Origin of the sequence: Amycolatopsis mediterranei, from assembly GCF_026017845.1 — a bacterium.
Lineage (GTDB): Bacteria > Actinomycetota > Actinomycetes > Mycobacteriales > Pseudonocardiaceae > Amycolatopsis > Amycolatopsis mediterranei.
The window spans coordinates 3,011,926-3,126,186 of sequence record NZ_CP100416.1 but is presented as its reverse complement, the minus strand read 5'-3'; the positions used below and the strand labels follow the sequence as shown (position 1 = coordinate 3,126,186).

At 71.6% G+C, this 114,261-nt stretch carries 111 protein-coding genes (1 of these 111 only partly in view); 36 read left to right on the top strand and 75 right to left on the bottom strand.

Annotated elements, in window-relative coordinates; all coding sequences use genetic code 11:
* Positions 1-1,453: the 3' portion of an ABC1 kinase family protein gene (locus ISP_RS14945; protein ID WP_013224706.1), read on the top strand. It extends 494 nt beyond the left edge of the window; only the last 1,453 of its 1,947 coding nucleotides appear in the window; the start codon falls outside the window, past its left edge; the stop codon is at positions 1,451-1,453.
* Here ISP_RS14945 and lepB read toward each other — a convergent pair.
* Positions 1,377-2,156 carry a signal peptidase I gene (gene lepB / locus ISP_RS14940; protein WP_230468786.1) on the bottom strand — a complete coding sequence of 260 codons (780 nt, stop codon included), beginning with the start codon at positions 2,154-2,156 and terminating at the stop codon, positions 1,377-1,379. The genes ISP_RS14945 and lepB overlap by 77 nt on opposite strands.
* 29 nt (positions 2,157-2,185) lie before the next feature.
* Positions 2,186-2,518: a YnfA family protein gene (locus ISP_RS14935; RefSeq protein WP_013224704.1), complete on the bottom strand. Its 333-nt coding sequence runs from the start codon at positions 2,516-2,518 to the stop codon at positions 2,186-2,188.
* Positions 2,519-2,535: 17 nt separating this feature from the next.
* On the opposite strand from ISP_RS14935, the gene ISP_RS14930 reads away from it, so the two are divergent.
* Entirely contained in the window at positions 2,536-3,312 is a 777-nt protein-coding gene (locus tag ISP_RS14930) for a DUF4184 family protein (RefSeq protein WP_071831613.1), read from the top strand.
* 7 nt (positions 3,313-3,319) lie between these two features.
* Here the strand turns inward: ISP_RS14930 and ISP_RS14925 are convergent, their stop codons facing one another.
* Genes ISP_RS14925 through ISP_RS14895 form a run of 7 tightly spaced genes read right to left on the bottom strand, consistent with a single transcriptional unit; the run spans position 3,320 to position 9,725 of the window.
* Positions 3,320-3,721 carry a metal-sulfur cluster assembly factor gene (locus tag ISP_RS14925; protein WP_013224702.1) on the bottom strand — a complete coding sequence of 134 codons (402 nt, stop codon included), beginning with the start codon at positions 3,719-3,721 and terminating at the stop codon, positions 3,320-3,322.
* Entirely contained in the window at positions 3,718-4,167 is a 450-nt protein-coding gene (sufU, locus tag ISP_RS14920) for a Fe-S cluster assembly sulfur transfer protein SufU (protein ID WP_013224701.1), read from the bottom strand. Before sufU ends, ISP_RS14925 begins: the two co-directional genes overlap by 4 nt.
* Positions 4,164-5,453: a cysteine desulfurase gene (locus ISP_RS14915; protein ID WP_013224700.1), complete on the bottom strand. Its 1,290-nt coding sequence runs from the start codon at positions 5,451-5,453 to the stop codon at positions 4,164-4,166. The genes sufU and ISP_RS14915 overlap by 4 nt, the downstream gene beginning before the upstream one ends.
* Before the next feature lie 40 nt (positions 5,454-5,493).
* Complete coding sequence (gene sufC, locus ISP_RS14910; protein WP_013224699.1) at positions 5,494-6,264, bottom strand: Fe-S cluster assembly ATPase SufC; 771 nt, start codon at positions 6,262-6,264, stop codon at positions 5,494-5,496.
* Between the two features lie 28 nt (positions 6,265-6,292).
* On the bottom strand, positions 6,293-7,465 hold the full coding sequence (gene sufD / locus ISP_RS14905; RefSeq protein WP_013224698.1) for a Fe-S cluster assembly protein SufD: 1,173 nt from the start codon (positions 7,463-7,465) through the stop codon (positions 6,293-6,295).
* Between the two features lie 2 nt (positions 7,466-7,467).
* Positions 7,468-8,916 carry a Fe-S cluster assembly protein SufB gene (gene sufB / locus ISP_RS14900; protein WP_013224697.1) on the bottom strand — a complete coding sequence of 483 codons (1,449 nt, stop codon included), beginning with the start codon at positions 8,914-8,916 and terminating at the stop codon, positions 7,468-7,470.
* Positions 8,913-9,725 carry a helix-turn-helix transcriptional regulator gene (locus tag ISP_RS14895; RefSeq protein ID WP_176742174.1) on the bottom strand — a complete coding sequence of 271 codons (813 nt, stop codon included), beginning with the start codon at positions 9,723-9,725 and terminating at the stop codon, positions 8,913-8,915. Before ISP_RS14895 ends, sufB begins: the two co-directional genes overlap by 4 nt.
* A 159-nt stretch (positions 9,726-9,884) precedes the next feature.
* Here ISP_RS14895 and mptB point away from each other — a divergent pair, with 159 nt between their 5' ends.
* The 6 genes from mptB to ISP_RS14865 all read left to right on the top strand — a co-directional run bounded on the left by mptB (position 9,885) and on the right by ISP_RS14865 (position 15,551).
* A complete protein-coding gene (mptB, locus tag ISP_RS14890; protein WP_013224695.1) occupies positions 9,885-11,516 on the top strand; it encodes a polyprenol phosphomannose-dependent alpha 1,6 mannosyltransferase MptB in 1,632 nt (543 codons plus the stop codon).
* Positions 11,517-11,522: 6 nt separating this feature from the next.
* The gene (locus tag ISP_RS14885) at positions 11,523-12,449 is read left to right on the top strand and encodes an ABC transporter ATP-binding protein (RefSeq protein WP_013224694.1); all 927 of its coding nucleotides are present in this window, start codon (positions 11,523-11,525) and stop codon (positions 12,447-12,449) included.
* Positions 12,446-13,231 carry an ABC transporter permease gene (locus ISP_RS14880; protein WP_013224693.1) on the top strand — a complete coding sequence of 262 codons (786 nt, stop codon included), beginning with the start codon at positions 12,446-12,448 and terminating at the stop codon, positions 13,229-13,231. The genes ISP_RS14885 and ISP_RS14880 overlap by 4 nt, the downstream gene beginning before the upstream one ends.
* Positions 13,232-13,325: 94 nt before the next feature.
* A complete protein-coding gene (locus tag ISP_RS14875) occupies positions 13,326-13,520 on the top strand; it encodes a hypothetical protein (protein ID WP_013224692.1) in 195 nt (64 codons plus the stop codon).
* An 84-nt stretch (positions 13,521-13,604) separates the two neighbouring features.
* A complete protein-coding gene (locus ISP_RS14870; protein ID WP_013224691.1) occupies positions 13,605-14,570 on the top strand; it encodes a COX15/CtaA family protein in 966 nt (321 codons plus the stop codon).
* A gap of 63 nt (positions 14,571-14,633) precedes the next feature.
* Positions 14,634-15,551 carry an acyl-CoA desaturase gene (locus tag ISP_RS14865; RefSeq protein WP_013224690.1) on the top strand — a complete coding sequence of 306 codons (918 nt, stop codon included), beginning with the start codon at positions 14,634-14,636 and terminating at the stop codon, positions 15,549-15,551.
* A 222-nt stretch (positions 15,552-15,773) separates the two neighbouring features.
* On the opposite strand, the gene ISP_RS14860 is transcribed toward ISP_RS14865, so the two are convergent.
* Entirely contained in the window at positions 15,774-16,955 is a 1,182-nt protein-coding gene (locus tag ISP_RS14860; protein WP_230468785.1) for a hypothetical protein, read from the bottom strand.
* A gap of 141 nt (positions 16,956-17,096) precedes the next feature.
* Here ISP_RS14860 and ISP_RS14855 point away from each other — a divergent pair, with 141 nt between their 5' ends.
* Positions 17,097-17,219 carry a hypothetical protein gene (locus tag ISP_RS14855; protein WP_014466873.1) on the top strand — a complete coding sequence of 41 codons (123 nt, stop codon included), beginning with the start codon at positions 17,097-17,099 and terminating at the stop codon, positions 17,217-17,219.
* Here ISP_RS14855 and ISP_RS14850 read toward each other — a convergent pair whose 3' ends face one another.
* Positions 17,220-18,080 carry an ATP-grasp domain-containing protein gene (locus tag ISP_RS14850; RefSeq protein WP_013224688.1) on the bottom strand — a complete coding sequence of 287 codons (861 nt, stop codon included), beginning with the start codon at positions 18,078-18,080 and terminating at the stop codon, positions 17,220-17,222.
* Positions 18,077-18,376: a hypothetical protein gene (locus ISP_RS14845; protein ID WP_013224687.1), complete on the bottom strand. Its 300-nt coding sequence runs from the start codon at positions 18,374-18,376 to the stop codon at positions 18,077-18,079. Before ISP_RS14845 ends, ISP_RS14850 begins: the two co-directional genes overlap by 4 nt.
* A 91-nt stretch (positions 18,377-18,467) precedes the next feature.
* On the opposite strand from ISP_RS14845, the gene ISP_RS14840 reads away from it, so the two are divergent.
* Positions 18,468-19,436 (top strand): quinone oxidoreductase family protein, encoded by a 969-nt coding sequence (locus ISP_RS14840; RefSeq protein ID WP_013224686.1) that lies wholly within the window; start codon positions 18,468-18,470, stop codon positions 19,434-19,436.
* Between the two features lie 54 nt (positions 19,437-19,490).
* Here the strand turns inward: ISP_RS14840 and ISP_RS14835 are convergent, their stop codons facing one another.
* The 8 genes from ISP_RS14835 to ISP_RS14800 form a co-directional block, all read right to left on the bottom strand.
* Positions 19,491-20,051, bottom strand: a complete 561-nt coding sequence (locus tag ISP_RS14835) for an FKBP-type peptidyl-prolyl cis-trans isomerase (protein WP_013224685.1) — start codon at positions 20,049-20,051, stop codon at positions 19,491-19,493.
* A 10-nt stretch (positions 20,052-20,061) separates the two neighbouring features.
* A complete protein-coding gene (locus tag ISP_RS14830; protein WP_014466871.1) occupies positions 20,062-22,311 on the bottom strand; it encodes a HelD family protein in 2,250 nt (749 codons plus the stop codon).
* A 55-nt stretch (positions 22,312-22,366) separates the two neighbouring features.
* The gene (locus tag ISP_RS14825) at positions 22,367-23,203 is read right to left on the bottom strand and encodes a hypothetical protein (protein WP_013224683.1); all 837 of its coding nucleotides are present in this window, start codon (positions 23,201-23,203) and stop codon (positions 22,367-22,369) included.
* Positions 23,200-23,688 carry a hypothetical protein gene (locus ISP_RS14820; protein WP_013224682.1) on the bottom strand — a complete coding sequence of 163 codons (489 nt, stop codon included), beginning with the start codon at positions 23,686-23,688 and terminating at the stop codon, positions 23,200-23,202. The genes ISP_RS14825 and ISP_RS14820 overlap by 4 nt, the downstream gene beginning before the upstream one ends.
* A gap of 12 nt (positions 23,689-23,700) precedes the next feature.
* Entirely contained in the window at positions 23,701-24,624 is a 924-nt protein-coding gene (locus tag ISP_RS14815) for a hypothetical protein (RefSeq protein ID WP_013224681.1), read from the bottom strand.
* Entirely contained in the window at positions 24,621-24,992 is a 372-nt protein-coding gene (locus ISP_RS14810; protein WP_013224680.1) for a type VII secretion target, read from the bottom strand. The genes ISP_RS14815 and ISP_RS14810 overlap by 4 nt, the downstream gene beginning before the upstream one ends.
* 72 nt (positions 24,993-25,064) lie before the next feature.
* Positions 25,065-25,424 (bottom strand): hypothetical protein, encoded by a 360-nt coding sequence (locus tag ISP_RS14805; RefSeq protein ID WP_013224679.1) that lies wholly within the window; start codon positions 25,422-25,424, stop codon positions 25,065-25,067.
* A gap of 236 nt (positions 25,425-25,660) precedes the next feature.
* The gene (locus tag ISP_RS14800; RefSeq protein ID WP_013224678.1) at positions 25,661-26,641 is read right to left on the bottom strand and encodes a heme o synthase; all 981 of its coding nucleotides are present in this window, start codon (positions 26,639-26,641) and stop codon (positions 25,661-25,663) included.
* 283 nt (positions 26,642-26,924) lie between these two features.
* On the opposite strand from ISP_RS14800, the gene tkt reads away from it, so the two are divergent.
* From tkt to ISP_RS14765, 7 genes are all read left to right on the top strand, one after another.
* Positions 26,925-29,027, top strand: coding sequence for a transketolase (tkt, locus tag ISP_RS14795; RefSeq protein WP_013224677.1), 2,103 nt, complete (start codon positions 26,925-26,927; stop codon positions 29,025-29,027).
* Between the two features lie 14 nt (positions 29,028-29,041).
* Positions 29,042-30,154: a transaldolase gene (gene tal, locus ISP_RS14790; RefSeq protein ID WP_013224676.1), complete on the top strand. Its 1,113-nt coding sequence runs from the start codon at positions 29,042-29,044 to the stop codon at positions 30,152-30,154.
* A gap of 8 nt (positions 30,155-30,162) precedes the next feature.
* Positions 30,163-31,785: a glucose-6-phosphate isomerase gene (locus ISP_RS14785; protein WP_013224675.1), complete on the top strand. Its 1,623-nt coding sequence runs from the start codon at positions 30,163-30,165 to the stop codon at positions 31,783-31,785.
* A complete protein-coding gene (gene zwf / locus ISP_RS14780; RefSeq protein ID WP_013224674.1) occupies positions 31,782-33,305 on the top strand; it encodes a glucose-6-phosphate dehydrogenase in 1,524 nt (507 codons plus the stop codon). The genes ISP_RS14785 and zwf overlap by 4 nt, the downstream gene beginning before the upstream one ends.
* On the top strand, positions 33,302-34,372 hold the full coding sequence (gene opcA / locus ISP_RS14775) for a glucose-6-phosphate dehydrogenase assembly protein OpcA (protein WP_013224673.1): 1,071 nt from the start codon (positions 33,302-33,304) through the stop codon (positions 34,370-34,372). The genes zwf and opcA overlap by 4 nt, the downstream gene beginning before the upstream one ends.
* Positions 34,369-35,148 (top strand): 6-phosphogluconolactonase, encoded by a 780-nt coding sequence (pgl, locus tag ISP_RS14770; RefSeq protein ID WP_013224672.1) that lies wholly within the window; start codon positions 34,369-34,371, stop codon positions 35,146-35,148. The genes opcA and pgl overlap by 4 nt, the downstream gene beginning before the upstream one ends.
* Before the next feature lie 391 nt (positions 35,149-35,539).
* Positions 35,540-36,739 carry a sensor histidine kinase gene (locus ISP_RS14765; RefSeq protein WP_176742171.1) on the top strand — a complete coding sequence of 400 codons (1,200 nt, stop codon included), beginning with the start codon at positions 35,540-35,542 and terminating at the stop codon, positions 36,737-36,739.
* Between the two features lie 592 nt (positions 36,740-37,331).
* Here ISP_RS14765 and ISP_RS14760 read toward each other — a convergent pair.
* The 6 genes from ISP_RS14760 to ISP_RS14735 form a co-directional block, all read right to left on the bottom strand.
* Positions 37,332-37,676 carry an RNA polymerase-binding protein RbpA gene (locus tag ISP_RS14760; RefSeq protein WP_034284344.1) on the bottom strand — a complete coding sequence of 115 codons (345 nt, stop codon included), beginning with the start codon at positions 37,674-37,676 and terminating at the stop codon, positions 37,332-37,334.
* 107 nt (positions 37,677-37,783) lie between these two features.
* Positions 37,784-38,014 carry a preprotein translocase subunit SecG gene (gene secG, locus ISP_RS14755; protein ID WP_013224669.1) on the bottom strand — a complete coding sequence of 77 codons (231 nt, stop codon included), beginning with the start codon at positions 38,012-38,014 and terminating at the stop codon, positions 37,784-37,786.
* Between the two features lie 127 nt (positions 38,015-38,141).
* A complete protein-coding gene (tpiA, locus tag ISP_RS14750) occupies positions 38,142-38,927 on the bottom strand; it encodes a triose-phosphate isomerase (RefSeq protein WP_013224668.1) in 786 nt (261 codons plus the stop codon).
* Positions 38,927-40,141, bottom strand: coding sequence for a phosphoglycerate kinase (locus ISP_RS14745; RefSeq protein WP_013224667.1), 1,215 nt, complete (start codon positions 40,139-40,141; stop codon positions 38,927-38,929). Before ISP_RS14745 ends, tpiA begins: the two co-directional genes overlap by 1 nt.
* A 4-nt stretch (positions 40,142-40,145) precedes the next feature.
* Entirely contained in the window at positions 40,146-41,150 is a 1,005-nt protein-coding gene (gene gap / locus ISP_RS14740) for a type I glyceraldehyde-3-phosphate dehydrogenase (RefSeq protein ID WP_013224666.1), read from the bottom strand.
* A gap of 428 nt (positions 41,151-41,578) precedes the next feature.
* On the bottom strand, positions 41,579-42,760 hold the full coding sequence (locus ISP_RS14735) for a winged helix DNA-binding domain-containing protein (RefSeq protein ID WP_013224665.1): 1,182 nt from the start codon (positions 42,758-42,760) through the stop codon (positions 41,579-41,581).
* 71 nt (positions 42,761-42,831) lie between these two features.
* Here ISP_RS14735 and ISP_RS14730 point away from each other — a divergent pair, with 71 nt between their 5' ends.
* A complete protein-coding gene (locus ISP_RS14730; RefSeq protein ID WP_013224664.1) occupies positions 42,832-43,476 on the top strand; it encodes a LysE family translocator in 645 nt (214 codons plus the stop codon).
* Here the strand turns inward: ISP_RS14730 and ISP_RS14725 are convergent.
* Complete coding sequence (locus ISP_RS14725) at positions 43,457-43,801, bottom strand: ArsR/SmtB family transcription factor (RefSeq protein WP_013224663.1); 345 nt, start codon at positions 43,799-43,801, stop codon at positions 43,457-43,459. The genes ISP_RS14730 and ISP_RS14725 overlap by 20 nt on opposite strands.
* A 35-nt stretch (positions 43,802-43,836) precedes the next feature.
* Between ISP_RS14725 and ISP_RS14720 the strand changes: the two genes are divergently transcribed.
* The gene (locus ISP_RS14720) at positions 43,837-44,319 is read left to right on the top strand and encodes a YybH family protein (protein ID WP_013224662.1); all 483 of its coding nucleotides are present in this window, start codon (positions 43,837-43,839) and stop codon (positions 44,317-44,319) included.
* Here the strand turns inward: ISP_RS14720 and ISP_RS14715 are convergent.
* The 4 genes from ISP_RS14715 to ISP_RS14700 are packed head-to-tail and all read right to left on the bottom strand — an operon-like array spanning position 44,316 to position 51,874.
* Entirely contained in the window at positions 44,316-45,101 is a 786-nt protein-coding gene (locus ISP_RS14715) for a TIGR03620 family F420-dependent LLM class oxidoreductase (protein WP_013224661.1), read from the bottom strand. The genes ISP_RS14720 and ISP_RS14715 overlap by 4 nt on opposite strands.
* A 37-nt stretch (positions 45,102-45,138) precedes the next feature.
* Positions 45,139-49,605, bottom strand: coding sequence for a coiled-coil domain-containing protein (locus tag ISP_RS14710; RefSeq protein WP_013224660.1), 4,467 nt, complete (start codon positions 49,603-49,605; stop codon positions 45,139-45,141).
* An 11-nt stretch (positions 49,606-49,616) separates the two neighbouring features.
* Complete coding sequence (locus ISP_RS14705; protein WP_013224659.1) at positions 49,617-50,417, bottom strand: hypothetical protein; 801 nt, start codon at positions 50,415-50,417, stop codon at positions 49,617-49,619.
* On the bottom strand, positions 50,417-51,874 hold the full coding sequence (locus ISP_RS14700) for a hypothetical protein (RefSeq protein ID WP_013224658.1): 1,458 nt from the start codon (positions 51,872-51,874) through the stop codon (positions 50,417-50,419). The genes ISP_RS14705 and ISP_RS14700 overlap by 1 nt, the downstream gene beginning before the upstream one ends.
* 86 nt (positions 51,875-51,960) lie before the next feature.
* Here ISP_RS14700 and ISP_RS14695 point away from each other — a divergent pair, with 86 nt between their 5' ends.
* From ISP_RS14695 to ISP_RS14685, 3 genes are all read left to right on the top strand, one after another.
* Complete coding sequence (locus tag ISP_RS14695; protein WP_013224657.1) at positions 51,961-52,398, top strand: PPOX class F420-dependent oxidoreductase; 438 nt, start codon at positions 51,961-51,963, stop codon at positions 52,396-52,398.
* 38 nt (positions 52,399-52,436) lie between these two features.
* Positions 52,437-53,270 carry a coproporphyrinogen III oxidase gene (locus tag ISP_RS14690; protein ID WP_013224656.1) on the top strand — a complete coding sequence of 278 codons (834 nt, stop codon included), beginning with the start codon at positions 52,437-52,439 and terminating at the stop codon, positions 53,268-53,270.
* A 249-nt stretch (positions 53,271-53,519) separates the two neighbouring features.
* Positions 53,520-56,153 (top strand): PQQ-dependent sugar dehydrogenase, encoded by a 2,634-nt coding sequence (locus ISP_RS14685; RefSeq protein WP_013224655.1) that lies wholly within the window; start codon positions 53,520-53,522, stop codon positions 56,151-56,153.
* 66 nt (positions 56,154-56,219) lie between these two features.
* On the opposite strand, the gene ISP_RS14680 is transcribed toward ISP_RS14685, so the two are convergent.
* A complete protein-coding gene (locus ISP_RS14680) occupies positions 56,220-56,588 on the bottom strand; it encodes a hypothetical protein (RefSeq protein WP_013224654.1) in 369 nt (122 codons plus the stop codon).
* Positions 56,589-56,751: 163 nt separating this feature from the next.
* On the opposite strand from ISP_RS14680, the gene ISP_RS14675 reads away from it, so the two are divergent.
* A complete protein-coding gene (locus ISP_RS14675; protein ID WP_230468784.1) occupies positions 56,752-57,870 on the top strand; it encodes a hypothetical protein in 1,119 nt (372 codons plus the stop codon).
* 27 nt (positions 57,871-57,897) lie between these two features.
* Here ISP_RS14675 and ISP_RS14670 read toward each other — a convergent pair whose 3' ends face one another.
* Positions 57,898-58,506, bottom strand: a complete 609-nt coding sequence (locus tag ISP_RS14670; RefSeq protein ID WP_230468783.1) for a TetR/AcrR family transcriptional regulator — start codon at positions 58,504-58,506, stop codon at positions 57,898-57,900.
* A gap of 70 nt (positions 58,507-58,576) precedes the next feature.
* Here ISP_RS14670 and ISP_RS14665 point away from each other — a divergent pair, with 70 nt between their 5' ends.
* On the top strand, positions 58,577-59,437 hold the full coding sequence (locus tag ISP_RS14665; RefSeq protein WP_013224651.1) for a sterol desaturase family protein: 861 nt from the start codon (positions 58,577-58,579) through the stop codon (positions 59,435-59,437).
* A 3-nt stretch (positions 59,438-59,440) separates the two neighbouring features.
* Here ISP_RS14665 and ISP_RS14660 read toward each other — a convergent pair whose 3' ends face one another.
* The 5 genes from ISP_RS14660 to uvrC all read right to left on the bottom strand — a co-directional run bounded on the left by ISP_RS14660 (position 59,441) and on the right by uvrC (position 65,446).
* Positions 59,441-60,445, bottom strand: coding sequence for a glucosyl-3-phosphoglycerate synthase (locus ISP_RS14660; protein WP_013224650.1), 1,005 nt, complete (start codon positions 60,443-60,445; stop codon positions 59,441-59,443).
* Between the two features lie 159 nt (positions 60,446-60,604).
* The gene (whiA, locus tag ISP_RS14655) at positions 60,605-61,597 is read right to left on the bottom strand and encodes a DNA-binding protein WhiA (RefSeq protein WP_013224649.1); all 993 of its coding nucleotides are present in this window, start codon (positions 61,595-61,597) and stop codon (positions 60,605-60,607) included.
* Positions 61,597-62,589, bottom strand: a complete 993-nt coding sequence (locus ISP_RS14650; protein WP_013224648.1) for a gluconeogenesis factor YvcK family protein — start codon at positions 62,587-62,589, stop codon at positions 61,597-61,599. Before ISP_RS14650 ends, whiA begins: the two co-directional genes overlap by 1 nt.
* A gap of 1 nt (position 62,590) precedes the next feature.
* The gene (gene rapZ, locus ISP_RS14645; protein ID WP_014466867.1) at positions 62,591-63,448 is read right to left on the bottom strand and encodes an RNase adapter RapZ; all 858 of its coding nucleotides are present in this window, start codon (positions 63,446-63,448) and stop codon (positions 62,591-62,593) included.
* Between the two features lie 42 nt (positions 63,449-63,490).
* Positions 63,491-65,446: an excinuclease ABC subunit UvrC gene (gene uvrC / locus ISP_RS14640; protein WP_071831611.1), complete on the bottom strand. Its 1,956-nt coding sequence runs from the start codon at positions 65,444-65,446 to the stop codon at positions 63,491-63,493.
* Between the two features lie 191 nt (positions 65,447-65,637).
* Between uvrC and ISP_RS14635 the strand changes: the two genes are divergently transcribed.
* Positions 65,638-66,360 carry a S1 family peptidase gene (locus ISP_RS14635; RefSeq protein ID WP_013224645.1) on the top strand — a complete coding sequence of 241 codons (723 nt, stop codon included), beginning with the start codon at positions 65,638-65,640 and terminating at the stop codon, positions 66,358-66,360.
* Positions 66,361-66,433: 73 nt separating this feature from the next.
* The gene (locus ISP_RS14630) at positions 66,434-67,210 is read left to right on the top strand and encodes an exodeoxyribonuclease III (RefSeq protein WP_013224644.1); all 777 of its coding nucleotides are present in this window, start codon (positions 66,434-66,436) and stop codon (positions 67,208-67,210) included.
* Between the two features lie 6 nt (positions 67,211-67,216).
* Here the strand turns inward: ISP_RS14630 and ISP_RS14625 are convergent, their stop codons facing one another.
* From ISP_RS14625 to rpe, 5 genes are all read right to left on the bottom strand, one after another.
* Positions 67,217-67,660: a PH domain-containing protein gene (locus tag ISP_RS14625; RefSeq protein WP_013224643.1), complete on the bottom strand. Its 444-nt coding sequence runs from the start codon at positions 67,658-67,660 to the stop codon at positions 67,217-67,219.
* Positions 67,657-68,163, bottom strand: coding sequence for a 6,7-dimethyl-8-ribityllumazine synthase (gene ribH / locus ISP_RS14620; protein ID WP_013224642.1), 507 nt, complete (start codon positions 68,161-68,163; stop codon positions 67,657-67,659). The genes ISP_RS14625 and ribH overlap by 4 nt, the downstream gene beginning before the upstream one ends.
* Positions 68,160-69,488, bottom strand: coding sequence for a bifunctional 3,4-dihydroxy-2-butanone-4-phosphate synthase/GTP cyclohydrolase II (locus ISP_RS14615; RefSeq protein ID WP_013224641.1), 1,329 nt, complete (start codon positions 69,486-69,488; stop codon positions 68,160-68,162). Before ISP_RS14615 ends, ribH begins: the two co-directional genes overlap by 4 nt.
* Entirely contained in the window at positions 69,485-70,114 is a 630-nt protein-coding gene (locus ISP_RS14610; RefSeq protein WP_013224640.1) for a riboflavin synthase, read from the bottom strand. Before ISP_RS14610 ends, ISP_RS14615 begins: the two co-directional genes overlap by 4 nt.
* A gap of 92 nt (positions 70,115-70,206) precedes the next feature.
* Positions 70,207-70,878, bottom strand: a complete 672-nt coding sequence (gene rpe, locus ISP_RS14605) for a ribulose-phosphate 3-epimerase (RefSeq protein ID WP_013224639.1) — start codon at positions 70,876-70,878, stop codon at positions 70,207-70,209.
* Between the two features lie 122 nt (positions 70,879-71,000).
* On the opposite strand from rpe, the gene ISP_RS14600 reads away from it, so the two are divergent.
* The 4 genes from ISP_RS14600 to ISP_RS14585 all read left to right on the top strand — a co-directional run bounded on the left by ISP_RS14600 (position 71,001) and on the right by ISP_RS14585 (position 75,635).
* Positions 71,001-72,200: a sensor histidine kinase gene (locus tag ISP_RS14600; RefSeq protein WP_013224638.1), complete on the top strand. Its 1,200-nt coding sequence runs from the start codon at positions 71,001-71,003 to the stop codon at positions 72,198-72,200.
* Positions 72,197-72,856 carry a response regulator transcription factor gene (locus ISP_RS14595; RefSeq protein WP_013224637.1) on the top strand — a complete coding sequence of 220 codons (660 nt, stop codon included), beginning with the start codon at positions 72,197-72,199 and terminating at the stop codon, positions 72,854-72,856. Before ISP_RS14600 ends, ISP_RS14595 begins: the two co-directional genes overlap by 4 nt.
* A 166-nt stretch (positions 72,857-73,022) precedes the next feature.
* A complete protein-coding gene (gene phoA / locus ISP_RS14590) occupies positions 73,023-74,417 on the top strand; it encodes an alkaline phosphatase (RefSeq protein ID WP_013224636.1) in 1,395 nt (464 codons plus the stop codon).
* 102 nt (positions 74,418-74,519) lie between these two features.
* The gene (locus tag ISP_RS14585) at positions 74,520-75,635 is read left to right on the top strand and encodes a serine hydrolase domain-containing protein (protein ID WP_230468782.1); all 1,116 of its coding nucleotides are present in this window, start codon (positions 74,520-74,522) and stop codon (positions 75,633-75,635) included.
* A 212-nt stretch (positions 75,636-75,847) separates the two neighbouring features.
* On the opposite strand, the gene ISP_RS14580 is transcribed toward ISP_RS14585, so the two are convergent.
* The 4 genes from ISP_RS14580 to ggt form a co-directional block, all read right to left on the bottom strand.
* The gene (locus tag ISP_RS14580) at positions 75,848-76,354 is read right to left on the bottom strand and encodes a flavoprotein (protein WP_013224634.1); all 507 of its coding nucleotides are present in this window, start codon (positions 76,352-76,354) and stop codon (positions 75,848-75,850) included.
* Positions 76,351-77,775: an RsmB/NOP family class I SAM-dependent RNA methyltransferase gene (locus ISP_RS14575; protein ID WP_013224633.1), complete on the bottom strand. Its 1,425-nt coding sequence runs from the start codon at positions 77,773-77,775 to the stop codon at positions 76,351-76,353. Before ISP_RS14575 ends, ISP_RS14580 begins: the two co-directional genes overlap by 4 nt.
* Entirely contained in the window at positions 77,772-78,698 is a 927-nt protein-coding gene (gene fmt / locus ISP_RS14570; protein WP_013224632.1) for a methionyl-tRNA formyltransferase, read from the bottom strand. The genes ISP_RS14575 and fmt overlap by 4 nt, the downstream gene beginning before the upstream one ends.
* Before the next feature lie 349 nt (positions 78,699-79,047).
* Complete coding sequence (gene ggt / locus ISP_RS14565; protein WP_013224631.1) at positions 79,048-80,844, bottom strand: gamma-glutamyltransferase; 1,797 nt, start codon at positions 80,842-80,844, stop codon at positions 79,048-79,050.
* Positions 80,845-81,047: 203 nt separating this feature from the next.
* Between ggt and ISP_RS14560 the strand changes: the two genes are divergently transcribed.
* Positions 81,048-82,397 carry a pyroglutamyl-peptidase I gene (locus ISP_RS14560; protein ID WP_013224630.1) on the top strand — a complete coding sequence of 450 codons (1,350 nt, stop codon included), beginning with the start codon at positions 81,048-81,050 and terminating at the stop codon, positions 82,395-82,397.
* A 189-nt stretch (positions 82,398-82,586) separates the two neighbouring features.
* On the top strand, positions 82,587-84,245 hold the full coding sequence (locus ISP_RS14555; protein ID WP_013224629.1) for a CotH kinase family protein: 1,659 nt from the start codon (positions 82,587-82,589) through the stop codon (positions 84,243-84,245).
* Position 84,246: 1 nt separating this feature from the next.
* Here the strand turns inward: ISP_RS14555 and ISP_RS14550 are convergent, their stop codons facing one another.
* From ISP_RS14550 to pyrR, 16 genes are all read right to left on the bottom strand, one after another.
* Entirely contained in the window at positions 84,247-85,113 is an 867-nt protein-coding gene (locus ISP_RS14550) for a hypothetical protein (RefSeq protein WP_013224628.1), read from the bottom strand.
* Between the two features lie 49 nt (positions 85,114-85,162).
* A complete protein-coding gene (locus ISP_RS14545) occupies positions 85,163-87,262 on the bottom strand; it encodes a primosomal protein N' (RefSeq protein ID WP_013224627.1) in 2,100 nt (699 codons plus the stop codon).
* Positions 87,263-87,351: 89 nt separating this feature from the next.
* A complete protein-coding gene (metK, locus tag ISP_RS14540) occupies positions 87,352-88,554 on the bottom strand; it encodes a methionine adenosyltransferase (protein ID WP_034284357.1) in 1,203 nt (400 codons plus the stop codon).
* A 93-nt stretch (positions 88,555-88,647) separates the two neighbouring features.
* A complete protein-coding gene (gene coaBC / locus ISP_RS14535) occupies positions 88,648-89,868 on the bottom strand; it encodes a bifunctional phosphopantothenoylcysteine decarboxylase/phosphopantothenate--cysteine ligase CoaBC (RefSeq protein ID WP_071831608.1) in 1,221 nt (406 codons plus the stop codon).
* Positions 89,861-90,130 (bottom strand): DNA-directed RNA polymerase subunit omega, encoded by a 270-nt coding sequence (gene rpoZ, locus ISP_RS14530; RefSeq protein WP_013224624.1) that lies wholly within the window; start codon positions 90,128-90,130, stop codon positions 89,861-89,863. The genes coaBC and rpoZ overlap by 8 nt, the downstream gene beginning before the upstream one ends.
* Positions 90,127-90,783 (bottom strand): guanylate kinase, encoded by a 657-nt coding sequence (gene gmk / locus ISP_RS14525; protein WP_014466863.1) that lies wholly within the window; start codon positions 90,781-90,783, stop codon positions 90,127-90,129. Before gmk ends, rpoZ begins: the two co-directional genes overlap by 4 nt.
* Entirely contained in the window at positions 90,780-91,097 is a 318-nt protein-coding gene (gene mihF, locus ISP_RS14520) for an integration host factor, actinobacterial type (RefSeq protein WP_013224622.1), read from the bottom strand. The genes gmk and mihF overlap by 4 nt, the downstream gene beginning before the upstream one ends.
* A gap of 107 nt (positions 91,098-91,204) precedes the next feature.
* A complete protein-coding gene (gene pyrF, locus ISP_RS14515; protein WP_013224621.1) occupies positions 91,205-92,053 on the bottom strand; it encodes an orotidine-5'-phosphate decarboxylase in 849 nt (282 codons plus the stop codon).
* Positions 92,050-95,364, bottom strand: a complete 3,315-nt coding sequence (carB, locus tag ISP_RS14510) for a carbamoyl-phosphate synthase large subunit (protein ID WP_013224620.1) — start codon at positions 95,362-95,364, stop codon at positions 92,050-92,052. The genes pyrF and carB overlap by 4 nt, the downstream gene beginning before the upstream one ends.
* Entirely contained in the window at positions 95,364-95,960 is a 597-nt protein-coding gene (locus ISP_RS14505) for a DUF4276 family protein (RefSeq protein WP_013224619.1), read from the bottom strand. The genes carB and ISP_RS14505 overlap by 1 nt, the downstream gene beginning before the upstream one ends.
* Positions 95,957-97,129, bottom strand: a complete 1,173-nt coding sequence (locus tag ISP_RS14500; protein WP_013224618.1) for an AAA family ATPase — start codon at positions 97,127-97,129, stop codon at positions 95,957-95,959. The genes ISP_RS14505 and ISP_RS14500 overlap by 4 nt, the downstream gene beginning before the upstream one ends.
* Positions 97,126-98,247 (bottom strand): glutamine-hydrolyzing carbamoyl-phosphate synthase small subunit, encoded by a 1,122-nt coding sequence (carA, locus tag ISP_RS14495; RefSeq protein ID WP_013224617.1) that lies wholly within the window; start codon positions 98,245-98,247, stop codon positions 97,126-97,128. The genes ISP_RS14500 and carA overlap by 4 nt, the downstream gene beginning before the upstream one ends.
* Positions 98,244-98,738, bottom strand: coding sequence for a PH-like domain-containing protein (locus ISP_RS14490; RefSeq protein ID WP_013224616.1), 495 nt, complete (start codon positions 98,736-98,738; stop codon positions 98,244-98,246). Before ISP_RS14490 ends, carA begins: the two co-directional genes overlap by 4 nt.
* Complete coding sequence (locus ISP_RS14485; protein WP_013224615.1) at positions 98,738-100,024, bottom strand: dihydroorotase; 1,287 nt, start codon at positions 100,022-100,024, stop codon at positions 98,738-98,740. Before ISP_RS14485 ends, ISP_RS14490 begins: the two co-directional genes overlap by 1 nt.
* Positions 100,021-100,968, bottom strand: coding sequence for an aspartate carbamoyltransferase catalytic subunit (locus tag ISP_RS14480; protein ID WP_013224614.1), 948 nt, complete (start codon positions 100,966-100,968; stop codon positions 100,021-100,023). The genes ISP_RS14485 and ISP_RS14480 overlap by 4 nt, the downstream gene beginning before the upstream one ends.
* Positions 100,965-101,579 carry a bifunctional pyr operon transcriptional regulator/uracil phosphoribosyltransferase PyrR gene (gene pyrR / locus ISP_RS14475; RefSeq protein ID WP_013224613.1) on the bottom strand — a complete coding sequence of 205 codons (615 nt, stop codon included), beginning with the start codon at positions 101,577-101,579 and terminating at the stop codon, positions 100,965-100,967. The genes ISP_RS14480 and pyrR overlap by 4 nt, the downstream gene beginning before the upstream one ends.
* A 248-nt stretch (positions 101,580-101,827) precedes the next feature.
* Here pyrR and bldD point away from each other — a divergent pair, with 248 nt between their 5' ends.
* Together bldD and ISP_RS14465 are read left to right on the top strand one after the other, a co-directional pair.
* Positions 101,828-102,316, top strand: a complete 489-nt coding sequence (gene bldD, locus ISP_RS14470) for a transcriptional regulator BldD (protein WP_003096372.1) — start codon at positions 101,828-101,830, stop codon at positions 102,314-102,316.
* A gap of 196 nt (positions 102,317-102,512) precedes the next feature.
* Positions 102,513-102,872 (top strand): VOC family protein, encoded by a 360-nt coding sequence (locus ISP_RS14465; RefSeq protein WP_230468781.1) that lies wholly within the window; start codon positions 102,513-102,515, stop codon positions 102,870-102,872.
* Positions 102,873-102,895: 23 nt separating this feature from the next.
* On the opposite strand, the gene nusB is transcribed toward ISP_RS14465, so the two are convergent.
* Genes nusB through ISP_RS14450 form a run of 3 tightly spaced genes read right to left on the bottom strand, consistent with a single transcriptional unit; the run spans position 102,896 to position 105,048 of the window.
* Positions 102,896-103,351: a transcription antitermination factor NusB gene (gene nusB, locus ISP_RS14460; protein ID WP_013224611.1), complete on the bottom strand. Its 456-nt coding sequence runs from the start codon at positions 103,349-103,351 to the stop codon at positions 102,896-102,898.
* Complete coding sequence (gene efp, locus ISP_RS14455; protein WP_013224610.1) at positions 103,351-103,914, bottom strand: elongation factor P; 564 nt, start codon at positions 103,912-103,914, stop codon at positions 103,351-103,353. Before efp ends, nusB begins: the two co-directional genes overlap by 1 nt.
* 45 nt (positions 103,915-103,959) lie before the next feature.
* The gene (locus tag ISP_RS14450) at positions 103,960-105,048 is read right to left on the bottom strand and encodes a M24 family metallopeptidase (RefSeq protein WP_013224609.1); all 1,089 of its coding nucleotides are present in this window, start codon (positions 105,046-105,048) and stop codon (positions 103,960-103,962) included.
* Between the two features lie 98 nt (positions 105,049-105,146).
* On the opposite strand from ISP_RS14450, the gene ISP_RS14445 reads away from it, so the two are divergent.
* Positions 105,147-105,602, top strand: coding sequence for a B-4DMT family transporter (locus ISP_RS14445; protein WP_034284343.1), 456 nt, complete (start codon positions 105,147-105,149; stop codon positions 105,600-105,602).
* Positions 105,603-105,843: 241 nt separating this feature from the next.
* On the opposite strand, the gene ISP_RS14440 is transcribed toward ISP_RS14445, so the two are convergent.
* From ISP_RS14440 to ISP_RS14400, 9 genes are all read right to left on the bottom strand, one after another.
* Positions 105,844-107,325, bottom strand: coding sequence for a glycoside hydrolase family protein (locus ISP_RS14440; RefSeq protein WP_013224607.1), 1,482 nt, complete (start codon positions 107,323-107,325; stop codon positions 105,844-105,846).
* Positions 107,326-107,592: 267 nt separating this feature from the next.
* Positions 107,593-108,519 carry a GNAT family N-acetyltransferase gene (locus ISP_RS14435; RefSeq protein WP_013224606.1) on the bottom strand — a complete coding sequence of 309 codons (927 nt, stop codon included), beginning with the start codon at positions 108,517-108,519 and terminating at the stop codon, positions 107,593-107,595.
* A complete protein-coding gene (gene aroQ, locus ISP_RS14430; protein ID WP_013224605.1) occupies positions 108,516-108,947 on the bottom strand; it encodes a type II 3-dehydroquinate dehydratase in 432 nt (143 codons plus the stop codon). The genes ISP_RS14435 and aroQ overlap by 4 nt, the downstream gene beginning before the upstream one ends.
* Positions 108,944-110,053 carry a 3-dehydroquinate synthase gene (gene aroB / locus ISP_RS14425; protein ID WP_013224604.1) on the bottom strand — a complete coding sequence of 370 codons (1,110 nt, stop codon included), beginning with the start codon at positions 110,051-110,053 and terminating at the stop codon, positions 108,944-108,946. Before aroB ends, aroQ begins: the two co-directional genes overlap by 4 nt.
* Positions 110,054-110,061: 8 nt before the next feature.
* A complete protein-coding gene (locus ISP_RS14420) occupies positions 110,062-110,589 on the bottom strand; it encodes a shikimate kinase (protein WP_013224603.1) in 528 nt (175 codons plus the stop codon).
* Positions 110,583-111,770, bottom strand: coding sequence for a chorismate synthase (aroC, locus tag ISP_RS14415; protein WP_013224602.1), 1,188 nt, complete (start codon positions 111,768-111,770; stop codon positions 110,583-110,585). Before aroC ends, ISP_RS14420 begins: the two co-directional genes overlap by 7 nt.
* 287 nt (positions 111,771-112,057) lie before the next feature.
* Entirely contained in the window at positions 112,058-112,717 is a 660-nt protein-coding gene (locus tag ISP_RS14410; RefSeq protein ID WP_013224601.1) for an anti-sigma factor family protein, read from the bottom strand.
* Positions 112,714-113,226: a sigma-70 family RNA polymerase sigma factor gene (locus ISP_RS14405; RefSeq protein ID WP_013224600.1), complete on the bottom strand. Its 513-nt coding sequence runs from the start codon at positions 113,224-113,226 to the stop codon at positions 112,714-112,716. The genes ISP_RS14410 and ISP_RS14405 overlap by 4 nt, the downstream gene beginning before the upstream one ends.
* 4 nt (positions 113,227-113,230) lie before the next feature.
* Positions 113,231-113,599, bottom strand: coding sequence for a hypothetical protein (locus tag ISP_RS14400; protein WP_013224599.1), 369 nt, complete (start codon positions 113,597-113,599; stop codon positions 113,231-113,233).
* Between the two features lie 105 nt (positions 113,600-113,704).
* Here ISP_RS14400 and ISP_RS14395 point away from each other — a divergent pair, with 105 nt between their 5' ends.
* Positions 113,705-114,142 carry a QcrA and Rieske domain-containing protein gene (locus ISP_RS14395; protein ID WP_013224598.1) on the top strand — a complete coding sequence of 146 codons (438 nt, stop codon included), beginning with the start codon at positions 113,705-113,707 and terminating at the stop codon, positions 114,140-114,142.
* Positions 114,143-114,261 lie beyond the last annotated feature (119 nt).

Sequence of the window (114,261 nt, the reverse complement as noted above, 5' to 3'; positions counted from 1 at the left end):
CTCCACCCGCGCGGACCTGCTGCCCCCGGTGTTCGCCGACGAGCTCGGCCGGCTGCAGGACCGGGTTGCGCCCGCCCCCGCCGACGCCGTGCGGGCGCTGCTGGCCGACGAACTCGGCGGCTCCCCCGACGACGTCTTCGCCGAGTTCGACCCCGAACCGCTGGCCGCCGCGTCGGTGGCGCAGGTCTACCGCGCGAAGCTGCGCAGTGGCGAAGACGTCGTGGTCAAGGTCCAGCGGCCGGGTGTGCGGGAGCAGGCCGAACGCGACATCGCCATCCTCCGGCGCGTCGCCGCGGCGTGCGAGGACCGCGCGGACTGGGCGCGGACACTCGGCGTCACCGAACTGGCCGACGGGTTCGCCGCCGCGCTGGCCGAAGAACTCGACTTCACCATCGAAGCCCGCAACATCGGCGCCATCGCGGCCACCGGCTCCCCGGACGTCGGGCTGCCGAAGGTCCACAAAGGACTCTCCACCGACCGCGTGCTGGTCATGTCCCGGCTGGCCGGCCGGCCACTCACCGCGGCGAAGGACGCGCTGCCCGCGGCCGAGCGCAAGCGGTTGGCGCGCTCGCTCCTGCGCTGCCTGCTCGACCAGGTGATGATCGGCGGCGTCTTCCACGCCGACCCCCACCCGGGCAACCTCATGCTGCTGAGCGACGGCCGTCTCGGCCTGCTCGACTTCGGCTCGGTCGGCCGGCTCGACAGCGGCCTGCGCGGCGGCCTGCAGAACCTCCTGCTCGCCCTGGACCGCGGCGACCCGGCGGGCCTGCGCGACGGGCTGCTCGAAATCGTCGACCGCACCGGCGAAATCGACGAACAGCGCCTCGAACGCGCCCTCGGCGCCCTGGTCGCCCGGCACTTCGGTCCCGGCCGCACCCCCGACCTCGACCTGTTCACCGGCCTGTTCCGGGTGGTCGCGGACTTCCGGCTCAGCGTGCCACCGCCGGTGGCCGCGGTGTTCCGCGCGCTGGCCACGGTCGAGGGCACCCTGGCCGCGCTGGATCCCGGCTTCGACGTCGTCGCCGAGTCCCGCGCGTTCGCTGTCGAGCAGGTCGGCGCCGGGCTGCGGCCGGGCTCGCTCGGCCGCACGGCGGTCGGCGAGCTGACGGCGCTGCTGCCGGTGCTGCGCCGCATCCCCCGCCGCATCGACCGGATCGGCGCGGCGCTGGAGGAGGGCCGGCTGTCGGTGAACGTCCGGCTGTTCTCCGACGAACGCGACCGCGACGTCGTCACCGGCCTGGTCCACGAAGCCCTGCTGGCCTTCGTCGGCGCGGCGACCGGGCTGATGGCCGTGTTCCTGCTGACCGGCTCGGGCGGGCCGCGGATCGCCGCGGACCTGACGCTGCACCAGGTGTTCGGCTACAACCTGCTGGTGATCAGTGCCCTGGTGGGCCTGCGGCTGCTCTTCGTCGTCTTCCGGCGGTCCGGACGACCGTCACGATCAGCCCGGTGAAGCCGGCGAAGAAGACGACCGCACCGCCGAGCAGGCACCAGCGCAGCGCGGGGTACATCCGGTCGTCGAACGGCGCGCCCGGCAGGCCGGCGTCGGTGAACGCGGTGGTGCGCGGCAGTGGCTCCGGGCGGAAGACGCCCCCGGTGCCGACCACGAACCCGTCGACCCCGGACAGCCGGACGACCCCGTGGAAGCGCGAGTCCATGGCCTTCCCCCGCTCGTCGCCCAGGACGAACACCTCGCCTTCGTGCATGCGGGTGAGGAACGGCATCGTGGCCCTCGAGTCGTGGGCGTACTGGTCCTGGCTGAGGTAGGTCTCGCTGATCGGCCGGCCGTCCACCGACAGCTGCCCACCGGTGCAGCAGGCGACGACGTCCCCGGCGACCGCGACGACCCGGAAGGCGCTGAGACCGGCACTGTCCGGATGGGCGAACGCGCTGCGGTCGAACATCACCACGTCCCCGCGGTGGACCTCCTCGCCCCGGCGGGCCCGCACGACGATCGAGCCGCCCGGCTTCAGCGCCGGGCTCATCACCGACCCCGGAACCGTAAAGCTCCGGTAGCTGAAGAACATCAGCCCCAGCCCGGAAACCGTGCCGCCGATGCCGAGCACGGTCACGATGACGCACACCACGAGGGCGGGCGAGATCCAGCGCCGCTTCGGCACGTCAGGCGGTGCGGGCGGGAAGGCGAGTTCGGTCACGCCGATCTATCGCCCGCCCACCTGCGGCGTTACCCGGTGCGAGGCGCGTACATGATCACCGCGACCCCGGCCAGGCACAGCAAGGCGCCGATGACGTCGTAGCGGTCGGGGCGGTAGCCGTCCGCGACCACGCCCCAGGCCAGCGAGCCCGCCACGAACACCCCGCCGTACGCGGCGAGGATGCGGCCGAAGTGGGCGTCCGGCTGGAGGGTCGCCACGAAGCCGTACACGCCCAGTGCCACCACCCCGCCGCCGATCCACAGCAGACCCCGGTGTTCGCGGATGCCTTGCCAGATCAGCCAGGCGCCGCCGATCTCGCACACCGCCGCGGCCAGGAACAGGACGATCGACCGCAGGACCACCCCGGGATACTAACCCCGTGCCGTTCACACTGAGTCATCCTGCCGCTGTGCTCCCCCTGGCGCGACGACCGCTGGTGCCCTCGGCGCTCGTCGCCGGGTCGGTCGCGCCGGACGTCTTCTGGTTCGTACCGCGGCTCCACAGTGTGGGCCTGACGGAGACCCACGAGTTCACCGCGGTCCTCTGGCTGGACCCGCTCATCGCGCTCGTCCTGCTGGCCGTGTTCCAGGTGCTGCTGAAGCGGCCGCTCCTGGCGCTGGCACCCGGCCCGCTCGCCGGACGGCTCCCCCGCCGCTTCGACTGGCGGAAGCCGGGCTGGATCGCGCTTTCGCTGGTGCTCGGCGCCGCCACGCACGTCGGCTGGGACGCCTTCACCCACGAAAGCGGCGGGCCGGCGTTCTTGCGGACCCCGCTCGTCACCGGCGTCGACGTCGGCCGGCTCATCCAGCTGATCAGCACGATCGTCGGCGCCGCGATCCTCGCCTGGTGGCTGTGGCGCTGGTACCGCACCGCCCCCGTCACACCGGCACCGTCGGGCATCCGCCACCGCAAGACCGTCGCCGCGTTCCTGGCGGCAGGCACGCTCACCGGCGGGCTCCTCGAAGCGCTGCCGTTCCTGGCCCACCACGACCCGATGACCCGCGCCGACGTGGCCGGCAACGCGACCTACCTGCTCGTCACGGGCGCCTGCAGCGGGTTCGTCGTCGCGCTCGTGCTCTACGCGCTGGCCTGGCACGCGCGGTATGGGGCGTTATACACCAAGCGGGCCACCTCGGAAGGTGACCCGCTCGACTAAAACCGGTTCAGACGGTGAAGCCGAGGGCGCGCAGCTGCTCGCGGCCGTCCTCGGTGATCTTCTCCGGGCCCCACGGCGGCATCCAGACCCAGTTGATCCGGAAGTCCTTGACCAGGCCGCCCGACGTCAGCGCCGCCGACGTCTGGTCCTCGATGACGTCGGTCAGCGGGCAGGCCGCGGACGTCAGCGTCATGTCGATGGTCGCGGTGTTGTCCGGCTCGACGCGGATGTCGTAGACCAGCCCGAGGTCGACGACGTTGATGCCGAGCTCCGGGTCGACGACGTCGCGCATGGCTTCCTCGACGTCCTCGAGCTTGGCGAGGTCGAGGTCCTGCGTCGCGGTGGTTTCGGCGTCGAGATCGGCGGCCGTGCGGCCCTCGCGCGCGTCGGTGGCGGTGTCTTCGGTCATGCTTTCTCAGCTCCACTGGTGGTCCGGGCGACGGCGTCCTTGAAAGCCATCCAGCCGAGGAGGGCGCACTTCACGCGGGCGGGGTACTTGGCGACGCCCGCGAAGGCGACCCCGTCCTCCAGCACGTCCTCGTCCGGCTCGACCTTTCCCTTGCCCTGCATCAGTTCCACGAAGGCGTCCATGGTGGTGAATGCCTCCTCGACGGTGTGCCCGACGACCAGGTCCGTCATGACCGACGTCGACGCCTGGCTGATCGAGCAGCCCTGGCCGTCGTAGGAGACGTCGGCGACCTTCCCGTCGTCGAGCTTCACCCGCAGCGTCACCTCGTCGCCGCAGGTCGGGTTGACCTGGAACGACTCGGCGTCGAACTCCTCGCGCAGGCCGCGCCCGTGCGGGTGCTTGTAGTGGTCCAGGATGATCTCCTGGTACATGCTCTCCAAGTTCACTGGCTCACCCCGAAGAACTTCTGCGCCTCGCGGACCCCGGCCACCAGGGCGTCCACTTCGGACAGGTCGTTGTAGAGGTAGAACGACGCGCGCACGGTCGCCTGCGCGTTGCAGGCCCGGTGCAGCGGCCACGCGCAGTGGTGACCGACGCGGACCGCGATGCCGAGGCTGTCGAGCACCTGGCCGGCGTCGTGCGGGTGCACGCCGTCGATCACGAACGACACCGTCGCGCCGCGGTCCGCCAGGTCCGTCGGCCCGATGATCCGGACGCCCGGGATGGCGCCGATGCCCTCGAGGGCCGCCGCGGCGAGCTCCTTCTCGTGGGCCGCGACGCGGTCCATGCCGATGGCCGAGAGGTAGTCGACGGCCGCACCGAGACCGATGGCCTGCGACGTCATCGGCACGCCTGCCTCGAACCGCTGCGGCGGCGGCGCGAAGGTCGAGCCCTCCATGCGGACCATCTCGATCATCGACCCGCCGGTGAGGAACGGCGGCATCGCCGACAGCAGCTCGGTGCGTCCATAAAGGACGCCGATGCCGGACGGGCCGAGCATCTTGTGCCCGGAGAACACGGCGAAGTCGACGCCGAGGGCGTGGAAGTCGACCGCGAAGTGCGGAACGGACTGGCAGGCGTCGAGCACGGTGAGCGCACCGACCGCCTTGGCCTTCTCGACCAGCAGCGAGACGGGGTTGACCGTGCCGAGCACGTTGGACTGGTGCGCGAACGCGACCACCTTGGTGCGCTCGGTGATCAGCTCGTCCACATCGGACAGATCGAGGCGGCCATCAGGGGTCACCTTGAACCACTTCAGCGTCGCCCCGGTGCGCTGGCACAGCTGCTGCCACGGCACGAGGTTGGCGTGGTGCTCCATTTCGGTGATGACGATCTCGTCACCCGGGCCGACGACGAAACGCGCAGCTTCGGGACCGGCCGTGGCGGCGTTGCTCATCGAGTACGCGACGAGGTTGATGCCCTCGGTCGCGTTCTTCGTGAACACCAGCTCCTCGGCGTCGGCGCCGACGAACTCCGCGATCTTCGCGCGCGCGGACTCGTAGGCGTCGGTCGCCTCTTCGGACAGCTGGTGGGCACCGCGGTGGACGGCGGCGTTCGACGTGAACACGTATTCGCGTTCGGCCTCGAACACCGCGGTCGGGCGTTGCGACGTCGCCCCGGAGTCCAGGTACACCAAGGGTTTCCCGTCGCGGACCGTACGCGACAGGATGGGGAAGTCGGCCCTGAGGGCCGCCACGTCGAGTGGCACAGAGCTGGCCGAGGTGGTGGTCATCGGGCCGACTCCTCTCTTCTCGGTGTCCTACTGGGAAACGTCAGAGCGCGGCGGGCTCGGGCTTGCCCACGTACTTGACGTAGCCGTTCTCCTCCAGCTCGTCCGCCAACTCCTTGCCGCCCGACTCGACGATCTTGCCGCCGGCGAAGACGTGCACGAAGTCCGGCGTGATGTGCCGCAGGATCCGGGTGTAGTGCGTGATCAGCATGACGCCGACCTCGCCGTTGGCCTTGTACTCGTTGACGCCCTGCGAGACGATCCGCAGCGCGTCGACGTCGAGGCCGGAGTCGGTCTCGTCGAGGATGGCGAACTTCGGCTTGAGCAGCGCCAGCTGCAGGATCTCGTGGCGCTTCTTCTCGCCGCCGGAGAAGCCCTCGTTGACCGAGCGCTCGGCGAACTCCTGCGAGATCTCGAGCTTGCCCATCTCCTCCTTGACCTCCTTGACCCAGTGGCGCAGCTTGGGGGCCTCGCCACGGACCGCGGTGGCCGCGGTGCGGAGGAAGTTGGACATGGACACGCCGGGCACCTCGACCGGGTACTGCATGGCCAGGAAGAGGCCGGCGCGGGCGCGCTCGTCGACGCTCATCTCGAGGACGTTCTCGCCGTCGAGGAGCACCTCGCCGGAGGTCACCTGGTACTTGGGGTGACCCGCGATGGCGTAGGACAGCGTGGACTTGCCCGAGCCGTTCGGGCCCATGATCGCATGGGTCTCGCCCGACTTGATGGTCAGGTTGACGCCCTTGAGGATCTCCTTGGCGCCTTCCTCGGTGGTCACCGAGGCGTGCAGGTCCTTGATTTCCAGCGTTGCCATTCTTCGTTTCCTAAGTCAGAGAGGGCGGTCAGGCGCCAACGGCTTCGAGCTCGGCTTCGATCGCCGCTTCGAGGCGCTCGCGCACCTCGGGGACGTCGATCTTGACCAGGATCTCGTGGAAGAACCCGCGCACGACCAGGCGCCGCGCGGCTTCTTCGGCGATCCCGCGCGACTGCAGGTAGAACAACTGCTCGTCGTCGAACCTTCCCGTCGCGCTCGCGTGGCCGGCGCCTTCGATCTCGCCGGTCTCGATCTCGAGGTTCGGCACCGAGTCCGCGCGGGCGCCGGGGGTGAGCACCAGGTTGCGGTTGAGCTCGTAGGTGTCGGTGGCCTCGGCCGCGGCGCGGATCAGGACGTCGCCGATCCACACCGTGTGTGCGCCTTCGCCCTGCAGCGCGCCCTTGTACATCACGCGCGACTTGCAGTTCGGCACCGCGTGGTCGACGAAGAGCCGGTGCTCCTGGTGCTGGCCCCGGTCGGCGAAGTAGACGCCGAGCATCTCGACGTCGCCGCCCTTGTCGGCGAACGTCGCGGTCGGCGAGACCCGCACGAGGTCGCCGCCGAGGGTGATCACGGTGTGCCGCAGCGCGGCGTCGCGGCCCAGCTTCAGGTGCTGCTCGGAGACGTGCACCGCGTCGTCGGCCCAGTCCTGGACGCTGACCACGGTGACCTTGGCGCCGTCGCCGATGACGAACTCGACGTTGTCGGCGTAGGTGCCGGAACCGACGTGGTCGAGCACGATGACGGCCTCCGCGAACGCCTCGGCGCGGACCTGCAGGTGCCCGTAGGCGACCTGGTCCTCGCCCGGCCCGTGGATGCGCAGCACCGACGGCTTCGACGCCTTGGTCTCCTTCGGCACCGTCACGACGGTGGCCTTGGTGAACGCCGAGTACGCCTGGGCGGCGATCCGGTCGCTCGGGACACCGGCGGCACCCAGCCGCTCGTCGTCCCGGCCGACGGTCTCGATCTTCAGCTCGGGCGCGGCCTCGACATCGATGGTGATCTCGCCGGTCGCGGTGGCGCTGCCGTCGTGAAGGCCGCGAAGGCGCTTCATCGGCGTGAAGCGCCAGTTCTCCTCGCGGCCGCCCGGGACCTCGAAGGCCTCGACGTCGTAGGAGGTGAAGCGCTCCGCGCGGGAGGCGGCCGGAATGACCGCCCCCTCGCGAAGAGCCTCGGAAACGTTGTTCTCGGTAACCGACATGACTAGCCGACGGACCCTTCCATCTGGAGCTCGATCAGGCGGTTCAGCTCGAGCGCGTACTCCATCGGCAGCTCACGGGCGATCGGCTCCACGAAGCCGCGCACGATCATCGCCATCGCTTCGGCCTCGTCGAGGCCGCGCGACATCAGGTAGAACAGCTGGTCTTCGCTGACCTTGGACACCGTGGCCTCGTGGCCCATCGACACCTCGTCGTTGCGGATGTCCACGTACGGGTACGTGTCCGAGCGCGAGATGGTGTCCACCAGCAGCGCGTCGCAGACGACGCTGGAGCGCGAGTGGTGCGCGCGCTTCGCCACGCGGACCAGGCCGCGGTAGGAGGTGCGGCCGCCGCCGCGCGCCACCGACTTCGACACGATGGTCGAGGACGTGTACGGCGCGAGGTGCTCCATCTTGGCGCCCGCGTCCTGGTGCTGGCCCTCGCCCGCGAACGCGACCGACAGGACCTCGCCCTTGGCGTGCTCGCCCATGAGGAACACCGACGGGTACTTCATCGTCACCTTGGAACCGATGTTGCCGTCGATCCATTCCATGGTCGCGCCCTCTTCGCACTTGGCGCGCTTGGTGACCAGGTTGTAGACGTTGTTCGACCAGTTCTGGATGGTCGTGTAGCGGCAGCGGGCGCCCTTCTTGACGATGATCTCCACGACCGCCGAGTGCAGCGAGTCGGACTGGTAGATCGGCGCCGTGCAACCCTCGACGTAGTGCACGTAGGCGTCTTCGTCGACGATGATCAGGGTGCGCTCGAACTGGCCCATGTTCTCGGTGTTGATCCGGAAGTAGGCCTGCAGCGGGATCTCGACGTGCACGCCCTTCGGCACGTAGATGAACGAGCCGCCGGACCACACCGCCGTGTTCAGCGCGGAGAACTTGTTGTCGCCGGCCGGGATGACCGAGCCGAAGTACTCCTGGAACAGCTCCGGGTGCTGCTTGAGCGCGGAGTCGGTGTCCAGGAACAGGACGCCCTGCTCTTCCAGGTCCTCGCGGATCTGGTGGTAGACGACCTCGGACTCGTACTGCGCGGCGACCCCGGCGACGAGGCGCTGCTTCTCCGCCTCGGGGATGCCGAGCCGGTCGTACGTGTTCTTGATGTCCTCGGGCAGGTCCTCCCAGGAGGTGGCCTGCTTCTCCGTGGACCGCACGAAGTACTTGATGTTCTCGAAGTCGATCCCGGAGAGGTCGGCCCCCCAGTTGGGCATGGGCTTCTTCTCGAAGAGCTTGAGCGCCTTCAGTCGCGCTTCGCGCATCCACTCCGGTTCGGACTTCTTCCCGGAGATGTCGGTGACGACATCCTCGTTCAGCCCGCGACGGGCGCTGGCGCCCGCCTCGTCGGAGTCGGCCCAGCCGAACGCGTACTTGCCAAGGGACTCGATGGTCTCTTCCTGGCTCAGTGGCGCGGTGGTGGGAGTGCGCTGCTCGGCAGCGGCAGTCATGCGGGTTTCCCTCCATTCGGGATCCGTGCTTCCTCCGGGGACCGCAGCGGGGCCGCCCTCGGAGGCTCTGTGCTTACCGGCTCGGGATGGGCCGGCTGACCCGCCGTGACGGGTACGTGGGTGGTGCACACGGAGTCACCGCGTGCGATGGTCGCCAGCCGCTGGACGTGGGTGCCCAGCAGCTTGGCGAACGCCTCGGTCTCGGCCTCGCACAGCTGCGGGAACTCCGCGGCCACGTGGGCGACCGGACAGTGGTGCTGGCAGAGCTGGGCCCCGGTGTTCTGCCCCGGCGCCTGCTTTTCGAGGGCACCAGCGCCGATCTGGCGGGTCGACGCAGCGTAGCCTTCCCTGCTCAGCGCGGTCGCGAGGGCCTCCGCGCGGGCCGCCGGATCACCCGGTGCGGTGATCGCGGAGCGGTGCGGGCCGACCAGCTTCTCGATGCGCTGCTCGGCGAAGGCGCGGACAGCGTCTTCCCCGGCGTGCTCGGCCAGGAAGCGGATGGCGGAGACGGCCAGGTCGTCGTAGGCGTGCCCGAAGCGGGCGCGGCCGGGCTCGGTCAGCAGGAAGAGCTTCGCCGGACGGCCCCGGCCCCGGGGTCCTCGCCGCGGCGCGTCCCGCGTCTCGGCTTCGCCATCCGCGAGAAGAGCGTCCAGGTGCCGACGGACGGCGGTGGGGCTGATCCCGAGCTGCTCGGCGACCACGACGGCGGTCATGGGACCCTGTTCCAGCAGCAGCCGGGCGACCTCCTGGCGGGTCTTGCCCTCGGCGCTGACCTGCGACGGAACGTGCGGGTGCAGGGCACGCGGCATGCCGCCGCCCGCCTGGTCACCCGCCTCCGTCTTTTTCACAACACAAGTGTGTCTTATTTCCCGCCGGTCGGCAAAGGCGGGGTGTCCGGCAGTGACCCGACTCACTCGGGGGCGGACCGATATCCTGCACGCGTGGCAGTGGGCGAACAGGACCAGCAAGTGGCACGGCTCGAAACCGGCAGTGCCCACCCGGTGACGCTCTCCCCGGTCCACCCCCGCGAACCGCTCCCCCTGGAGGCCGCCGAGCAGCGCGGGCTGGACGTCGTCCGCCGCTTCGGCACGGTCGGCTCGCTCTTCCTCGCGCTCGGCTCCCTCGGCGCCGGCGCCGCCCCGGTGATCAACCCGGTGCAGGAGATCCCGGTGCTGCGGCTGTTCACCCGGATCCCGACGGTCTCGCTGGCCATCGCCATCTCCGGGATGGGCATCCTGGTGCTGAGCTGGCTGATGCTCGGCCGGTTCGCCCAGCCCAGCCGCACCCGGCTGGCGTCGCAGGGCCAGCTCGCGCGCACCATCGCGCTGTGGGTGCTGCCGCTGCTGGTCATCCCGCCGCTGTTCTCCCGCGACGTCTACAGCTACCTCGCCCAGAGCGAGATCGTGCACCGCGGGATGGACCCCTACACCCTCGGCCCGGCGCAGGCCCTCGGCGTCGCGGACAAGTTCACCGCGGGCGTGTCGAACATGTGGCGGGAGACGCCGGCGCCGTACGGGCCGGTCGTGCTGCGCCTCGGCGGCTGGCTCGCCCCGCTGGCCGGCAACAGCATCGCGGTCGGCGTGCTGCTGCAGCGCGTGCTCGCGCTGGCCGGCGTGGTCCTCATCGTCTGGGCGCTGCCGCGGCTGGCCCGGCGGTTCGGCGTCCAGCCCGCGACCGCGCTGTGGCTCGGCGCCCTGAACCCGCTGCTGATCTTCCACTTCGTCGCGGGCGCCCACAACGACGCGCTCGCCGTCGGCCTGATGCTCGCCGGGCTGGAGGTGGGCATCCGGCGGCTGCCGATCCGGGTGAAGGGCGACACCCCGCCCCCGCTCGCGCGCGGGGAGCTGCTGTACATCGGGCTCGGCGTCGCGATCATCACCCTCGGCGTCGCGGTGAAGCTGCCCGCGGTGTTCGCGTTGCCGTTCTTCGCGGTGATGGTGGCCCGGCGCTGGCACGGCCGCCTCAAGGACCTGTTCGTGGCCGGCGTGCCGATGGCGCTGTGGTTCGGCGTGGTCCTGGTCGCCGTCTGCTTCGGCACCGGGCTCGGCTTCGGCTGGTTCGGGGCGACGTTCAACACCCCCGGCCTGGTCCGCTCCTGGATCTCCCCCACCGCCGAGCTGGCCAACCTCTCCGGCGTCCTCGGCATCGCGCTCGGGCTGGGCAACCACACCGACGCGCTGGTGCCGATCCTCGGCGTGCTCGGCTACCTCGTCGCCGTCGGGATCACCGTCAAGTTCCTGTGGGACAGCTTCAAGTGGCGCTACCGGCCGATCATCGGGCTCGGCGTCTCGATGGGCGCGGTGATGATCCTGCAGATCAACCTGCAGCCCTGGTACGTGCTCTGGGCGGTGATCCCGCTCGCCGCCGCGGCCGGGACCTCGCGGTTCCGGGTGGCGGCGGCGGTGCTGTCGGCCGCCCTGCCGTTCCTCCTCCCGCCGACGGGCAGCACCTTCGACGGCCGCCCGTACGTGCTGCCGTTCGCCTACGTCGCGGCGATCGTCGTCTGTGGCGGCGGGATGCTGATCGTGCGGCGGCTCGCTCCCGTGTTGCTCTCCAAGCCGTCCCCGCGGGTGCCCGAGCCGGTCGACGCCGTATCGTGACCCGATGTGAGTGTCCCTGCCGTCGAGATCAGCGGGCTGGTCAAAAGCTACGGCTCCACCCGCGCGGTCGACGGCTTCGACCTGCGGATGGAGCGCGGCAGCCTGCTCGCCCTGCTCGGCCCGAACGGGGCCGGCAAGACCACCACCGTCGAGATCTGCGAAGGCTTCCTCCGCGCTGACGCCGGTTCGGTGCACGTGCTCGGCCTCGACCCGGTCCGCGAGTCGGCCGAGTTGCGTCCCCGCGTCGGGATCATGCCCCAGGGCGGCGGCGCCTACCCCGGCGTCCGCGCCGACGAGATGCTGAACCTGGTCGCCTCCTGCGCCGCCACCCCGCTGGACCCGGCGTGGCTGCTGGACGTCCTCGGCCTGGCCTCGGTGCGGCGGACGCCGTTCAAGCGCCTCTCCGGCGGCCAGCAGCAGCGGCTTTCGCTGGCGTGCGCCCTGGTCGGGCGCCCGGAGCTGGTGTTCCTCGACGAGCCGACCGCCGGGATGGACCCGCAGGCCCGGCGCCTGGTGTGGGACCTGCTGGGCGCGCTGCGCGCCGACGGCGTCTCGGTGCTGCTGACCACGCACCTGATGGAGGAGGCCGAGGCGCTGGCCGACACGGTGGTGATCATGGACCACGGCAAGGTCGTCGTGTCCGGCGCGCCGCAGTCGCTGACGATGGACGAGACGGGCAACGCGGGGCTGCGGTTCAAGGCCCGCACGCGGCTCGACACGGCCCTGCTGACCGCGGCGCTGCCGGAGGGTTACGCGGTGCGCGAGTCGGCGCCGGGGACGTACGTGGTGGTGGGCTCGGTCGACCCGCAGGTGGTGTCGACGGTGACGGCGTGGTGCGCGCAGCAGGGCGTGCTGCCGGAGGAACTGCAGGTCGGCAAGCGGACCCTGGAAGAGGTCTTCCTGGAGCTGACCGGACGGGAGCTGCGGGCATGAGCGTGTTCGAGCCCGGCGTGTTCACCCCGGCGCCCGGCCGGGGGTCCCTGGGCCGGATGTTGCGCACGCACGCGCGCGTCGAGGTGAGCCTGACGTTGCGCCACGGCGAGCAGGTGCTGCTGACCCTGTTGATCCCGCTGGCGTTGCTGATCGGGCTGTCCCTGCTGGACATCCTGCCGGCGTCCTCGCTCGGCTCGACGTCCAAAGTGGACTGGATCACCCCCCGCATCCTGGCGCTGGCGGTGATGTCCTCGGCGTTCACCGGCCAGGCGATCGCCCTCGGCTTCGACCGGCGCTACGGGGTGCTGAAGCGCCTCTCGGCGACGGCGTTGCCGCGCTGGCTGCTGGTGGCGGGCCGGCTGGCGGCGGCGCTGGTGGTCGTGGCCCTGCAGTCGGTGATCATCGGCGTGGTGGCGGCGTTCCTGGGCTGGTCGCCGTCGCTGTCCGGGCTTTTGTCGGCCTTGGTGCTGCTTGTGTTGGGGACGCTCGCGTTCGGTGCGCTGGGTGTGCTGCTGGGCGGCGCCCTGCGGGCGGAGGCCGTGCTGGCGCTGGCGAACATCGTGTGGTTCGCCCTGCTGCTGGCGGGCGGCATCCTGCTGGCGCCGTCTTCCCTGCCCTCGGGGCTGGCGCGCGTGGTGGAGCTGCTGCCGTCGGGCGCACTGGCGGAGGGGATGCGAGCGGCGCTGGTCGACGGGGTGTTCGCGCCCGGGCCGATGGCGGTGCTCGCGGTCTGGGCGGTGGTCGCGGGCGCGGTGGCTTCGCGGACGACGAAGCTCACCTGAGGTCCTGTGTGGACGGGTAAAACCGACCTCACGCCCCCGGGACGTTCCTGAGACGGTTCTCCGGTCCGGTTCCGTGCTCTGAGGGGGCAATCGAATGGTTTCGAAAACGCGCGTCTTCCTGATCATGCTGCTGCTGCTCGTGGTGGCGATCGGGATGATCGTCCTCCTGGTGAAGCTGGACGCGGGAGCGTTCTGGATCCGGACGGTCCCGCTGGCCGTGCTGGGCTTCGGCGCCGTCTTCGCGCAGTCGATGGGCTGGTTCCGGAAGAAGGTCGAGGAAACCGGGTGACCTTGGTCCCTTGCGCCGGCTGAGCGGTTCTGGGCGCCGGGACCTGCCGAAAGCGGGTTTTCCGCGCGCTCTACCATCGATGCCGTGCCGTTCACCAGCCTCGTCGCCCGTCTGCCGTTTCCGTCCGCCGCCGTGCAGCGGGCCGTCGGGATCGCCGCGGTCCTCGCGCAGGCGCTGATCGGCGTCACCGGGTCCATCGTGCGCGTCACCGGGTCCGGGCTCGGCTGCCCGACCTGGCCCCAGTGCGTCGCCGGCAGCCTCGTGCCGAAGCACGACTCCGGGATCGACGCGCTCAACCAGTGGATCGAGTTCGGCAACCGGCTGCTCACCGGCGTCGTCATCATCGTCGCCGCCATCGCGGTCGTCACGGCGTGGCGCGTGCAGATCGACCACCCCGGCCGCAAGCGCCTGGTCAAGCTGGCCTGGACGATGCCCGGCGGCGTCGTGCTGCAGGCCGTCGTCGGCGGGCTCACCGTGCTCGCGAAGCTGGAGTGGTGGACTGTCGCCATCCACTTCCTGGCGACGACCCCGCTCGTCTGGCTGGCCGTCCTGCTGCTGCGCGCGTTCCACGAAGGCGACGAACCCGCCCGGCCGCTGGTCCCGGCGGCCGGCCGCACGATCCTGGTCCTGCTCGCCGCCGTGATGTGGCTGGTGCTCGCGGCGGGTACCACGGTGACCGGCGCCGGCCCGCACAGCGGCGACATCAACACTCACCGCCTCGACGCTCCGGTCGAGACGCTCGCCCAGGTCCACGGCGGGCTGCTGGTGCTCTACCTGCTGCTGCTCGCGGTGTTCGGCCTCCAGCTGCTGCGCGTCGGCGCCCCGAAGAGCCTCTGGCGGCGCTACACGGTGGTCTGGGTGGTCGCCGTCGCGCAGGGAGGTCTCGGTTCGCTGCAGTACGCGCTGGGCGTACCGGAGGCGATGGTGTCGTTCCACGTCCTGGGCGCGATGGCGGTCATCGTCGCGACGGCGTCCCTGTGGACCGGCAGCCGCGACCGCGGCCCGGTGACATCGCTGACAGCGGCGCCCCGGGAACTCACGGCCGCCTGACGTCAACGCGGGCTTAACTCCGCGTCGGCGTGCCCGTCCCGGCCGTGTATTACTGTTCGCGCCATGACGTCGCGCACCGCGCCCAAGCCGCTGATCTCCCACCGCCGCGGCACCGGCGAGATGATCGTGCTCAAGACCTTCCTGCTGGTGCCGTTCGCGGCCCTGCTCATCGCGGTCCCGCTGGTGTGGGGCTGGGGCATGAGCTGGATCGACCTCATCCTCGCGGCGGCGTTCTACACGTTCGCAACGCTCGGGGTGACGGTCGGCTTCCACCGGTACTTCACCCACGGCGCGTTCAAGGCGTCGCGTCCCCTGCGGGTGCTGCTGGCCATCGCGGGCAGCATGGCGGTGCAGGGCTCGGTGATCTTCTGGGTGGCCAGTCACCGCCGCCACCACGCGTTCGCCGACCGCGAGGGCGACCCGCACTCGCCGTGGCTGTTCGGCACTTCCCCGTCGGCCCTGCTGCGCGGCTTCTGGCACGCGCACATGGGCTGGATGTTCGGCCGCGAGGTGACCAACGCGGACCGCTTCGCCCCCGACCTGGTGGCGGACCCGGACGTCCGCTGGGTGAACCGGTACTTCTGGCTGTGGATCACGTTGAGCCTGGCCCTGCCGGCGGTCCTGGGCGGCCTGATCTCGTGGTCCTGGTGGGGCGTGGTGACGGCGTTCTTCTGGGCGGGCCTGGTGCGCATCGCGTTCCTGCACCACGTGACGTGGTCGGTGAACTCGGTCTGCCACTTGATCGGCGAGAGGCCGTTCGCCAGCCGCGACAAGGCGGCGAACTTCTGGCCGCTGGCGTTGCTGTCGATGGGCGAGTCCTGGCACAACTCCCACCACGCGGATCCGACGTGCGCCCGGCACGGGGTGCTGCGGGGGCAGGTGGACGTTTCGGCGCGGGTGATCTGGGCGTTCGAGCGGTTCGGGTGGGCGACCGACGTGCGGTGGCCGCGAGCGGACCGGCTGGCCGCGAAGCGGGCCTGAGTTCGGTCCCGCCATTCACGGACGGTAACCTTCTTCGGCAGACAGTCAACTGCTGCAGACCTGCACAGTCACATAGAGGGAGAGAGCGCGTGGAGCATCACGACCACGCTGGCGGAGGCGGCGGCGAAGGCGGCGGCAACACCGGCAACTGATCTGGCCCTGTGCCAGCTCTCTCCAGGGAAGGATATGAAGCCACGTTGGCGTGACGTGGCTTCATTCTCTTCACCCCCGCGGCCAGCTGAAGGCGATCCCGTACTCTTCGCGCGGGTGGCAGCAGGCCTCGAACGTGTGCTGCACGAACCCGTTGCCGACATCGAGCAGGCGCGAGCTGCCCGCCGGCGGCCGGCGCAGTCTCTCGACTTCCAGCTGCTCCGCGTACCACCAGCAGGCTTCGGGCAAGCACTCGGCGTCGAAGGCCACCCGGATCGTCAGCCCGGCTTCCCGCACCCCGTGGTGATCGATCTTGACGTTGATCCACTTCCGCTCTTCGTCGAGGTTCACGTCGACCGCTTCCGAGCTGAACTCGTGGGAGTCGTTCGACCGCAGTTTCCGCCCGAAGCACAGCCTGGCCGTGGAAGGCTCGTTCGGGTACCTGCCGGGCAACACGTCGAGGCGGCAGTTCCACAAGGCCGTGACGGGGATGTCGGCGAGGTTTCCCGACCAACCGGTCAGCGCATGGACGTCGTACCCGTCGACTCCGTCCTCGCAAGCGACGATGTGACGCTCGGTGATCCGGCGCAAAGCCGTTTTCCGGTGCATGACGACGGTGACGATCATCCGCTTCATGAACACCGGCTGCGCCCCTTCGGAAGGAGCGCGAAACCCTTCCGTGCCCTTGTTCCCGGGCAGCGTTCCCACCGTGGCCGACTGCCCGATGCCGACGTAGGGCAGCCAGCCCGCCCCCGCGATCCGGCCGAGCTTCCGCGCCACGGCGGCGCTGAGCATCTCGAGCGCGCCGGCCCAGGCTTTGTTCATCGGCGTGTTCGACAGCGGCTCCCGGCTCCCGAAGAGCCCGCGAACCTTGGCCAGCTGCCGGAATCGATCTTGGAGGGTGCCGGCCCAGTTCGCGCTGCCTGCCGGTACCGGCGGGAGCCGGAACGCGGCCAGCAGGACGAAATGCTCCCGCGGTTCCACGACCGACCCCAGCTTGTCGATCTCGTCGACGAGCAGCCCCCAGATCGCCCACGCGCGCGATGCCGGCGTGGCCCCCGGTAACGAAGCCGTCGGATCCACCAGGCAGCCCAGCGAAGTGCCGGAACCGGTCGCCGAGGATTCGGCCGCCCGGCGCAACGCGCCAAGCAGATCCCCGTCACGGCGCCTGGCCAGCGACGCCAGCGCAGCCTTTTCGGGCGACTCCTCCAGTACCCCCGGCGAAGATCGAAAATCCGCGGAAAAGTCCGGCAAGAAGAAACACCTCCGCACCACCAAAGATCATTTCCGGTTACCGCTCTCCCGTGCCACACTGAAACAGCAGCGTACTAGTACACCATAGAGAGGGGTAGTACAGCGGGCAAAGAAAAGGCCGATTTCCGAGATTCGGGAAAAATGATCAAAGCGGGTTTCGCCGGGATCGGCGGGCTTTACGTGCTCACCGGTTCCGTGACCGTAACCTTGATCGGCGCCGTCGTCGCCCTCGCGCTCGCCGTGGTGCAGCACGCCGCGCGATGACTAAGCCAGCTGCTGCCGCACCGCCGAAGCGAACCGCGTCGCCGCGGCCGGGTCCGCCTGGCGGAAGCCCAGCGACGGCTCGGTCAGCTCCAGCTCCAGCAGCAACGGCTTCCCGTCCGCGCCGCGCACCAGATCCACCCGCGCGTACAACAACTCCGCCCGCAGGATCCCCAGCAACGCCGATGCCGCGTCGAGGACGTCCTCCGCCACGGCCACGGCGTCCGCGGGAGGCGAGGCGGGCGCCAGCTTCTCCGACAGGTACAGCCCCGAGTCGTCCATTGTGGACCCGAGCATCGCGCCCTTCGTGAACGCGTGCGAATAGACCCCGCCCAGGTACACCAGGGCGAGCTCGCCGGAAGTGTCCACACTGGACTGGTACGGCTGGATCAGCGCCGGGTGCCCCTCGGCGTGCAACGCCGCGACGTGCGCGGAAGCGTCCGCTCCCCCGGCGAACCGGGCCGCACCCCGCGAGCCCGCCCCTACAGCTGGCTTCACCACGAAGTCCGAGGAAGGAAACGACGCCGGCGAACCAGGCGAAACCAGCGAAGTCGGCACCACCGGCACGCCCGCGTCGAGCAGCTCCACCAGGTACGACTTGTCCGTGTTCCACCGCACCACCGCGGCGGAGTTGAACAGCGACGGCACCGACTCGCACCACGCCAGGAACTCCGCCCGCCGAGCCGCGTAGTCCCAGGTCGCGCGCAGGATCACCGCGTCAGCCGAAGAAAAGTCGGCCGGAGCGTCCCATGGCGCCCACGAGACCGCAAAGCCCAGCGAGGACAACGCGGGCACGACGGCGTCGTCGTCGCCGTCACCCGAAGGGAGTTCCGCGCAGCCGACCAGGATCGCGGTGGGGCTCACTTGCCCGCCATCTTGCGGCGGTGCTCCGCGCCGATCTTCGTCTGGTTGACCGTCTCCGCGTCCCAGGAAGCCGCGTCGAGGTCCTCGACCGCCTCGATCAGGGCCTCGCCGGTCGCCACCGAGGGCACCACGACGTCCCCGAGCGCGCCGTCCGCGCCGACCAGGACCACGCGGGCGCCCGCCCGGCCGATGTTCTCCACCACCGCGCGGGACGGCTTGCCGTGCGCCTTCACGAACTTGCGGGCCGCGCCCAGCTGCGCGCTGGTCGGCGATACGACAGTCTCTTCCGAAGTCACGTCCCGAACGATAACCAAGAACCGGCCGGAACGCGGAACAGCGTGGCGTCGGCCATAGTTGCACCCGGGAGAACCGACCCGAGGAGGACCCATGCCCACCGCAGTGCAGGTGACGAAGACCGGGGGCCCGGAAGTGCTCGAACCGGCCGAAGTGGACGTCCGCGCCCCGCAGGCCGGCGAACTCCTGGTCGACGTCGCCGCGGCCGGGGTCAACTACATCGACACCTACCAGCGCCAGGGCACCTACCCGATGGAGCTGCCGGTCGTGCTCGGCCTCGAGGGCGCCGGCACGGTCGTGGAGGCGGGTGCCGACACCGGCTTCGCACCCGGCGACCGCGTCGCCTGGCAGGGCTCGATCGGCAGCTACGCGGCCCGCAAGCTCGTCCCCGCGTCGGTGGCCGTCAAGGTGCCCGAGGGTGTGTCCCTGGAGACCGCGGCCGCGATCATGCTGCAGGGCATCACCGCGCACTACCTGGTCGCCTCCACCTTCGAGGTCAAGCCGGGCCACGACGTGCTCGTCCACGCGGCCGCGGGCGGCGTCGGGCTGCTCCTGGTCCAGCTGGCGAAGGCGCGCGGTGCCCGCGTCATCGGCACGGTGTCGACCGAGGAGAAGGCGAAGCTCGCCCGCGAAGCCGGCGCCGACGAGGTCATCCGCTACGATCGCGACGACTTCGCGAAGATCACCCGGGAGCTGACCGGCGGGGAGGGCGTCGACGTCGTCTACGACGGCGTCGGCAAGGACACCGTCGACGGGAGCCTGGCCAGCCTGAAGGTCCGCGGCCTGCTCGCGCTGTTCGGCGCCTCGAGCGGCCCGGTGCCGCCCCTGGACCCGCAGCGCCTCAACTCCGGCGGCTCGCTCTACCTGACCCGCCCGACGTCCGGGCACTACACGCGCACGCGGGAGGAAATCGACTGGCGGTCGAAGGAGCTGTTCGACGCCATCCTCGCGGGCGAGCTGAACGTCCGCATCGGCGGCAAGTACGCCCTGGCCGACGCCCGCAAGGCCCACGAGGACCTGCAGGGCCGCCGCACCACCGGCAAGCTCCTGCTCATCCCCTGACGCACCGAAGGCCGCCCCGGGGAACCCCCGCGGCGGCCTTCGCGCAGGCGCAGGTCAGGCGGCCCCGACCGCCACGGCGTCGGTGACGAACACCAGCGTCTCGTTCGGCTTCATGCCGTTGCCGCCCTCGCCGTAGGCCAGGTCCGGCGGGATGATCAGCAGCCGGCGGGCGCCCTGCTTGATGCCCGCCAGGCCCTGGTCCCAGCCGGGGATGACCTCGCCCGCGCCCAGGTTCAGGTCGAACGGCTTGCCACGGTCGAAGGAGCTGTCCAGCTTCTGCTTGTCCGACCACGTCACCAGCAGGTAGTTCATCTGGAGCTTCTGCCCGGTCTTGGCGGGGTCGCCCGTGCCGTCGGACAGGTCCTTCGTGATCAGCTTCTTCGGCGGGTCGCAGTCGTCGGGGATGGTGATCGTCGGCACCTCGCCGAACTTGCCCGTCGTCTTGACGTCGTCCGCCGTGCACTCGCGGCCCTTGCTCTGCGGCGCCGGCGCGGCGCTCGAGGACGGGACGGACGGCCCCGCCGGAGCGGCCGACTGGGTCTTGGCCTGCTGGCCGCACGCGGCCAGCGACAGCGCCGCCACGGCGGCGACCACGATCTTCCCGATGTTCTGCATGCCGGGCACCCTAGCCAAGCACGGAGAGTGCCGGAACATCGTCACCGGTCCGGATCACGCCGAGCCGCCGGGTCGCCCGCGTCAGGGCCACGTACAGGTCGTTGAGGCCCCGCGGCGAGCCCGCGACGACCTCGTCCGGCGCGACCAGCACCACCGAGTCGAACTCCAGGCCCTTCGACCGCTCGACCGTCAGGACGCTCAGCCGCTCGTCGTGGCCGGCGAGCAGCGCCGACACCGCATCGAAGCGGGCCGCGGGCACCAGGACCGCCACCGTGCCACCGTCCACTTCGGACAGCTCGCGCGCGGCCAGCCCGGGCAGCTCCGCCGCGAGGTCCCCGGCCCGCACCGACCACGGCGGCACCCCGGTTTCCCGCACCGACGACGGCACCGACAGCCCTGGCGAAACCTCCGCGAGCACCCGCGCCGCAACGGCCATGATCTCGGCGGGCGTGCGGTAGTTCACCGTCAGCTGCTCCAGCCGCCAGCGGTCCTCGACGTAGGGCGAAAGCACCTCGCCCCACGACCGCGCCCCGCCCGCCGCGCCGGTCTGGGCCACGTCGCCGACCAGGGTCATCGACCGGTTCGGCGTGCGCCGCATCAGCAGCCGCCAGTCCATTGCCGACAGCTCCTGCGCCTCGTCGACGATCACGTGCCCGAACGTCCAGGTCCGGTCCTGCGCGGCCCGCTGGGCGGCGGTCAGCTCGCTGCGCGCCTGCTGGCGCTCGGCGAACAGCTCGGCGTCGAGGACGTCGGAGACGCGCAGCAGCTCCTCGTCGATGATCTCTTCGTCCTGCTCCAGGATGTCCAGGACGCCTTCGGCGTACGCGCGATCCTCCCGCTCACGGCGTTTGCGCTCGACGCGGGCCTCGGTGTCGTCGACGCCGATCAGCTCGGCGAGCTCGTCGAGCAGCGGCACGTCAGCCGGCGTCCAGCGGGCGTCGCGGCCGCTTTCCAGGAGCGCGAGATCCGCTTCCGGCAGCAGCTTGCGCGCGGCGCTGTCGAGCCGTTCGCGGTCGGCGAACAGGTCGTCGAGCACACCTTCCGGGCTCAGCACCGGCCACAGCGAGTCGAGCGCCGCCGCGATGTTCTCGTCCGCGGCCAGCTCGGCGCGGATGTCGGCCAGGTCCTGCCCATCGAGGAGGTCCTCCCCCAGCCTGCGGGCAGCCTGGCGGGTCAGCGCGTCGAGGACGTCGGAGACGAACAGGCGCCGCGCCGGGTTGTGCGGGCGCCGCGAACGGCGGGCCCGGGTACGGGCGTCGGTGCAGGTCTTGCGGTCCAGCCGCAGCACGTCGTGCTCGTACTCGATCTCCAGGACCGGCTCGGGCACGCGCTGGCGGTCGCGGACGGCGTTGGCCAGCACGTCCGCCATCACCAGCCGGCCCTTGACCTCGGTCGCTTCGCGCGGCTCGACGCCGTCGGCGGTGAGGCCGGGGTAGAGCTGCCCGATGGTGGCGAGCAGCACGCCGGTCTCGCCGAGCGAGGGCAGCACCTGGCCGATATAGCGCAGGAACGTGCTGTTCGGGCCGACGACCAGCACGCCGCGGGTGGTGAGCTGCTGGCGGTGCGTGTACAGCAGGTAGGCCGCGCGGTGCAGCGCGACGGCGGTCTTGCCGGTGCCCGGGCCGCCCTGCACGACCATCACGCCGCCGAGGGGGGCGCGGATGATGCGGTCCTGCTCGGCCTGGATGGTCGCGACGATGTCGCTCATCTCGCCGGTGCGCCGCTGCTCCAGCGCGGCCAGCAGCGCGGCTTCGCCGGCCAGTCCGAGGTCCTGGCCCTGGTCGGCGGCGGTGAGGTCGAGGATCTCGTCGTCGAAGCCGGTGACCTTGCGGCTCAGCGACCGCAGGTGCCGTCGCCGCCGCACCCCTTCGGGTGACGCGGCGGTGGCCAGGTAGAACGGCCGCGCGACCGGCGCGCGCCAGTCGACCAGCAGCGGCTGGTAGTCGTCGTCTTCGTCGAACAGCCCGAGCCGGCCGATGTAGGTGGTCTCCTCGGCGCTGCCGGGGACGAAGTCGAGCCGTCCGAAGGCGAGGCCCTGCTCGACGGAGCCGAGCTGGGCGAGCCGGTCGGTGTAGAGGGTGGTGGCGACGTCCCGTTCGGTGCGGGCCTGCGGGGTGCCGCCGGTCTGCCGCAGCGTCTCGTCGAGGCGGCGCTGGGCTTCGAGGCGCTCGGCGTCGAGCTTCGAGTAGAGGGTGGTGACGTACGCCTGCTCGCGGGCGAGCTCGGCGGAGAAGTCGTCCGAGGAGACGGACAAGAGCATCCTGCTTTCGCCTCAAGGAAAGGGCCAGCAGAGTTTAACGGCCCCGGCCCCGGGATCATTCCGGCCCGAGGCCGCAGTACGGGTAGACCTCGGTGCGGGAGTCGTCGGCGCCGGCGGGGGCGCCCACGGAGGGGATGACCCAGGTCTCCCGCTCCCCGGGTGAACACGACGAGCCGGCCGCAGGCTGCGGCTCGACGACGACGTCGTGGCCGTGCGTGTCCCGGAACGTGAGCGGCGCGCCGGCGGGGCCGCTGTCGCCCCCGGCGATCCGGCCGGTGCGGTCGCGGAAGATCGCGGCGGTGGCGCGGTGGTCGAGGGCTCGGCAGTTCGCGGACGTCTCCCGGTAGTGGACGTCGATGTAGCCGGGGTTGTCCGGGTAGAACCGCTTGCTGCGGACGTAGGTCGCGGTCACCGGGGTGAGGCTTCCCACGGCGGCCCGCGGCAGCCAAGCGTTCGGCCCGGCGCCCGCTTCGGTGTCGATCACCTGGGTATTCCGCCGGTAGGCGCCCGTCCCGGCACCGATCCGCCGGCCGGGCAGGAGCAGCGGGATCTCGACGCTCAGCTCACCCGCGGTGGTTTCGGGCAGCTCGTGGTGCGCGGCGTCGAAGAGCCGGAACCGCACGGGAATCCGGTACGCGACGTCGGCGCCGGTGTTCTCCACGACGGCCCCGAGGCTGACCAGGCCGGACGGGTCCTGGCTGAATCCCTGCTCGACCACCTTGATCAGCCCGGACGTGACCGCCGGCGAACTCACGGGGAGCCGGCCGGGGATGTCACAGGGCTGGTCCGCGGCGGGTCCGCCGGTCCACGGCAGCTTCCCGCCGGCGACGAAGACGAGGGCGCCGAGGAGGATGATGGTGCCGATGATCGCCGCCAGCCGGTTCCGGTTCATCCGTAGAACCGTTTCCTGAGCTCGCTGACCTTCGCCAGGTACTCCCGGATCAGGAGGGTGACGGCCTCCTTGGCGCGCGCCGCGAACTCTTCTTCGGCCAGCTCCCGGACCGTGCCCGGCCCGATCTCCACCGAGATCTCCTGCATACCCACGCAGGTCAGGGAGATCCGGCCGTCGCTCGACCTTCCACCGGCCTCGATCTTCGACCGTTCGTCGAGGAACTCGTCGTCCCGGTCGTCACGCGGTGTGATGTCGAGGGCGGATTCGTCGATCGCCGCCCGGTACTGCCGCAGCCAGCCCGCGTACACCAGGCGTGCCAGGGCCGCCAGGGAGCGCTCGAGCCCCCGCTCATCGGCGAAGCCGTAGACGCTTTCGCCGAACGTGATCGTGACGTTCGTCCGGTCGCGCAGTTCGGCCTCGATGTCGGTACCGGGTGCTCGAACCCGGACCCGGATGCCATCGAGCCGGTCGGCGAGTCTTCCCATGATCCCGCTCCCTCAGTTCGAATCGCCGAGACCGCTGCCGCCGGTGATCTTGTCGTCCGGCACCGACGCGAGAGCCGGACGGGCGGAGACGAAGTACGAACCGTGCTCGCCGAGCAACTTCGTGATGCCGGTGATGTGTTTCGTGATCACCGCCTCCGCCTTCTGGACCACCTGCGTGAGCTGATCGATCGCCGCTTTCATCGAGTTGACGATCTGCAGCGCGGACTCACCGCCGCCTTTCGGGGGATCCGACAAGCTGTCGGGCGGCAGGGTCGCGCCGACCTGCGCCGCCGCACCGATCACTTGCAACAGCAGCGGAGCGGCGACACCGTCCGTCGCCACGGTGAGGACGGCGGCGGCGGTGGCACCGATCGAAGACAACACGGTGAAGGACACGTTCCACGTGTTCTTGTCACAGCACTTGTTGTCGAACGCGTCCATGGTGGCGTGCGCGATCTTGTCGATGTCGTCCCGGGTCTTCGCCCACATCGCCTGGTGGGCCTCCAGCGCTGCTTTGAGGATCGCCGTGAGGATGAACTGGTTGGCCGAAATCGCCGGGAACGGGTCGAGGAACTTCTGCTTGAACTGCATCGCTGCCTGTCCCGACCAGTCCTGGAGGTAGTCGCCCGCCGTGTGGATCTTCTCGAGAGTCGGATTGGCCAGGTAGGGGTTCTTGTCGATCGGGTCCTGGTCGATGTGCCCGCCGGACAGGTCGTGCATCGCGGCGGACAAATCGTCGATCATCGGCTGGTAGCCGGCCGGATCGGGAACGCGAGAGAACGGTTTGAACAGGGGTTCGACCACTTGCTCGTAGTAGCCGTCGACACCTTGCCGGGCGTACTCCGGCTCGGTCTCGTGCTCGTCCAGGGCGCGTTTGATCGCCAGGAACTTGATTTCACTGGCGTGGGCCATCAGCTCGTCGAAACTCACCGTCACCGTCCCGGGGTGGGCTCGCCGCGTTCCGCGATCAGCTTGTGCAGCTGGTCCGCGGCGGTGCGATCGGTCGTCGCGTACATCTCGGCGGCCTTGGCCAGGGCCGTGGCCGTGTCGTTCAGATTGGCCTGGGTGTCCGTCAGGAACTTCGCCGCCGCGGCGTGCAGTTCGACCCAGGCCGCGTGCACCGGCCCGAGGGCGGCTCCGCCGAAATGGCCGGGTCGCGTCATCGCGCCGTCCAGCCCGGACCTCGCCCGGCCGTACTTGGCGACGACGTCGCCGTACACAGCGGCAACAGAGGGCAGATCGTCCTCGGCGACCACGAGCATCCGATACAGATCGGCGGCAAGGTCGACACCGTGATCAGGCATGGCACCCTCCCCGAGTAAGCCCGACCACGGCAGTCTCTCACAGTGTCCGTGGATGTACTCAGGGTTTCGGAATCAGGCTCCGGGCAGATCGCAGTACGGGTGGACCTCGCTGCCGGGCCCGAGCACCACCGGCAGCACCCGCTCCCCCGGCGCGCACGAGACACTCGCGGGCGGCAGCCGCTCGCCTCCGGTGAGGTGCCCGGCGGTGTCGCGGTGCAGCACGGCGGCCCCGCGGCTGGTGAGCGCGCGGCAGTTGGCCGAGCGGTAGCGGACGCCACCCGGCACGACCTCGGCGGTCACGGGCGTGAAGCCGCCCAGCGCCTCGGGTGCGAGCCAGATCACCGGGCCGGGGGTGGGCCGGTCGAGCGCGACGCCGATCCGCTGTCCCGGCGTGAGCACCGGCACCTCGACGGTCGTCGAGCCGGACGTCACGGGGATGCGGTAGGCGGCCAGGGTGCTGGTGTTCTCCAGGACTGCGGCGCCCGGCCCCTGCTCGGCGACGCGGACGGCACCGCCGTCGGGTGCCGGGCCCGGGACGGCGTCGACGTGTTTCGGGATGGTGCAGCCGCCGGTGAGCAGGCTCTCGTCCAGGGCCGGGAGCTTCCCGTGGCCGAGGAGGACCAGCAGGCCCAGGACGACGACCGCGGCTATCGCGGTCCCGATCCGTCTCAGAACGGCAGGCCGAGGGTCGGCAGGCCGATCGCCGAGTCGACGGCCAGGGCCACGAACACGATCATCAGGTACGTGTTCGACCGGTGGAACAGCGCCATCGGCTTGGTCTCTTCACCCCGCCGCACCGCGGCCTGCAGGCTGTGCGCGTAGAAGAGGAACCAGCCGCCCGCCAGGATCGCGAACGTGCCGTACAGCCAGGACGTCACCGGGAGCAGCAGCAGCGTCCACGCCACCATCACCCACGAGTAGATGACGATCTGGCGGGCGACGTGCTGGGCGGTGGCGACCACCGGCAGCATCGGGACGCCCGCGCGCTCGTAGTCGTCGCGGTACTTCATGCCCAGCGCCCACGTGTGCGGCGGGGTCCAGAAGAAGATCACGCCGAACATCACGAACGCCGGCCACTGCACCGTGCCGGTGACGGCGGCCCAGCCGATGACCACCGGCATGCAGCCGGCCGCGCCGCCCCAGACCACGTTCTGTGACGTGCGCCGCTTGAGGCCGAGCGTGTAGACGAAGATGTAGAAGAGGATCGTCGCGATCGCCAGGATCGCCGAGAGCAGGTTCACCGTGAGGTAGAGCACGACCGCCGAGGCGACGCCCATCACGAGACCGAAGATCAGCGCGCCGCGGCGGGGCACCGAGTCCTTCACCAGCGGACGGCGCTTCGTGCGGTTCATCACCTTGTCGATGTCCGCGTCGATCACGCAGTTGAGCGCGTTCGCGCTGCCCGCGGCCATCGTCCCGCCGACCAGCGTGGCGAGGACCAGCCACGGCGAGGGGATCTGACGGCCGGCGAGGAACATCGCCGGGATGGTGGTCACCAGCAGGAGCTCGATCACCCGCGGCTTCGCCAACGCGGCGTAGGCACCGACGACCCGGCGGATGCTTCGCCGATCACCGTGCGGTCGTTCACCGGTCGGGTGCACGGCGCTGGTGTCGTCACTGCGTCCGTGCGCAGCGTTCACCGGCGACATTTCACTCCCTGCGTCAGGTTCGGGCGGGTCCTTCCGGAAGGCCGTGGTGGAACGCCGGTCTGAACCCTCGAACGATGTTAGACGTGGTGAATCCCGTGGGTGATCGCGGGTCCTCGACCGGCCCAAGCACTAGGCTGGCCGCGACGGACCGCGATTGCCCCTGCGCATGGCCGCGAGCAGGAATATCGTCCCTTCGGGATCGATTGAGATAAGCAGCCGCGTGTACGGGTAACCGGAACGAGGAAGACCAGCCGCAACCATCATGACCGGGAGTTGGAGTTCAGTGTCCGAAACCGCCACTACCAGCGAGAACAACCCACTCCTCCGGCGCAACACGCCCGCCGACTGGACCGACACCGACACCCGCGCCGTGGACACCGTGCGGGTGCTCGCCGCGGACGCGGTGGAGAACTGTGGCAGCGGCCACCCCGGCACCGCGATGAGCCTGGCGCCGCTGGCCTACACGCTGTTCCAGCGCGTCATGCGCCACGACCCCAACGACCAGCACTGGCCGGGCCGCGACCGGTTCGTCCTCTCGGCCGGCCACTCGAGCCTCACCCTCTACATCCAGCTGTTCCTCGCCGGCTACGGCCTCGAGCTCGAGGACCTCAAGCAGCTGCGCAAGTGGGGTTCCAAGACCCCGGGGCACCCGGAGTACCGCCACACCGACGGCGTCGAGACCACCACCGGCCCGCTCGGGCAGGGCCTGGCCAACGGCGTGGGCATGGCGATGGCGGCCCGTCGCGAGCGCGGCCTGCTGGACCCGGACGCGGCGCCCGGCGAGAGCATCTTCGACCACCACATCTTCGTGATCGCCTCCGACGGCGACATCGAAGAGGGCGTCACCTCCGAGGCCTCGTCCATCGCGGGCCGCCAGGAGCTGGGCAACCTGATCGTCTTCTACGACGACAACAAGATCTCGATCGAGGACGACACCAACATCGCGCTGTCCGAGGACACCGTGAAGCGCTACGAGGCCTACGGGTGGCACACCCAGGTCGTCGAGGGCGGCGAGGACGTCGTCGCGATCGAGGAGGCCATCAAGGCCGCCAAGGCCGAGACGCAGCGGCCGTCGTTCATCGCGCTGCGGACCGTGATCGGCTACCCGGCCCCCAAGAAGATGGGCACCGGCAAGGCGCACGGCGCCGCGCTGGGCGCCGAAGAGGTCGCCGCGGTCAAGAAGATCCTCGGCTTCGACCCGGAGCAGTCGTTCCAGGTCGAGGACGACGTGCTCAAGCACACCCGCCAGGCGGCCGAGCGTGGCCGGACCGCGCACGCCGAGTGGCAGGAGAAGTACGAGGCCTGGGCCGCGGCCAACCCGGAGCGCAAGAAGCTGGGCGACCGGATGGCCACCCGCACCCTGCCCGAGGGCTTCGCCGACAACCTGCCGAAGTGGGAGCCGGACGCCAAGGGCATCGCCACCCGCAAGGCCTCCGGTGAGGTCCTCAGCGCGCTGGCCGAGCCGCTGCCGGAGCTGTGGGGCGGCTCGGCCGACCTGGCCGAGAGCAACAACACGACGATGAAGGGCGCCGACTCGTTCGGCCCCGAGAAGGCCGCCACCGACATGTGGCAGGCCAACCCGTACGGCCGGACGCTGCACTTCGGCGTCCGCGAGCACGCCATGGGCTCGATCCTCAACGGGATCGCGCTGCACGGCGGCACCCGCCCGTACGGCGCGACGTTCCTCATCTTCTCCGACTACATGCGCCCGCCGGTCCGGCTGGCCGCGCTGATGAAGGCGCCGGTCACCTACGTCTGGACGCACGACTCGATCGGCCTCGGCGAGGACGGCCCGACGCACCAGCCGATCGAGCAGCTCTCCGCGCTGCGCGCGATCCCGGGCCTCAACGTCGTCCGCCCGGCGGACGCCAACGAGACCGCGTACGCGTGGAAGGCGGTCCTGGAGGACATCCACCACCCGTCCGGCCTGGCGCTCACCCGCCAGAACGTGCCGGTGCTCGAGGGCACCAGCGCCGAGGGCGTGGCCAAGGGCGGGTACGTCCTGGCCGACTCCGACGGAACGCCGGACGTGATCCTGATCGCCACCGGCTCCGAGGTCCAGCTCGCCGTCGAGGCGAAGAAGACCCTCGAGGCCGACGGCGTCAAGGCGCGCGTCGTCTCGATGCCGTGCGTCGAGTGGTTCGACGCGCAGGACGCGGCCTACCGCGAATCCGTCATCCCGGCCGCCGTGAAGGCCCGCGTGTCCGTCGAGGCGGGCATCGCCCAGTCGTGGCACCGCTTCACGGGTGACGCCGGGGTGAACGTTTCGATCGAGCACTTCGGCGCCTCCGCCGATGCCGCCACACTGTTCCGTGAGTTCGGGTTCACCGCGGAAGCCGTCGTCGAGGCCGCGCGCCGCTCGATCGCCAACACCAAGAATTCCTGAAGGGGATGACAGTAATGAGCAACGACAAGCTCGCGGCACTGTCCGAGGCCGGTGTCTCCATCTGGCTCGACGACCTCTCGCGTGAACGCCTGAACACCGGCAACCTGGCCGAGCTGATCCGCGACAAGCACGTCGTCGGCGTCACGACCAACCCGACGATCTTCGCCAACGCGATGTCGAAGGGCGACGCCTACGACGAGCGCACGCGGGAACTCGCCGCCCAGGGCGCCGACGTCGAGGCCACCATCCGCGACCTGACGACGACCGACGTGCGCAACGCCGCCGACCTGTTCCGCGACGTCTACACCGCCACCAACGGCGTCGACGGCCGCGTCTCCATCGAGGTCGACCCGCGCCTGGCCAAGGACTCCGACCGGACCGTGGCCGAGGCGCAGGACCTGTGGAAGACCGTGGACCGGCCGAACGTGCTGATCAAGATCCCGGCCACCGAAGAGGGCCTGCCGGCCATCACCAAGACCCTGGCCGAGGGCATCAGCGTCAACGTCACGCTGATCTTCTCCGTCGAGCGGTACAAGGCGGTCATCGACGCCTTCTTCGCCGGTCTGGAGCAGGCGAAGGCCAACGGCCACGACCTGCGCGGGATCCACTCGGTCGCGTCGTTCTTCGTGTCCCGGGTGGACACCGAGATCGACAAGCGCCTGGACGCGATCGGCACCGACGAGGCCAAGGCCCTGCGCGGCAAGGCCGCCGTCGCCAACGCGCGGCTCGCCTACGCGGCCTTCGAGGAGCGCTTCTCGACCGACCGCTGGAAGGCCCTCGCGGCCGACGGCGCGAACGCGCAGCGCCCGCTGTGGGCCTCGACCGGCGTGAAGAACCCGGACTACTCCCCCACGCTCTACGTCGACGACCTCGTGGTGAAGGACACCGTCAACACGATGCCGGAGAAGACCCTCGACGCGGTCGCGGAGCACTCCGAGCTCAAGGGTGACCAGGTGACCGGCCGCGGCGCCGAGGCGCAGGAGGTCTTCGACAAGCTCGAGGCCGTCGGCATCGACATCACCGACGTGTTCCTGGTGCTCGAGAACGAGGGCGTCGAGAAGTTCGAGAAGTCGTGGACCGAGCTTCTGGACACCGTGAACGGGCAGCTCGAGAAGGCGAAGGGCTGACGCACGACATGACGACAGGCGAAAAGACCGGCGTCGAGATCGTGGACGCCGCACTGGCGGAGCGCGCCGCGCCGCTGGCCGAGCAGCTGGTCGACGACCAGGCCGCCTCGAAGCTGGCGGCGCAGGACGCGACGCTCTGGGGGCCGGACGCCGAATCCGAGGCGTCGATCCGGCTGTCGTGGACGACGCTGCACAAGTCGTCGCGGCCGCTGATCGGCGAGATCGAGGCGCTGCGCACCGAACTGCGGTCCGAGGGCGTCGACCGGGTCGTCCTGGCCGGCATGGGCGGCTCGTCGCTGGCACCGGAGGTGATCACCGGCACCGACGGCGTCGCGCTGACGGTGCTCGACACCACCGACCCGGGCCAGGTCGCCGACGCGCTGGCCGGCGACCTCGAGCGCACCGTGATCGTGGTGTCGTCGAAGTCGGGCGGCACCGTCGAGACCGACAGCCACCGGCGGATCTTCGCGAAAGCGTTCGCTGACGCCGGGATCGACGCGGCGCGGCGGATCGTGGTCGTCACCGACCCCGGCTCGCCGTTCCAGGAACTGTCCGAAAAGGAGGGATACCGCAAGGTCTTCCTCGCCGACCCGCACGTCGGCGGCCGCTACTCGGCGCTGACCGCGTTCGGGCTCGTCCCGGCCGGGCTGGCCGGCGCGGACGTCGCCCGGCTGCTCGACCAGGCCGCTTCGGTGGCCGACGAGCTGGCCGCGGACTCGGCCGACAACCCGGCGGTCAAGCTGGCCGCCGCCTGGGCCGCCGCGCACGAAACGGGCGCGGAGAAGGTTGTCCTCGCGGACACCGGCTCCGGGATCAAGGGTTTCCCGGACTGGGCGGAGCAGCTGATCGCCGAGTCCACCGGCAAGCAGGGCACCGGCCTGCTGCCGGTCGCGGTCGAGGGCCCCGAGGCGCCCGGCTTCGCCGACGCCAAGTCCGACGCCACGCCCACCGCGGTCGGCGGCCCGCAGGGTGCGGCGAAGATCGCCGTCACCGGCTCGCTGGGCGCGCAGTTCCTGCTCTGGGAGTTCGCCACGGCGCTGGCCGGCCGGCTGCTCGGGATCAACCCGTTCGACCAGCCCGACGTCGAGACCGCCAAGAAGGCGGCCCGCGCGCTGCTGGACGCCCCGGAGAAGCTGAAGGGCGGCGAGGAGCCGTCCAATGTGGACGGCCCGGTCGAGATCTTCGGCAGCGACGGGGTTTCCACGGACGGCAGCCTGACCGACGTGCTGCGCGCGTTCTTCGCTTCGGCGCCGGACGCGGGCTACATCGCCGTGCAGGCCTACCTCGACCGGCTCGACGACGCCTCGACGGCGGTGCTGCGCGGCGAGATCGCCAAGCGCACCGGGAAGCAGACAACGTTCGGCTGGGGACCACGGTTCCTGCACTCCACCGGCCAGTACCACAAGGGCGGGCACCAGAACGGCGTCTTCCTGCAGCTGACCGGCGCCGTCGAGCAGGACCTCGACGTGCCGGACCGGCCCTACACGCTGGGGCAGCTGCAGCACGCCCAGGCCCTGGGTGACGGGCAGGTGCTCGCCGAGCACGGCCGCCCGGTGCTGCGCCTGCACCTGACCGACCGGGCCGCGGGCCTCGCGGCCGTCGTCCGCGCGGTACAGGAGGCGGGCGCATGACCTGGACCAATCCGCTGCGCGATCCGCGGGACAAGCGGCTCCCGCGCATCGCCGGGCCGTCCAGCCTGGTGATCTTCGGGGTCACCGGCGACCTGGCCCGCAAGAAGCTGATGCCCGCCATCTACGACCTGGCCAACCGCGGGCTGCTGCCCGCGGGCTTCTCGCTCGTCGGGTTCGCCCGCCGCGACTGGGAGCACCAGGACTTCGGCGAGCTCGTGCACGACTCGGTCAAGGAGCACGCGCGGACGCCGTTCAAGGAGTCGGTGTGGAACCGGCTCGCCGAAGGCATCCGGTTCGTGCAGGGCACCTTCGACGACGACGACGCCTTCGACCGGCTCGCGCAGACGGTCCGCGACCTCGACCACGAACGCGGCACCGGCGGCAACACCGCGTTCTACCTGTCGATCCCGCCCGGCGCGTTCCCGGTGGTGACCAAGCAGCTGGCCCGCTCCGGGCTGGCGAACGCCGACGAGAACACCTGGCGGCGGGTCGTCATCGAGAAGCCCTTCGGGCACGACCTGAAGAGCGCCGAAGAGCTCAACGCGATCGTCAACGACGTCTTCCCCGAGGAGTCGGTGTTCCGCATCGACCACTACCTCGGCAAGGAGACGGTGCAGAACATCCTGGCGCTGCGCTTCGCGAACCAGCTGTTCGAGCCGATCTGGAACGCCAACTACGTCGACCACGTGCAGATCACCATGGCCGAGGACATCGGCCTCGGCGGGCGCGCGGGGTACTACGACGGCATCGGCGCCGCCCGGGACGTCATCCAGAACCACCTGCTGCAGCTGCTGGCCTTCACCGCGATGGAGGAGCCGCTGTCGTTCGACCCGCGGGCCCTGCGCGCGGAGAAGATCAAGGTGCTCTCGGGCACCAAACCGCTCGGGCCGCTGGGCAAGACCACCGCGCGCGGCCAGTACGCGGGCGGCTGGCAGGGCGGCACGAAGGTGCCCGGCCTGCTGCAGGAAGAGGGCTTCGCGAAGGACTCGAAGACCGAGACCTACGCCGCGGTGACCCTCGAGGTGCAGAGCCGCCGCTGGGCCGGGGTGCCGTTCTACCTGCGCACCGGCAAGCGGCTCGGCCGCCGCGTCACCGAGATCGCCGTCGTGTTCAAGCGGGCGCCGCACCTGCCGTTCGACTCGACGTCGACCGAGGAGCTGGGGCAGAACGCCCTGGTCATCCGGGTCCAGCCGGACGAGGGCATCACGCTGCGGTTCGGCTCGAAGGTGCCGGGGACCACGATGGAGGTCCGCGACGTCACGATGGACTTCGGGTACGGCCACGCGTTCACCGAGTCCTCCCCCGAGGCCTACGAGCGGCTGATCCTGGACGTCCTGCTCGGCGAGCCGTCGCTGTTCCCGGTGAACGAAGAGGTCGAGCTCTCCTGGAAAATCCTCGACCCGATCCTCGAGCACTGGGCGAAGGAAGGCGCGCCCGAGCAGTACGCGCCGGGCACGTGGGGTCCGCCGTCCGCCGACGAAATGCTGGAGCGCACCGGCCGGAAATGGAGGCGCCCGTGATCATCGACCTGCCGTCCACCACGACTTCGGCACTCAACAAGAAGCTGGTGGAGATCCGCGAACAGGGCGGCCAGGTCGCGCTGGGGCGCGTCCTGACGCTGGTGATCGTGGCCGACGACGACAGCCACCTCGAAGCGGCGATCGAAGCGGCCAACGGCGCGAGCCGCGAGCACCCCTCGCGGGTGATCGTGGTCGCCAAGGGCGCGCGCACCGCGTCGCCGCGCATCGACGGCCAGATCCGGGTCGGTGGCGACGCCGGCGCGAGCGAGGTCATCGTGCTGCGCCTGTACGGCCCGCTGGCCTCGCAGGGCCAGAGCGCGGTGGTGCCGCTGCTGCTGCCGGACGCACCGATCGTGTGCTGGTGGCCCGGGGCCGGTCCGAAGGATCCGGACAAGGACCCGCTCGGCGAGCTGGCCCAGCGCCGGATCACCGACTCGGCCGCGGAGAAGAACCCGGTCAAGGCGCTGACCACGCGGGCGAAGGCGTACACCGAAGGCGACACCGATCTGGCCTGGACGCGCCTGACGCACTGGCGGGCCCAGCTCGTCTCGGCGCTGGACCTGCCGCCGTACGAGAAGATCACCCGCGCGACGGTGACCGGCGAGGCCGACTCGCCGTCGACCGAGCTGCTGGCCGCCTGGCTGGCCGAGTACCTGAAGGTGCCGGTCAAGCGGGTCAAGAGCTCGGGCGCGGCCGGGATCATCTCGGTGACGCTCGACCGCAAGTCGGGCCCGGTGGAGCTGCACCGCCCCGACGGCCGCGTGGGCACGCTGACCCAGCCGGGCCAGCCGACCCGCCGGATCGCGTTGCAGCGGCGCAGCACGCAGGACTGCCTGATCGAGGAGCTCCGCCGGCTCGACCCGGACGAGGTCTACGAAGCGGCCCTGCAGGGCCTGGGCAAGATCACGTCGGGCACGAACGGCAAGACGGGCGCGCCGGCCAAGGCGGACGTGACCTCACCGGCCGCGGCCGCCGGTTCGGTTGCTTCGGCTTCCGCGGCCGACTCGGGTACTTCAAGTGCTTCGGGTACTTCGAGCGCTTCGGCTGCTTCGGGTGCCAAGAAATGAGCAAGACCGAAGTCGTCGTCTACGCGAACCAGGACCTCCTGGCGGCGGCCGCGGCGGCTCGCCTGGTCACCCGGCTGGTGGACGTCCAGGCGGCCAAGGGGTCGGCATCGCTGGTGCTGACCGGCGGCGGCACGGGCATCGCGGTGCTGTCGGAGCTGCAGGCGTCCTCGGCCCGTGACGCGATCGACTGGTCCCGCCTCGACATCTACTGGGGCGACGAGCGGTTCGTCCCGGCGGATTCGGACGAGCGGAACGAGAAGCAGGCCCGCGAGGCGTTGCTGGACCACGTTCCGCTGGATCCGAAGAGGGTCCACGCCATAGCGCCGTCGGACGGCGAGTTCGGCGACGACGTCGACGCGGCGGCCGAGGCCTACGCTTCGGTGCTGGCCGCCAACGCGGGGCCGGAGGACCACGGCGACGTGCCGTCGTTCGACATCATGCTGCTGGGCCTCGGCGGGGAGGGGCACACGGCGTCGGTGTTCCCGGAGTCCCCGGCGGTGTACGAGACCGAGCGGTCGGTGGTGGCGGTGCGCAACTGCCCCAAGCCGCCGCCGACCCGGGTGTCCCTGACGCTGCCGGCGCTCCGGCGGGCGCGGGACGTGTGGCTGATGACGGCCGGCGAGGCGAAGGCGGACGCGGTGGCGTTGGCGCTGGCGGGAGCCGGGGAAGTCCAGCTGCCGGTGGCCGGGGCTCGCGGGCACCGGCGGACGTTGTGGCTGCTGGACCGGGCCGCGGCGGGGAAGCTGACCAAGGTGTACCAGCCGCCCACGGCTTGAGTGTGTTTCGGTGAAGGCCCTCTGCTTCGGCAGGGGGCCTTCACTCGTTCTGGCCGGGGTCTCCGGCCGCGGTGGGACGACCTCCGGTCCATGGCGGCCGGAGAACTACCGTCGGCGACCGCACGTGAGTAACATGAATCCCACGATGTGGTCGTCTTGGCGAACGCTGGGGAGCAGAACTTCCACCCTGAGTAGCACCCGTCGCCGCCAATGCCCCGGACGGCGCAACCGATTACGGAATTCGGACGCCAGAGCACCGACCGCGGGTGAAACTAACCGTCTCCGTACGTGACTTCGTTAGCATCCGCACATTTGTCTGCCGCTGCGCGTCCCGATCGGGCCCTGAGCGCCTCTCACCACCAAGTCCACAAGACGAATGGGGTCGCCAGCGATGAGTACAGAGGGACTCTCGATTCCAGGCATCTCGATCGCCGGCTCGGGGCCATCGGCCGCCGAGCGGGTGCGCAAACGCGGCCTGAGCCTGTTCGGCTCGGTGCCCCGCCCCGCTGTGGTCACGTTCGCCATCGAGGCGGCCGCGGTCATCCTGGCCGTGCTCGACGTCTGGTTGGTCATTCCGGAGAAGGCCCAGCCCTACTCGATCTACCTGTCCGGCGCCGCCTGCCTCGCGGTGGTGTTCCGGCGGAAGTTCCCGTTCCTCGCCGTGCTGGTCGCGGTCCCCGGCTTCCTGGCCGGCTGGGCCCAGCTCGCGTCGATGATCACGCTCGGCATGCTCGCCACCCGCCGTCAGCTGCACTGGCAGACCTGGGTCGGCGCGGCGCTGGTGTGGATGTGCCGGTTCGTGCAGTGGCCGCTGGAGGACTTCGCCGAGCTCAGCTGGCGCGAGCACATCCTCGACGGCATCTACGGCGTCCTGGTGGCCGGCATGCCGATCGCGATCGGCCTGCTCATCGGCGCCCGCACCGAGATTTCGAACAAGCTCGCCGAGCTGGCCACGAGCCGCGACCGCGAGCGCCGCTTCCACGCCGACGCCGTCCGCGCCGAGGAACGCGCCCGGCTGGCCCGCGAGATGCACGACGTCGTCTCCCACCAGATCACGCTGATCGCCATGCAGGCCGGCGCGCTGCAGGCCCAGACCACCGACGACCACGCGCTGGAGACCGCGCAGGTCATCCGCACGCTGTCCAAGCGGACCCTGGAGGAGCTGCGTTCGCTGGTCAGCGTCCTGCGGGCCGGCTCGGACGACGACGGCCCGCGGGCGGGCATCAACGAGCTCGACCGGCTGATCCGCACGTCCGACGTCCCGGTGCACCTGACGGTGGAGCACCTCCCGGAGGTCCTGCCCAACCAGGTGTCGGCGGCGGCGTACCGGACGGTGCAGGAATGCTTGACCAACGTCCACAAGCACGCCCCGGGCGCGACGGCGACCATCCGCATCCAGGGTGAGCACGGCGCGCTCAAGATCGAGGTCCGCAACGAGCGGGCAAGCCGCCCGACGGAGGGGCTGCCCTCGGGCGGCCACGGCCTGACGGGCCTGGCCGAGCGGGCGCGCCTGCTGGGCGGAAGCTTCGAGACATCGGGAACGGAGGACGGCGGCTTCCGCGTCCGGGCCCGGTACCCGCTCGATCGCTGACCTCCGGCCCCCGGTATCCAGCTTACCGGCGGGCACCGACGTTTCCGGATCGTTCGACGCCGCGAACGGCGGATTCAGGGCCATTTCGGTCCGGAATCCCCCGTTCGCGGCCTTTCCGGCCGCGAAATGTCGGTGGTCGCCGGTAGCGTGGAAATCGGGGGCTGCTCAGCACCGCAACCCGCGAATGCCTCCGCCGGCTGCGATATGCGGGCGCGTACCCGAAGAGCCTGGTGCTCGACATCTTCGGGCGCGCGCCTGAACGCGGATGGGCGTGATCGGCGGGCATCTCACGTGATTGGGCGGGCATCTCGCGTGGTCAGAGGGGCATCACGGTGATTCCCCGCCAGACACACGTGATGCCCGCCCAGACACATGTGATGCCCCGGCAGTCACGCGAGATGCCCGCCCAGACACACATGATGCCCCTCCAGTCACGTGTGATGCCTCGCCAGACTCGTGTGATGCCTTCCCGGGCAAGATGGCCTCGCCGGACACGGGAGATGGCTTGCCGGGCGCGTGGGAGGCTGGTTGAGCGCGCGAAAAGCCACCTCGAGGGGTCCGGCTTCCCTCGGGGTGGCTTTCGATCGAACCGCTAGATGATTTCCCGGCGCTTGCGCAGGCGGTCGAGCGCCTCCGCCAGGATGGCCTCGCCGTCGGCGTCGCTGCGCCGCTCCTTCACGTAGGCCAGGTGTGTCTTGTACGGCTCGGTCCGCGGCGCGGCCGGCGGGTTCTTCTCGTCCTGCCCACCCGGGAGCCCGCAGCGGGGGCAGTCCCACTCCTCGGGGATTTCCGCGTCGAGCGCGAACGATGGCCGAGCCTCGTGCCCGTTGGCACACCAGTAGGAAATACGGCGTCGCGGCGCCGACTCACCCCGTTCCGATTCGCCCGTAGGACCGGCACCCACCCGGGTGCCTCGAATCGCGTTACCGCCAACCATGAATCCTCACACCTAGGAATCGGCGGCGCGCCCCCCAATAGGCACGCCGAATCGCTGCGCACCGCCGTCCGGACCCGGTCGCGGCCGACGACGGAACGCCGGACGCCTCACACCTTGAGCAGCAGACCCAGGCCCACGATGCTGATCAGCCAAACCGCGCCCAGCCCCAGGGTGATTCGGTCGAGGTTCTTCTCGGCCACGCTCGACCCGGCCAGGCTCGACTGCATCCCACCGCCGAACAGCGACGACAGGCCACCGCCCCGGCCCCGGTGCAGCAGCACCGCGACCACCAGGAAGACGCTGGTGACGATCAACAGGATTTGCAGGAACAGCTTCATGTCATCCTCTGGGCTCTAGGAGAATGCAGGGGTACGGCATGGTCGTTTCCGACCACCACCGTACCCCTGGACTCGTCCACTGCTGTGTGACGGACCGGATACACAGGCTACCCGGTCGTGGCCTCGATCAGGGCAGCGGCCCGCCTGCAGCGAGTGCGCAGAGTTTCGTGAACTCCTCGCCGTCGAGGCTCGCTCCGCCGACCAGGGCACCGTCGATGTTCTCGCAGCCCACCAGCTCGCTGATGTTGCCCGACTTCACCGATCCCCCGTAGAGCACCCGGACGGACGAAGCCACCTCGTCGCCGTACTTCTCCTGGAGGGTCGCCCGGATGGCCTTGCAGACCTCTTCGGCGTCCGCGGACGAGGCGACCTTGCCGGTGCCGATCGCCCAGACCGGCTCGTACGCGATCACCACGTCTTTGACCTGCTCGGCCTTGAGGCCCTTCAGGCCCTCGATCAGCTGCGTCGTGGTGTGGTGGATGTGCTCGCCGGCCTCGCGGACCTCGAGCTTCTCCCCGATGCAGAGGATCGGCGTGATGCCGTGCTTGAGCGCGGCCTTGACCTTCTTGTTGACCAGCTCGTCGGACTCGGCGTGGTATTCGCGCCGCTCCGAGTGCCCGACCGTGACGAACTTGCAGCCCAGCTTGGCCAGCATCAGGCCCGAAATGTCACCGGTGTAGGCGCCGGAATCCTGCGGCGCGACGTCCTGCGCGCCGTAGGTGAGCGACAGCTTGTCGCCGTCGACCAGGGTCTGCACGCTGCGGATGTCGGTGAACGGCGGCAGCACCGCCACGTCGACCTTCGCGTAGTACTTCTCCGGCAGCGCGAAGGCGATCTTCTGCACCAGCGCGATCGCCTCGAGGTGGTTCTGGTTCATCTTCCAGTTGCCGGCGATGAACGGCTTGCGTGCCACTAGTTCTTCTCCTCCAGAGCGGTCACGCCCGGCAGTTCCTTGCCCTCGAGGTACTCCAGCGAGGCCCCGCCACCGGTGGAGATGTGCGAGAAGCCGTCCTCGGGCAGGCCCAGCTGCCGCACCGCGGCCGCCGAGTCGCCGCCGCCGACCACGGTGAACGCGTCGCTCTTCACGAGCGCCTCGGCCACGGCACGCGTGCCGCCCGAGAACGCCTCGAACTCGAACACGCCCATCGGGCCGTTCCAGAAGACGGTCGCGGCGTCGGCCAGCTTGCCCGCGAAGAGTTCACGGGTCTCCGGGCCGATGTCGAGGCCTTCGCGGTCGGCCGGGATCGCGGTCGCGGCGACGACCTCGTGCTCGGCGTCGGCCGCGAAGCCCGTCGCGGCCAGGACGTCCACCGGCAGCACCAGTTCGACGCCGCGCTTCTCGGCCTCGGCGAGGAAGCCCTTCACCTGGTCGAGCTGGTCGGCCTGCAGCAGCGAGTTGCCGACCTCGTGGCCCTGGGCCTTGAGGAAGGTGTACGCCATGCCGCCGCCGATGAGCAGCCGGTCGACCTTGGTCAGCAGGTTCGCGATGACGCCGAGCTTGTCGGACACCTTCGCGCCGCCGAGCACGACCACGTAGGGCCGCTGGACGTCGTCGGTGAGCTTCTTCAGCACGTCCAGCTCGGCCAGCACCAGGCCGCCCGCGTACGCCGGGAGCACCGACGCGACCTCGTAGACCGAGGCCTGCTTGCGGTGGACGACGCCGAAGCCGTCGGAGACGAACGCGCCGCCCGGGACGAGCGCGCCCAGCTCGGCGGCCAGCTCGGAGCGGTCCACGGCGTCCTTGCTGGTCTCGCGCGCGTCGAAGCGCACGTTCTCCAGCAGGACGACACCGCCGTCGGCGAGGCCGGCCGTGAGCGCCTTGGCGGACTCGCCGACCAGGTCACCGGCCAGCGCGACCTCGGCGCCGAGCAGCTCGGAGAGCCGCTTCGCGACGGGCGCGAGGGTGTACTTCGGGTCCGGCTCGCCCTTGGGGCGGCCGAGGTGCGCGGTGACGACGACCTTGGCGCCCGCGTCGGCGAGCTTCTTGATCGTCGGCAGCGCGGCGCGGACCCGGCCGTCGTCGGTGATGCGGTCCCCGTCGAGCGGGACGTTCAGGTCGGAACGCACGAGTACGTACCGGCCCTGAACGCCCTCGCCCAGCAGGTCGTCGAGGTTCTTGACGCTCATCTGGTCAGGACAGCTTCGAACCGACGAGCTTGACCAGGTCGGCGAGGCGGTTGGAGTAGCCCCACTCGTTGTCGTACCAGCCGACGACCTTGACCTGGTTGCCGATGACCTTGGTCAGCGGCGCGTCGTAGATGCAGGACGCCGGGTCGGTGACGATGTCCGAGGAGACGATCGGGTCGTCCGAGTAGCGCAGGATGCCCGCGAGGGGGCCGTCGGCGGCGGCCTTGTAGGCGGCGTTGATCTCCTCGACCGTGGCGGCCTTGGTCAGCGTCACGGTGAGGTCGGTGGCCGAGCCGGTCGGGATCGGGACACGCAGCGCGTAGCCGTCCAGCTTGCCCTGCAGCTCCGGCAGGACGAGGCCGATGGCCTTGGCGGCGCCGGTCGAGGTCGGGACGACGTTCAGGGCGGCGGCGCGGGCGCGGCGCAGGTCCTTGTGCGGGGCGTCCTGCAGGTTCTGGTCCTGCGTGTAGGCGTGGACCGTGGTCATCAGGCCCTGCTCGATGCCGAAGGCGTCGTTCAGGACCTTGGCCAGCGGGCCGAGGCAGTTGGTGGTGCAGGACGCGTTCGAGATGATGACCTGCGAGCCGTCGTACTTGTCGTCGTTGACGCCGAGGACGACGGTCAGGTCCTCGCCCTTGGCGGGCGCGGAGATGATGACCTTCTTGGCACCGCCGGCGATGTGCGCCTTGGCGGCGTCGGCGTTGGTGAAGAAGCCGGTGGACTCGAGGACGACGTCCACGCCCAGCTCGCCCCAGGGCAGGTTGGCCGGGTCGCGCTCGGCGAGGGCCTTGATGGTCTTGCCGTCGACGACGATGCCCTCGTCGCTGACGCTGACCTCACCCGGGAACCGGCCCAGGATGGAGTCGTACTTCAGCAGGTGGGCCATGGTGGCGACGTCGCCGAGGTCGTTGAAGGCCACGACCTCGATGTCCTGGCCGCTGGCCTGCACGGCGCGGAAGAAGTTGCGGCCGATGCGGCCGAAGCCGTTGACACCTACGCGAACGGTCACTGCTGCCACTCCTCTGAGGATCGGCCGGGACCCCCGGCCGTGACTTGCGGGCTCGCGGCCACCCTAGCGTGCGGGCATGCGCGTCCCTGACTGCCCTGACGAGACTTCCACCACTTGGCGAACGGGTCAAGAATCGATTAAGAAGCGAGGCCGCTCCGGAGCGTTTTCGCGGGGCGGACCACGGCGGACCAGTGCGGGGTGAAGGTCCGGGTGCCGGGACCGGTTCCGGCTGATCGCGCCGGGTCCGGTCGCCCGGACGGCGAAGAGCGCACGGAGCATCTCGAACGATTCAGTCGATGGTGCGTTCCCCGGCCGCGGACGGCCACAGGGAGGCAGGTTCATCCCGGCTCCGGAGCGGGCGTGAGGTCGATGACTCGACCGATCCAGCGACACCGCACGACTGCCCCACGCCCACCGCCATTGCTCGCTCATCCGGTCAGCTCCCGTTCCAGCGGAGTCCGGAAGCGCGGCGTGGCGCGCACCTCGCCGAACCAGTCCGCGCACTTCTCCGCCTCCGCTTCGACAATCGCGCGCGTCTCCGCACCCACGTCCTCCAGCAGCCGGAACACCACCTCCCCCGAGGTTCGCTGGGCCCAGCCGCCGACCACCCGCCCGGACGCCCACACCGTCGGGCCGACGTTGCCGCTGCGGTCGAACAGGGCCGCGCGGTGCGGGCCGAGGAACCAGTCGCGGTCCTGCCAGCCCATCGGCGTCGGATCCAGCGACGGCAGGAACGCCACCCACGGTGGTGGTTCCGGTACCGGGGCCACGTCGTCGGCCAGCGCCACCCCCGGCACGCCGCCGAGGTCCACCTCCGCCGGGGACACCGCCGCCAGCGCCTTCTTCGTCTGACCTGCCGTCCAGCCCGTCCACCAGCGCAGATCCGCCACCGGGGCCGGCCCGTACGCGCGCAGCCACCGCCGGGCCAGCTCGGCCCGGGCCTCGTCCGCGCCCCATGGTGGCAGCCCGCCCGCGACCCACTCGTCCAGCGGGTGCCAGACGTACTGGGTGCTGAGCCAGCTGCCCCGCGGACGGCCGCGGACGATCCGGCCGCCCGCCGCCAGCAGGAACAGCACCCGGCTCGTCACGTTGCCGATCGCCTCGTACGGCTTGCCCGCCGCCATCAGCAGCTGCTGGCGCAGGCGGGGCTCGTCCTCGCTCAGCTGCTGCGCCGTCGCCGAACCGCGGGCGCGCAGGGCCGCCTCGACCGACGCCTCGACGTCGGCCAGCCACTTCGCCGGCTCCGGCACGTTCTCCGGGTGCCCCTGCTGCCCGAGGTGCTGTTCGAGCAGTTTCCGCTGCTTCACGAGGATGTCCGCCGAGCAGCCCGCCTGCACGAGCGCCGCCGTCTCCACGTCCGTCACGAACACCGTGCGCCGCATGCCCAGCAGCCGCAGCAGCGAACGCTCTTCGTAGAGCGCCCGCTCGACATCGGCGACCGCCGGTGCCGCCAGGCGGGCGGACGCGGACAGGTGGACGGTTGCCGGGTCGGTGGCGTGCAGCGCGACGACCCCGGCGACGGCGTCCGCCACCGAGGCCGCGGGCGCGGCGAGGTGGTGGCGGACGGCGAGGCGGGCCCGGCGCTGCTCGATGCTGATCTTCGGAGGCACCCGCTTTTCCTACCACCCGGCACCGACAAAACCGGTGGTCGTGCCCGGCGACCAGGCGATAGCCTCGGAAAATGGTCTCCGGCACGCATTTGGCGGCCTTCGCCGCGCTGACGTTCCTCATGGTCGTGGTCCCCGGGCCGAGTGTGCTGTTCACGATCAGCCGCGCGCTCACCGTCGGGCGGCGCGACGCGCTGCTCACCGTCGTGGGCAACTCCGCGGGCGTGTACACGCAGGTGGTCGCGGTCGCGTTCGGCCTCGGCGCGCTGGTGACGACGTCGGCGGCGGTGTTCACCGCGATCAAGGTCGCCGGCGCGATCTACCTGGTGTACCTGGGGATCCAGGCCGTGCGCCACCGCCGGCGGCTGACCGACGCGATGGCCGCGAAGGTGCGTGCCGCACCCGGACGGGTGGGGACCGTGCTGCGCGACGGCTTCGTCGTCGGTTTCGCGAACCCGAAGTCGATCGTGTTCCTGGCGGCCCTGCTGCCCCAGTTCGTCGACCCCGGCGCCGGGTCGGTGCCGGGGCAGATGCTGGTCCTCGGGCTGTGCCTGCCGGCGATCGCGCTGGCCACCGACAGCGCGTGGGCGCTGGTCGCGGGCACCGCCCGCGCGTGGTTCGCCCGCTCGCCGAAGCGCCTGGAGCTGGTCGGCGGCACCGGCGGTCTCGTCATGATCGGCCTGGGCACCACCCTCGCCTTCACGGGCCGGGGTGACTGAGCACCAGGTCGAGCAGGCCCGGGAAGGCGGCGTCGAATTCGGGGCGCCGCAAGCGGTTCAGCCGCCGCGGGCCTTCGTCGCGCTGTTCGATCAGGCCCGCCGCGCGCAGCACGGCGAAGTGGTGGCTGCGGGTCGCCTTGGCCACCGGCAGGTCGAACGTGCCGCACGCCTTCGTCCACTCCGGCACGGCGGCCAGCTCGCGCAGGATGCTGCGGCGCACCGGATCGGCGACCGCGGCCAGGGCGTCCTGCAGCGAAACCGCCGCCGGGAGCGCGTGCGTGAGCCCGCGCGCCCGCGCAGTGTTCGATGGTTGTCGTACACTCATCAAGTCGACCTCCGTCGAACACTCTAGGAGCAGCCGTGCCCCGACACCTCGACACGTCCTTCGGCCCCGGCGCGCGCAACCGCCTCGACGAAGCGGGCAACCCCGGCCGCGAGGGTGCGCTGGCCGCGCTCGAATCGTTCTACTACGCCTTCAACCAGCGCGATCTCGACGCGTTCGGCCGGGTCTGGACGAGTGATCCGCTGGCCCAGCTGAACAACCCGCTCGGCGGCGTCCTCCGCGGCGGCGAAGCGATCACCGAACTGTACGAGCGGGTTTTCCACGGCCCGGCCCGCGTCACGGTCACCTTCGGCGACATCGTCGAGTACTCCGGTGCCGGTCACGCGGTGTTCGCCGGCCGCGAGACCGGCGAGTACCGCGTGACCGAAACCGTCCCCCTGAGCATCCGCACGACGCGGTTCTTCGCCTACGAAGCCGGGCGCTGGGTGCAGGTCCACCACCACGGCAGCATCGACGACGCCGGCGCGCTCGCCGCCTACCAGCGGGCGATCCGCGGCTAGTCCAGTGCCTTCACCAGCTCCGGCCACCACTCGCGCGGCAAGCCGCCGAGCGGGACGACGACCTGGTCGGCCCCCGCGTCCCGGTACTCCTGCAGCCGCGCGACGACGGTGTCGAAGTCGCCCCACACGGTCAGGCCGTCGACCAGCCGGTCGGACAGGTCCGCGATGTCCGCGTCGGTGAAGCCCATCCGCCGGAAGTTGGCCGCGTAGCCCGGCATCCCGGCCAGGAACTTCAGCGAGCCACCCCGCACGGCCTCGCGCACCTTGGCCTGGTCGGTCTCGGCGACGACGCTCATCAGCACCGCCAGCTGCCGGTCCGCGCCCAGGATTTCCCGCGCCGAGGCGACGTAGTCCGTCGTCACCAGGTACGGGTAGGCGCCCGAAGCGCGGTCGCGCGCCAACTCGAGCATCCGGGGCCCGAGCGCGGAGAGGATCCGGGCGGACGCAGGCACGGTGTCGTCGAGCTCGTCGAGGTAGTCGTTCAGCGCCGCCAGCGGACGAGCCCCGTGCGCCCCGCCGAGGCCGACGACGAACCGCCCGGCCGGCAGATCCGCGTACGCCGAAGCCACGGAAGCCGACGGCACCCGGTCCACCGACAGGATCCCGCTCGCCACCTGGATCCGCGATGTCCCGCGGAGGACCTCGGTGATCCGCGGCAGGTTGTTGCCCTGGCCACCGGCCAGCCACAGCGTGGCGTAGCCCAGCTCTTCGAGCTCGACCGCCACGGCCGTGTCGGTGTCCAGTGCGGTGTGAGTGGCCCCCAGCGGCCCCAGTTTCATCATGCGCCCGTGAACCCCGGAAGACGCCGGGTTGTTCCCGCTAGGCCGTCTGTTCGTCCTCAGCGGAATCGGCGGCATCGGCCTCGGTGGCCGCCCGGGTGAACATCCGGGTCGCCGACAGCCGCGCGACGCCGTCGGGCTCGCCCAGGTCCTCCAGGGAGTTCCGGATCGTCGAGTCCACCGACAGGTACTTGCGGCCCGCCCGCAGGTCGGCGTCGTTGCGCAGCCGCACGATCAGCGGGAACTCCGACAGCGCGCCCGCGTCGAACAGCCCCGTCGTGTAGATCAGCTGCACGCCCAGTGCTTCGGCGACCGCGCGCTGCAGCTCCAGGAGGTACCCGGCGGACGCGCGGCCGATCGGGTTGTCCAGGAACAGCACGCCCGAGTGCCGGTTGCGGACCTTGCCGCGGTTGTTGGCCCGCAGCGCCGCCAGGGTGCAGTACAGGATGATCGCCGCGGTCAGCTGCTGGCCGCCGGAGAAGACGTCGCGGATCTCCGAGACGCGCTGGCGTTCGGTCCGCAGCACCGAGTCCGGCTTGAGCATGTCGACGCGGAAACCCTTGGGCGCCGCGGCCCGGACGCCGCGCAGCACCAGGGAAAGCCCGTCGCGCTTGACGTCCCGGCCATCGGCGGTCTTGCCCACGGCGGCCTCGTCGACGACCTCGCCGAGCTTTTCGGTGAGCGCGTTGTCCTCCAGCTCGGTGAAGCGGATGCGGAGGAACTCCTGCCCGGACCAGTCGCCGAGGCCGTCCGGCAGGCGAGAGACCCGCTGGGCCGAGCGCAACGTCCGGAGTGCGCCGTCGACCATGCCCTGCAGGCGGGTGATGATGCCGCCGCGGTGCCGGTCGATCTGGGCGAGGTCGTCGGTCAGCGACCGCAGCCGCGGCCGCAGCGCTTCGGCCCACTCCGCGGCGTGCGCCGGGAGCTGGTCGCGCTTGACCGAGATGACCTGCTGGCGCACCGGGGTGCTCAGCTTCTCGAACCGCTTCTCGGTCGCGTACTGCGCGAGCTGGTCCGCAGCCGCGCGCACCCGCCGGTCGCCGGCGTCGGCGGCCTCCTGGGCCTGGTTGAAGGTGGCGTTCAGCCGCGCGTGCTGGGCGCGCGCGGTGTCGACGTCGCCGTCGTAGGCGGCGGCGTCCGTATCGGTCACCAGGTGGCCCATCGACTCGGCGAGCAGCGCGAAGCCCGAAGCCGAAGTGCGCGCCGATTCCAGCGTCGCTTCCGCCGCCGCCCGGCGTTCCTGCAGCTCTTCCCACTTCCGCGCGGCCGCGGAAGCCTCCAGCCCGGCCGCGTCGATCAGCTCCAGGCCGTGCTCGATGTCCCGCGGTTTCTCGCCGTTGACGCCGTTCTGCAGCGGCAGCGCGTCCAGCTCGGCGCGCCGCGTCGAGACGAGGCCGATCGCTTCGGTGCGCTCGTCCTCGAGGACGTCGACGACCCGGCGGGCGCGAGCCAGCGCGGCCGCCCGCGCCGACGCGTCGGAGCCGTCGGGGGTCTCCAGGAGTTCGGCGGCCCGGGTGCGGACGGCCTCGTCCATGGACTCGACCGCCGAGCCGGCGGCGGCTTCGGCGGACTCGGCCTGCTCCAGCTCGCTGCGCAGGTCGCTGCCGACCTCGACCTTCGCGTACGACTCGGACGCCGACAGGTAGGTCCGCCGCAGCGCGTCCACCGGTTCGGACGGCGCCGGGCCGTCCGCGGCGTCGGCCGCCCCGGGCACCTCGGCCAGTTCGGCGCGCGCCGTGCTCGCGGTCCGGCGGTGCCCGTCGGCGGTGCGCTGCTCCTCCCCCGCCTGCTCGCGCAGCCGCGCGGCCTTGCCCGCCGCGTCGGACGCCTGGAGGTCGGCGCGCTCGGCGATCTCGGTGGCGCGCTCGGCCTCTTCGGACCACTGGGCGATCCGGGCGCTCCGGACGCCCAGCTCACCCAGCCGCCGGGCCCTCTCCTCCGCCTCGGCGGCGGCCGCCCGCAGCTCGGGGACGCGCTCGCGCAGCGAGACCGCCTTTTCGCTCAACCGCGCGAATTCCGCGTCGGCCTGCGCCAGCGCGGTCCGCGCGGTCTCGCGGGCGGTTCGCGCCGCCTGGGCCTGCTCGGCCAGGGTGGCGACGGCTCCGGCCGGGTAGTCCTCACGCCACGTCGTGAGCTTCCACGTCAAGGCGCCGTCCGCGGACAGCTTGGCGGACAACGCTTCGAGGCGCCGCTGCCGCTCGGTGTGCCGCCGCGCCACGGCTTCCCGTTCGGCGTCGGCGGCTTCTTCGTCGTACATCGCCGGGTTCGGCGGCACGAGGAACTCGACGCCGGGCGCGGACGGCGCCTGCTCCTGCAGTGCCTCGGTCGTGCCGACGGCGATGATCGCGCTCGGCAGCAGCCGCCGCGTCGTGAGCACCTCGCGGGCGCGATCAGCGTGCGCAGCGTCGTTCAGCAGGACCCCGGACACCAGCTGCGGCAGGCTTTCCAGCACCTCGGCCCGCCGGGCAGCGTCCAGTTTGGACAGATAGCGCCAGCCGGACCACGCGGTGATCCCGGCCTCTTCGAGAGCGTCGAGCGCCGCCTGGACGTCCTCGGGGGGCGGCAGCAGCCCGCCGGACCCCAGCGCGGCCAGGGCCCGCTCGTCGGCGGACTCCTCCATCCGCAGCGCGGTCTGCTCCTTTTCGACGGCCGCGCTCGCCTCGCGCAGCCGCTCCAGCAGCACCGGGAGGTCGCTCTCCAGGTTGACGTCGTCAGCGCCGAGCAGCTCGACCAGCCGGCTTTCGGCGGCGAGGGCGTCGGTCCGGCGGTGCGCGCGGTCGAGGTCCTCGGTGGCGCGTTCCAGGCGGTCCTGCGTGGTGCCGGCGAGCTGGTGCGCTTCGTTCACGGCCCGTTGCGCCGCCTGGAGATCCGTGGCGACGCGGTCGAGTTCCTGTTCGCGGCGCGCGAGTTCGGCGGTGGCCGCTTCGGCGGCACTGCGAGCGGCGCGGGAAGCTTCGGCGACGTCGGCGCCCGAAGGCAGCAACCCGGCGCGGACGGCGGCCTGGACCTCTTCGCGCAGCTCGGTGATCCGCGTGGTCAGCCCGCGCGCCTCGGCCCGGCGCGCGGCCGCGAGGTTCGCGGCTTCATCACGCTCGGTCTGCGCCTTCTCGGCTTCGGCACGCAACGCGCCCGCGTGCGCTTCGGCCTTGTCGGCCTGCCGCTGGGCGTCCTGGGCCAGCGCGTGCAACCCGCGCGCGAGCGCCGAAGCGGCGTCGTTGCGCGCCTTCAGGGCCGGACGCGCCTTTTCCTCCCGGCTGCCGACGAGTTCGCGCAGGTCCTTCGCCTTGCGAGCCGCGTTCAGAGAGTTGAGGACGGTCGCCGTCTCGCGCCAGGCCTCCGCCTCGGTTTTCGCCTGGGCGAGCTCGGCGTCGACGCGCTTGCGGGCCTCCTGGACCTCGTCCAGCCGCAGCACCGCGACCAGGCGGCGCAGTTCCGTGACGGCCGCCGCGAGCCGCCGGTGGTCGCCCTCGGCCAGCTTCTCCGCGGACTTGACCTCGGTGACGTGGTCCTCGAGCCCGGCCAGCCGCGCGTTCTCGAGTTCGTTGCGCGCCACGACGCGCCCGGCCAGCTCGGCCATGTCGGCCTTCGCGGACTCCGCGATCTTCCGCGACTCCGCGGCGACGCCCTCTTCGGCGGCCAGCGGCCCCAGCAGGTCGAGCGCACCCGCGACGAAGTCGCGTTCCGACAACAGGTCCCCGCGCTGGGCCAGGTTGTGGGCGTAGGTCGCGACGACCTCGGCGAGGTCCTTCGGCTCCTCCTCGGAGATGACCGCGCGCAGCAGGAATTCGACGAACGCGTCGTCGGTGCCGAAGGCGAACGCGTCCGCCGCTTCGCCTTCGCCCGCGTTCATCGCGCGCTGGTACCGGAACAGCTCGGTGTCGAGGCCGAGGGAATCGAGCCGGCCGGTCCACTCGTGGTGGCGGCGGGTCCAGGACAGCTCCAGCTCGGGCTCGGCCAGCTGGGCCGCGGTGAGCTTGTCGTGGAAGCCGGACATCGTCAGCAGCCGGCCGTCCTGGGTCATCGGCAGGGAATCGAGCCCCAGCGCGGCGGTCGGGCGGAAGCAGTACCAGGAGTCGACGAGGTTCTCGGAGTCGGCGGACACGACGTGCCCGCGCCATTCGGAGACCTTGCCGGTGATGATCCGGTGCCCGCTCTCGACGTGCAGCCACTCCAGCACGACGTGCGAGACGTCCTTGGCGGCGACGAACTTCTCCAGGACCTTCGTGCTGGTGGTGCCGACGACCTGGCGGCGGCCGGGCAGCATCACCGAGAAGATCAGCTTGATGAGCACGGACTTGCCGCCGCCGTTCTCGAGGAACAGCACGCTCGCCGGTGAGGGGCGGCGCAGCTCGGCGGGGCCGGTCGCGTGGATGCCCGCGCTGAACAGCGCGTCCTGCTGCGGCGCGGTGATCTTGGCGCCGACGCCGCTGAAGTCGAGGACGACGTCCTGGTAGCGGGCACCCGCCGGGCCCACCGAATGCAGGCGGACCCGCGAAAGCTCGTACATCTACTCCCCTTTTACAGCGTGTCCGACGCGGCCGCGCGCAGCGTCCCGCCGTCGTTCGCGACGGCCACGACGCCGAGCGCGAGCAGGTCGTCGAAGGCGGCGTCGGCCGCGAGCTCGCGGACCTGGATCTGGTAGCGCGGCGTGGTCCGGTAGGTGCCGCCCTGCTCGTCGCTCACCGGGACCAGGAAGCCCTGGTCGGCGAGGAAGCGCAAGGCGCGGCTGACCATGCCGCGGGTGGTGTCGGCGGCGAGGCGGCCGTCCTTGGTGGCGGCCGCGGCCGGGCGGCGGGCGTAGGCGCGCCACGCCTGTTCGAGCTCAGGCGCGTCGGCCAGGGGGTCGTTGTTGGCGTCGGCCGCCGCGGCGCGCTCGTCGAGCATGCGGGCGGCTTCGCGGACCATCGCGTCGACCTGCTCGACGCTCACGCGGCCGATGTAGGTGTCGTTGGCGAGATCGTCGGGGCGCGGGTAGCCCAGCGCCGCGGTGGCGAGGTGGATCAGGCCGTGCAGGACCTTCTCGGTCTCACGGCGCTCGCGGATCTTGGCCTGACGGGCGTAGGAGTCCATCTTGATCTCGAAGACGGACTCGTCGGTGGCCGCGAGGACCGCGCCGGCCTGCTGGTTGACCTCGAGGACCATCAGCCCGAGCCCGGCGGCGACGGCGTGGGTGAGCGCCTTGAACGCGTTGTCCTCGCCGTAGCGGCGGACGAGGTCGCCGTAGACGACGTCACGCGCGGGCAGCTGCTTCGGCCGCATGCCGAAGGCGACCAGCCGGGCCGCGGCCTCGGCGTCCACGCTGCTGTGGGACAGCGCCATCAGGCGACCTCCTCGTTCTCTTCTTCGTCGGCCCGCTCGACGGCGGCGGTGGACAGGAGCAGGTCGGCGCCGCCGAAGTCCGGGTCGTCCAGGAGCGTGCCGTCGTCGACGGCGAGCAGCACCGAGCGGTCGCCTTGGCGGCGGGCCGCGCCGATCCCGGGACTGTAGGCGTGGACCGCGCGCAGCGCGACCAGGGCAGCGAGCCCCGGCTGGCGGCTGCGGCGGGCTTCTTCGAGCAGGCCCGACAGCCGCCGTGGCACTTCGGGCAGGTCGAGGAGCTCGTCGGCGGCGCGCCAGACGTCGTCGCCGAACTTGTCGGTGACCTCGGCGGGCATCAGCTCGCGTTCGGGGATCTCCCCGACCAGCTGGTCGCGTTCCGGTGCCGGGCGGAGGAGCAGCGAGACCAGCGACGACAGCGACGGCACGACGGGAGCGGAGATGCCCGCGACGGCGTGGAAGAAGTGCTCGGCCGGGGCGACGGCGTCGGCCAGCGGCAGACCCAGGGTGGGCACGAGGAGCTGGCCGAAGAGATCGAGGGTCGCGCGCTGGGGCGGGCCGGAGAACTGCTGGCGGTCCTGCTCGGCGCGGAAGACCGCGCCCGCGTCGGCCAGCCGGGACTGCAGGCGGGTGTGGCGGCGGATGCAGTCGCCGACGATGTCGACGAGCTCGGCGGCGCGCCGCTTGCGGTCGAGGTCCTCGGTCTCGTCACGGGCGGTGGTGATGTTCTTGAGGATGGCGTTCTCGGCGCGGAACCGGGCCTCGATGTGGCTCAGCGCGCTGTCGAGCAGCTCGGGCACTTCGCGTTCCCAGTCGACCGACCGGACGTCACGGCGGGTCGCGTCGAGCTTCGCGCGCAGGGTTTCGCCGTACTGGACGGTCCGGTAGCGGGCCTGCTCGGCGGCGAGCTTCGCGTCGGCCAGCCGGCCGCGGTTGATCAGGTTCTCGAGCTTGACCTCGGCGGCGATCTGCGCGGACTCGACGTCGGTGTCGAGGGCGCCGACCAGGACGTTGATGGCTTCGTCGGTGGCGCGCAGGTAGACCTCGCCGTCGCGGGCGGCCAGCTCGACGAGCAGCTTGAAATCGAACTGACGCCGCTGGTAGCCGCCCGGCCCGACCGAGCCGTAGACGCGCCGGAAGCCGCGGTCGGTCGTCCCGACGTTGATGAGGTTGTCGAGCACCCACTTGGCCACCCGGACGTGTTCCTCGGGCATCCGCGACGGCGCCTGCTGGGCGATGAACGGCAGCAGCCGGTCGATGACCTCGTCGTGGCCGGCGCCGGTGTCGAAGTCCATCGCGATGGTGACCTGGTCGATCGTGTGCAGCGCGATCTCGGCCATCTGGTAGATCGTGGCGTCGGCCCAGTCGAGCTTCGCCTTGCGCGCGTCCAGGTCGTGCAGCGGCGCGGTGCAGGCCAGCGCCTTGAGGCGGCGGGTCAGCCCCTCGTCGGCCAGTCCCATGGCGGCCCTGTCGTCGTCTCGCACAGCAGGCCAGGCTAGTCGGCCACCCTCTGCGCACGCGCGGGTGACGGGCTAACGTCCCTCCTATGCGTGAGATGAGCCGCGAAGAGTGGTGGAAGTTCGCGTCCGAAGGCACCCGCACCGGCATGCTGGGCCTGGTCAGGAAGGACGGCTCCCCGATCGTCACCCCGATCTGGTTCCTGCTGAACGAAGGCCCGGACGGCGACGAGCTGATCTTCACCACCGGCACCGAGACGCTCAAGGGCAAGGCCATCGCCCGCGACGGGCGCATCTCGCTGGCCGTCGACGACCAGAAGCCGCCGTTCTCCTACGTCCAGTTCACCGCCGAGGCGCGGCTGACCCACGACCTCGACGACATGCTCGAGTGGGCGACGAAGCTGGGCGACCGGTACATGGGTGTCGAGCAGGGCGAGGCGTACGGCAAGCGCAACGCCGTCCCGGAGGAATCCCTCGTCCGGGCGAAGATCACCAAGGTGATCGCGCGGGCCGACATCGCCGGCTGACCCCGGTTCGCTGGTAATCTGCCCCCGGGGGTGGGGGTATGCCTTCAGGGGACAGACGCGACGCCGTCAGGGCGATCGTCAGCGCGGGCCAGCGGGAGCTGGTCGCCGAGCTGGAACGCCTCGACGGCGGTGGGCGCTTCGGCCGCTCCGGCCGCACGCGGCGGCTGGAGAACGGTGACGTCTTCGAGCGCGCCGTCGTCAGCGCGGCCTTCTCGGACGAGTACTTCGCGGCCGGGCTGTCGGTCGTGCTCCACCCGCGCAACCCGTACGTGCCGGCGTTCCAGGCGCACTTCCGCTACCGCGAAGCCGCGGACGCGTGGTGGTTCGGCGGCAGCGTCGACCTCCTGCCCTGCTACGGCTTCGCCTCGGACGCGACGCACTTCCACCGCGTCCTGAAGAACCACTGCGACACGCTCGACCCGGCGTTCCACGCCCAGGCGAAGCGAGCGTGCGACGACCGCTTCCGGCTCCCGCACCGCGACGAGGCCCGCGGCATCGGCGGCATCCTCTTCGACCACCTGAGCCTGCCCGGCCCGGACGGCTGGCGGCGGTCGGCGGCCTTCACGGCGGCGGGCATCGCCGCGATCGCCCCGGCGTACTTCCCGATCGTGCGGCGGCGCAAGGACGTGCCGCACGGCGAGCGCGAACGGCAGTGGCAGCTCTACCGCCGCGGCCGGTACGTGGAGTTCACGTTGGTCCACGACGCGGCGACCGCGGTACAGGCCGACGCCGAGGCGATCCTGTCGGCGTTGCCGCCGCTGGCGCGGTGGGAAGCGGAGTTCACGCCCGAGCCGGGGAGCGCGGAGGCGGAGCTGGCGTCGTTCCTGGTTCCGCGCGACTGGGCGGCCGAAACCCCGGTGACGGCAGGCTGACGTGCAGTGAATGACTCATTCCTGGCGTCTGACGCCAGGAATGAGTCATTCACTGCGGAGGAGTGACCCGCTGAGCGGGAAACCCTTGGCACGGTGGGTAACCCATCGTGTCGAGTATTGACAGAGCCCGCTCGGAGGGTGTGAGATCTGTCCCATAGATAGGAAACTTTCCTAACTATTGTCGCCGGTGGTCCGCCGACCATTCCGCCCCGGTCACCCCCTGTCCCCCGACAACGCAGGAGGCTCCCAGTGGCACCCCGTCCACCGTGGCGCGCGGTACTGGCCGGTACCGCGGTCGCGGCGCTCGGCCTCACCGCGCTCACCCCGGTAAACGCTTTCGCAGTGACTTCTGGGGCCGAGCCCCAGACCCCGGCCGGGGGGCAAGCCCCCCTGGGCCCCCCGAAAGCGGCAGCGGACACCGACTACGAGTCCGAGAACGCCACCGTCGTCCAGGGCGTGGTCGAATCGAACCACGCCGGGTACTCAGGCACCGGGTTCGTCAACTTCGACAACGTCACCGGCAGCTACGTCGAATACTCCGTGAACGCGGCCCAGGCGGGCACGCACACGCTGACCTTCCGCTACGCCAACGGAACCGCCGACAACCGGCCGGTCAAGCTGACCGTCGACGGCGGCGACAAGGGCACCGTCGACTTCCCCGCCACCGGCGCGTGGACGACCTGGAAGACCGTCACCGCGACCGTGCAGCTCACCGCGGGCGTCAACAAGGTCCGGACCACCGCGACCACCGCCAACGGCGGCCCGAACGCCGACAAGCTCACCGACACCTTCACCGCGCCGGTCGACCCCGAGCCGCCGACGCCGCCGACGAACCTGAAGGCGAGCAACATCCTGGCGACGGCCGCGACCTTCACCTGGACCGCCGCGACCGACAACGTCGGCGTCGTCCGCTACGAGATCAACCGCGGCGGCAACGTCCTCAAGACCGTCGACGGGAACACCACGAGCGCGACCGTCGACAACCTGACGCCGAACACGGCCTACGACATCTCCGTCGGCGCGTACGACGCCGCCGGCAACCCGTCGCAGCAGAGCAACGTGGTCACCTTCACCACGCCGCCGAGCAACGACACCACCCCGCCCAGCGTGCCGGGCAACCTGCGCTCCACCGGCGTCACCGCGAACAGCGTCTCCCTGGCGTGGAACGCTTCCACGGACGACAGCGGCACCATCTCGGGCTACGACGTCTACCAGGGCAGCACCAAGGTGGCGACGACGACGTCACTGAGCACGACCATCACGGACCTCGACCCGAACACGTCCTACACCTTCACGGTCAAGGCCCGTGACCCCGACGGCAACACCTCGGCCGCCAGCAACGCCGTCACGGCGAAGACCAGCGCTCCGGGCGGCGCCGGGGGCATCCCGGAGTACGACAAGGACATCGCGAAGGTCGACCTCGGCTGGGCCGTGGACTTCCTCCCGAACGGCAACGCGCTGGTGACCGAGCGGGACCGGTTCGAGGTCCTGCTGGTGACGCCGTCCGGCCAGAAGACCACGCTGGGCAAGGTGCCGGGCGCGGTCGGCACCAACGGCGAAGGCGGCCTCCTCGGCCTGGCCATCTCGCCGAACTGGGCGTCCGACCACGCGATCTACCTGTACCACACCGCTTCCGGCGACAACCGGATCGTGAAGATGACCTACGACGGCAGCACGCTGTCGTCGACGTCGACGCCGGTGCTGACCGGGATCGCGAAGAACCGCTACCACAACGGCGGCCGGATCAAGTTCGGTCCCGACGGCAAGCTGTACGCCACCGTCGGCGACGCCAAGAACAGCGACAACGCGCAGAACAAGAGCTCGCTCAACGGGAAGATCCTGCGGCTCAACCCCGATGGCTCGGCGCCGAGCGACAACCCGTTCTACGCCACCGGCGGCAACGCCCGGTACGTCTGGAGCTACGGCCACCGCAACCCGCAGGGCCTGGCCTGGGACTCCCGCGGCCAGCTGTGGGCGGCGGAGTTCGGCGAGAGCAGCCAGGACGAGCTCAACCTGATCCAGAAGGGCGGCAACTTCGGCTGGCCCAGCTGCGAAGGCACGCAGGGCAGCTGCAGCGGCTACATCGCCCCGAAGAAGACCTGGCCGACGTCGCAGGCCGGGCCGAGCGGGGTGGAGATCGTCAACGACTGGATCTACATCGCCGGCGTGACCGGTGAGCAGCTGTTCGCCACGCAGATCAACGCCGCGGGCACCGGCGTCGGCACGGTGTCGACGCTGTTCTCCGGGCGCTGGGGCCGGCTGCGCTCGGTCACGAAGACCCCGGACGGCGGGCTCTGGCTGACCTCGACGAACAACGACAAGAACGGCGGCACGCCGTCGGTGCTGGACAACGTGATCGTGCGGCTGAAGTTCCCGGGCGGCAGCACGCCCGGCGGCTTCAAGTTGACCAGCTCCGCCTTCGCCGACAACGCCACCATCCCGGACAAGTACACCTGCGCCGGCGACGGCACGGCGGGCCAGGACCCGTCGCCGCCGCTCGCGTGGGGTGCCGCCGACGGCGCGAAGGGTTACGCCATCGTGTTCGCCGACGTCGCCAACAGCGGCAACAAGCTGCACTGGGCGATCTGGGACGTCCCGGCGGCCACGAAGTCGCTGCCGGAAGGCCTCGGCGCGGGGTACACCGTGCCGAACCAGGGTGGCGCGAAACAGAAGGCGATGGGCAGCGGGGCGAACGCGCAGAAGTTCTTCGGCCCCTGCCCGGGCGGTTCGAGCCACCCGTACACGTTCACGCTCTACGCCCTGAACACCGCCACGGTCCCCGGCCTGACGTCGTCCTCGACGATGGCCCAGATCGAAACGGCGATCAAGGGCGCGTCGACGGCGAACGTGGTGCTGCGCGGCAAGTCCAGCGCCGCCGCCTAGAAGCCGCGGCAGGGGTGACCGGAGCGGCGCCGGTCACCCCTGCCGCCCTTGGCCATCGGGGTCCGCTCAGCCCGGCTCGGAAATCCGGCGCAGGTGGGCGTCGACGTCGAAGCCGTGTTCCTCCAGCCGGCGGCGGGCCAGCAGGAGCTCGTCGGGGGTGAACAGCTCGGCGTACTCCTCGCGGAGCATGACCGCCTCGGAGCTGCGGCCGAGCTGGTTCTTCTCCCAGAGCACGGTGAACCCGCCCGCGGTGCCGGCCCCGCGCAGCAGCAGCCGGGCCGCTTCGACACCGCCGTGCTCGCGCACCATGCGTTCGAACTGGGCGGGCCGGTAGCCGTAATCCTTGGCCAGCACCCGGCAGCCGTCGAGCAGGTCCTCGGTGAACCGCGCGGCGAGCCGGGGATCGGCCGGGATGGATGCGGCTGGTTCGGGCATGGGGCAACCTCTCGACGGGACGGCTTCCCAGATTAATCGCGAACCGGGGTGATTTCGCTACGCCATTCGAGCAACGAATTCGCGAAGGGCACTCTCCGTGTCGACAGAAGCGGGCAAAAGCGGCAAACCGAAACTGTCGGTGGTCTCTGCCATGCTGACGGGCATGCGAACCGTGGTCCACGGCGACGTTCACGTCCACTATGGACAGATCTACGTCCACGACGACGAGGCGGAGCCGTTCGAGGGTGACCTGGCGGCGTGCTTCGCCGGGCAGCGCAACGGGCTGTGCGGCGCCGCCGATCCCGGGCACCTGTTCCTCATCACCGGGCTGCACACCGGCAACGTCGGCTTCACCGCCGAAGTGCACGAGAGCGAGCCGCCGGACAGCGGCGCGGAAGACGTCGTCGAGGCCTCTTTCCACGCCGAGGGCCGGACCGTGCTGGTCACCTGGGGCGGCTCCGCCTGGTGGGACCTCGAGCTGACGCCCGGCGACTACCGCGTCCGCTACAGCGGCACGGCGATCGACGCGGGCCGCGAGCGCGACACCCGCCTCGACGGCGAGCCCCGGCTGGACAGCTACCTGCTGCAGTTCTGGCCCGCGCCGCCCGCCCCCGACGTCATCGTCCGTGAAACGAGCGCGATCGCGGCGTACTGGCACGGTTTCGCCCGCGACCTGCCCCCGCCGCCGACCGACGAGGAGCTTGCCGCCCGGTGGGAGGCGCGGTGCCGGGCCGAGGAAGAGGCCCGCGCGAAGGCCCGGCACGAGCAGCTGCTTCGCGAGTGGGGTGGTGTGCTCCCGGCGTCGCCGGTCCTCGATCTGCCGCCAGGTTCGCTGCGGGAGTTCGCCAAGCTCGACCGCGACCTGGTGGGGGCGGCGGTCGCCGCGGGGCCGGAGCTCTGCCGCGCGCTCGCCCGGCGGGTGGCCCACCTCGCGTTCGAGCGGGCCCGGCTCGACGGCGTCGGCTGGATCGCCGAGGGACTGCGCGCGCTCGACAAGGGGATTCCGCTGCCCCCGCCGTTCGACGACTGGACCACGGCGTGGGATCGCCTCCTGGCGGATCCGGACGTCCCGCACACGCTCGTGCGCACGCCGGACGGACGGCACGACAACGCGTTGCAGCAGGCCATGGCCTTCCCGGCGATCTTCGCGGCGGTGCGCGAAGACGAGCTGGAGGCGTTGGGGCAGGCGCTGTCGGCGGCGGGCCACACGTACGGCGACGACCGGCCGCGGTTCTTGGCGGAGGTGCGTGCGGCCTTGGCCGAGCTGACCGGGAGCGACTGACCCGACCGGCGCTCCAGGCCGCGGACCTCACCAGCCGAACAGGCCGCCCATGATGCGGGCGCAGCGGGTCGTCATCGCGTCGGCGTCTTCCTCGGGCCGGTCGATCCACCAGCTGATCAGCGAGTCGACCACGCCGGTCCACACCTGCGCCACGGCCTCGATGTCCGCCGGGTCGGCCAGGCCGCGGGAGGTCAGCAGCTGCGTGGCGCCGAGCACGGCGAACGCGTCGAGCCGGCGGCGGTAGTCCGCGGCCGCCGCGGCGATGTCGCCCGTCGACGGCACCGTCGCGTCGCGCAGGAGGCGCCACGCGTACCGGTCGTGGTCGAACGTCGTGAAGATCGCCGCAAGCACCTTCAGCGGCATCTGGTCGGGCCGGCCGCCGGCCGCCATGGTCGTCGCCACGCCGTCGGTGAGGCGGCCACCCGCGCGGTGCAGGCAGGCCAGGTACAGCCCGTCCTTCGAGCCGAAGTACTGGTACAGCAACGGCTTCGTGACCCCGACCCGGCGCGCGATCTCGACCATCGACGCGCCCGCGTACCCCGCCCGGCCGAACTCTTCGGTGCCGGCCACCACGAGCTGGGCCTCGCGCTCTTCGCGGGGCATCCCCTTGGTCCCGACCGCCCTTGACTCCGTCACACCGAAAAGCCTACCGTGCGTAAAGTGACCCAAGGGTAAGTTACCGTATGGTCAGATCCGAGGAGGCGACGTGGCCGAGTTCCTGGCACACCTGCGCGACCCCGTGCTGTTCGCGATTCCGGTGTTCCTGCTGTTCGTCACCATCGAAATCGTCGCGGTGCACGTGCTCGGCCACGACGACGGCATCGTCGGCTACAGCGTCGCCGACACCCGGACGAGCATGCTGATGGGCACGGTCGCCGTCGGCGTCAACGCCCTGTTCCGGCTGGTGATGCTGGTCGTGTTCGCGGCGCTGTTCGAGCTGGCGCCGGTCAAGCTGGATCCGCGCGACTGGTGGGCGTGGGTGCTCATGCTGCTCGGCCAGGAACTCGTGTTCTACGCCTACCACCGGGCCAGCCACCGCGTGCGGCTGCTCTGGGCCGGGCACCAGGTGCACCACTCCAGCGAGCACTACAACTTCTCGACCGCGCTGCGGCAGAAGTGGACCCCGTACTTCCAGCTGCCGTTCTGGTCGGTGCTGGCGCTGTGCGGCATCCCGCCGTGGATGATCCTGACCGGGCTGTCGATCGACCTCGTCTACCAGTTCTTCGTGCACACCGAGAAGGTCGGCAAGCTGCCGCGCTGGTTCGAGTACGTCTTCAACACCCCGTCCCACCACCGCGTCCACCACGGCAGCGACCCCGAATACCTCGATGCGAACTACGGCGGCATCCTCATCGTCTGGGACCGGCTGTTCGGCAGCTTCGTCCCCGAAGGCCGGCGGCCGACGTACGGGCTGACGAAGAACATCGAGACGTACCACCTGCTCAAGGTGGGCTTCCACGAGTACGGCTCGATCCTGCGCGACCTCCGCACGGCCCGGACGTGGCGGGAGCGCGCGGGTTACGTGTTCGGGCCGCCCGGCTGGCAGCCCGAACACGTGCCCGCGTGAGACCTACGCCGTTTCCTGCAGGGCGTTCTCCGGCCGGATCGACGCCGGCAGGCTGTCCAGCGGCGGGCGCTGCGGCGAGGTCAGGTCGGTCAGCACCAGTTCGCGCTCGACGCCGTCGGCCGACGTGCCCCGCTGGAACTGGGCGAGCAGCGTCGCCGGCGGGACCGCCGTGACCAGCCGGTCGTAGCGCTCCAGGCGGTCGAACAGCGTCAGCATGATCTGCCCGGCCATCCGCCCCAGCGCCTGGGTGCTCTGGTGCCGGTGGACGCGGTGGCCGAGGTCGACCTGGGCCAGTGCGTCGAGACCGCGCAGCTCGGTGAGGTCGATCAGGTGCCCGATCTCGACGCCGTAGTTGACGACGAACGGGATGCTCTCCAGCACTTCCCGGCGGCCCGCGTACTCGCCGGCCAGTGGCTGCACGAACCCCGACAGTTCCGGCCAGAACATGTTGAGCAGCGGCCGTGCGACGAGCTCGGTGACGCGGCCGCCGCCGTCGGCCTGGTCGCCGAGCGGCCGGTGGTAGAAGCCCTTGACGTAGGCCACCGACGGATCGGTGAGCAGCGGGCCGAGCAGGCCGGTGACGTAGCTCGTGGTGAAGTCGTGGAGGTCGCCGTCGACGAAGACGACGAGGTCGCCGGTCGTCGCCGCGACGCCCTTCCACAGCGCCTCGCCCTTGCCGGCCAGGCCTTCGAGGGCGGGGAAGACGGCGTCCTGCGCGACGACGTCCGCCCCCGCGGCCGCCGCGACCTCGGCGGTGGCGTCGGTGGAGTGGCTGTCGACGACGAGGATCTCGTCGACGAGTGCGTGGTGTTCCTGCAGTTCTTCGCGGATGGCGGCGACGATCGCGCCGACGGTCGCTTCCTCGTTGCGCGCCGGGATGACGACCGAGACCGTGGTGCCGCGCTTGGCCGCGACGAGTTCTTCGGTGGTCCAGTCCTCGGCCTTGCTGCTGCGCCGGGCGAGCCAGGTGCCGACCGCGGGCGTCACCTGCAGGTGTGTGTTGCGCATGATCTTCCCCTTCCCTCGGTCGTCTCCGAGGCTGGGGGCTGCGCGTTTCCTCGGCTTCTTCGGAGTGCTACCGGGGTGTTACGAGATGGCCCGGACGGCACCGATCCCGTTAACCTCCGGCGGCACCGCGGACGGACGACCGCCGGCCGTGGGAGCTGGTCAGGCCTCTTCTTCCTCGAGCATCTCGGGCGTGACCGCCGACTCGGTGTCCGGGATGTTGAGGTCTTTGGCCCGCTTGTCCGCCATCGCCAGCAGCCGCCGGATCCGGCCCGCCACCGCGTCCTTCGTCATCTGCGGCTCCGACAGCTGGCCCAGTTCCTCCAGGGACGCCTGCCGGTTGGACAGCCGGAGCCGGCCCGCCGCCAGCAGGTGATCCGGGGCCGTCTCGCCGAGGATCTCCAGCGCCCGCTCCACCCGGGCCGCCGCCGCCACCGCCGCGCGGGCCGATCGCCGCAGGTTCGCGTCGTCGAAGTTGGCCAGGCGGTTGGCCGTCGCGCGGACCTCGCGGCGCATCCGCCGCTCTTCCCACTGCAGGACGCTCGTGTGCGCGCCCAGGCGGGTCAGCAGCGCGCCGATCGCGTCGCCGTCGCGGACCACCACGCGGTCGGCTCCCCGGACCTCGCGGGACTTCGCCTGGATGCCCATCCGGCGCGCCGCGCCGACCAGGGCCAGCGCCGCTTCCGGGCCCGGGCAGGTCACCTCGAGCGACGACGAGCGGCCCGGTTCGGTCAGCGACCCGTGGGCGAGGAACGCGCCCCGCCACGCCGCTTCCGCGTCGGCCACTCCCCCGGACACCACGGCCGCGGGCAGCCCGCGCACCGGGCGGCCGCGCTGGTCGATCAGCCCGGTCTGCCGGGCCAGGCCCTCGCCGTCCTTCACCACGCGCACGACGTACCGGGTGCCCTTGCGCAGCCCGCCGCTGGCGGTGATCACGTGGACGTCCGAATGGTGGCCGTACAGCTCGTGGATCTCCTTGCGCAGCCGTCGCGCGACCGAGCCCGTGTCCAGCTCCGCCTCGACGACCACCCGGCCGGCCACGATGTGCAGCCCGCCGGCGAAGCGAAGCAGCGACGCGACCTCCGCCCGGCGCGGCCCGATCTTCGTGATCTCCAGCCGGCTCAGCTCGTCCTTCACCGCGGCGGTCATCGCCATTACTGCCCCTCCCTGCCTTTCGCTCCTCCCCCGTGCTCCCCGTCCCTGCCGAGACCGAGAGCCTCCCGCATCGTCCGCGCGAGCGCATCAGGATCATGCCGTCCCGGCACTCCGGGGTCGGCGACCGCCCCCAGGTGCGCCCGGCCGCCCAGCCGTTCCGCCGCGCGGCGGAGATTCGCCGGGTCGGGGACGGAATCGCGGTCCGCGATCACCGCGTCGACCCGCAGATCGGGCGCGTGCTCGAAGAGTACGTCGAGATGACGCTCCGGAGAGAATCCCGCGGTTTCCCCCGGCTGGGGGACAAGGTTGAGCACGAGCACCTTCGTCGCGGCCGTGTGCACGAGTGCGTCGTGCAGTCCCGGCACGAGCAGGTGCGGCAGCACACTCGTGAACCACGAGCCCGGCCCGAGGAACACGACGTCGGCGGCGAGCACGGCGTCGACGGCCTCCGCGCACGCCTGCGGCGGCCGCCCCGACCGGCCCGGCGAATGCAGGCTGACGCGCTGCACCTGCCCCGGCGTGGAAGCCACCGCGACCTGGCCGCGGATGGTGCGCACCGCGGCCGGGTCTTCACTGTCGAGGCCGCTGACCTGCCCCTCGATCTCCAGCGGCTCCGGCGACATCGGCAGCACGCGGCCCGAGACGCCCATCAGCCGGCAGGCCTCGTCGAGCGCGGCGACCGGATCGCCGAGCACCTCGAACAGCCCGGCCAGCAGCAGGTTCCCCACCGCGTGCCCGGCCAGTGCGCCGTCACCGCCGAAGCGGTGCTGGAAGACCTCGGCCCACAGCGTGCCGCCGTCTTCCGCGGCGAAGGCGGCGAACGCCTGCCGCAGGTCGCCCGGCGGCAGCAGCCCGAGTTCGCGCCGCAGCCGGCCGGACGATCCGCCGTCGTCGGCCACCGTCACGACCGCGGTGACGTCGGGGGTCACCCGCCGCACCGCGGACAGGGTGGCGTGCAGTCCGTGGCCGCCGCCGAGGGCGACCGCGCGCACGTTATTCCCGACCAAGGTCGCGGTGCACCACCTTCACGGCCATCCCGTCCTCTTTGGACAGACGCTCGGCGAGCTCGACGGACAGTGCCACGCTGCGGTGCTTGCCGCCGGTGCAGCCGACGGCGAGCGTCAGGTACCGCTTGCCCTCGCGCTTGTAGCCGGCGCCGATCAGCCGCAGCAGCTGGTGGTAGCGGTCCAGGAACTCCTCGGCGCCCTCCTGCGAGAGGACGTAGTTGCGGACCTCGCCGTCGAGCCCGGTGTGCTCGCGCAGCTCCGGGATCCAGAACGGGTTGGGCAGGAACCGGACGTCCATCACCAGGTCGGCGTCCATCGGCAGGCCGTACTTGTAGCCGAAGGACAGCACGGTGACCCGGGTCTGGGTGCTCGCCTCGGAGCCGAACGCGTCCTCGATCTTGGCGCGCAGGTCGTGCACCGACAGCGACGACGTGTCGAGCACCAGGTCGGCCTCCTCGCGCAGCGGCTCCAGCAGCGTCCGCTCCGCCGTGATGCCGTCCGCGAGCCGGCCGTCACCCTGCATCGGGTGGCCCCGGCGGACGGCCTCGAACCGCCGCACCAGCACCGCGTCGGTCGCCTCCAGGAACAGCACCCGCGGCTTGTAGCCCCGGGCGTCGAGGTCCTTGATCACCGAGGCCAGGTCGTCGGTGAACGCGCGCGAGCGCACGTCCATCACCACCGCCACCTTCGTGATCGCGCCGCGCGCCTGCGCGCCCAGCTCGACCATGGTGGCGATCAGCTCCGGCGGCAGGTTGTCGACGACGAACCAGCCCAGGTCCTCCAGGCACTTGGCCGCCGTGCTGCGGCCCGCCCCCGACAACCCGGACACGACCGCGACCTCCATGCCGGAGCCGCGGATCTCCTCTTGCGCACTCACTGTGTTTCCCTACTCCCCTGCTTCTGTGCCGTGGCCGGCGCCGGACTCCCCGGCCAGCGCGGCGACCACGGCTTCCGCGGTGCGCCTGCCGAAGCCGGGCACCGCCTCGATCTCTTCGATCCTGGCCTGCTTGAGCTTCTTCACCGAGCCGAAGTGCTTGATGAGCGCCGTGCGGCGAGCCTGCCCCAGCCCGGGCACACTGTCCAATTCGGACGTCACCAGCCGCTTGGACCGCTTCTCGCGGTGATAGGCGATGGCGAAGCGGTGGGCTTCGTCACGCAGCCGCTGCAGCAGGTACAGCCCCTCCGACGTCCGGGGCAGGATCACCGGGTCGGGGTCGGCAGGCAGCCAGACCTCTTCGAGCCGCTTGGCCAGCCCGATCACCGAGATGTCGGTGATGCCGAGCTCGGCCAGCACGTCGGCGGCCGCGGTGGCCTGCGGGCCCGCGCCGTCGACGACCAGCAGGTTCGGCGGGTAGGCGAACTTCTTCGGCCGGCCGGTCTCCGGGTCGAGGCCGGGCGTGCTCGACTCCTCGGCGGTTTCCTTGAGGTAGCGGTAGAACCGGCGCCGGACGACCTCGGCGATCGAGGCGACGTCACCCTCCGTGGCCGCCTCCCGCAGCGCGAAGCGCCGGTACTCGGACTTGCGCGCCAGCCCGTCCTCGAACACGACGAGCGACGCGACGACGTCACTGCCCTGGATGTGACTGATGTCGATGCACTCGATGCGCAGCGGCGCGGTGTCGAGGGCGAGGAACTCCTGCAGTTCGGTCAGCGCCGCCGAGCGGGCCGTGAGGTCGCCGGCGCGGCGCAGCTTGTGCTGGGTGAACGCCTCCCCCGCGTTGCGCTGCACGGTCTCGGCCAGCGCCTTCTTGTCGCCGCGCTGGGGCACCCGCAGCTGGACCCGCGAGCCGCGCAGCCCGGTGAGCCACTCCGCGACCGCCTCGGCGTCCGCGGGCAGCTCCGGGACCAGCACCTCGCGCGGGACGACCGGCCCCGCGTCGACGTCGTCGCGGGCGTCCAGCTCGGCCTCGTCGCCGTAGAACTGGGTGAGGAAGTGGTCGACCAGCGCCGGGACGTCCATCTCCTCGGCCTTGTCGATCACCCAGCCGCGCTGGCCGCGGACCCGGCCGCCGCGCACGTGGAAGACCTGAACCGCGGCCTCGAGGTCGTCGTGGGCGAACGCCACGACGTCGGCGTCCGTGCCGTCGCCGAGCACCACGGCCTGCTTCTCCATGGCGCGGCGCAGCGCGCCGAGGTCGTCGCGCAGCCGGGCGGCGCGCTCGAACTCCAGCTCCTCGGACGCCGCGGCCATCTCGGTTTCGAGGCGCTTGATCATGACGTCGGTCTTGCCGGCCAGGAAGTCGCAGAAGTCCTCCACGATGTCGCGGTGCTCGTCGGCGGAGACACGGCCCACGCACGGCGCGGAGCACTTGTCGATGTAGCCGAGCAGGCAGGGCCGGCCGATCTGGCCGTGGCGCCGGAACACCCCGGCCGAGCAGGTGCGGGCCGGGAAGACGCGCAGCAGCAGGTCGAGCGTCTCCCGGATGGCCCACGCGTGCGCGTACGGGCCGAAGTAGCGGACGCCCTTCTTGCGCGCGCCGCGGTAGACGTGCAGGCGCGGGAACTCCTCGTTCAGCGTCACCGCGAGCACCGGGTAGCTCTTGTCGTCGCGGTAGCGGACGTTGAACCGCGGGTCGAACTCCTTGATCCAGTTGTACTCCAGCTGGAGCGCCTCGACCTCGGTGGCGACGACGGTCCACTCGACGCTCGCGGCCGTGGTGACCATCTGCCGCGTGCGCGGGTGCAGGCCGGAGAGGTCGGCGAAGTAGGAGTTCAGCCGGCTCCGGAGGCTTTTCGCCTTGCCGACGTAGATGACCCGCTTGGTCGCGTCGCGGAATTTGTACACGCCAGGGGCATCCGGGATGCTCCCCGGCGAGGGACGGTAGGTGGTCGGGTCAGCCACACCCCCAGCCTATTTGGCGACACCGACAGTTTCCGCACGCCCCCGTCCGGCGGTGCTTCCGGGGGCCCGTGTCCGATCCGCCGGAAGTCGGGTCTTCGCCCGGTTCCGACCTTCGTCGGTGTCCGGACCTGTGACGCGGTGGTTACTTTCCGACGGCCCGACCCGGTCCCCCTGTCGAAAGGATCACCACCGTGACCCCTCTCCGTCTCCTCGGTGCCGCCTCCGCGGCCGCCGTCGCGCTCACCCTGGCCGGCGGCGCGGTCGCCACCGCGGGCGTCCAGCCGAACATCGTCGGCGGCGGCACCGCGCCCACCGTCTCCTGGGGCGCCCAGGTGTACGTCAACACGCCCGGGCGCGACTACCAGGGCTTCAACTGCTCGGGCACGGTCATCGCGTCGCGCTGGGTCATGACCGCGGTGCACTGCCTCGACCAGGACGGCTCGGGGATGTACGTCCGGGTCGGCAGCAACACGCTGCTTTCGGGCACGAAGATCGCCGTCGACAACGAGTACCAGTCCCCGAACGGCGACATCGCGCTGCTGCACCTGGCGTCGGCGACGAGCACCGCGCCGATCTCGCTGGGCGGCTCCGACCCGGCCACCGGCAGCAGCAACCAGATCTACGGCTGGGGCCGCACCACCCCGACCGGCCCGCCGGCGACGTCGCTGAAGACGGCGAACGTCCAGGTGACCGGCCGCTCCACGGACGCCTACGGCGGTCGCGCGATCCAGAGCGTCGGCGTCAACGGCTCGGCGTGGAAGGGCGACTCGGGCGGTCCGGAGGTCGCGAACGGCGTCCAGGTCGGCGTCGCGTCGACGGTCCAGAACCAGAGCGGGTCGAACACACGCGGCACGAACAACTACGCGAGCGTGGCGGCGAGCCGGTCCTGGATCCGGACGACCGCGGGCGTCTGAGGGTGCTTCCCCGGGGCGGCGCGGTCCCCTGCGCCGCCCCGTTCTCGTCGGTGGCGTGTGGGATGCTCGCGGCATGCGGATCGCCACCTGGAACGTGAACTCCATCGTCCCCCGCCTGCCGCGCGTGCTGGGTTTCCTGGAGGAGACGGCGCCGGACGTGCTGTGCCTGCAGGAGCTGAAGAACACGACGGAGGCGTTCCCGGCGGCCGAGATCGAGGCGCTCGGCTACGAGGTCGCGGCGTACGGGCTGGGGCGCTGGAACGGCGTCGGCATCGTGTCGCGGGTGGGCGTGTCGGACGTCGTGCGCGGACTGCCGGGCGAGCCGCAGTTCGACGGCGCTTCGGAGGCCCGCGCGATCGGGGCCACGTGCGGCGGCGTACGGGTGTGGTCGGTGTACGTGCCCAACGGGCGTGAGCCGGACAACCCGCACTACGCGTACAAGCTGGAGTGGCTTTCGTCGCTGCATTCGCTGGTGGCTTCGGAGGTTTCCGACGGGCCGTTCGCGGTGCTGGGCGACTTCAACGTGGCGCCGACGGACGCGGATGTCTGGGACATCGCGGTGTTCGCGGAGTCGACCCACGTGACGAAGCCGGAGCGCGAAGCCCTGGCCCGGCTGCGGGACCTCGGCCTGTCGGACGTCTTCCCGAGGCCGCTGAAGTACGACCACCCGTTCACGTACTGGGACTACCGGGCGGGGAACTTCCCGAACAACAAGGGCATGCGGATCGACCTGGTGTACGGGAACGAGGCTTTCACTTCCGCCGTCACGGATTCCTATGTGGACCGCAATGCGCGGAAGGGGAAGGGCCCTTCGGACCACGCGCCGATCGTGGTGGACCTGGACCTCTGACGCCCGTCAGCCGCCCGTCGCCGCGCGGTGCAGCTTCCGCAGCGCGCGGACCGCTTCCACCGCGCGGTCCCGGTCGACGGCCTGCACCGCCATCACCGCGTGGTACTCGTCGTCCGGCAGCTCCAGCCGGGCCCACGACGCACCATCCGGGAAACTCACCGAAAGCACCTCGCTCCACGCGAAGCGGCGGGTGACCAGCACGTTCCGCACCTCGATGCCGTCCGCGTCCGCCCGCACCCGCGCGATCGCGAACAGCATCACACCGCACGCCAGCAGGATGCCGATGCCCACCATCGCCGCCTGGTCGGAGCGCTGGAAGCGGACCCCCGTGTCGCCGTTGCGCAGTAGGACCGCCACCACCACGAACACCGCCAGCAGCGCCACCGCCAGCACGCTGCACATGATCATCGCGCGCCGGGGGCGGATCACCAGGAGAGTCTTCACGGTCACACGAAACCCCGCTCGGTCCACGGCTGGCGCAGGCTCCGCAGCACGTGCGCGGAGTCCAGGGCCGCCACCGTCGCCTCGTAGCCCTTGTCCTCCTTCGCGCCCGGACGGCCCGACCGGTCGACGGCCTGCTCGTGCGTCTCGCAGGTCAGGACGCCGTTGCCCACCGGGGTGCTCTCGTCGAGCGCCACCCGGGTCAGGCCCGCCGTCACCGCGTCGCACACGTACTCGAAGTGCGGGGTGCCGCCGCGGATGACCACGCCGAGCGCGACCACCGCGTCGTGGTTGCGGGCGAGTGCCTGGGCCACCACCGGGAGCTCGACGGCGCCGGCGACGTGGACGACCGTCGGCTCCTCCTCGAGCTCGGCTTCGCGCGCCGCGGCCAGCGCCCGCTCCAGCAGGACGTCGGTGATGTCCGCGTTCCAGCGGGTGGCGACGATGCCGAGCTTCAGCGACTTGCAGTCGGAGAGGTCCAGCTTGACGTCGGGACGGCCGTCGCCGCTCACAGGGTTCCTCCGTCGACGTGCTCGGGGGCCGCGCCGACCTGGTCGTAGTGCTCCAGCTGGGCCAGGTCGTGGCCCATCCGGTCGCGCTTGGTCCGCAGGTAGCGCAGGTTCTCCGGGTTCGGCGAAATCGGCAGCGGCACCCGCCCGGTCACGCGCAGGCCGTAGCCCTCCAGGCCGATCCGCTTGGCCGGGTTGTTCGACAGCAGCCGCATGGTGCGGACGCCGAGGTCGCAGAGGATCTGTGCGCCGGTGCCGTAGTCGCGGGCGTCGGCCGGGACGCCGAGCGCGAGGTTCGCGTCGACGGTGTCCGCGCCGTCGTCCTGCAGCTGGTAGGCCTGCAGCTTGTGCAGCAGGCCGATGCCGCGGCCCTCGTGGCCGCGGATGTAGAGCACGACGCCGCGGCCTTCGGCGGCCACCGCTTCCAGGGCCGCCTCCAGCTGCGGGCCGCAGTCGCAGCGCAGCGAGCCGAAGACGTCACCGGTGAGGCACTCGGAGTGCACGCGGACCAGGATGTCCTGGCCGTCGCCGATCTCGCCGTAGACGAACGCGACGTGCTCGATGCCGTCCAGCAGGGAGTCGTAGCCGACCGCCCGGAACGTGCCCGCGGCCAGCGGGATCCGGGCTTCCGCGACCCGCTCGACCTGCTTCTCGGTGCGGCGGCGGTAGGCGATCAGGTCGGCGATGGTGATGATCGCCAGGTCGTGGTCGGCGGCGAACACCTCGAGCTCGTCGCGGCGCGCCATGTCGCCTTCGTCCTTCTGGGACACGATCTCGCAGAGCACGCCGGCGGGCGCGAGGCCGGCCATCCGGGCCAGGTCGACCGACGCCTCGGTGTGCCCCGGCCGGCGCAGCACGCCGCCTTCCTTGGCCCGCAGCGGCACGACGTGGCCGGGGCGGCGGAAGTCCTTCGCCGTGGACGCCGGGTCGGCCAGCAGCCGGATCGTGTGCGCGCGGTCGGCGGCGGAGATGCCGGTGCTGATGCCTTCGGCGGCGTCGACCGTGACGCTGTACGCGGTCCCGCGCGCGTCCTGGTTCGTGTGGTACATCGGGGGCAGGTCCAGCCGGTCCGCTTCGGACTCGGTCAGCGCCACGCAGACGTACCCCGAGGTGTAGCGGACCATGAAGGCCAGCAGCTCCGGCGTCGCCTTCTCGGCGGCGAAGATCAGGTCACCCTCGTTCTCGCGGTCCTCGTCGTCGACCACGACGACCGGGCGGCCCGCCGCGATGTCCGAGATCGCCCGCTCGATGGCGTCGGCGTCGAACACCGCTCCGCTGCCGCACGGGGTCCAGCCCGCCTCGGGCTCCACCGCACTCGTCTCGCTCATGACCGCTCCTCCGTGCCGCCGTCCCGATTGTGCACCTGGTCGCGGATATGGGCCTCGGCCAGCTTTTCCACGTACTTCGCGACCACGTCGACCTCGAGGTTGACCAGGTCGCCCGCTTCCCGGGCGCCGAGCGTGGTCGCCTCGAGGGTGGTCGGGATCAGGGCCACCGCGAACTGGTCGGCGCTGATCGCCGCGACCGTCAGCGAGACGCCGTCGACCGCGATCGAGCCCTTCTCGACCACGTACCGGGACAGGTGCGCCGGCATCGCGAACGTCGTCACGCCGTTCTCGTCGCGGCCGAGGAACACCCCGGTCCCGTCCACGTGGCCCTGCATGATGTGCCCGCCGAGCCGGCCGCCGGCCGGGGTGGCACGTTCGAGGTTGACCCGGTCGCCGACCGCGACCTTGGCCAGGCTCGAGCGCTGCAGCGTCTCGTGGACGACGTCGACGGTGAACTCGCCGCCCGTCACCTCGACCACGGTCAGGCAGACCCCGCTGACCGCGATCGAGTCGCCGTGCCCGGCGTCGCCGGTGACCAGCGGGCCGCGGACGCGCAGCCGGGCCGCGTTGGTCAGCTGCTCGACCGCGGTGACTTCGCCGATCTCCTCGACTATGCCGGTGAACACGTGCGCTGCCTCCTTGTGAGCCGGTCTGAGAGCCGGTCCTTCCATCCAACACCCGCCGCGGCCCGGTGGCTTCTCCGGTGCCGCTGCGCGGTTCAGCCGGCCCGGCCGCGGGCCGCCTGTTCGCGCAGCGCGGCGACGGCCTTGCCCGGGTCGGCGGCGCCGTAGACGGCGGATCCGGCGACGAAGCAGTCGACGCCCGCCTCGGCGGCCTGCTCGATGGTGTCGGCGTTGATCCCGCCGTCGATCTCGACGATCAGCTTCAGGTGCCCGGTGTCGACCAGCCGCCGCGCGGTGCGGACCTTCTCCAGGACATCGGCGATGAACGACTGCCCGCCGAAGCCCGGCTCGACCGACATGACCAGCAGCGTGTCGTAGTGCTTGAGCGCGTCGAGCCACGGCTCGAGCGCGGTGCCCGGCTTGAGGGAGAGGCCGGCCTTCGCGCCCGCGGCCCGCAGGTTCTTCGCCAGCGCCACCGGGTCCTTCGCGGCCTCGGCGTGCACGGTGACGTTGTAGGCGCCGGCCTCGGCGTACCCGATCGCCCAGCGGTCCGGGTCGTCGATCATCAGGTGGCAGTCGATCGGCAGGTCGGTGCTGTCGATCAGGGCCTTGGCCACGGGCAGGCCGAGGGTCAGGTTGGGCACGAAGTGCGCGTCCATGACGTCGACGTGGACCCAGTCGGCGCGGGTCTCCCCGCCGGCGGCGACGGCGGCGATCTCCTCGCCGAGCCGGGCGAAGTCCGCCGCGAGGATGCTGGGTGCGATCAAAGGTCGGTCTGCCACATCCCGAGTGTAGGAGGCCGCTGCTAACGCTCGCTAACCGGTTGTGACCAGGATCTGGCTCCGGAGAGGGAGGTTACGGGACCCGCGCGCACCCTACTGTCGGCCGCATGTCCGGTTTCGCGAGATCCCTGCTGCGCCCCGGTGGCTACCGCAGCATCCCCTACGCCGTGCTCGGCGCGGTCCTGGCCGTCCCGGTGGCTCCGTTCGCCGTGCCGTGGGCCCTGCTCACCGGTGAGGGCCGGTCCCGGGCGCTGCTGGCCGTGCTGGCTCTCGCGGCGCTCCTGGGGCTGCTCGGGCTGACGGGACCGGTGCGGCGGTTCGGCGTCGCCGTCGCGAACGGCCTGCTCGGCACCGACCTGCCGGCCCCGGGCCGGGCACGGCCCGCCTGGCCGGACCGGCTGCGGTCCGGGGCATGGCTCGTCCTGCACAGCGGACTCGGCGGCCTCCTGCTCGTCGTCGATGCCGTCCTGGCGCTCGGCGTCCTCTCCCCCGCGATGTGGCTGAACGGCGACCAGGCCGAGTTCACGTTCTTCGGCGCGAAGGCCGTCGCCGGGCCGTGGATGCTGCCGGTCGCCCTGGTCATGCTCGTGCTCGCCCTCCTGGTCACGGCGGCCGCCACCCGCGCCTTCCAGGCCGGCGCGACCGCGCTGCTGGGCCCGTCCACCACCGAACGCACGGCGCTGGCCGAACGCCGGTCGGCCGTGCTCGCCCAGCGCAACCGCCTGGCCCGCGAGCTGCACGACTCCATCGGGCACACGCTGACGACGTCGACCATCCAGGCGGCGGCCGCGGCCGAGCTGGTCGAGGCGGACCCGGCCCAGGTGCGGCGGGCACTCGGCACGATCGAAGAAGCGTCTCGAAGCGCCCTCGAGGACCTCGACCACGTCCTGGGGCTGCTCCGCGAGGAGCCGGCCACGAAGGAGCCGACGCGCACCCTGGCCGAAGTGGACGTCCTGGCCGTGCGCGCTCGCGAAGCCGGGCTCGACGTCCGCCTGGCCGTCACCGGGCCGGTCGCGGCGCTGCCCGCCGCGGTGTCGCGGGAGGGCTACCGGATCGTCCAGGAGGGGCTGACCAACGCGCTGCGCCACGCCGGCCCGGGCACGGTCGACGTCCGGGTCGAGGCCGGGCCGGACCGCCTCGGCATCGCGGTCGTCAACGCGCTGCCCGGCGACGGGCCGCGCACCGGGCGGCGCGGCCTGGCCGGACTCGCCGAGCGCGTCGAAGCCCTGCGCGGCGAGCTCGACGCCGGTCCGGACGGCGGGCAGTGGCGGCTGAGCGCGACCATCCCGCTGCGGGCGGCCGCGTGACGCCGACGGTGCTGCTCGCCGACGACGAGCCGCTGGTCCGCACCGGGCTGCGCGCGTTGCTGGAACAGCAGGGCGTGCCGGTGGTCGGCGAGGCGGCCGACGGCGGCGAAGTGCTGGCCGCCGTGCGGCGGACCCGGCCGGACGTCGTGCTGATGGACGTGCGGATGCCCGGCGTGGACGGCATCGAAGCCACCCGGCAGGTGCTCGCCGCGCTCGCGGATCCGCCGAAGATCCTGGTCGTCACGACGTTCGACAACGACGACTACGTGCACGAGGCGCTGCTGGCCGGGGCCAGCGGGTTCCTGCTGAAGCGGGCGCGCAAGGAGGAGATCGCGCACGCCGTGCGGACGGTGGCCGCCGGCGAGTCTCTGCTCTTCCCGGAGGCGATCCGGCGGCTGGTGATCGGCCGGGCCGCGGGCGGGAAGCACACGCGGGCGGCGAAGACGCTCACCCGCCGCGAAGCCGAGGTGCTCCGGCTCATCGCCACCGGTCTGTCCAATCAGGACATCGCGGCGGCGTTGGTGGTCAGCCTGGAGACGGTGAAGACCCACGTGGGCCACATCTTCACCAAGCTCGGGGCCGGCAACCGCAGCCAGGCCGTGGTGATCGCGTACGAAGCCGGGGTCGTCAAGCCGGGCCACCTCGCCGGTCAATAACCGACGTGCTCCCGGTCACCCACATGAAGTCAGGAGTTCGGCCAGCGGCCACCCTCAGGTCACCTTCAGTCCCTCCGGGGCACACATGCGGGAGGACTAATAACCCGTGTCCGAAATCCGGGCCGTAAGCCCCCGAAGTCCCCGAAGTTCGCGAATGAGGAGAAACATGGCTTCGCTGTTCACCGGCCGCCGCCGGTGGCTGGTCGCGGGCGCGCTCGGCGCCGCGCTGGTCGCCGCCGCCCCCGTCGCCCTGGCCACCAACGGCTCCGACAACGCCGACGCGCGCTCGTCGGCCGGCACCGGTGACCGCACCGCCGACGTCCGTGCCGCGATTCAGGGCGGCCACGCCCGCAACGTCATCCTGTTCCTCGGCGACGGCATGGGCCAGTCGGAGATCACCGCCGCGCGCAACTACGAGCGTGGCGCCGCGGGCCGGCTCGCCATGGACGAGCTGCCGTTGACCGGTGACTACACGACCTACGCGGTCGAGCAGAACAACCCGGCCAAGCCGAACTACGTGACCGACTCCGCCGCGTCCGGCACCGGCTGGGCCACCGGCACCAAGACCTACAACGGCGCGATCTCGGTCGACGCCTACGGCAATGACGTCCCGACGATCCTCGAGATCGCCAAGCGCAACGGCCTGCGCACCGGCGACGTCACCACCGCCGAGGTCCAGGACGCGACCCCGGCCGTGCTCGGCTCGCACGTCGTCAACCGCGACTGCAAGGGCCCGGTCGAGACGACCGCCAAGTGCGCGAAGAACGCCAAGGAGAACGGCGGCCTCGGCTCGATCGCCGAGCAGCTGGTGCAGACCCGCCCCGACGTCCTGCTGGGCGGCGGCGCCAAGTACTTCAACCAGCAGGTGACGGCGGGCCAGTTCAAGGGCAAGACCGTGCTGGACCAGGCCAAGGCGGCCGGCTACAACGTCGTCAACACCGCGGCGGACCTGGCGGCGGCGAAGAAGGGCAAGCCGGTCCTCGGCCTGTTCGCCGACGGCAACATGCCGGTGAACTGGAGCGGCCCGGCGGCCGTGCACGGCGGCACCGCGCCGTCCCGCTGCACGCCGAACGCGAAGGTGCCCGCCACCCAGCCGAAGCTGGCGGACCAGACCCGCAAGGCGCTGGAGCTGCTCGACGACCGCCGCAGCGACAAGGGCTTCTTCCTGCAGGTCGAGGGCGCGAGCATCGACAAGCAGGACCACGCGGCCGACCCGTGCGGCCAGATCGGCGAGACGATCGACTTCGACGCGGCGATCGCGGCGGGCACGGCGTTCGCCCGCAGCCACCCCGACACCCTGGTGCTGGTGACCGCCGACCACGGCCACAGCAGCCAGATCGTCGAGCCCACCGTCACGCCGGGCCTGACCGCGACCCTGATCACCAACGAGGGCGCCAACATGACGCTGGCCTACGGCACCGCGGAAGCGGGCGGCTCGCAGTCGCACACGGGCACGCAGGTGCGCATCGCGGGCCTCGGCCCGCAGGCGGCCAACATCGTCGGCCTGACCAACCAGACCGACCTGTTCGGCACCCTGAAGCGCGCCCTGAAGCTGCGCTGAGTGGTGGGGCAGGCCCCCGGGTTTTTCCGGTGGTCTCCCCGATACCCCCTGGTGTCCGGTCCCCCTAGCGTGGGGAACACCGAGACACCAGGGGGTTTTCTCATGCGGAAGTCATTGCGGGCCGTCTCCGCCGGCACGCTCGTCGTGCTGCTCGCCGCCACCACGGCGGCGCCGGCACTGGCCGCCACCACGGCGGCGCCGGCGGTGGCGAGCCCGGTCCAGGCGAGCCTGGACGTGCTGACCGCCCAGGACGGCGTACCGGGGGCGGTGACGGTCGTCCAGGACGGCAGGCGGACCCAGGTCACCCGCAGCGGCACGGGCGACGTCGCCACCGGGAAGCCGTTCCCGCGCAACGGTTCGTTCCGCGCGGGCAGCGTCACCAAGACGTTCGTGGCGACGGTCGTGCTGCAGCTGGTCGCGGAGGGCCGGGTGCGGCTGGACGCGCCGGTTTCGCGGTACCTGCCGGGGCTCCTGCCCGACCGGCGGATCACCGTCCGGCAGGTGCTGCAGCACACGAGCGGGCTCTACAACTACACCGACGACCTCGACCTGACGAACCCGGAAGCGTTGCGGCACCGCGGCGCGGAGCCGGCCGAGCTGGTGGCGATGGCGCTGAAGCACCCGGCGCTGTTCCCGCCCGGCACGAGCTGGTCGTACTCGAACACGAACTACATCGTGGCCGGGATGCTCGTGGAGCAGGTCACCGGGCACGCGACGGCGGACGAAATCGCCCACCGGATCACCGGGCCGCTCGGCCTGCGCGACACGTACCTCCCCCGCCGCGGCGACGAGAAGCTGCCCGCCCCGCACGCGATCGGCTACCTCCCGTTCGGCGGCAAGCTGGTGGACTTCAGCGACTTCGACGCCACGATCGCCGGAGCGGCGGGCGGCTTGGTCTCGACCCCGGCCGACCTCGACCGCTTCTACGGCGCGCTCCTGGGCGGCCGGCTGCTGCGCCCGGCCGAGCTGGCGGAGATGCGCCGGACGGTGCCCGCCGACCTCGGCATCCCGGGCGCCGGTTACGGCCTCGGGCTGGGCAGCGTCCCGGTGTCGTGCGGAGTGGTGTGGGGACACGAAGGGGGCATCATCGGCTTCACGAACTTCGCCGGAGTGGGCCCGGACGGCCGCCGGGCATCGGTGGTGCTGAACGAGAATCCGACGCCGGCCGACACGAGCGGGCACCTGCTGGCGGCTGTGGATGCGGCGGTGTGTTCGTAGGTCGGCGGCCCGAAACTGTCGGTGGTCACCGGTAGCGTGGAAGACGGGGGGCGCCCCCGCGGGCCGGTGTTCGGGCGGCGTGATCGCGGTGGGCCGCTCCGGCTCACCGCCACCGCGGCACGGGCGCCGCGCAGTGCGGTAGGTGGTGCCCAGCACCCGCCGCGGTGCGGACCCGGCGGGCACCGCTCAGCAACCACCGCCCAAGCGCGGCCTCACCGAGCTGAAGGCAGCAGATCCAAAACCTCGGTCCACGGCCGCCCGACGTCGAGGCGGTGCAGCGTCACCCCGGCACCGGCCAGTGTGTCGAGGTGACGCTGCCACGCCGGGTGGTGCGCGCGGGTGTCCTGGATCTGGTACGCCACCACCATCGTGACCCCCGGCGCGCCCAGCACGTCGCCGAGCACCGTCAGGGCCTGGTTGTCCGCGATGCCCAGCGCCAGCTTGGCCACCGAATTCGCCGACGCCGGCGCGAAGAGGAACACCGCGGGGTCCGGGTGCGGCCGCGGCTCGCCGGGCAGCCGGGAAACGCTGCGGACCGGCAGGTCCGTGCAGGCGGCGACGTCGGCGAGGCCTCCGGTCGACTCCAGCCAGCGGTGCGCGGCCGGGGTCAGCGTGATCGCCGGGCGCCAGCCGCGTCCGGCCGCCGGGCGGGCCAGCTCGGCGGCGAACCGGACGTCCAGCCCGCCGCACGAGCTGGCGACCAGCCCGAGGTTCCTCACGGTTTGCGCAGCACGGCGCAGAACATCGCGTCCGTGCCGTGGCGGTGCGGCCACAGCTGGACGTACGGCCCGTCCCCGAGCTCCGGGACGCCGGGGAAGAACTCGCGCGCGTCCACGACCTCGGCCTTCAGCCGCCGCGCCGTCTCCGCGAAGACGCCTTCGGTCTCGGCCAGGTGCGGCGAGCAGACGACGTACGTGAGCGCGCCGCCCGGCCGCAGCAGGTCGTAGGCCGCGGTGATCAGCTCGCCCTGCAGCTTCGTCAGGTCCGCCACGTCGGACGGCTGACGGCGCCAGCGCGCCTCCGGCCGCCGCCGCAGCGCGCCGAGCCCGCTGCACGGCGCGTCGACGAGGATCCGGTCGTAGCCCGGTTCCAGGCCGCTTTCGCGGCCGTCGCCGACGTGCACCTTCACCGGCAGGCCGGTCGTGGCCTTCTCGACGAGCTTCGCGCGGTGCGGCGCCTTCTCCACGGCGTCGACGGCCGCCCCGCTCATCGCGGCCAGCGCGCCGAGCAGCGCCGCCTTGCCGCCGGGACCGGCGCAGAGGTCGAGCCAGCGCTCGTCGGAGCCTTCGAGCGGCACCTTCGTCGCGGCGATGGCGCAGAGCTGGCTGCCCTCGTCCTGCACCGCGGCCAGCCGCTCGCGGACCGGTTCGGCGTCGGCCGGGTCGCCGGCGCCGGCGGGCAGCCGCACGCCGTAGGGCGAGTAGGGCGCCGGGTCGCCGCCGGTGATCGCCGCGAGCTCGTCGGCACTGATCTCGCCGGGCCGCGCGACGAGGTGCACTTCGGGGCGCGCGTCGTCGGCTTCCAGCGCGGCCTTGAGGCCGGCGCCCTTGTCACCCAGCGCTTCGGCGAACGACCGCGCGATCCAGCGCGGGTGCGCGGTGCGCAGCGCGTAGGCCCCGATCGGATCGGCCGCCTCGTCCGGCGCCAGTTCGTCGAGCCAGGTCGTTTCGTCCTTTTCGGACACCTTGCGCAGGATGGCGTTCGCGAAACCCGTGGCCCACGAACCGGCTTCCGCGCGCACGAGGTCCACAGTGGACGTCACGGCGGCGTGCTCGGGGATGCGCGTGCGCAGCAGCTGGTAGACGCCGAGGCGCAGCGCGTCGAGCACCGCCGGGTCGGTCTGCTTGAGCGGGCGCTCGGCGCAGGACTCGATGATCGCGTCGAGCAGGCCCTGTGCGCGCGAGGTGCCGTACGTCAGTTCGGTGGCCAGCGCCGCGTCCCGGCCGGTGATCCGCCGCTCCCGCAGCAGGTCGGGCAGGACGAGGTTGGCGTAGGCGTCCTTCGTCCGGACGGCCGCGAGGACGTCGAACGCGGCCTGCCGGGCCGGATCGACCTCCGGCGGGCGGCGCGGACCTTCCTTGCGCGGGGCCGGCCGGCCCCGCTGCGGCCGTGACGGTCGTCGTTCCCTGTGGTCGTTCACCGGAGGCGCTCTCCCTGGTCGATCCTTGTTCCGCGCGCCCAGTCGGTGGCCGCCATCCGTTTCTTGCCGGGTGCCTGGACTTCGCCGAGCCGCAACGGCTTCGTCGCCGTCCCGACCAGCACCCGTTTGCGTTCGACCACGATCTCGCCCGGCGGCGGGCCGGGTTCGTCGAGCACCGTGACCGGGCCCAGCTTGAACCGTTCCCCGCGGAACTCCGCCCACGCGCCGGGCTCCGGCGTGACCGACCTGATCTGCCGGTCGACCGCCGGCGCCGGGTCGGCGAAGGACACCCGCGCGTCCTCGACGGTCACCTTCGGCGCGTAGCTGACGCCTTCGGCGGGCTGCTCCCGCGCGACGAGACTGCCGTCGGCCAGACCGTCCATGGTGGACAGCAGCAGCTTCGCCCCGGACTCCGCGAGCCGCCCGAGCAGGGCGCCGGCGGTGTCGGTGGCCCCGATCGCCTCGGTGACGACGCCGAAGACCGGGCCGGCGTCCAGTTCCTTGACGATCCGGAAGGTCGAGGCGCCGGTGATCTCGTCCCCGGCGCGGATCGCGGCCTGCACGGGCGCGGCCCCGCGCCACGCGGGCAGCAGCGAGAAGTGCAGGTTCACCCAGCCCAGCCGCGGGATGTCGAGGGCGGCCTGCGGCAGCAGCGCCCCGTAGGCGACGACCGGGCAGGCGTCCGGCGCAAGCTCGGTCAGCCGCGCGAGGAACGCCGGATCACCGGCGCGCGCGGGCGTCAGGACTTCGATGCCGTGTGCATCGGCGAGCGCGCCGACGGGCGACCGCACGACCCGCCGGCCGCGTCCGGCCTGCGCATCGGGCCGCGTGACGACGGCGACGATCTCGTGCCGCCCGGAATCGAGCAGGGCGCGCAGGGCGGGGACCGCCGGGTCGGGAGTGCCGGCGAAGACGAGCTTCATCGGCCCACCCCCGGCGGAAGCAGGGTTTCAGGTGGCTGGAACATCGGGGCCGAGTCTAGAAGGCCCCCTTCAGCAGGGCGCGCCCAGCTCGGGCCTGGTTGTCCACAGGGTCACCGCGATGGGGACAACCAGGCCCCGGCGACGTGCTTTCCCGCCTTTTCGTCGGGGGGTGCCGATAGGCTGGACAAGGGCACGCCCGCCAGGGAGGGCGGGGGCATTTTTCCGGCCGTCGCTGCGCCGCCGCACAGTGCGGGCGGGGGCACTTTCCGGCCGGTGCCGCGCCGCCGCACAGCCCGGGCCGGAGTACCCGCCCTCTTCCGAATCGGAAAGGCGGGCCTCGACCTCGGCCCTACCAGTGCGCCGGCCACACCACCTGAGCCGCGCCCTGGCCGCGCCGCACCGGCTCCGCCGCGGCCAGCCAGCGGCCGTCCCGCAGCCGCTCCACGCCCGTGGCCGCGCCGATCTCCGCCGGGGCCGTCGAGAAGCCCTGGCCGCGGGCCTGCAGCACCGCCGTCTCCGGCTGGTCCAAGAAGGCCTGCTCCACCTGCGCCTGTGCCGAGTTGCGCTGCGACGCGCGCGGGGCCGCGATCGCGTCCTCCAACGACAAGCCGCGGTCCAGGCGGCCGAGGAGCACCTGGAGCACCGTCGTGATGATCGACGCTCCGCCCGGGGAGCCCGTCGCGAAGAACGGGCGGCCGTGGTCGAGGACGATCGTCGGGGCCATCGACGAGCGGGGGCGCTTGCCCGGGCCCGGGAGGTTCGGGTCGGGCACGCCCGGCGTCACCGGCGTGAAGGAGAAGTCCGTCAGCTCGTTGTTGAGCAGGAACCCGCGGCCCGGCACGACGATGCCGCTGCCACCCTCCTGCTCGATCGTCAGCGTGTAGGCGACGACGTTGCCCCACTTGTCCGCGACCGTCAGGTGCGTCGTGTTCTCGCCCTCGTACGGAGTGGGAGCCGCCACAGAACTCGCGGCGCACGGCGCCGGGTGCCGGGGGTCGGCCGGGGCGACCGGGCTGGTCGCCGCCTTGTCCCTCGAGATCAGGCAGGCCCGGGAGTCGGCGAACCGCCGGCTCAGCAGCTCGCGCGCCGGGACGTCGACGAAGGCCGGGTCGCCGATCCAGCGGTTGCGGTCGGCGAAGGCGAAGCGGGTCGACTCCAGGAAGTACTGCAGGTAGTCGGCCTTGCTCGCGTGCTTGAGGTCGAAGTTCTCGAGGATGTTGAGCGCCTCGGCGACCGTCAGCCCGCCCGACGACGGCGCCGGCATGCCGTAGACGTCGAGGCCCTCGTAGCGCGCGTGGGTCGGGTCGCGCTCGATGGCGCGGTACGCCGCGATGTCGGCCGCGGTGAGCTTGCCGGGCCGGACGTTCATCGTCGAAGCCGGGTCGACCGGCGGTTTCTGCACCGTCTTGGCGATGTCCGCGCCGATCGGGCCGCGGTACAGCGCGTCGACGCCGGCCCGCTCGAGCTGCGCGTACGTGGCGGCCAGGTCGGGGTTCTTGAAGACCGTCCCCGGCGCCGGGGGCGCGCCGCCCGGCAGGTACAGCGACCGCGTCGACGGGAACGCCGAGAACCGCGCGGCGTTGTTCGCGATCTGCGTCTGGAAGGTCTGGTCGACGACGAAGCCGTTGCGCGCGAGGTTCTCGGCGGGCCTCAGCGACTTCGCCAGCGACCGCGTCCCCCACTTGCGCAGCGCCTCGGCCCAGGTCGCGGGCGTGCCGGGCACGCCGACGCTCAGCCCGCTGGTGACGGCGTCGGCGAACGCGAGCGGCTTGCCGTTTTCGACGAAGAGGTTCTCGTCGGCGGTCTTCGGCGCGGTCTCGCGGCCGTCCAGGGCGTGCACGCGGTGGGTCTTGGCGTCGTAGTAGACGAAGAACCCGCCGCCGCCGACCCCGGCCGAGAACGGGTCGGTGACGCCGAGCGCGGCGGCGACCGCGACGGCCGCGTCGACGGCGTTCCCGCCGTCGCGCAGGACCTGCGTGCCGATCGCGGTGGCGTCGGCGTCGATGCTGGCGACAGCGCCCCCGAAGCCGACGGCGACCGGCGACTTCGGCGTGGGCGTGGCGGCGGTGGCGGGCACGGCGGCGCCGGCGGTGAGCACGGCGGCGACGGCCAGGACGAGCGTGGTGCGGCTCCTATGCGCGGGCATGCGGGCGAGTCTGCCCCTTGTCCCGGACGGCTTCAAGACACAACCGACTTACCACCCACAACTCCGCCCGCGCGAGGAGCGCACCCCGGCGGGAACGACCGGCCGGCCGCACCGGGAGCCTTTCTCCCGACTTATGCGGGTTACGCGGCAGGCGTGACCGCCGGAAGACTCGACCGCGTCGCCCACGACGTGGAGGGAATCCCGTGCGCCTGTCCGCCCTGCTCCCCCTGCTCGCCGCCGTCCCGCTCGTCGCCCTGCCCGGCACCGCCGCGGCCGCACCGGGCTGCTTCGACCCGGCCACGCCGCTGACCGTGGAGGAACAACGGCTGACGGCGACCCTGCCGGCCGGCGGTCCGGCCGTCGGGCCCGAGCTCGTCCGGCTGGCCGGGTTCGACCCGCTCGTCGCCGCAGTGAAGCGCGACCTCTGCGCGGCGCGCACGCCGCACCGGGCCGCGCGCGTCGTCACACAGGCCGGTGACCGGCTGTGGCGGACCGCCGTCGACCGCGCCCAGGGCCGCCGTCCCGATCTGGGCACGCTCGACCGGTTCGACGACCGGCCCCTCTACTGGGCCCGGCTGCAGCTGAGCAGCGCAATCCGGCAGTGGACGCCGTCGTTCGGCGTTCCGGACCGGAAGTCCCTGCTCACGGCGTTCGACCGCGGCTCCCGCGGCCTCGACGACGTCCGGTTCCCGCTCGGGAAGACGCGGCGGGTCATGGTGAGCGGCTTCGACCCGTTCCAGCTGAACGGCCCGGGGCTGACGATCTCGAATCCCGCCGGAGCCTCCGCGCTGCAGCTCGACGGCCGCGTCCTCGACACGCCCTCGGGTCCGGCCGTGGTCCAGGCGGTGAGCTTCCCGGTGGTCTGGGGTTACTTCGACGACGGCATCGTCGAAGCGGCGTACGGCTCGGCGTTGCGCGACCGTGCGCGGCGGCCGGACGTCGTGCTGACCATCAGCCAGGGCCGCCCGGGCCGGTTCGACGTCGAACGCTGGGCGGGTGCCTGGCGCGGTGGCTTCCCGGACAACAACGACGCGTCGGTCACCGGCGCCGTCCCGCCCGCGGCGGGCTGGCCGCAGCCGGCCGTCCAGTTCATCGAGACCACGCTGCCGTACGCCCGGATGCTCGAGGTGACCGGCGCCTACCCGGTGAACTTCAACCAGGCGTTCTGCGTGTGGCCGGACGCGGCGCACCCGGGCACGGGCACGCCGGTGTGCCGCTCGGACGCCCCGGCGGCGGGCGAAATCGCGGCGTCCGGCGGCGGCGGGAACTACCTGTCCAACGAGTCGATGTTCCGGGCGAACCGGGTTCGGCTGGGCCTGGGTCTCCCGTCGGTGGCGGGCGGGCACCTGCACACGCCGGTGCTGGGCCAGCCGGCGGATCCGGCCGCACTGACCGATCCCGCCTTCGAGGCCCGGCGGCAGGCCATCGCGAGCCAGGTGGCCGCGTTGACGTCGGCCGCCGCCACGACCCCCGGCCCGGTCGTTCCGCCCCGGGCCACGGAATCGCCGCGGTCGGCGGTGAACTCGCTGCCCGCAACGGTGCTCCCGGACTGAGCGCCCTTCGACGGCGCTGAAAGCTCCTCCACCACGGCGGTGCCGTGCCCCGGAGCATCGCCGCGTCGCCGCATTCCGGCGCTCCCCCACCGGCTGCACCGACAATGGGTGATACACCCACCCGAACCGGATCGGTCACGGAATTCCGGAATTGTTCTTGCCGCCGGAATCCGGTCGTACACTGGCCGGATGGGCAGCCAGGAGCAGCAGGCACTCGATTCCCTCTACGCGATCGACAATGTGCTGACGATCGATATCACGATGCCGCCCGCGGACTGGGACGCGGTGCGCACCGAGCAGCCCGCCGGCGGGGTGTGCAACTTCGACTGGACCGGCGGCAGCCGTTACACCTGGCGGCAGGCGACGTCGGTCGAGCTGTCCGGGACGAAGTTCCCCGCCCGGACCGCACTGCCCGGCGTGGGGATCAAGAAAAAGTCGTTCTGCGGCTCGATCAACAGCGGCAAACCCTGCCTGCACCTCGACTTCGGAAAGTTCCTCGACGCGAACAAGGAACCGGTCCGGAAGCTGATCGGGTCGCGTTACCTGACGCTCAACAACTCCGTCCAGGATCTCTCCTACCTCCGGCAGCTGCTCGGCTACAAACTGTTCGAGCTGGCCGGGCTCCCCTATTCGCGCGGCAATTACGCCCAGGTGCGGGTGAACGGCGTGCCGATCGGGCAGGGGGAGGCCGGCGTCGACAGCCCCGGTGTCTTCGTGAACGTCGAGCCGGTCATGCCGCGCTACATCGAGCGCAACTTCGGCCACCTGAACGGCAACCTCTACGAGCTGGAGCACCAGGACGACTTCGTCGCCGAGCGGTTCCCGTTCATCGGGGTCGAACCGCTCTCGAAGTTCGACGACAAGGCCGACCTGCGGTTCGCCATCGACCACATCGCCGCGAACGGGCTGGCCGGGGCGAGCGAGGTGTTCGACCTCGACCAGTTCGCCAAGCTCTACGCGATGGAGTTCTTCCTCAAGCACTGGGACGGCTACACCCGCAACACCAACAACACCTACGTCTACAACGACGTGGACGCCGTCGCCCAGCCGGGCGTCGACGACATCGACTTCAAGCTGATCCCGTGGGGTCTGGACCAGACCCTCCAGCCCGACCGGCACTTCCGGCTCGACACGGTCGGGCTGCTCGCCAAGCTCGTGCGCGACGACGCGGGACGGCGGGCGCAGGTGGTCGACCAGATCCACGCCTACCGCGAAACCGTCTTCGGCTTCCGGACCCAACAGGAGGTCCTCCGGCCGTGGCTCGACGGGATGGGGACGCTGCTGGCCGGGCTCGGCGTGCCGGACGTGCCCACGCAGCTGACCGCCGTGCGGAAGCAGCTGCGGCTCGCCACCTCCGCCGGTTACCTGTGCGGCGGCCTGCCCGGCACCGCCGGCGCGTACGTCCGCGACGACGTCACCAACGAGTGCCTGCACGCCAGCGGCAGCGAAGCCATCCCGGCCACGGCGGAGGAGCCCGGAGGCGGCGAGGTCGTCCACCGGCTGCGGCCGGCGAACATCGACGACACGGACCTGTGGTGCTTCGCCCCGCTCGGCGCCGGGCAGTCCGTCGGCAGCAAGGCGTCCGGGCGGCCGCTCCACGCCACCACGACGACGTCGAGCCAGGGTCACCCCCTGCTCTGCACGCGCGTGGCGGACAACGCGACCCACGCCGAAGAGTTCTCGGTGACGCCGGTCGACCCGGTCGGCGACGCCTTCGCGTTCAGCGGCTGGTTCACCCTCACGAGCATCCGCACCGGGCTGGGCGCGGCGTTCGGCACGGATCCCACAGCGGCCGGAAAACCGCGCGTCCACCAGGATCCCGGTCCGTCGAAGCTGTACTTCTCGTGACTCACAGGACCGCGTAGCCGCCGGCGTCGTCGACGATCAGGATCCGCTGCCCGCCGATCGGGAACGGCGTGACGCCCTCCGGCTTCGCGGTCCGGTGGAAGCTGACGTCGAGCAGCGCGGCCCGGTCGTCGCCGCGGTTCCAGGTGCCGAGCCGGAACGGCGCGTCGCCGCGGCTGGTCGAACGCCCGAGCAGGAGCAGGAAATCGCCGGGCTCCGCCGCACCGGAAATGTCCCGGACCCCGTGCGTCACCTCCGGGTGGGGCAGCCGCACGCGAATCAGTTCAGGGTGCCCCAGTGCCGCGGTCGTCCACCGCGGTCCGCCGACGTCGGCGGGGATCCGGACCAGGGTGACGCACCCCGGCTCGGCCGGTCCCCGCAGGCCGAAGAGCAACGCGTTCCGGTCCCAGGCCAGGCCTTCCACGTTGAGCCCGCCCGCGTCCGGTTCCCGCCGCCCGGCCGCGGCGAGCGTGGGTTCGCGGGCGAGCAGCCAGTCCCGGAACCCGGCCATCGGCTCGGCGGGCAGCTTTCCGCCGGCTGCGTACCGGACGCGCACGAGGCCGTCGCAGCTCCGGTTCCCGGCCGCGGCACACAACGAGGAAGAGACGACGAGGAAGATTTCCCCGCGCACGTCGACCCGGGTGAGCCCTTCGGGATCACGCAGGTTTCCCTTGCCCAGCCCGGCCAACGGACGCCGGTGAATCCGTTCGACCGCGCCGCCGCCGGAATCGAACGTCATCTCGAACAACGCGGTGGGGTCTTTGTTGTCGACGAAGACGAACCGCCGGGAACCCACCTGGGCGACCCCGGAAGCGTTGAACGGCACTTTGCCGTTCCGCTCCGGGAAAGGTGTCGGCCTCACCTTCGCCATGGCACCAAACTACCGCCGCTCACCTTGATGAGGGCAGAAGTCCCGGAGGTCAGATCAGCTCCAGCGGGTCCACCTGGATGCGGATCGGTTCCGTCGCCTTCCGGGCGTCGCGGCGGGCCGCGGCCGCGTGGATCGACGCCGCCAGGGCCTTGCCCTCCGCGCGGGACACCCGGACCAGCGCCCGCTCGCGCTCCGCGTTGCCCTCCTCGTCCAGCTCGCCGATCGGGACCGGGCCCAGGACCTCGCCCGACTCCGGGAGTGGCAAGTCCTCCAGCAGGGCCGCCACCGCGTCCGGGCTGCCCTCGATGCTCGCCATCCGCATCGCCGGCGGGAAGCCCAGCTCGCGGCGCTCGGACAGCTCCTGGGCCGCGTGCCAGGCCGGGTCCCAGCGGACCAGGGCCTGGACCACCGCCAGGCCCGCCTCCGCGCCGACGATCACGCGGCCGCCCGCCGCGGCCGGGCGGACCAGGGCCGCCGCCGCCATCCAGCGGCGCAGGGTCTCCTCGCCCGCCCGCAGGTCCTGGCGGCCCAGCAGCGCCCAGCCGTCCAGCAGCAGGGCCGCGCCGTAGCCGCCGTCGGCCACCGGCTCCGCGCCCGGCGTGCACACCACCAGCGCCGGTTTGCCCGGCACCGATTCCAGCACCTCCGCCGCCCCGGACGTGCGGACCGGGACGCCCGGGAACGCCCGGCCGAGCTCCTCCGCCGTCCGCTTCGCGCCGACGATCACCGCGCGCAGCCGGACCGAGCCGCACGCCGGGCAGCGGAACGCCGTTTCGGGGACACCGCACCAGCGGCAGGCCGGCGGTTTCGGGTGCCCGTCGAGCGAACCGCCGGGCAGCGCCAGCGGCCCCGCGCACCGGCGGCAGTGGGCGGGTGTCCGGCAGTGGCCGCAGGCCAGGCCGGGCACGTACCCGCGCCGCGGCACCTGCACCAGCGCCGGCAGGTCCGCCGCGAACGCCTGGCGCGCCGCCTCGAAGGCCACCGCCGGCAGACGCGCCACCCGGGCGGCCTCGTCCCGGGCGACGTCGAAGTCCTCGCCGACCGGGGTGACGCGCGGGGCCGCCGCTCGCAGCGTCACGCGGTCGGCCAGGACCGGGGCGGCCCAGCCGGACTCGACGAGCAGCTGGGCCTCGGCCGTCCGGGCGAAGCCGCCGACCAGCAGCGACGCCTTCGCCGCGTGCGCGCGGTCCATCAGGACGTCGCGGACGTGCGGGTACGGCGCGTGCTGGTCGAGGTGCAGGTCGTCGCCGTCGTCCCAGACGGCGAACAGGCCCGGGTCGCGGACCGGGGCGAACATCGCCGCCCGCGTCCCGACGACCACCCGCACCGCGCCGCGCAGCACGGCCAGCCACCGCCGGTAGCGCTCGGCGGGCCCGAGCCCGGCGATCAGCGCCACGACGGCGTCCTCGCCCACGACCGCCGCACAGGCCGCGTGCACCCTGGTCAGGTCGCGGTGGTCCGGCACCACCAGCACCGCGCCCCGCCCCGAGGCGGCCACCGTGCCGGCCGCCTCGGCGAGCCGGCGCGGCCAGTCCTCACCCGGCAGGGCCTGCCAGACGGCGTTCGCGGGCTTCCCCTCGGCGAGGGCCTCCACGAACGCCGGGCCACGCTGGTAACGCGCCCAGGCCGTGGGATCCGGCGCTTCCGGTGGTCCCGCCGGCGGGACCGGTGGTTCGCCTTCGGCCTTGGCGTGCCGCGGCGGGATGGCCAGCCGCAGGACGTCGGACAGCGTGCCGCCGTAGCGGTCGGCGACGGCCCGGCACACCGCGTGCAGCGACGGCGGCAGCACCGGCTCGGCCGACGTCACGCGGTCGAGGAACGCCAGCTTGCTGCCGTAGTCGCTGGTCTCGCCGCGTTCGATCAGGTAGCCGTCGACGAGCTGCCCGGCGAACCGGACGCGGACGCGGCAGCCCGGCACGGCGGTCTCGTGCAGCTTCTCCGGCACGAGGTAGTCGAAGGTGCGGTCCAGGTGCGCGAGGGGGATGTCGACGACGATCCGCGCGACCGGCAGCTCGGGTGCGGGCGACTGGGCGCCTTTCGCCTTCTCCCCCGGCTTCGGCGCCTTCTTCCGGGCACGCGACGGCACCGCCTTGGCGGCGGGCGGCTTCTCCGGGAGGTCCCAGAGAGCTTCGGGCTCGGAACTGCTCACGCCCTGATCTCTACCAGACCCCACCGACAGCCCGGACACGAGGAAGGCCACCTCGAAGAGCTTCGAGGTGGCCTTCACCGGATCGTGGGTCAGGCTCCCGCGGCCGCCTTGAGGGCCTCGGCGCGGGCCGTGCTCTCCCACGGCAGGTCGAGCTCGGGCCGGCCGAAGTGGCCGTACGCCGCCGTCGGGGCGTAGATCGGACGCAGCAGGTCGAGGTCGCGGATGATCGCCGCCGGCCGGAGGTCGAAGACCTCGGTGATGGCCTGCTGGATCTTCGACGGGTCGACCGTCTCGGTGCCGAACGTCTCGACGAACAGGCCGACCGGGGCCGCCTTGCCGATGGCGTAGGCGACCTGGACCTCGGTCCGGGAGGCCAGGCCCGCGGCGACGACGTTCTTGGCCACCCAGCGCATCGCGTACGCGGCGGACCGGTCGACCTTGGACGGGTCCTTGCCGGAGAACGCGCCGCCACCGTGGCGGGCCATCCCACCGTAGGTGTCGACGATGATCTTGCGGCCGGTCAGGCCGGCGTCGCCCATCGGGCCGCCGATGACGAACCGGCCGGTCGGGTTGACCAGCAGCCGCGCGCCCGAGGTGTCGATGCCCAGGCCCTCGAGCTCGGGGCCGACGACGTGCTCCTTGACGTCGACGCTGAGCATCCGCTCCAGGTCGATGCCGTCGGCGTGCTGCGAGGACACGACGACCGTGTCGAGGCGGACCGGCTGGTCGCCGGCGTACTCGATGGTGACCTGGGTCTTGCCGTCCGGGCGCAGGTACGGCAGCACGCCGTCCTTGCGGACCGCGGTGAGGCGCTTCGACAGCCGGTGGGCCAGCGCGATCGGCAGCGGCATCAGCTCGGGGGTGTCCGAGCAGGCGTAGCCGAACATCAGGCCCTGGTCGCCGGCACCCTGGCGGTTGATCTCGTCTTCGTCCGACTCGACGCGCGACTCGTACGCGGTGTCGACGCCCTGGGCGATGTCGGGCGACTGCGAGCCGATCGCGACGTTGACGCCGCAGGAGTTGCCGTCGAAGCCCTTGGCGGAGGAGTCGTAGCCGATCTTGAGGATGACGTCGCGGACGATCGTCGGGATGTCGGCGTACGCCTCGGTGGTCACCTCGCCGGCCACGTGCACCTGGCCGGTGGTGATCAGGGTCTCGACGGCGACGCGGCTGCGGGGGTCCTTCGACAGCAGGCCGTCGAGGATCGAATCGCTGATGGCGTCGCAAATCTTGTCGGGGTGCCCTTCGGTCACCGACTCCGAGGTGAACAATCTGCTGCTAGACGCGGTCACGGTGGCCGTCACTTCCTCACCTAGACGTCGGATGCCCCGAAAGTTAGGCACCCCTTACCAGTGCAAGCGTACTTACTATCGCTGGGGGGACGGTCAACGCTTCACAAAGCTCACAACAGCGTCCCACAGAGTGGACGCCAGTTCAGCCTTCGCGCCGAGGGGAATGGGGATTTCCGTGCCGTCGGACCCGAGCAGCCAGCCCGAATTGTCCTCCGTGCCGAACGCCTTGCCGTCGCCGACGGCGTTCACCACCAGCAGATCCGCGCCTTTGCGCTTGAGCTTCACGCGGGCGTGGTCGAGCACACCGCCCTGCGCGTCGCCGGTTTCCGCGGCGAATCCCACGACGACCTGACCGGGCCGCCGGTTTCGCACCAATTCCGCGAGAATGTCGGCATTGCGCTCGAGCGTGATGACCGGGTCCGGCTGGTCGTCGGACTTCTTGATCTTGTGGTCGGCCCGGTTCGCCGGCCGGAAGTCGGCGACGGCGGCGGCCATCACGACGACGTCCGCGGCCCGAGAAGCCGCGTGCACGGCCTGACGCAGCTCCTCCGCCGTCGAGACGTGCTCCACGGTCGCGCCCGCCGGGTCGGGCAGCGCGACGGTGTGCGCGGTGACCAGCGTGACGTCGGCGCCGCGCTGGGCGGCGACGCGGGCCAGCGCGTAGCCCTGCTTGCCGGACGAGCGGTTGCCCAGGTAGCGCACCGGGTCGAGGGGCTCGCGGGTGCCGCCCGCCGAAATCACCACGCGGACGCCTTCGAGGTCGCGCGGGAGGGCGTCCGGGCGGGCCAGCAGCAGCTTCGCGAGGTCGACGATCTCGGCCGGGTTCGCCAGGCGGCCCTTGCCGGTGTCGACCCCGGTCAGCCGGCCGGAGTCGGGCTCGGTGACGACCATGCCGCGCGAGCGCAGCAGGGCGACGTTGTCGCGGGTCGCGGGGTGCTCCCACATCTCCGTGTGCATCGCCGGGAAGAAGGCGACCGGGCACCGGGCGGTGAGCAGGGTGTTGGTCAGCAGGTCGTCGGCGAGGCCGTGGGCGGCCTTGGCGAGCAGGTTCGCCGTGGCCGGGACGACCAGGACCAGGTCGGCTTCCTTGCCGACGCGGACGTGCTGGACCTCGGGGACCTCGGTGAACACGCCCGTGTGCACCGGGTGCCCGGAGAGGGCTTCGAAGGTCGCCGCGCCGACGAAGTTCAGCGCGGCTTCGGTGGGGACCACGCGGACGTCGTGACCGGATTCGGTCAGCCCGCGCAGCACCTCACAGGCCTTGTAGGCGGCGATCCCGCCGCCCACGCCCAGGACGACGCGGGGCTTACTCACCCTCGGTGTGCTCGAGCAGGCCGCCGTGGATCTCGCGCAGCGCGATCGAGAGCGGCTTCTCGCGCGGGCCCGGCTCGACGAGCGGGCCGACGTACTCGAGCAGACCCTCGCCCAGCTGGGCGTAGTAGTCGTTGATCTGGCGGGCGCGCTTCGCCGAGTAGATCACCAGCGCGTACTTGGAGCTGACCTTCTCGAGCAGGTCGTCGATCGGGGGGTTGGTGATGCCCTCGAGCTCTTCGGTCAGGGCTACCTGGGTGGTCACTCGTGGTGCTCCGCTTCGTCGGAAAACTGATCAGCTGTAATCAAGTTTAGCAAGTGCTCGGCGGCCTCCCGCACGTCGGCGTTGACGAGGCGGTGGTCGAACTCCCCCGCCGCCGCCAGCTCGCGCTCCGCTTCGGCCAGCCGGGCCTGCACGGCGGCCTCGTTTTCGGTGCCGCGCCCGGTGAGCCTGCCGACCAGTTCCTCCCACGACGGCGGCATCAGCATCACCAGCCGGGCCTCCGGCATCGCCGCGCGGACCTGGCGGGCGCCCTGCAGTTCGATCTCCAGGACGGCCGGGCGGCCCTCGGCGAGCGCCTTCTCGACCGGCTCGCGCGGGGTGCCGTAGCGGTTGCCGGCGAACTCGGCCCATTCCAGCAGCCGTCCGTCGGCGACCATCGCGTCGAACTCCGCGCGGTCGACGAAGTGGTAGTGCGCCCCGTCGACTTCGCCGGGACGCGGGTGGCGGGTGGTGACCGAGACGCTGAACCAGACGTCGGGCTCCAGCTTCCGCAGCTCGCCCACCACGCTCGACTTCCCGACTCCCGAAGGCCCCGATACGACGGTGAGCCGGTGGCGGGAGAACTCCCCCGCCACCGGCTCACTGCCTCGGTCGGCGCCCCGGCTCACCGGGTAGTCACGACCGGCGCCGTTCACTCGCCGCTGAACTCGGCCAGCAGCGCCTTGCGCTGCCGGTCGCCGAGGCCGCGAAGGCGACGGCTGGGGGCGATCTCCAGTCGTTCCATGGTCTGCTGCGCGCGGACCTTGCCGACGCCCGGGAGGGCCTCGAGCAGAGCCGAAACCTTCATCTTGCCGAGGACTTCGTTCTCCTCGGCCTGCTTCAGCACGTCGACCAGAGTGGTACCGCCCCGCTTCAGCCGCTCCTTCAGCTCAGCACGGATCTTGCGAGCGGCGGCGGCCTTCTCCAGCGCCGCAGCGCGCTGTTCCTCTGTCAGCTGGGGAAGTGCCACGTTTTCCTCCGGTAGTTCTCAAAACTGGGTGGGTGACGCGACGGTACCCACCCGTGAGCACCGGCCACAATGCGGGGGTGCCTGGTGGGGGCCCGTTCCGGCCCCTGCTATTGGCCGTTTTCCTGCGGGTCGGCCAGCACTTCGGCGACCCGTTCGACCGCTTGGCGCAAAGCCGCTTGCTCCGGACCGTGCTTCAGGATGTCCCGGGACGAGGCGGGCAGCACGCCCGGCAGGGACGCGCCGAACAGGGCCCGCAAATCGGCCGCAGTGGCTCCCTGGGCCCCGAAACCGGGCGCCAGCACCGGTCCGTTCAGCCGGGAAAGATCGAGCTCTCCCGGCGCGATGGTGGCCCCGACGACGACACCCACATCGCCGAGCGGTTCCGCGCCTGCGTTGAGTGCCGCCGCGGAATCGACGATCGACTGCGCCACCGTGCGCCCGTCGGGCAGCTTCGCGTTCTGCACCACGGCCGCTTCCGGGTTGGAAGTCCGGGCGAGCACGATGATGCCGCGCCCCGCCGAGACGGCCGTTTCGGCGCATTGGGCCAAAGAGCCGAACCCGAGGTACGGCGAAACGGTGATCGCGTCGGCGGCGATCGCCGCACCCTCGGAGACGTACGCGGCGGTGTAGGCGCCCATCGTGGACCCGATGTCGCCGCGTTTGACGTCCAGCAGCACCAGCGCCCCGGCGTCGCGGGCGGTCTCGACCACCCGTTCCAGCACCCGGACACCGGCCGCCCCGAAACTTTCGAAGAACGCCGACTGCGGCTTCACGATCGCCGCGTGCGCCGCCAGGACCTCCGTGGCGGACAGCGCGAACCGTTCCAGGCCCGAGACGTCCACCGGGAGCCCCCAGGCCTCGATCAGGCCCGGGTGGGGGTCGATCCCGGCGCACAGCGGGCCGCGGGCCGCGACGGCCTTGGCCAGCCGCGCCCCGAACCGCTCGCGGCCGCTCACGACTTCGCCTTCAGCGCCGCCTGCAGCTCCTGCAGGGACTTGACCCCGATGTCGCCCCGGATCAGCGCTTCGATGCCGTGCACGGCCGCCGCGGCGCCCTGCACGGTCGTCACGCACGGGATGTCCCGCGACACCGCCGCGGTGCGGATTTCGTAGCCGTCGACGCGCGGACCACTGTTCCCGTACGGGGTGTTGATCACCATGTCGACATCGCCGTTGAGGATGACGTCCACGATGTTCGGCTCGGCCTCGGTCGAACCCTCGTAGTGCTTGCGCACCACGGTGCACGGGATCCCGTTGCGGCGCAGGACTTCCGCGGTGCCGGAGGTGGCGAGGATCTCGAACCCGAGGTCCGCCAGCCGCTTCACCGGGAAGACCAGCGAGCGCTTGTCGCGGTTGGCCACCGAGACGAACACCCGCCCGGAGGTCGGCAGCGAGCCGTACGCGCCGCTCTGCGACTTCGCGAACGCCTTGCCGAAGTCGACGTCGACGCCCATCACCTCGCCGGTGGACTTCATCTCCGGGCCCAGCAGCGAGTCGACGCCGTGGCCTTCGGGGGTGCGGAAGCGGTGGAAGGGCAGCACGGCTTCCTTCACCGCGACCGGCGAGTCGGCCGGCATCCGCCCGCCGTCGCCCTCGGCCGGCAGGACCCCGCTCCCGCGCAGGTCCTTGATCGTCGAGCCGGTCATGATCAGCGCGGCGGCCTTGGCCAGCGGCACCGCCGTCGCCTTGGACACGAACGGCACCGTCCGCGACGCGCGCGGGTTGGCCTCCAGGACGTACAGGACGTCGTCCTTGAGCGCGTACTGGACGTTCAGGAGCCCGCGCACGCCGACACCGCGGGCGATCGCCTCGGTGGAACGCCGGACGGCCTGCAGGTCGGTGTGCCCGAGCGTGATCGGCGGCAGCGCGCACGAGGAGTCACCGGAGTGGATGCCGGCTTCCTCGATGTGCTCCATGACGCCGCCGAGGTAGAGCTCCTCGCCGTCGAACAGCGCGTCGACGTCGATTTCGATGGCGTCGTCGAGGAACCGGTCCACCAGCACCGGATGCTCCGGCGTGATCTCCGTGGCCCGGCTGATGTAGCCGGCCAGGGTCTCCTCGTCGTAGACGATCTCCATGCCGCGGCCGCCGAGCACGTAGGACGGCCGGACGAGCACCGGGTAGCCGATCTCGTCGGCGATCCGCTTCGCGCCCTCGAACGACGTCGCCGTGCCGTAGCGCGGGGCGGGCAGCCCGGCGTCGGTGAGGACCTCGCCGAACGCGCCGCGGTCCTCGGCCAGGTTGATCGCCTCCGGCGGCGTGCCGACCACCGGCACCCCGGCGTCGGCGAGCCGCTTGGCCAGGCCCAGCGGGGTCTGGCCGCCGAGCTGGACGATGACGCCGGCGACCGTGCCGGACGCCTGCTCGGCGTGCACGACTTCGAGGACGTCCTCGAAGGACAGCGGCTCGAAGTACAGCCGGTCGGAGGTGTCGTAGTCGGTGGACACGGTTTCCGGGTTGCAGTTGACCATGACGGCCTCGAACCCCGCCTCCCGCAACGCGATCGCCGCGTGCACGCAGGAGTAGTCGAACTCGATGCCCTGCCCGATCCGGTTCGGGCCGCTGCCCAGGATGAGCACCTTCGGCTTGTCCGGCTGGACGGCCACTTCGGACTGGGCTTCGGGGTCGGACTCGTAGGCCGAGTAGTGGTAGGGCGTCTTGGCGGCGAACTCGGCCGCGCAGGTGTCGACGGTCTTGAACACCGGCCGCACGCCGAGGCGGTGGCGCAGCGTGCGGACGCCGTCCTCGCCGGCCAGTTCCGGCCTCAGCGCGGCGATCTGGCGGTCCGAAAGCCCGGTGCGCTTGGCGCGGCGCAGCAGCTCGCCGTCGAGCACGGGCGCGTCACGGACTTCGGCGCCGACCTCGGCGATGTAGGCGATCTGGTCGATGAACCACGGGTCGATGCCCGACGCCTCGTGGACCTGCTCGACGGTGGCGCCGAGCCGCAGCGCCCGCTCCACTTCGTACAGCCGGCCTTCGCGCGGCGTGCGCAGCTCGTCCAAAGTGGACTCCAGCGTGGCGCCGGCGGGGTCGGGCAGCGTCCAGAAGCCGGTCGCCTTGGTCTCGATCGACCGCATCACCTTGCCGAGCGCCTCGGGGAAGCTGCGGCCGAACGACATCGCCTCGCCGACGCTCTTCATCGTCGTGGTCAGCGTCGGGTCCGCGCCCGGGAACTTCTCGAAGGCGAACCGCGGCATCTTGACGACGACGTAGTCCAAAGTGGGCTCGAACGCCGCCGGCGTCTCGCCGGTGATGTCGTTGCGGATCTCGTCGAGCGTGTAGCCGATGGCGAGCTTCGCGGCGATCTTGGCGATCGGGAAACCGGTGGCCTTCGACGCCAGCGCGGAAGACCGCGACACGCGCGGGTTCATCTCGATGACGACCATCCGGCCGTCGCGCGGGTTGATCGCGAACTGGATGTTGCAGCCGCCGGTGTCGACGCCGACCTCGCGCAGCACGGCGATGCCGACGTCCCGCATCACCTGGTACTCGCGGTCGGTGAGGGTCATCGTCGGGGCGACGGTGACCGAGTCGCCGGTGTGCACGCCCATCGCGTCGATGTTCTCGATCGAGCAGACGACCACGACGTTGTCGTGCTTGTCGCGCATCAGCTCGAGCTCGTACTCCTTCCAGCCGAGCACGCTCTCCTCGATGAGCACCTCGGTGACGGGAGATTCGGCGAGCCCGGTGGACGCCAGCCGCTCGAGGTCCTCGGGCGTGTGCGCCATGCCCGAGCCGAGCCCGCCCATGGTGAAGGACGGCCGGATGACGACCGGCAGGCCCAGGTCCTTGACGGTGTCGCGGACCTCGTCCATGTCGTGGCAGACGCGGCTGCGCGGGACTTCGGCGCCGATGGTGCGCACGATGTCCTTGAACTTCTGCCGGTCCTCGCCGCGCTGGATGGCGTCGATGTCGGCGCCGATCAGCTCGACGCCGTACTTGTCGAGCACCCCGCGTTCGTGCAGCGCGACGGCGCAGTTGAGCGCGGTCTGCCCACCGAGGGTGGCGAGCAGCGCATCGGGGCGCTCGGCAGCGATGACCTTCTCGACGAAGTCCGGCGTGACCGGCTCGATGTAGGTGGCGTCGGCGAACTCGGGGTCGGTCATGATGGTGGCCGGATTCGAGTTCACCAGGGACACGCGCAGGCCTTCGCTGCGCAGCACCCGGCAGGCCTGGGTACCGGAGTAGTCGAACTCCGCGGCCTGCCCGATCACGATCGGCCCGGAGCCGATCACCAGCACGTGCTGGATGTCCGTCCTCTTCGGCATCAGTTTCCTTCTTTCACCAGGCGCCGCAGACCGTCGCGGAATACCTGAAAGCTTTTGGATCGGTTGTTCTCGATGTCCATGTGGGGCGCGATGGCTTCAGCGACTGCCACCTTCGGCAAGCGGTCTCGGAGATATCTCTTGGACCGCAGGAGGTCCTCCAGCGCACGCGACGCCTTGCCGGTGTCGTCGGGATCGCGGTAACGCGCTTGTTTGTCCAGGTCTTTCGGCACCCGGTCGTATGCCGTACACAGGGCCGGGACGTCGCCGAGAAACCAGGACTCCAGCTCGTCGATCACCACGCGGTGCAGGATGTACTCGGACGGAAGTCCCGCTTCCCCGCTCAACCTGACCAGGTGGCGCTTGAGCTCCCGGCAGTCCTCGGCGTCCCGGTCGACGAGCACGACGACGCGAAGCGCTTCCCACGGGACCCGGGCCGCGAACCCTCGCAGAATTCCGGGCAACCGCTTCAGCAGATCCTGCTTGCCTCGGAAGCGCCGGACCGCGAAGGACACGTCCTCACCGACGATCTTCGGGACCAGCGCCTTCAACGCTGCTTCCGCCGACTGCTCTTCCACCAGGATCTCGATGTGGATCACCGAGGCTGCCCCGGCCGGTCGAGGGGGTCACCGAGGCCGAAGAATCCTTCGGTCCAGAGATTCCCCAGCAGGCCCCCGCTGTCGACCATGGCCATCAGTTGAGGGATGTCCGCCGCTCGCCGGGCCTGGGCGAAGCCGGATTCGTCACGGAACAGCATCCAGACCTCGTCAGGCCGCAGAGGGTCGACGAACTCGGGGGCATGGGTGGCGACCAAGACCTGACCAGCTGTCTCCGTCCGCCGCGCGTCCTCGGCGAGCCGGTAGTGCAGTCGCGGGTGGACCTGCTTCTCCGGCTCCTCGACCAGCAGCACCGAGGTATCGGTTTGGAGCGCGACCAGATAGCCGAGCAGTTGCAGCGTTCCGTCCGAGATGTTTTCCGGGGCGATGAGGTCTTCCCTGCCCTGTTCGCGCAGGCGGACGATCCAGGCGCCGTTGCCGTGTTCGAAGGGTTCGATGTCCTCGAATCCCGGGACGTACCTCTGCAGCGAAGCCCGGATGTTCTCCCACTCGCGGGGAAGCCCGTTGCGCATACGCCGGACGATGGCCCCCACGTTCCGGCCATCCGGCTTGAGCCGAGACGTCTTGTCGTCCTTCGCGCCATTACGCATCGCGTCGAGAGCCAGATCCGAGAGACGAATCTCGGTGATGAACCGGTAGAACTTGCCGACTTCGGCCGTGTTGGCGAGCTGGCTGACCACAGCTACGCCGAGTAGGTCCGGCGTAGCCAACGAAAGCTGTCCACCGATTGCTCCGATCCCGGCGACCGTTCCGGCCCCGCGCCGGAGATCCAGGGCCTCAGAAGGCGCTTCGGCCCCCGCCGGCTGCCAACTCAGGTTCTCCTCGGCCACCACCGGCTCGTCATCGTCGTGCTCGATGGCAAGCCGGTACTCAGCCACCGCGCCTTCGATGCGGCAGGTCACCTCGATCTCGACCGGCCCGGTCGACCCATGGGTCACGATGTCGGCGGCGCCCCCGCGTTGGTTCCACGCCGAGCGCAGCCCCGCCCGAAGCGACTCGGAGAGGAAGTCCAATGCGTCGAAGACCGTGGACTTGCCGCTGCCATTCGGCCCGAGCAACGCCGTCACCGGCGTCAGGCCGGCCAGCTCGACGTCCCGGAGCACCCGGAAATTCCGGATCCGGAGCCGCTCGATGCCGGTCGTGAGGGTCACGACCGCTTCTCCATGAGCGAAACGAAATCGTCGAACAGGGGGGCCGCGTCGTGCGGGCCGGCCGCGGCTTCGGGGTGGTACTGGACCGAGAACGCCGGGACGTCCAGCGCCCGCACGCCCTCGACCGTGTCGTCGTTGGGGCAATAGTGGCTGATCTGCGCCGCCCCGAACGGGGACTCGAAGCGCCGGCCCGGCTCGCCTTCCAGGGCGAAGCCGTGGTTCTGCGCCGTGATGGCCACCGACCGGGTCGCCACGTCGATCACCGGGATGTTGATGCCGCGGTGGCCGTAGCGCATCTTGTACGTGCCGAGCCCGAGCGCCCGGCCGAGGACCTGGTTGCCGAAGCAGATGCCGAACAGCGGGATCTCGCGGCCCAGGACCTGCTTGGTCAGCTCGGTCGCGTGCACCGTGGTGGCCGGGTCGCCCGGGCCGTTCGACAGGAACACCCCGTCCGGCTCGATCGCCAGGAGGTCGTCCAACGACGAGCTCGAGGGCAGCACGTGCACCTCGATGCCGCGCTTGACCATCTGCCGCGGGGTGTTGGACTTGATGCCCAAGTCCAGCGCGACCACCCGGAAGCGGACTTCGCCGGAAGGTGAGACCACGTACGGCTTCGGCGTGCTGACCTGGCCGGCCAGGTCGGCACCTTCCATCTTCGGGCTCGCCAACACCGAAGCGACCATGTCGTCGACGCTGCCCAGCGCGTCGCCGGAGAACACCCCGGCGCGCATCGCGCCCAGCTCGCGCAGGTGGCGGGTCAGCGAGCGGGTGTCGACCTCGGCGATGCCGACGATCCCCTGGCGCACCAGTTCCTCGTCCAGCGTCCGGCGAGAGCGCCAGTTGGACGGCGTCCGGGCGGGATCGCGCACCACATACCCGTTGACCCAGATCTTCGAGGACTCGTCGTCCTCGTCGTTCCAGCCGGTGTTGCCGATCTGCGGCGCGGTCTGCACCACGATCTGCCCGTGGTAGGACGGGTCGGTCAGCGTTTCCTGGTAGCCGGTCATACCGGTGCAGAACACCGCCTCGCCGAGGGTTCGCCCCTGCGCGCCGTAGGCAGCGCCGCGGAACACCCGGCCGTCTTCGAGCACCAGTGCGGCCTGAGCGCGCGCGTTCACTGGGCACCTCCCTTGATCTTGAGCTGTTCGATCCACTGTGGATAGTCGTCGAGGTCGTCGCCGCGGAAGCCGGTGTCGAGCCCGGCGTCCCCGAGCCGCCAGGTGATGACGAGCAGCGCGTCGGTGCCCATCACCTTCCCGGCGATCTTCGTGTCGCGCCGGATGCCGGTGACGGCCTCCCGCGGGATCCAGAAGTCGGGCGCTCCCCCGCGTTCGACGGCGACACCGCCGTCGTGCAGGCGCCAGACCGCGCCGGTGCGCAGCCCCGCGCCGCGGGTGACGATCCGGTTCTGCCACTCCCCGGCAAAGGTCGTGGCGAGGTAGACGCCGGTCGATTCCAGCAGCACGTCACCGGCGTCCGAAGGGATGGCGGGGAACGGCGGCACCTGGACGCTCTGCGAGCGCGCCTTGCGGCGCCAGCCCACGTACATGCCCCAGACGCAGAGCAGGAAGAAGGCGAAAATCGCCAGCACGAGCCAGAAGCGCTCCATCAGCAGATCTTCCCGTCCCGCGCGGTGATCCGCCCGCGCAGCAGCGTCGCGGTCACCACGCCGGGCAGCCGCATTCCCTCGTACGGGGTGTTGGCCGCGATGCTGGCCAGCTCGGCGCCCCGGACCGTCCACTCGGCATCCGGGTCGACCAGCGCCAGGTTCGCCGGCTCGCCCACCTCGATCGGCCGGCCGTGGTCGGCCAGGTTGCCGATCTCGGCGGGCCGCTCGCTCATCACGCGGGCGACGCCGCGCCAGTCGAGCAGGCCGGTGCGGACCATCGTTTCGGTGACGATGGACAGCGCCGTCTGCAGCCCGAGCATGCCCGGCCGGGCCGCGGTCCACTCGGTGTCCTTGTCCTGCACCGCGTGCGGCGCGTGGTCGGTGGCGACGCAGTCGATGACGCCTTCCGCCAGCGCGTTCCGCAGCTTCGCGGCGTCGGACTCCGTGCGCAGCGGCGGGTTCACCTTGTTCACCGGGTCGTAGGTGGCCAGGCGCTCGTCGGTGAGCAGCAGGTGGTGCGGCGTGACCTCGGCCGACACCTTCGTGCCGCGATCCTTCGCCCAAGCCAGGACGTCCGCCGTGCCCGAAGTGGACACGTGGCAGACGTGCAGCCGGGCGTTGGCGTGCAGCGCCAGCAGGCAGTCGCGGGCCACGATGGACTCTTCCGCCGCGGCGGGCCAGCCGGTGTAGCCGAGCCGGGCCGCGCGCTCGCCCTCGTGGGCCTGGGCGCCGACGGTCAGCCGCGGTTCCTCGGCGTGCTGCGCGATGACGACGTCGAGCGCGGTCGAGTACTCCAGCGCGCGGCGCATCAGCAGCGGGTCGGCGACGCAGAGGCCGTCGTCGGAGAAGACCTTCACCCGGGCCTGCGAGTTCGCCATCGTGCCCAGCTCGGCGAGCTTCTCGCCCTTGAGCCCGACGGTGACCGCGCCGACCGGGTGGACGTCGACCAGGCCGGCCTCCTGCCCGCGCCGCCAGACGTGCTCGACGATCACCGCGTTGTCGGCGACCGGGTCGGTGTTGGCCATGGCGAACACCGCGGTGTACCCGCCGAGCGCCGCCGCAGCCGAGCCGGAATCGATCGTCTCGGTGTCCTCGCGACCGGGTTCGCGCAGGTGGGTGTGCAGGTCGACGAAGCCGGGGAGCAGCACCTGGCCGCCCGCGTCGATCACGTCGGCGTCTTCCGGGACGTCGACGGCGCCGATCGCGGTGATCACGCCGTCCTCGATCAGGACGTCGACCGGGTCACCCTCGCCGTACGGGCGGGCGCCCTGGATCACGGTGCTCACGCGGCGGCTCCTTCGCTGGCCAGGAGGTGGTAGAGGACCGCCATGCGCACGTGGACGCCGTTGCGGACCTGTTCGGTGATGGCCGAGGCCGGGGAGTCGGCGACCGCGCTCGCGATCTCCATCCCGCGCAGCATCGGACCGGGGTGCAGGACGACCGCGTGGTCCGGCAGCAGCTTCTGCCGCTTTTCCGAGAGGCCGTAGGCGATCGAGTACTCGCGGGCGCTCGGGAAAAAGCTCTGCCCTGGGCCCCCGCCAGCCATCCGTTCCGCCTGAACGCGAAGCATCATCACCGCGTCGACCGCGGGCAGCTCGGCGTCCAGGTCGTGCGAAACGGTCACCGGAAGGCTTTCGACGCCGTAAGGCAGCAACGTCGGCGGCGCGACGAGCACGACTTCGGCGCCCAGGGCCGAGAGCAGGTGGATGTTCGAGCGGGCGACGCGGCTGTGCAGGACGTCCCCGACGATCGCGATCCGGCGGTCTTTGAGGGAGCCGAGGCGCTCCCGCAGCGTGGCCGCGTCGAGCAGCGCCTGCGTCGGGTGCTCGTGGGTGCCGTCGCCGGCGTTGACCACCGACGTGCCGGGCCCGGCCAGCCACTCCGAAAGCCGCTGGGCGGCTCCGCTGGCCGGGTGCCGGACGATCACGCAGTCGGCACCCGCCGCGGCCAGCGTCAGCGCGGTGTCGCGAAGGGACTCCCCCTTGTTGACCGAGGAGCTGGACGCGGAAACGTTGATCACGTCCGCGCTCATCCACTTGCCGGCGATCTCGAACGACACCCGGGTGCGGGTCGAGTTCTCGTAGAACAGGGTGATCACCGTGCGGCCGCGCAGCGTCGGCAGCTTCTTGACCTCGCGGCCGAGCAGCGTGTGCTTCAGCTCGTCGGCGGTGTCGAGCACGGCCGTGGCCAGCGCCGGGTCCAGGCCGTCGGTGGCGAGCAGGTGCTTCACGAGTCCTCTCCAGCAGCTTCGGAAGGGCCGGTTTCCGCGGGACGCAGCAAGACGGCGTCCCGGCCGTCGATCTCGGCCAGCAGGACGGACACGCCCTCGGAGCGGGCGGTCGGCACGTTCTTGCCCACGTAGTCGGCGCGGATCGGCAGCTCGCGGTGACCGCGGTCGACCAGGACGGCCAGCTGGACCGCGCGGGGCCGGCCGTGATCACGCAGGGCATCGAGCGCGGCCCGGATCGTCCGGCCGGAGAAGAGGACGTCGTCGACCAGGATCACGACGCGGTCGTCGATGCCGTCCGGCGGCAGCTGCGTCTGCTCGAGCGCGCGCGGCGGGCGGCGGCGGAGGTCGTCCCGGTAGAGGGTGACGTCGAGGGCGCCGGTGGGCGGGCGGACGCCGGAGAACTCGCCGATCTTGTCGGCCAGGCGGACCGCGAGCGGCGTGCCCCGGGACGGGATGCCGAGCAACACGGGCGGGGTAGTGCTCTCCGCACCGTTCGCGGTCTTTTCGATGACCTGATGGGCCATTCGGGCGATCGTGCGCGCGACATCGCCGGCCGTCAGGAGCTCGCGCTCCCCGGCCGAACCAGCCGCGTCACGCGGGCGTGACGACAAACCGGACTCCTTCCCCGCCTCACCGGACGGGTCCTTAAAGGACGTCTGTTCCCCTGCTGGTCGGGGCTTTCCCACCGACAGTAGCAGGCACTTTGCTCAGTCTTCCGGGTGGTGTGGCGTGATTCGCGGCAAGCTTCTGCTTGACCTGGTGACAACAATGCGTAACCATTACTCTGAGTATTCGACTCAGCGAGTCCCCCGGCCCGGTCACCCCGACCGGGAGGGGGTGAAGAACGGAGAACGACCAGATGGGCGATTACGCCAAGGCGCTCGGGGCCAAGCTCCGCGGGATCCGCCAGCAGCAGGGCCTGTCCCTGCACGGGGTCGAGCAGAAGTCCGGTGGGCGCTGGAAGGCCGTCGTCGTCGGCTCGTACGAGCGTGGCGACCGCGCCGTCACCGTCCAGAAGCTGGCCGAGCTGGCCGACTTCTACGGTGTGCCGGTGGTCGAGCTGCTGCCCGAGGGCCGGGTCCCCTCCGGTGCCGAGCCCGCCACCAAGATCGTGATCAACCTGGAGCGCCTGCAGCAGCTGCCGGCCGAAAAGGTGGGCCCGCTGGCCCGCTACGCGGCGACGATCCAGAGCCAGCGCGGCGACTACAACGGCAAGGTGCTTTCGATCCGCACCGAGGACCTGCGGTCCCTGGCGATCATCTACGACATGACCCCGGGCGAGCTCACCGAGCAGCTCATCGACTGGGGCGTCCTGCCGCCGGAGGCGCGTCCTTCCAAGGAGGACTGATCGCCGGATGTGCTTTGACCGACGCAGTGAGCGTTCCCGGTGGGGCACCGGAGACGCTCACTGACTCGTCGGGGGGCTCGTTCGGGGGCGAGCCCTGCTCGCGGAGAGCGCGATCCGCGCTCACTTCGCCGTGTCTTGTGGCGCGATAGGGTGGCTCATGCCCCTGAGCGCGTACCGAGTCAGAGCTTCGATCGCCGTGTCCGACATCCACCGGGCGGTCGAGTTCTACGAAGGCAAGCTCGGCCTGCGGGCGCTGCAGTCCGGGCCCAGCGCCCACGTCGCCGGCGGCAGCCGGACCTACGGATCCGGTGGCGGACCGGCCCTGAACGTGTACCAGTCCGTCACCGCCGGGAAGAGCCCGGCCACCCTGGCGACCTGGTACGTCGACGACCTCGACGAGATCGTCGACGAACTCACCTCGACCGGCGTCGAGTTCACCCGCTACGACCAGCTCGAACACGACGCGAAGGGGATCACGGCCCGGGCCGGCGGTGGGCGGATCGCCTGGTTTCAGGACCCGGACGGCAACACTTTCGCCATCGAAGCCGACGTCTGAGCGGGCATGACCTCCGGCCGGCCCTAGAGAACCGCGCGGAGGCGGTCGGCGATCGTGCCGATCCGGCCCAGCACGCCGTTGACGAACCGCGGCGAGTCGTCCGTGGACAGCTCCTTCGCCAGGCCGACGGCCTCGTCGATCGCGACCGGGTCCGGCACGTCCTCGGCCCAGAGCAGCTCGTAGACCCCGACCCGCAGCACCGCGAGGTCGACCTTCGGCATCCGCTCCAGGGTCCAGCCCTGCGCGTGCTCGGCCAGCAGCTCGTCGATCTGGGTCTTCCGGCCGGTCACGCCCTCGACCAGGGTGATCGTGTAGTCCCCGATCGGGTCGACCTCGGTCGCGCCGACCCGGTCGGCCAGCAGCGTGACCGCGTCGGTGTCGCGCTGGACGGCCTCGTACAGCATTTCCACCGCGCGGCGGCGCGCCTGCCGGCGGCTGATCGCACCGCCGCGGTTCGGGTGGGGTTTCGACGTCGGCATCAGCTGGAGACGCGGCCCAGGTAACGGCCGTCGCGGGTGTCGACCTTGATCTTCTCGCCGGTGGACAGGAACAGCGGGACCTGGATCTCCGCGCCGGTCTCCAGCGTCGCCGGCTTGGTGCCGCCGGTCGAACGGTCGCCCTGCAGGCCGGGGTCGGTGTGCTGGATGATGATCTCGACCGACGTCGGGAGCTCGACGTACAGCGGCTCGTTCTCGTGCACCGCGACCTGGACCTCGGTGTTCTCGAGCATGTAGTTGGCGTTGTCGCCGACGACCTCGGCCGGGACCGTGATCTGGTCGTAGGTGTCGCCGTCCATGAAGACGAAGTCGGCGCCGTCCTTGTACAGGTAGGTCATGTTCCGGCGGTCCACCGTGGCCGTCTCGACCTTCGTGCCCGCGTTGAACGTCTTGTCGACCACCTTGCCGGTGAGCACGTGCTTGAGCGTCGTGCGCACGAAGGCACCGCCCTTGCCCGGCTTGACGTGCTGGAACGCGGTGACGGTCCACAGCTGGCCCTCGAGGTTGAGGACGAGCCCGTTCTTCAGGTCGTTGGTCGTGGCCACGAGCTTGCAGTCTCCTGTGTCGAATCTTCGGGTTCGGGGCCGCTGTCAGACGACCACGAGGTTCTTGGTGCTCAGGGTGAGGAGTTCGGGCTCCCCAGCCCGCACGACGAGCGTGTCCTCGATGCGCACGCCACCGCGCCCCGCGAGGTACACGCCGGGCTCGACGGTGACCGCCATACCGGCGGCCAGTGTACCGACGCCCGTCGCGGCGAAGCTGGGCGCCTCGTGGATCTGCAGGCCGACGCCGTGCCCGAGGCCGTGGGCGAAGTGCTCGCCGTGGCCCGCGTCCGCGATCACCGTCCGCGCGGCGGCGTCCACATCGGACACCTCGGCGCCCGGCACGACGGCGGCGACCCCGGCCGCCTGGGCGGCGTGCACGAGGTCGTACACCTCCCGCTGCCAGTCCGCGGGTTCGCCGAGGACGAAGGTGCGGGTCATGTCGGAGTGGTAGCCGTCGACGGTCGCGCCGAAGTCCAGCTTCACGAAGTCGCCGCGCTCGAGCTCGGCGTGCGTCGGCTGGTGGTGCGGGATGGCGGAGTGCGCACCGGCGGCGATGATGGAGGCGAAGCTGGGCGCGGACGAGCCGTGCTCCAGCATCCGGTTCTCCAGGTCACGGGCGACTTCCAGCTCGGTCCGCCCCGGCCGCAGCCCGCCGGCGGCGACCAGGTCGTCCAGCGCCCGGTCGGCGGCCGCGCACGCCTGGCGCAGCGCTTCGATCTCGGCTTCGTCCTTGACTTCGCGCAGCTGCTCGACGAGGCCGGGCGTCCGCTCCAGGGGCACCCGCTCCCGGAGCGCTTCGTAGGTCTCGACGCTGACGTGCTGGCTCTCGAACCCGAGCCGCCCGTAGGCCTTGGTGTCCTTGGCGGCTCGGGCCACGAGGGCGGCGGCACTGGCCCGGTCGACGACGGTCTCGAGATCGGGCACCTCGGCGGCCGATTGGGTGGTGTAGCGGCCGTCGGTGCAGAAGAGCGTCTTGCCGTCGCCGCCGGCGTGGAGCAGAACGGCGGCGTTCGAGCCGGTGAACCCGGTCAGGTAACGGATGTTCAGCAGATCGGTGACCAGCAGCGCATCGACACCGGCTCCGGTCAGGAGCCCGCGCAGCGCCGCCCGGCGTCGTCCGTGGGTTTCAGGCACCCGTCCACCCTAGTGCGCGTGCTTCCCGGGGGAAGCGACTCGCCAGTAGGCCGCCTACACTCCGCAGGATGAGCGCCTGGGTGATTCGCGGACTGGTGATGGCGGTGCTGCACGGCGTCGCCCTGACGGTGCTGGCCAAGTACGCCGTGTACCACCCGACGGACCAGGCGCTGCCGGTGTCCTTGGCGCTGGCGGTCCTGGTCGGGGCGGCGGCGTTGTGGAGCGCGCTGGACGCGTGGCGCGGCCTGCCGGACCGCGGGCGCGTGTGGTTCATCGCCGCGCTGATCGCGGGACCGGTCGCGGGGATCCTGTACGTGATCGGCCGGGCGGTGTTCGTGGACCAGACGGGCGTGTCCGAGCTGGGCGGGGCCCTGACCGGCGGAGCGGCGTTCTCGGCGTTGCTGGTGCTGATCCCGGCCGGGCTGGGGCTGTTCGTGGGCGGGCGGATCGGGCGGTCGCCGGAGCCGGAGTCGGAGTCGGACGAGGAGGCGCGAGAGGTGCCTTCTCCGCGGCCACGGCGGGTTCGGCCGCCCAGCCGGGAGCCGCGCGGATAACCGGCGGCTTCCCGCCACTCCCCGGGCGGCGCTTCGCCGACGGCCGGTGGCCTCCCCCACACCCAGGCGTCGCCTCGCCGATACCCGGCGGCCTCCCGCCATGCCCGGGCGGCGCCTCACCGATTGCCCGGCGGCCTCCCCACACCCAGGCGGCGCCTCGCCGATTGCCCGGCGGCCTACCCCCGCACCCAGGCGTCGCCTCGCAGATTGCCCGCGGCCGGCTGCGGCCACCGGGTCCGCGTCACCCGGTCAGTGCCGGACCCGGCCGATAACCGTCCCACTGCGCGTCGGTCACCGGGCGCGGTGCCGAGTCGTTGCCCGCCGCGACCACCGGGTCCGAGATCGGCCACAGCCGGTGGTCGTCGAGGACCAGCGCGAATCCGCGGCCGGGCGCCTGGACCGCCTCGGCCCCCGCGCGCAGCCGGGCCGCCACCGGCAGGGCCGCCACCTGCGGCGGTGCCTTCTCCAGCAGTTCGCCGGCCAGGGCCGCGGCGACCCCGCGCCGGTCGACGCGGACCCGCTGCCCCGCCCGGACCAGGTCCATCGTCCGCTCCGGCGAAGGCGCCGTCACGCCGTCGAACGTCGCCGCCACCCGGCCGGGGTTCTCGCAGGCCCGGCTGCCCAGCAGGTCCAGCCCGAAGTGCCGCAGGTCGGTCGGGGCGGCGGCCCCGCCCAGCGAGGTCGCCCGCACCACGTCGAACGGCACCCGGTCGCACGGGTCGGCCGGCGACAGCGGCGCGTGCCCGTCCGCGCGGCGCACCAGGCCGGGCCCTTCCTGCCACGGCCCGGGCACCAGCACTTGCCGGTACGGGTGCTCGGCGAAGTCCGCGGTCCAGAACGTCAGCATCGTCCCGCCGTCGGTCTCGTGCGCCACGACGAACGCGGCGAGCGCGCCCACCCACATCAGGTCCGCGCTGAACCCGTCGACGACCGACCGGGCGCGCGGCGCCGAGGTCGACGCCACCGGCACGAACCCGCCGACGTCCAAGGCCTGCACGCCCGACCCGAACGCGGGGTCGCGGGACCGGAGCAGGAACTGCCCCGCGCCGTTTTCGCCCGTGGCGCGGCCGGAAGTGTCGGTGAACATCAGGTAGAACCAGCCGTCGAGGTAGACCACCGACGGCTGGCCCGCACCGTAGACGTTGGCGCGCTGCACGTCGTGCGACGGCCCGAGGATCGGCCGCCCGCCGGCCGCGCGGGTCCAGTGGATCCCGTCGGGGCTGGTCGCGAGCCCGATCGCGTTGCCGAGCGCGTGGTCCCCGGCGGCGCCGGTGTAGTACAGGTAGTACGTCGAGCCGACGCGCAGCACGGACGGATCACAGGTGTGCATGCCGTCGAACTGCCCGGGCGCCCCGGAGAACACGGCGGCCGGGATGCCGCCGTCCGGTCCGGTGAACGGCCCGTCGGTCGACGGCGCCTGGGCGTAGAGGATGTCGTCCCCGGCCGGTCCGGCGCCGCCGTACTGGCTGCACCACCACATCCGGGTTTGCCCCCGGTCGAGCATCACCGACGGTCCGTAGTTGTAGACGGCATCGGCCCCACCGGCGGCGATGACCCCACCACTCTGCCGGGGGTCACCCGAAGGAAGGCCGACATCGGTGGGCCGCGGCGGCGAGGCGGTCTTCCCGCCCGCGATCGCCGGCTGCTCCCCGGCCGCCTGCGGCTGGGCGTACCCCTCGGTGCACCCCGCGAGCAGCAGCCCGGCCAGGACACTGGCGAGCAAGGCACGAGCGGGTCGCCGACCCCCACGACGAAACGGGTGCACGACATCGGAGTGTAGCGAGAGTCCACCCGTCCGAGCGGCCGCGCTCCTGTTCGACGGTCCTTCGATCGTGACGGGTCGCAGAGACCCAGCTCCTCGAACACGCTCCCGACCGCGCAACAGCTCGCCGCCCGCCTCGCCCGGCGCTGCCATTCCAGCCGGGTGCGGGCGCCGGTCCGAACGTCATGAATGACTCATTCCTGACATCCGACGCCAGGAATGAGTCATTCAAGACGTCGGCGACCCCGGCTCAGCGCCGGCCGGCCCCTCTGCCGCGACCAGCTCGACCTCGAACCCGGCTTCGTTCTCCAGGTACGCGGCGTAGTGCGCGGTGCCGCCCGCGTGGGGGTACCGGTCCGCGAACAGCGGCCGCCAGCCGTGGTCCGCCGCGCGGCCCACCAGGTCGTCGACCTTCGCTCGGGTGCCCACGTGCAGGGCCAGGTGGTTCAAACCCGGCCGGGTGCGCTCGTGGTCCGCCGCGCTCAGCGCCGGCGACGCTTCGACCACCAAGTACGTCCCGCCGAGCCGCCAGCTGACTCCCGCCGCCCAGCGCTGGAACTCGCGCCAGCCCAGCTCGCCCAGCAGCCAGCCCCAGCTGCGCTCGGCCTCGGCGAGGTCCGGCACCCACAGCTCGATGTGGTGCGGCCGCCCGTGCACGGCGGGCAGCGCCACCAGCACGCGGTGCAGGTCGCCGTAGTGGACGCCGCTGCCGACGTCGAGGAAACCCAGGCGCCCGGCCACTTTCCGGCTCGCCGCGTTCCGCTCGTGGACCAGCGCCCACACCGCCGGGAGCCCGAGCGCGCCGAGCCCGTGGTCGAGCAGCGCGCGGGCGGCCTCGGTGGCCAGGCCCTGCCCCGCGTGCGCGCTCGCGACGTAATAACCCAGCTCCGGCACCCCGCCCGGCAGCTCCCACGAAGGGCGCAGGTGCGCGACGCCGATCACCTCGTCGTCGCGCTCGAGCACCCAGTGACCCTGGCCGGCCGGGCCGCGGTAGGCCAGCCGGCGGTCCACCATCGCGCTCGCCACGGCCGGGTCGGAGAAGTCCGCGGCGAAGAAGCGGCTCATCTCGGGGTCGGCGAACACCTTCACCACGGCTTCGCGATCGGCCTCGGTCAGCGGCCGCAACCTCAAGCGCGGCGTCGCCAGCAGGGTCATCCCGGGTGCGCGGCCAGCCAGCGCAGGGCGAGGGGGTAGCCGTCCACGCCGAGGCCGGCGATCACGGCCGTCGCGATGTCCGACAGCACGCTGTGGTGCCGGAACGCCTCCCGCTTGTGCACGTTGGAGATGTGCAGCTCGATCAGCGGCGCGGTCAGCTGCGCCGCGGCGTCGCGCACCGCGATCGAGTAGTGCGTCCACGCGCCGGCGTTGAGCACCACCGGGTTCCCGCCGTCGGCGGCCTCGTGCAGCCAGCCGACCAGCTCGCCCTCGTGGTCGGTCTGCCGGACCTCGACCTCGATCCCCAGCTCGTCGCCGGTCTTGACGCACAGCGCGGCGAGGTCGTCGTGCGTCGTCGAGCCGTAGACCGACGGCTCGCGCTTGCCCAGCCGCCCGAGGTTGGGGCCGTTGAACACGAACGCCTTCACAGCAGCACGCTCCCGCTGCCCCCGGCCGGCTCCGCCGCGACCGCCGAGTACGCGGCCGCGAGCAGCACCGGGTCCGGGCCTTCGAGCCGGCCGGGCTTGGCGAGGCCGTCGAGGACGACGAACCGCAGCGCGCCGGAGCGGGTCTTCTTGTCGCCCTTCATGGTTTCCAGCAGCTGCGGCAGCGCGTCGGCGTCGTAGGTCGTCGGCAGGCCGAGCAGCTTCAGCACGGAGGCGTGGCGCTCGGCCGTGGCGTCGTCGAGCCGCCCGGCCAACCGCGCCAGCTCGGCGGCGAACACCAGCCCGACGCTGACCGCGGCGCCGTGGCGCCACCGGTACCGCTCGCGGCGCTCGATGGCGTGGCCGAGGGTGTGGCCGTAGTTGAGGATCTCCCGCAGGTCGGATTCGCGCAGGTCGGCGGCCACGACGTCGGCCTTGACCCGGATCGACCGGCGGACCAGCTCGGCGAGGACGTCGCCGGCCGGGTCGAGCGCCGCGGCCGGGTCGGCCTCGATCAGCTCGAGGATCCGCGGGTCGGCGATGAAGCCGGCCTTGACGACCTCGGCCATCCCGGCGACGAGCTCGTTCGGCGGCAGCGTCTCCAGCGTGGCGAGGTCGACGAACACCGCGCTCGGCTCGTGGAACACCCCGACGAGGTTCTTGCCTGCCTCGGTGTTGATGCCGGTCTTGCCGCCGACCGAGGCGTCGACCATGCCGAGCAGCGTCGTCGGCACGTTGACCAGCCGGACCCCGCGCATCCACGTGCCCGCGACGAACCCGGCGAGGTCGGTGACCGCGCCGCCGCCGAGGCCGACCACGGCGCCGCGGCGATCGAGTCCCATCCGGCCGAGCACCTCCCAGCAGAAGCCCGCGACGGTCAGTGCCTTGCCGTCCTCGGCGTCCGGGATCTCGACGCGGTGGGCCTCGAGGCCGGCCGCGGTGAGCTCGTCGCGGATGGCCTCGGCCGTGGCGGTCAGCGTGGGCGGGTGGATCAGCGCGATCTTCGAAGCGTCGGCCAGGTGCCCGGTGAGGTCGCCGAGCAGGCCGCGCCCGACCACGACGTCGTAGGGCTGGGCGGTGGCGACCGGGATGCGCACCGGATCAGACACGAGGTTTCTCACTCCTTGGCTTCGGCGGGAACGGCGAGCTCCGCCACGAGCTGCGCGACGATCTCGGAGGGCGTCCGGTCGTCGGTGACGATCTCGACGGTGGCGACCTCGCGGTAGACGGGCACCCGCTCGTCGAGCAGTTTCTTGAAGGTGGCGCGGGGGTTCACCCCGGCCAGCAGGGGCCGCGCACTCGACAGACCGGTGCGCTGCACGCCGGCGGCGAGGCCGACGCCGAGGAAGACGACGGTGTGCTCGGCCAGCCGCGCGCGGGTGCCCGGGGTGAGCGGGGCGCCGCCGCCGAGGGCCAGCACGCCGTCGTGCTCCGCCAGCGCCGTCGCGACCGCTTCTTCTTCCAGGGCGCGGAAAGCGGCTTCCCCGTCTTCGGCGAAGATGTCGGAGATGCTGCGCCCGGCGCGCGCGACGACGTCGTCGTCACTGTCCCGGAACTCGACGCCGAGCGCGGCCGCCAGCAGCGGCCCGACCGTGCTCTTGCCCGAGCCTGGCGGCCCGACGATCACCGCGCGCGGAGTCACCACCGCTCCTCGAGGGCCTTGAGGTACGCGTCGGCGTTGCGCTTGCTCTCGGCGAGCGAGTCGCCGCCGAACTTCTCGAGGGCGGCGTCGGCGAGGATGAGTGCCACCACCGATTCCAGCACGACCCCGGCGCGGGGCACCGCGCAGACGTCGGACCGCTGGTGGATGGCCACCGCGGGCTCGCCGGTCTTGACGTCTACTGTGGACAGTGCTTTGGGGACGGTCGAGATCGGCTTCATGGCCACCCGCACCCGCAGCGGCTCGCCGTTGGTGATGCCGCCTTCCAGGCCGCCCGCGCGGTTGGACCGGCGGGTGACGCCGACCGGGCCGGTGCCGCGGTCGATCTCGTCGTGGGCCTGGCTGCCCCAGCGGCGGGCGGTCGTGAAGCCGTCGCCGACCTCGACGCCCTTCATCGCCTGGACGCCCATCAGGGCGCCGGCCAGCCGCGCGTCGAGCCGGCGGTCCCAGTGGACGTGCGAGCCGAGGCCCGGCGGGAGGCCGTAGGCGAGGACCTCGATCACGCCGCCGACGGTGTCGCCCGCCTTCCGCACGGCGTCGACCTCGGCGACCATCGCATCGGTGCCCTCCTGGCTGAAGGCGCGCACCGGGCTCTCGTCGATCGCCGCGAGGTCTTCCGCCTTCGGCAGCGGGCCTTCGGGCGCGTCGGCCCCGCCGATCGAGACGACGTGGCTGAGGATTTCGACGTCGAGCAGCTGCTTGAGGAAGTTGCGGGCGACGGTGCCGAGCGCGGTCCGCGACGCCGTCTCCCGGGCGCTCGCGCGCTCCAGGACGGGACGGGCCTCGTCGAAGCCGTACTTCTGCATGCCGGGCAGGTCCGCGTGGCCGGGGCGGGGCCGGGTGAGCGGTTCGTTGCGCGCGAGGCCTTCGAGGATCTGCGGGTCGACCGGGTCGGCCGCCATGACCTGCTCCCACTTGGGCCACTCGGCGTTCTCGATCTGCACCGCGACCGGGCCACCCTGGGTGAGGCCGTGGCGGACGCCGCCGAGGAACTCGATGTGGTCGGTCTCGAAGCCCATCCGCGGGCTGCGGCCGAAGCCGAGGCGCCGCCGGGCCAGCTGCTCGGTGACGTCGGCGGTGGTGACGGCAACCCCGGCGGGCATGCCTTCGAGCACGGCGGCCAGCGCGGGTCCGTGCGATTCACCTGCGGTGATCCAGCGCAACATGGGCTCAATCCTGTCACGGGCGCGGTACGGGCCGGGACATGCCTCCGCTCCCCCCGCATGGCAGCAGAGCCAGAGGGCCGGCTCGCGCACCCGAAGGGTCGGCTCGCGTACTCAGAGGGTCGGCTCGCGCACCCGAAGGGTCGGCTCGCGCACCCAGACGGTCGACACGTGTGATTGAAGCGTCGACTCGCGTGATTGGGAGGTCGACTCGCGTGATTGGAGGGTCGACTCGCGGGGTGGGGGGTGGCTCATCCGGGGCCCCCTGCGGCCCGGATGAGCCACCGGTCTCACAACGTCAGCCGGAGCAGGGGGAGGCCGCTCGTCAGGCGGATTTCCAGGGCGGCCAGGTCCGGGCGCCGCACGGCCGTGCCGATCACGATGCGGGCCGTGTCGTCCGGGACCGCCTTCCACGTCGCCAGCTGCGTCTGGGCCCCGGAGCGGGAGACCGCCACGAGGAGGTACTCGCCGCCGCTGCGGCTGCCCGTGTAGCTGCACGACATGTCGACCTGCGTGCCCCACTCGAACGACGCCAGGCGGGCGTCCGCACGGACCGGGAACTGGCCCAGCGCCGTCATCGCGACCGGCGGCGGCCCCGCCGGCGGAACGGGAGCCGGAGCCGGCAGAGTCACCACCACGCCCAGTGCGACGCACGCCGCCAGCGCGACCGCCGCCGACGCCGACGTCACCGCGAGCCGGATGCGGCGGCCGCGCCGGACGCGGCGGAGCACCGCCGGCAGCAGGTCCGGCGGGGGTGGGCCGGCGTCCGGGACGGCGGCCGTCGGGGCGTCGACCCTGGCCAGCAGCCCGGGCAGTCCCGCCAGCTCGCGCACCGAAGCCGCGCACCGGTCGCACGTACGCAGGTGTTCCTCGAAGCGCTGCCGGTCCTCGGGGGCGAGCGCCCCGAGCACGTACGCGGCGTCGAACGTCGCGAACGGGTCTTCGCTCACTGGGTCACCCCCCTCTCCTCGAGCACCAGCCGCAACGCGCGCAACGCGTAGTGCGTGCGCGACTTGACCGTCCCTTCGGCCACGCCCAGCCGCAGAGCGGCGTCTGCCACTGAATAGCCTTGGAAGTAACACAGGACCAGCACCTCGCGGTGCCGTTCCGACAGCTCGGCCAGCGCCTCGGCGACCAGCCAGCCCTGCACCGCGCGGTCGGTGCCGTCGGCGACCACGCGGTCCGGCGGCCGGTCGGTCATCACCTCCGACCGCGCCGACGCCGAGCGCCAGCCGTCGATGGCGATCCGCCGGGCGACCGTGAACAGCCACGCCCGCGCCGAACCCTGCGACTGGTCCAGCACCGCCGGCGACCGCCAGGCCCGCAGCAGCGTCTCCTGGACGACGTCCTCGGCCCGGATCCGGTCACCGGAGGTCAGGTGCAGCGCGTAGGACCACAGCGCGGTCGCGTGCTCCTCGTGCAGCGCGCGCATGAGCGCCTCTTCGGCGACCTCTCCCACGAACTCAGGCCGTGACCCGGCGCCGGTCCTTCACGAACAGCAGCGCCAGACCGCCCACGATGCAGACCGCTTCGGTGATGACGCCCCAGTACTCCGGCTGGCTGTCGAACTGGTCGTGGTTGCCCATGAACCCGACGGTCGCGGCCAGCACGTACGCGCCGAGCGTCAGCGCCCCGAACCCGGCCGCACCCAGCGCCGGCAGCCAGTGCCGCCAGGCCAGTACCGCGATCGCGAGCACCAGCCCGGCGATCGCGTCGAGCAGGAACAGCGTGCCGGTGATGCCCGAATAACCCTGCGTCCACAAGAAGTAGTGCACGCCCGCCGAGCCGAGCAGCGCGGCCGCCACGACGATGCGTAGAACCCAACTCACCATGATCGTTCCTCCACTCCACACCCACTCCGGTACATACACGGAACAGGGGGCGATCCGGTTCACCGGGAATTGAACCGAACGCGTGGCGCTCTCGTTCTTTAGGTCATGACAGCCGAACTGCACTCCCGCCGCACCGTCCTGTCCACCGGTGCCGCCGTCGCCGGTGCCGCCGTCGGCGCCGTCGCGCTGACCGCCTGCTCGTCGGATTCGAACGGCAAATCGGGCACCGCGCAGGCGCCGATCGCCGCCGGGACGCCGCTGGTCGCCCTCGCCGAGGTCCCGATCGGGCAGGCGAAGGCGGCGAAGGCCCCGGACGGGTCCGACGTGATCGTGGCCCGGACGTCCGAGTCGGCCTGTGCCGCGTTCAGCGCCGTGTGCACGCACCAGGGCTGCACCGTCACGCCGAAGGGCGCCGACCTGGTCTGCCCGTGCCACGGTTCGGTGTTCAACGCGCTCACCGGCGAGGTCAAGCAGGGCCCGGCGAAGAAGCCGCTGCCGTCGGTGCCGGTCAAGGTCGAGAACGGGAAGGTCGTCACCGGCTGACGAGCCGGGGGGGGGGGGGGGGGGGGGGGGGGGGGGGGGGGGGGGGGGGGGGGGGGGGGGCGGGGGGGCGGGGGGGGCGGGGGGGGGGGGGGGGGGGGCGGGGGCGGGGCGGGGCGGGC

Coding starts and splice junctions, on each gene's coding strand:
- ISP_RS14925 (WP_013224702.1), bottom strand. CDS start 3,721: ATGACCGAAGACACCGCCACCGACGCGCGCGAGGGCCGCACGGCCGCC.
- ISP_RS14915 (WP_013224700.1), bottom strand. CDS start 5,453: ATGACCACCACCTCGGCCAGCTCTGTGCCACTCGACGTGGCGGCCCTC.
- sufC (WP_013224699.1), bottom strand. CDS start 6,264: ATGGCAACGCTGGAAATCAAGGACCTGCACGCCTCGGTGACCACCGAG.
- sufD (WP_013224698.1), bottom strand. CDS start 7,465: ATGTCGGTTACCGAGAACAACGTTTCCGAGGCTCTTCGCGAGGGGGCG.
- sufB (WP_013224697.1), bottom strand. CDS start 8,916: ATGACTGCCGCTGCCGAGCAGCGCACTCCCACCACCGCGCCACTGAGC.
- ISP_RS14895 (WP_176742174.1), bottom strand. CDS start 9,725: ATGCCGCGTGCCCTGCACCCGCACGTTCCGTCGCAGGTCAGCGCCGAG.
- ISP_RS14880 (WP_013224693.1), top strand. CDS start 12,446: ATGAGCGTGTTCGAGCCCGGCGTGTTCACCCCGGCGCCCGGCCGGGGG.
- ISP_RS14875 (WP_013224692.1), top strand. CDS start 13,326: ATGGTTTCGAAAACGCGCGTCTTCCTGATCATGCTGCTGCTGCTCGTG.
- ISP_RS14865 (WP_013224690.1), top strand. CDS start 14,634: ATGACGTCGCGCACCGCGCCCAAGCCGCTGATCTCCCACCGCCGCGGC.
- ISP_RS14855 (WP_014466873.1), top strand. CDS start 17,097: ATGATCAAAGCGGGTTTCGCCGGGATCGGCGGGCTTTACGTGCTCACC.
- ISP_RS14840 (WP_013224686.1), top strand. CDS start 18,468: ATGCCCACCGCAGTGCAGGTGACGAAGACCGGGGGCCCGGAAGTGCTC.
- ISP_RS14835 (WP_013224685.1), bottom strand. CDS start 20,051: ATGCAGAACATCGGGAAGATCGTGGTCGCCGCCGTGGCGGCGCTGTCG.
- ISP_RS14830 (WP_014466871.1), bottom strand. CDS start 22,311: ATGCTCTTGTCCGTCTCCTCGGACGACTTCTCCGCCGAGCTCGCCCGC.
- ISP_RS14825 (WP_013224683.1), bottom strand. CDS start 23,203: ATGAACCGGAACCGGCTGGCGGCGATCATCGGCACCATCATCCTCCTC.
- ISP_RS14820 (WP_013224682.1), bottom strand. CDS start 23,688: ATGGGAAGACTCGCCGACCGGCTCGATGGCATCCGGGTCCGGGTTCGA.
- ISP_RS14810 (WP_013224680.1), bottom strand. CDS start 24,992: ATGCCTGATCACGGTGTCGACCTTGCCGCCGATCTGTATCGGATGCTC.
- ISP_RS14800 (WP_013224678.1), bottom strand. CDS start 26,641: ATGTCGCCGGTGAACGCTGCGCACGGACGCAGTGACGACACCAGCGCC.
- tal (WP_013224676.1), top strand. CDS start 29,042: ATGAGCAACGACAAGCTCGCGGCACTGTCCGAGGCCGGTGTCTCCATC.
- ISP_RS14785 (WP_013224675.1), top strand. CDS start 30,163: ATGACGACAGGCGAAAAGACCGGCGTCGAGATCGTGGACGCCGCACTG.
- zwf (WP_013224674.1), top strand. CDS start 31,782: ATGACCTGGACCAATCCGCTGCGCGATCCGCGGGACAAGCGGCTCCCG.
- pgl (WP_013224672.1), top strand. CDS start 34,369: ATGAGCAAGACCGAAGTCGTCGTCTACGCGAACCAGGACCTCCTGGCG.
- ISP_RS14765 (WP_176742171.1), top strand. CDS start 35,540: ATGAGTACAGAGGGACTCTCGATTCCAGGCATCTCGATCGCCGGCTCG.
- ISP_RS14760 (WP_034284344.1), bottom strand. CDS start 37,676: ATGGTTGGCGGTAACGCGATTCGAGGCACCCGGGTGGGTGCCGGTCCT.
- secG (WP_013224669.1), bottom strand. CDS start 38,014: ATGAAGCTGTTCCTGCAAATCCTGTTGATCGTCACCAGCGTCTTCCTG.
- ISP_RS14745 (WP_013224667.1), bottom strand. CDS start 40,141: ATGAGCGTCAAGAACCTCGACGACCTGCTGGGCGAGGGCGTTCAGGGC.
- ISP_RS14730 (WP_013224664.1), top strand. CDS start 42,832: ATGGTCTCCGGCACGCATTTGGCGGCCTTCGCCGCGCTGACGTTCCTC.
- ISP_RS14725 (WP_013224663.1), bottom strand. CDS start 43,801: ATGAGTGTACGACAACCATCGAACACTGCGCGGGCGCGCGGGCTCACG.
- ISP_RS14715 (WP_013224661.1), bottom strand. CDS start 45,101: ATGATGAAACTGGGGCCGCTGGGGGCCACTCACACCGCACTGGACACC.
- ISP_RS14710 (WP_013224660.1), bottom strand. CDS start 49,605: ATGTACGAGCTTTCGCGGGTCCGCCTGCATTCGGTGGGCCCGGCGGGT.
- ISP_RS14705 (WP_013224659.1), bottom strand. CDS start 50,417: ATGGCGCTGTCCCACAGCAGCGTGGACGCCGAGGCCGCGGCCCGGCTG.
- ISP_RS14700 (WP_013224658.1), bottom strand. CDS start 51,874: ATGGGACTGGCCGACGAGGGGCTGACCCGCCGCCTCAAGGCGCTGGCC.
- ISP_RS14695 (WP_013224657.1), top strand. CDS start 51,961: ATGCGTGAGATGAGCCGCGAAGAGTGGTGGAAGTTCGCGTCCGAAGGC.
- ISP_RS14690 (WP_013224656.1), top strand. CDS start 52,437: ATGCCTTCAGGGGACAGACGCGACGCCGTCAGGGCGATCGTCAGCGCG.
- ISP_RS14680 (WP_013224654.1), bottom strand. CDS start 56,588: ATGCCCGAACCAGCCGCATCCATCCCGGCCGATCCCCGGCTCGCCGCG.
- ISP_RS14675 (WP_230468784.1), top strand. CDS start 56,752: ATGCGAACCGTGGTCCACGGCGACGTTCACGTCCACTATGGACAGATC.
- ISP_RS14660 (WP_013224650.1), bottom strand. CDS start 60,445: ATGCGCAACACACACCTGCAGGTGACGCCCGCGGTCGGCACCTGGCTC.
- whiA (WP_013224649.1), bottom strand. CDS start 61,597: ATGGCGATGACCGCCGCGGTGAAGGACGAGCTGAGCCGGCTGGAGATC.
- rapZ (WP_014466867.1), bottom strand. CDS start 63,448: ATGGAGGTCGCGGTCGTGTCCGGGTTGTCGGGGGCGGGCCGCAGCACG.
- ISP_RS14630 (WP_013224644.1), top strand. CDS start 66,434: ATGCGGATCGCCACCTGGAACGTGAACTCCATCGTCCCCCGCCTGCCG.
- ISP_RS14615 (WP_013224641.1), bottom strand. CDS start 69,488: ATGAGCGAGACGAGTGCGGTGGAGCCCGAGGCGGGCTGGACCCCGTGC.
- ISP_RS14600 (WP_013224638.1), top strand. CDS start 71,001: ATGTCCGGTTTCGCGAGATCCCTGCTGCGCCCCGGTGGCTACCGCAGC.
- phoA (WP_013224636.1), top strand. CDS start 73,023: ATGGCTTCGCTGTTCACCGGCCGCCGCCGGTGGCTGGTCGCGGGCGCG.
- ISP_RS14585 (WP_230468782.1), top strand. CDS start 74,520: ATGCGGAAGTCATTGCGGGCCGTCTCCGCCGGCACGCTCGTCGTGCTG.
- fmt (WP_013224632.1), bottom strand. CDS start 78,698: ATGAAGCTCGTCTTCGCCGGCACTCCCGACCCGGCGGTCCCCGCCCTG.
- ggt (WP_013224631.1), bottom strand. CDS start 80,844: ATGCCCGCGCATAGGAGCCGCACCACGCTCGTCCTGGCCGTCGCCGCC.
- ISP_RS14555 (WP_013224629.1), top strand. CDS start 82,587: ATGGGCAGCCAGGAGCAGCAGGCACTCGATTCCCTCTACGCGATCGAC.
- ISP_RS14550 (WP_013224628.1), bottom strand. CDS start 85,113: ATGGCGAAGGTGAGGCCGACACCTTTCCCGGAGCGGAACGGCAAAGTG.
- carB (WP_013224620.1), bottom strand. CDS start 95,364: ATGCCGAAGAGGACGGACATCCAGCACGTGCTGGTGATCGGCTCCGGG.
- ISP_RS14490 (WP_013224616.1), bottom strand. CDS start 98,738: ATGGAGCGCTTCTGGCTCGTGCTGGCGATTTTCGCCTTCTTCCTGCTC.
- bldD (WP_003096372.1), top strand. CDS start 101,828: ATGGGCGATTACGCCAAGGCGCTCGGGGCCAAGCTCCGCGGGATCCGC.
- nusB (WP_013224611.1), bottom strand. CDS start 103,351: ATGCCGACGTCGAAACCCCACCCGAACCGCGGCGGTGCGATCAGCCGC.
- ISP_RS14445 (WP_034284343.1), top strand. CDS start 105,147: ATGGCGGTGCTGCACGGCGTCGCCCTGACGGTGCTGGCCAAGTACGCC.
- ISP_RS14435 (WP_013224606.1), bottom strand. CDS start 108,519: ATGACCCTGCTGGCGACGCCGCGCTTGAGGTTGCGGCCGCTGACCGAG.
- aroC (WP_013224602.1), bottom strand. CDS start 111,770: ATGTTGCGCTGGATCACCGCAGGTGAATCGCACGGACCCGCGCTGGCC.
- ISP_RS14400 (WP_013224599.1), bottom strand. CDS start 113,599: ATGGTGAGTTGGGTTCTACGCATCGTCGTGGCGGCCGCGCTGCTCGGC.
- ISP_RS14395 (WP_013224598.1), top strand. CDS start 113,705: ATGACAGCCGAACTGCACTCCCGCCGCACCGTCCTGTCCACCGGTGCC.